Genomic DNA, 111,830 nt, shown 5'->3' with positions numbered 1-111,830 from the left:
CACCGAGCGCTGCTTCTACCACCTGGAAGCCCCGGTGCTCCGCGTCGGCGGTTACCACGCGCCGTACCCGCCGGCCCGTCTGGAGGAGGAGTACCTCCCGGACCTGGACCGCGTGCTCGACGCCGTCGACCGCTCGCTGGCGTACTGAGGAGAGGGTCGTGACGACGATGACGGAAGCGTCCGTACACGAGTTCAAGATGCCGGACGTCGGCGAGGGACTCACCGAGGCCGAGATCCTCAAGTGGTACGTGCAGCCCGGTGACACGGTCACCGACGGACAGGTGGTGTGCGAGGTCGAGACCGCGAAGGCGGCCGTCGAACTGCCCATCCCCTACGACGGCGTGGTCCGCGAGCTGCGGTTCCCCGAGGGCACCACGGTGGACGTGGGCACGTCCATCATCGCGGTGGAGGTGGGGGGCGGCGCCCAGGCGCCCGCCGAGCAGCCCCAGGCACCCGCCGCGCAGCCGCAGACGCAGGCTCCCGCCGAGCCGGCCGAGGAGCCGAAGCCGGAGGGCCGTCAGCCGGTTCTCGTCGGCTACGGCGTGTCCACCTCCTCCACCAAGCGCCGTCCCCGCAAGGGGCCCGAGGTCGCCGCCCCGGCGCCGGCCCAGGCGATCCAGGCGGAGCTGAACGGCCACGCCCCGGCCGTGGACCGGCCCCGCCCGCTGGCCAAGCCGCCGGTGCGCAAGCTGGCCAAGGACCTCGGCGTCGACCTCGCCGCGATCACCCCGTCCGGCCCGGACGGTGTCATCACGCGTGAGGACGTCCACGCGGCGGCCACGCCCGTGGCCGCCGTCCCCGAGACGGTGGCGCAGGCCCCCGCGGCCGCCCGCCCGGCCCCCGCCCCGGTGGCGGCCTACGACGGGGCGCGTGAGACGCGTGTGCCGGTCAAGGGCGTCCGCAAGGCGACGGCGGCGGCGATGGTCGGCTCCGCGTTCACCGCGCCGCACGTCACGGAGTTCGTGACGGTGGACGTGACCCGGACCATGAAACTGGTCGAGGAGCTCAAGCAGGACAAGGAGATGCAGGGCCTGCGGGTCAACCCGCTGCTCCTGATCGCCAAGGCCCTGCTGGTCGCCGTCAAGCGCAATCCGGACGTCAACGCGTCCTGGGACGAGGCGAACCAGGAGATCGTGCTCAAGCACTACGTCAACCTGGGCATCGCCGCGGCCACCCCGCGCGGTCTGATCGTGCCGAACATCAAGGACGCCCACGACAAGACCCTCCCGCAGCTCGCAGAGGCGCTGGGCGAGCTGGTGTCGACCGCCCGCGAGGGCAAGACGTCCCCGGCCGCGATGCAGGGCGGCACGGTGACCATCACCAACGTCGGCGTCTTCGGCGTCGACACCGGCACACCGATCCTCAACCCGGGCGAATCGGCGATCCTCGCGATCGGCGCGATCAAGCTGCAGCCGTGGGTCCACAAGGGCAAGGTCAAGCCCCGTCAGGTCACCACCCTGGCCCTGAGCTTCGACCACCGCCTGGTCGACGGTGAGCTGGGTTCGAAGGTCCTGGCGGACGTGGCGGCGATCCTGGAGCAGCCGAAGCGGCTGATCACCTGGGCGTGACGGCACTGCCCGAGTAGAGTCCGACCCCGAAGGGGACGGCCGCAACTTTGACTTGCGGCCGCCCCCTTCGTCTGTGCCGGAGACCTCTCAGCGCCGGTTCAGCACGTACACCGGCGCTCCGTTCTCCGCCCCGCCCTGCGAGCGGATGCAGGCGTGCCGGCGCAGCAGACGCAGGCATTCGTTCACGCGCCGTACCGAAAGGCCCGTGCGGGCCGCGATGGACTCCAGGGGCTCCCGGAGCTCCCCCTTCTCGACGAGCACCGGCGCGATCACCACGGCGACCGTCCACACGTCCTCCGTCACGGACAGCCGTTGCCGCCAGTCGGCCAGCACGGACTCCGTGGTGGGGTGGGCCCCGGGGCGGTCGCCCGGCGGACCCCCGAGGACCAGGGTGTCGAGCCGGTCGGCGATCCGCTCCATCGCCCGGGCCATGGCCTCCTGAACGGCGAGCGCGGCCTGCTGGGCGGCCAGCGCGGCGTGCTGGGTGGCGAGCATCTCCTTCTGCACGGCGAGGGATTCGCGCTGTGCGACCGCAAGCTCCTCGTCCATCTGAAGGTTGTGGGACTCCAGCCGGACGATGGCCTCGGCGACCTGCTCCGGCATGGCGTAGGCGATGGGGGCACCCGGCTCGGTGGGCTGCACCTCGGCCTCCTCCAGGGTGTAGGAGCCCTCCCGCTGAACGGTCTCGATCACCTCGGCGACCCACTGTTTGAACGGGGCGCAGGCGGCCTTGGTGCAGGCGTTGACGAGCAGGACGAGACCTTGCAGAGAGATGATGTTCAGGTCTCGACGCCACTCCCTACCTGCGGGAATGCTGAGACCGTAACCTCCAGTTAGGGTCTCGAGCGTCTCTCGATGGCCGTCGGGCACATGGTCGGAGAGCGCCTTCTGGGTGTTGCTGTGTCCGAGTTTCTTGCAGACATCCACCGCCGGGAACCAGTGCCTTCCGTCCGGCATGGTCAGCCGGCGGACGCGGGCTCCGGTCGCCGCGTACACAAAGTCACTGATGTCGATCGCCTCGTGCCGATCGGCCGGACGGGATCGCTTACTGGGTTCGTGCATGTGAACCACCTCCGCCGCGGAACGTAGAGCGGAGAATCACGAATATGCCAGCTGCAAGGGTGATATTCACGATTCGGAGTGAAGTTTGCGATCTTTCCGCCCCAGCAGGGGTGCGGATACGCATCCCTGACGTGCCATCAGGGTCGAGTGAGGGTCGTACCAGGGTGATCACCGATAGTGACCGGCAGGCCGCTCACGGCACTCTGGTCACATGCCGAAGACCACTGCGACTCGCCCCGGTTCCCCGCTCCTGCGACGCGCCGCCGCTACCGCCGCCGGCGTCGCCGCCCTGGCGACCGTGACGGTGGGCACGACGGGCGTCGCCCACTCCGCGCCCGCTGCCGCCGCCACGCCCGCGACCGACTTCAGCGACTGCCCCGCGCTGCCCGACGGTGTCGACCCGGCCCGCTGGAAGTGCGAAGTACACACCGCCGCGCCCCGCCTGACGATGGGCAAGGTCACCGTGACGCTCGCGCCGATCACCATGACCCACGCCGAGGGTCCCCTGCCGGACGGCGGCAACGGGCAGGTGTGGGGCGCGATGCACGGCGCGCCGACCGCGGTACCGGGTGTCCGGGGCCTGGCGATACGCCCGGAGTACGGAGGCCGGTCGGACTTCTACACGGGGGAGTTCAGCCTGCGTCTCAGGCTCCTGAGTCCGCTGCTGGCGAAGAGCTGCACCGTGGGGGCGGGCGAGCCGGTCGATTTCCGGCTGAAACGCTCGGGCCCCTCCAAGTGGGTCTCCCAGGACCCGCCGGTCATCGAGTTCTCGGCGTACGACGACACCTTCTCCGCCCCCGCGGCCGAGCACTGCGGACCGCTGACCGGTGCACTGAACCGACGCCTCGGCCTGCCGGCGGCCGAGGGGAACCTGATGTCCTACGACGCCTCCTACACCTTCCGGACCTACGACCGGCTGGCGGCGAGGCCCTGAGCGGGCTCTGCGGAGGCGCGTGCAGCGGAACGGGCCCGCCGCATTCCGCGACGGGCCCGTGTGCCGAGAGCGGGATCAGCCCAGCTTGGCGAAGCCGTAGGTGAGGAGCTTCTTCGCGTCCGCCTCGCGCTGCGGGATGGAGGAGGAGGCGAGGACCGTGCCGATGACCGTCTTGCCGTTGCGGGTGGCGGCGAAGACCAGGCAGTACTTGGCCTCGGGGCCGGAGCCCGTCTTCACGCCGATGGTGCCGCTGTAGCTGCTGAGCAGACCGTTGGTGTTGTCCCACGTCTTCATGGTGCGGGTGCTACCGGTCTTGGTGATCGTCTTGGCGGTGTAGTGCTTCGTCTTGACGACCGTGCGGAACGTGGAGCTCTTCATCGCGCTGCTGGCGATCTTCGTCAGGTCGCGCGGCGTCGAGTAGTTGTTGCCGTTGCCGATGCCGTCGAAGGAGTCGAAGTGGGTGTTCTTCAGACCCAGGTTCTTGGCGGCGGTGTTCATCTTGCCGATGAAGTTGCTCACGCGCGCGGCACGGGTGGAGCCGGAGCCGTACTTGTCGGCGAGCGCGTAGGCGGCGTCGCAGCCGGACGGCAGCATCAGGCCGTACAGCAGCTGACGGACGGTGACCTTGTCGCCGACGATCAGGTGCGCCTGGGAGGCGTTGTTCTTGACGACGTAGTCGCTGTACGCCTTCTGGATCGTCACCTTGGAGTCGAGGTTGAGGTTCGACTGGGCGAGCACGACCTTGGCGGTCATGATCTTGGTGGTGGAGCCGGTGGACAGCTGCGTGTCCGCCTTCTTGGTGTACAGCGACGCACCGTTCGCGTTGTTCATCGCGTAGCCGCCCTTGGCCACGATCGACGGGACGGTGACGGCCTGCGCGGGTGCCGCCGTGAGGGCGCCGGTGGCGAGCAGCGCGCCGGAGGAGACGGCGACGGCAGCGGCTCTGCGGATGCGGGTGCCCTTAATGCCGGTAATCAAAGCGAAATACCCCGATTGTCTTGAATGCCCCTGTGGTGCGGCCGAGTTGAGAAGGCACGAGAGTGGTGCCGCACGTGTGTGACACGTAAGTAGCACAGAAGGTTGTGCGGTTGCTGCAAGGGATTTTCGTCACGTCCGCATGATGGACGCCACCCCCGCATGCGTGCGTGTTGTATCTATCCTGTCGGCATGAACACGGCCGTCCAGCAGACCGCCCCCCAGTCCCTCAAACAGCCACCCGCCGCCGACCGCGTCTACAGCCACGTCAAGCAGGGCGTGCTCGACCGCCGTTACGAAGGCGGCACCCTCCTCACCGAGGGCGAGCTCGCCGAGGCCGTCGGCGTCTCGCGCACCCCCGTCCGGGAAGCCCTGCTGCGCCTGGAGGTCGAGGGCCTGATCCGGCTCTACCCGAAGAAGGGCGCCCTGGTGCTGCCCGTCTCCGCGCAGGAGATCGCCGACGTGGTGGAGACCCGGCTGCTGGTGGAGGAGCACGCGGCCCGCAAGGCCGTACCCGCCCCGCCGGTCCTGCTGGAGCGGCTGACGGAGCTGCTGGAGCAGCAGAAGACGCAGGCGGCCGCCGGTGACTTCGCCGCCGCCGCCGTCACCGACCGCTGCTTCCACGCCGAGATCGTGCGCAGCGGTGGCAACGAGATCCTCTCCCGGCTGTACGACCAGCTTCGCGATCGCCAGCTGCGGATGGGCGTCGCCGTCATGCACTCGCACCCCGACCGGATCGCCAAGACGCTCGCCGAGCACGAGGAGATCCTCGAGGCGCTGCGCGCCGGGGACGCGGAGGCGGCCGTCGGCGTCGTGCACCGACACGTGGGCTGGTTCTCGCACCTCGCACGAGGTGAGGTCCGATGACGAACGCCACCCTTCCGGGTGATCCGCCGGGCGGCCGCCGGGCGGTCGCCGTGTGGTCCATAGGCGTGGCCGTCTACTTCGTGGCCGTCATCTTCCGCACCTCGCTGGGCGTGGCGGGACTGGACGCCGCCGACCGCTTCCATGTCAACGCCTCCGCGCTGTCGACGTTCTCCATCCTCCAGCTGATGGTCTACGCCGGCATGCAGATACCGGTGGGCCTGCTGGTCGACCGCCTCGGCACCAAGCGGGTGCTGAGCATCGGCGCCGTGCTGTTCACGGCCGGGCAGCTGGGCTTCGCCTTCTCCCCGTCCTACGGCACCGCGCTCGCCTCCCGCGCGCTGCTGGGCTGCGGTGACGCGATGACCTTCATCAGCGTGCTGCGGCTCGGCACCCGCTGGTTCCCGGCCCGCCGCGGGCCCCTGGTCGCACAGCTCGCCGGCCTGGTCGGCATGGCGGGCAACCTGGTCTCCACCCTGGTCCTCGCCCGGCTGCTGCACGGCATCGGCTGGACCCCGGCGTTCGCGGGCAGCGCGCTCGCCGGGGTGATCGTCCTGGTTCTGACCCTGCTCTTCCTCAGGGACCACCCGGAGGGGCACGAGCCCGAGCCCTTCCCGCACCAGGGCGCCGCCTACGTCCGCCGGCAGATCGCCGCGTCCTGGCGCGAGCCCGGCACCCGGCTCGGTCTGTGGGTGCACTTCACCACGCAGTTCCCGGCGATGGTGTTCCTGCTGCTGTGGGGCCTGCCGTTCCTGGTGCAGGCGCAGGGCCTCAGCCGGGCCACGGCCGGTGAACTGCTCACCCTGGTCGTCCTGTCCAACATGGTGATCGGCCTGGTCTACGGCCAGATCGTCGCCCGGCACCACGCGGCGCGGCTGCCGCTCGCCCTCTGCACGGTGGGGGCGACCGCGCTGGTGTGGGCGGCGACGCTGGCGTACCCCGGCGACCACGCGCCGATGTGGCTGCTGCTGGTCCTCTGCACGGTGCTCGGCGCCTGCGGGCCCGCCTCGATGCTGGGCTTCGACTTCGCCCGGCCCGCCAACCCGCCCGAGCGACAGGGCACCGCGTCCGGCATCACCAACATGGGTGGCTTCGTCGCCTCCATGACGACGCTGTTCGCGATCGGCGTCCTGCTGGACGCCACCGGCGACGACTACACCGTGGCCTTCTCCGCGGTCTTCGTGCTGCAGGCACTGGGCATGACCCAGATCCTCCGGCTGCGGGGCCGGGCGGCCCGCCGGGAGCGGGAGCGGCTGGTGGCGAGCCGGATCGAGACGGTGCACGTCCCCGCCGCCTGAACCGGCCGCCCCCACGGGGGCGTCAGCGCACGACCGGGACGAGGGTGAGGTAGGCGAGGCCGAGGACCCCGCGGTAGTGCATCCACTGTCCGCGGTGGCGGTCCAGGCGCTCCCGGGTCTCGGCGGCCAGCGGATGGTCCGGGTGGGCGGCGAGCCAGACCTCCGTGTCCGCCTGGTACGCCGACTCGAACTCCTCCCACTCCTCGGCCCCGGCCGTCTCGGTCCACTCCGGCCGGAATCCGGCATCGACGGCCAGGTCGAGGACGGCCGCGAGGTCGTGGTGGTCGTCGGCGCGCGCTCCCGGCCACATGCCGGACAGCTCGGTCGCGGTGGGCGGGCGCTGCCAGAACCCCTCGCCGAGCAGCACGCGCCCGCCGTCGGTCACCAGCCGGCGCAGCTCGCGCAGCGCCTCCGCGGTGCCCGGCTCGGCCGTGCTCAACGCCTGGCCCGAGCCGACGCACAGCACCAGGTCGGCGGGCCCGCGCCGGGTGCCCAGCGCGGATTCCTCGACGAACTCCGCCCGGTCCGCGAGCCCGCGCGCCTCGGCGTTCCGCCGCGCCCGCTCCAGGTCGGTGCCGTTGATGTCGACACCGGTGCCCTTCGCGTCCGGTACGGCGTCCAGCACACGGAGCAGCAGCTCCGCCCAGCCGCAGCCGATGTCCAGTACGGTCCGGGGCCGGTTCGCCGCGAGCCGCTGGACGATTCCGGCCGCGCGGGCCTCGGACAGGGGGCTGTGGAAGGTGAGGCGGCCCAGACGGGGCGGGGTGTCGGTCATGCCGGGACGCTAGGCGATCTTCGTACCGGCACACCACCGGTTTCCGGCCGGCCGGGAGGCGGGAGCAGCCCGACGGGGCCCGCCGCCCGCGGCCCGCTGCGCCGTGCGACCGCGGAGACCACCACGGCGCTCGGCCGTTTTGGCGCGGGTGCCCGCCCTGCCTACGGCGTCACCGCGAAGTGGCGCAGGATCGCCGCCGCCAGGTCCGGGTCGCCCTCCGTCTTCACCCGGTCCGCGGCCGACTCCGGGGAGATCCGGCCGCAGGCGAGGCGGACGTACGTCTCCCAGTCGAGGGTGAGGGTGACCGCGGGGCCGAGCGCCGGGGCGGTCTCCAGGGTGCCGCGGCCCTGGATGTCGACGCGGACGGTGCGCAGGAACTCCACCGGGCCGTGCACGTCGATCACGACGGCCGAACTGCGGGGCGCCTCCGCGTTCTTGGCGACCACCTTGGGCAGCGCTTCCAGCAGCATGTCCCGTGCGACGTGGGCGCCCGGCGAGTCGAGGCCGCCGGGCCGGCCGAGGGCGGCACGCAGGTCCTGCTCGTGCACCCACACGTCGAAGGCCCGCATGCGGTAGGCCTGTTCGAGGGTGACCTCCGTGCCCAGCGGGCCACGCACCATGGTGCCGGGGTCCCGGGACTCGTTGCGCAGCTGGCGGTTGCGGCGGATGACCGTGTACTCCAGCTCGGCCGTCATCTCCGGCGCCGTGTGATGGCGGCGGACGTCGACCTGTATCTCCGTGTAGCGCTGGTGCTCGGTCGTGACGTGGAAGAGGTCACGGGGCAGCGAGTGGATGGGGCGGGGGTCGCCGAGCATCTCGCAGTCCATGCCGATCACATGGGACACGATGTCCCGCACCGACCAGCCGGGGCAGGGGGTGCGCCGGTTCCACTCTCCGTCCGGGAGCGACTGCACCATCTCGGATATCGCGTCGATGGAGTGGGTCCAGGCGTCGGCGTAGGGCTGGAGGGTGGGATGCAGACTCACGGAAACGGGACCCCTCGGCGTTTGGTACACGGGCAGGTTGTGGCGGCGTTGCCAGTGGGCGGTGGCTGCTCTCGGCGGTGTTCTGGGACTCCCCCGGGTTCTCGGCCGTGCTCGAACCCGAGGGGACCCCAAGTTACGCTGCTGTGAGGCACCCCGGCAGTGCTTTCGTGTGACGATCGTAGGCCTGTTGGACGACTCCAATGCCAGGACGGTGGTAGTGTGCGCGCCTCGCTGATCCAGATCGCCGTGGACGAGGACGAATCGGTCGAGGCCCGGCGGCAGCGTGCCGCCGCGCTCGTCCGCGAGCAGGCCGGGGCCGACCTCGTGGTTCTGCCCGAACTGTGGACCACCGGCGCCTTCGCCTACGAGGAGTTCGGCCGGGAGGCCGAGCCGCTCGAGGGACCGACGTTCGACGTGATGGCCAAGGCGGCGAGCGACGCGGGCGTGTGGCTGCACGCCGGGTCCATTCCCGAGCGGGATCCCGAGGGCCCCCTCTACAACACCTCCCTCGTCTTCTCCCCCTCCGGTGAACTGGCCACGGCCTACCGCAAGATCCACCGCTTCGGCTTCGACAAGGGCGAGGCCGTGCTGATGGGCGCGGGGCGGGACCTGGTGACGGTCCGGCTGCCCGGGACCACGCTCGGCGTGGCCACCTGCTACGACCTCCGTTTCCCCGAACTCTTCCGCGGACTGGCCGACGCCGGCGCCGAGGTGCTGGTGATCCCGGCGGGCTGGCCCGAGCGGCGGCGCGCACACTGGACGCTGCTGGCTCAGGCGCGGGCGGTGGAGAACCAGGCGTTCGTGCTCGCCTGTGGAACGGCCGGGACGCATGCGGGAGTTCCACAGGCGGGTCACTCGATCGTGGTGGATCCCTGGGGCGAGGTGCTCGCGGAGGCGGGACCGGGCGAGGAGGTCCTCACGGTGGAGTTCGACCCGGCGAAGGTGGCGGCCACCCGTGAGCAGTTCCCGGCCCTGAAGGACCGGGTCCTCGGCCTGGCACCGCCCCACCACCGAGGCTAGCCACGGCCGCGCGGCCGCCCTCGGCCCGGGCCAATCCCGACGCCGAGCCCACGGCAGCCCCCGCCCCCCAGAAGCGCCGTTCTCGCGTTCCGCAGCAGCTGGGCGGCTCCCGGGCGGAGCCAGCGAGGTAGTCCCCCCAGCCCCGCCCGGTCGGGTTCAGTCCTGTTCCTCGCCCTCCTTCTCCGCCAGGTGGATCACGCACACCGCCACGGCGATGAGCAGGGCCGGGTCGGCGTCGTCCCGTACGACGTCGACGCCGTAGGTGTCCCGGAGGGAGAGCCAGCGCCGGGAGATCACCGCGAGGAGTTCGCCCTCGTACTCGACGGCGAACTCGCGGTCCAGGATCTTGCCGCTGACGTCCAGCTCGGTGCCGTCCACCAGGGAGACGCGGTAGTGGTTGCGCAGCAGCGACAGCCGCTTGCGCTTGATCCTGGCCAGCCCTTCGCCGTCCCGTTCGATCACCATGGTGTCGCGCAGGGCGAACATCTTCTGGTGGATGTCGATCAGGACCCGCCCCTGGGTGTCCTTGAGCTCGAAGGTGTCCCGCAGCCGCATCGCCTTGCCGTCGACGAGGAACACCTTCCGGCCGTGCTCGTCCTCGATCCACCAGTCGTCGCCGATGCCGAGGATGCGGTCGCGTACGAGGAATCTCATGCGGTAACCGTTCCCCGGCGGCGCGTGATCGTCACGGGCCCGGAAGAAGTGGGGGAGATGTCCGGGAGCGGCCACCCGCCGGGCGGAAATAGCGCAGGTCGGTGCCGTGGTTGGGTGAAGCATGGCGAAGCGCGTACGTGTCCGTGCCCCCGAGCTGTCCGGTAGGGGCGGCTGGATCAACACCGGTGGGAAGGATCTGAGGCTCGCCGACTTCCGGGGACGCGTATTGATCCTGGATTTCTGGACCTTCTGCTGCATCAACTGCCTGCACGTCCTCGACGAGCTCAGGGAGCTGGAGGAGAGGCACCGGGACACGGTGGTGGTCGTCGGGGTGCACTCGCCGAAGTTCGTGCACGAGGCCGAGCACCGGGCGGTCGTGGACGCCGTCGAGCGCTACGGCGTGGAGCACCCGGTGCTGGACGATCCCGAGCTCGCCATGTGGAAGCAGTACGCGGTCCGGGCCTGGCCGACGCTCGTCGTGATCGATCCCGAGGGGTACGTCGTCGCCCAGCACGCGGGCGAGGGGCACGTGCACGCCATCGAGCGGCTGGTCGAGGAGCTGGAGGCCGAGCACGGGGCGAAGGGCACCCTGCGCCGCGGTGACGGCCCGTACGTGCCGCCGGAGCCCGAGCCGACGGCCCTGCGCTTCCCGGGCAAGGCGCTGCTCCTGCCGTCCGGGAACCTCCTGGTCAGCGACACCACACGGCACCAGTTGGTGGAGCTGGCACAGGACGCCGAGACCGTCGTGCGGCGCATCGGCTCCGGTGCGCGCGGCTTCGCCGACGGCGGTCCGGGCGAGGCCTCCTTCAACGAGCCGCAGGGCCTCGCGCTCCTCGACGACGGCGCGGTCGTCGTCGCCGACACCGTCAACCACGCCCTGCGCCGGCTCGACCTCGCCACGGGTGTGGTGACCACCCTGGCCGGCACCGGCCGGCAGTGGTGGCGGGGTTCGGCGACCTCCGGTCCGGCCAGCGGGACGGACCTGTCGTCGCCGTGGGACGTGGCCGTGTTCGGCGGCAAGGTGTGGATCGCCATGGCGGGCGTGCACCAGCTGTGGACGTACGACCCGGTGGCCGGGACGGTCGCCGTGGCGGCCGGCACCACCAACGAGGGCCTGGTCGACGGACCGGCCGCCGAGGCCTGGTTCGCGCAGCCCTCCGGTCTCGCGGCCACCGCCGACCGGCTGTGGGTCGCCGACTCCGAGACCTCCGCGCTGCGCTGGGTGGACCGGGACGGGCACGTGCGTACGGCGGTCGGCACCGGCCTGTTCGACTTCGGGCACCGGGACGGCCCGGCGGGCGAGGCGCTGCTGCAGCACCCGCTGGGCGTCACCGCCCTGCCGGACGGCTCGGTCGCCGTCGCCGACACCTACAACCACGCCCTGCGCCGCTACGACCCGGCCACCGGTGAGGTCACCACGCTCGCCACCGATCTGCGCGAGCCCAGCGACGCCGTCCTCGTCGGCACGGACATCGTGGTGGTCGAGTCGGCCCGGCATCGGCTCACCCGGCTGCGGCTGCCCGAGGAGGCGGTCAGGGTCGACGCGGTCGCCCACCGCACACGGCGTGCCGCGACCGAGGTCGCTCCGGGCACGCTCCGCCTCGACGTGATCTTCGAGGCGCCCGCGGGCCAGAAGCTGGACACCCGCCACGGTCCCTCGACCCGGCTGCTGGTCTCCTCGACCCCGCCCGAGCTGCTGCTCAAGGGCGAGGGGGCGGACACGGACCTCTCCCGCGAGCTGGAGCTGAACCCGGCCGTCGCGGGGGGCGTCCTGCACGTCTCGGCCATGGCGGCGAGCTGCGACGACTCCGCCGCCTCGTACCCCGCGTGTCACGTCCACCAGCAGGACTGGGGTGTCCCGATCCGCCTCGCCGAGGGCGCGGCGCACCGGCTGCCCCTGGTGCTGGCGGGGATGGACGCGGGCTAGGGCCGGCCTGTCGTTCGTTTCGGGCCGGCCCGGCTCACGGTGCCCTGCCGGCCGACCCGAGCGCCCTGCGACGCGGGCGTGATCCGGACGACGGGCCCCGGCGGCCCGGTCCGGGAGCCGGCCGTGCGAGGGCCGGCTCACCCGCCGGGATGGATCTCCGCGTCCGATGGGCGCAACCCGGCTCGTGGCGGCCGGACCCGTGTGCGAGTGCCGGAACGCTGTTTCGCATGCTCACCCCTCATGTGCGATCGGCGTGGCGCCGGTTCCGCGAGAAGCGCCGCCGGTCTCTCACGGCGCGGTCCGCGACCGTGGCCGGCAGCGTGCTGGCACTCCTGCTCACCCTGCCCGGTACCGCGGTCGCGGCGCGGGGGGACCTGGACCCCTCCTTCAGCGGTGACGGCAGGGTCCTCACCGATCTCGGCGGCCTCGACCAGGCCAACGACGTGGCGTTGCAGTCCGACGGCAGGATCGTCTCCGTCGGCTCGCACGACGGCGACTTCGCGCTGACGCGGCACCTTCCCGACGGCACGCCGGACACCGGTTTCGGCGCCGACGGGACGGTGACCACCCCGCTGGGTCCCGAAGGGCTGGACGACCAGGCGCGCGGCGTGGCCGTGCAGCCCGACGGCAAGATCGTCGTGGTCGGGAGCGCCTGGCGGGACTACGAGGACTGCTGCTGGTTCGTGGTGGCCCGCTACAACCCGGACGGCAGTCCGGACAGGAGCTTCGACGGCGACGGCTTCGTGTTCACCGATTTCGGCCGCCCCGAGGAGGCCATGGACGTCGCGGTGCGGCCCGACGGCAGGATCGTCGCCGCCGGCTATGTCGGCGGCCGTGCCGCCGTGGCGCGGTACAACCCGGACGGCAGCCTGGACAGGAGCTTCGACGGCGACGGCATGGTGACCACCGCGCTGTCACCCTCCCTGGAGGAGGGCGGCGACCTGCGGGCCCTGGCACTGCAACCGGACGGAAAGATCGTCGTCGGGGGCGAGGTGGGGACGACCCGCTTCGACTTCGTCGTGATCCGGTACAACGCCGACGGCAGTCTCGACACCGGTTTCGGCGGTGACGGCATCGAACGCACCGACTTCGGTGCCTACGAGTCCGTGGAGGGTCTGGCGGTCCAGCCCGACGGCAGGATCGTCGCGGCGGGCCACAGCGACGACAGGCTGGCGATGGCCCGGTACCACACGAACGGCACCCTGGACACGGGGTTCGACGGGGACGGCAGGGTCCTCACGACCGGCGCGTTCGCCGAGGACGTGGTCGTGCAGCCGGGCGACGGGAGGATCGTCACCGCGGGCGGCCGGTCCGGCGGAGGGTTCGCCGTGCTGCGGTACAACCCCGACGGCGGCCTGGACGGCGGCTTCGGGTCCGGAGGCCGGGCGACCGCGGGCTTCGGCGGGAGCGATGTGGCGCACGGGGTGGCGCTCCAGTCCGACGGCAGGATCGTGGCCGCCGGACAGGGCGGCCCGAACACCGACTTCGCCCTGGCCCGCTTCCTGGGCGGGGCCGGCACCCCGCCGCCTCCGGCCGGCGCGAACCTCTCCGTCACCACGACGGGCCCGTCCTCGGTCGATCTGGGGGACCGGGCCACGTACACCGTGCGCGTGACCAACTCCGCCGCGTCCCCGGGGTCCGCTTCCGGCGTCACGCTCGGCGACGCGCTGTCGGGAGTGCAGGCGACCGTGGTGTCGGCCACCGCCGGCCAGGGCGGTTGCACCCTCACCTCGGCCACCGGTGCCACCTGCTCGCTGGGTTCGCTCGCCCCGGGCGCGAGTGCCACCGTGACGGTGGTCGCCGAGCCGCGGACGACCGGCACGCTCAGGAACGCCGCCACGGTGACCGCCACGCAGACCGACCCGGCACCGGCGGACAACACGGCCGCGGCGACCACGGGCGTGGGCAACGCCCGTGGCTGCACGATCGTCGGCACCAGCGGGTCCGACACCCTCACCGGCACGGGTGGCGACGACGTGATCTGTGCTCTGGGCGGTAACGACGTCGTCCGCGCGGGCGGCGGCCGGGACACCGTCCACGGCGACTTCGGCGACGACTACGCCGACGGCGGCCTCGGCGACGACACGCTGTACGGCGGTCCGGGCAACGACACCCTGACCGGCTCGTCCGGCAACGACCGCCTGGTCACCACCGACGGGGTGGCCCGCAACGACACGGCGGACGGCGGTACGGGTTTCGACACCTGCACCACCGACTCCGGTGACACCCGTGTCAGTTGTCCCTGACCGTGCCTCTCACCCGCGGGCGGGATGTCACCCGCGGGTGGACGGCGGCGGCGGGAGCTATACGCCGTACCCGTCGCGGTAGCCCTCGGTGTACCCGTCGGCGCGGCGGTGGTGCAGGGGTTCCTCCTCCACCACCGGCGTCGTCGGGGGCACGACCACCCTGCGGCGCCGGGCGATTCCGCTGAACGTGGCGACGCCGATCAGGCCGACGGCCATCAGGATCACTCCGACGATGGTGAGGTTGACGCCGTGCATCTGCCAGTCGGTCGCGAACGTGAGGATGGCCCCCACGGCGATGAGGATGATGCATCCTCCGAGCCCCATGAGAAGTCGCCTCCCCTTTTCGGTTCCGGAATCTCCGGTGGCAACCGGGTACCCGGCGCGGCTTGGGGCATGCCCACCACGGACGGTGACGAGAACTCAGGCGTACGAGGGGGTCCGGAGGCGCGGTCCGGCGGTCAGCCCTCCAGGAACGCGGTCAGGGCGTTCGCCAGGAGGAACGGGTCGTCGGCGCCGCAGAGTTCGCGGACGCTGTGCATGGAGAGGATCGCCACGCCGATGTCGACCGTGCGGATCCCGTGCCGGGCCGCGGTGATGGGTCCGATGGTGGTGCCGCACGGCATGGAGTTGTTGGAGACGAAGGACTGGAACGGGACGTCGGCCCGTTCGCAGGCGGCGGCGAACACCGCGCGGCCCGAACCGTCCGTGGCGTAGCGGTTGTTGACGTTGACCTTGAGGATGGGGCCGCCGTTGACCCGCGGGTGGTGCGTCGGGTCGTGCCGCTCGGCGTAGTTGGGGTGGACGGCGTGCCCCGTGTCGGAGGACAGGCAGACCGTGCCGGCGAAGGCGCGCGCCCGGTCCTCGTACGATCCGCCGCGCGCGAACACCGAGCGCTCCAGGGCCGTGCCCAGCAGCGGGCCGTCCGCGCCGGTGTCGGACTGGGAGCCGTTCTCCTCGTGGTCGAAGGCGGCCAGCACGGGGATGCGGGTGAGCTCGGCCCCGGAGGTCGCGGCGGCGACCAGGGCGGCGACGCCGGCGTGCACGGACAGCAGGTTGTCCATGCGCGGGCCGGCCACCAGCTCCCGGTCGCGGCCCAGGTAGGCGGGCGGCTCCACCGGGTACGTCATCAGGTCCCAGCCGGTCACCGAGCCCGCATCCAGCCCGGCCTCCTGCTCCAGGAAGGCGATCAGGTCGCCGTCCAGGACGTCGTCGCCGAGGCCCCAGACCGGCTGGAGGTGCCGCTGCTTGTCGAGCTTGAGCCCGTCGGTGCCGACCGTGCGGTCCAGGTGGATGGCGAGCTGGGGGACCCGCAGGAGCGGCCGGTCGACGTCGACCAGGACGGTGGAGCCGTCGCGCAGGGTGAGCCGGCCGGCCAGGCCGAGGTCCCGGTCCAGCCAGGAGTTCAGCAGCGGACCGCCGTAGATCTCCACGGCCACCTGACGCCAGCCCTGCGCCCCGCTGTCCGGGCGCGGCTTGATCCGCAGGTTCGGGGAGTCGGTGTGCGCGCCGATGATGTGGAAGGGAGTGTGCGGTGCGGCGCCCTCGGGCACGAACCAGGCCACGATAGCGCCGCCGCGCAGCAGGTACTTGCCGCCGCTCGTCCCGTCCCAGGCGTCCGTCTCGGCGACCTGACGGAAGCCCGCCTTCTCCAGCCGCTCGGCGGTGTTCGCCACGGCGTGGTACGGCGAGGGGCTTGCCGCCAGGAAGGACATCAGGTCGTCGGTGTGGCCGCGGTCGAAGCGGGCTGGTGCGCTCATGGGTTCACCTTAACGACGTGCACGGGCCCGCTCCCGGGAATGGGGAGCGGGCCCGTGCGGGGTATCGACGGGGTCGTCCGGAACGTCGGTAACGCGGCCCCGGCCGGTCGGGAGCGGGTCCCGACCGGTCCGGAAGGCGGTCTCGCCGGCCGGAGGACGCGGCCTCGCCGGGTCTAGAACGCGGCCTCGTCCAGCTCCATGAGGTCGAGCTCGACACCGGCGGCGATCTTGCGGGCGAGGGTGACGCCCGGCAGGACGTTCGCCGCGAAGAACTTCGCCGCGGCGATCTTGCCGGTGTAGAACGCCTTGTCCTTCGCCGAGGCGGTGGCGAGCTTCTCGGCGGCGATCGCGGCGCCCCTGAGCAGCAGGTAGCCGACGACGACGTCACCGGAGGCCATGAGCAGGCGGGTGGTGTTCAGGCCCACCTTGTAGATGTTCTTGGTGTCCTGCTCGGTGGCGGCGAGGTCGGTCAGCATGAGGCCGACGATCGCCTCCAGCTCCACGGCCGCCTTGGCGAGGTGCTCGCGGGCGCCGGACAGGTCCTCGCCGCCGGTGCCGAGCGCCAGGAACTTCTTGATGTCCTCGGCGAGGGAGTTCAGCGCGGCGCCCTGGTTGCGGACGATCTTCCGGAAGAAGAAGTCCTGGCCCTGGATCGCCGTGGTGCCCTCGTAGAGGGTGTCGATCTTGGAGTCCCGGATGTACTGCTCGATCGGGTACTCCTGGAGGAAGCCGGAGCCGCCGAAGGTCTGCAGCGACTGGGCGAGCTGCTCGTAGCCCTTCTCGGAGCCGTAGCCCTTGACGATGGGCAGGAGCAGGTCGTTCAGCGCCTCCTCGGCCGAGGCGTCCTCGCCGTTGGCCTCCTTGAGCTGGATGGCGTCCTGGACGGAGGCGGTGTGGAGCACGAGGGCGCGCATGCCCTCCGCGTACGCCTTCTGCGTCATCAGCGAGCGGCGCACGTCGGGGTGGTGCGTGATGGTGACCTTGGGCGCCGTCTTGTCCATGAAGTCGGCCAGGTCCGGGCCCTGGACGCGCTCCTTGGCGTACTCCAGCGCGTTGAGGTAGCCGGTGGAGAGCGTGGAGATCGCCTTCGTGCCGACCATCATGCGGGCGAACTCGATGATGCGGAACATCTGGCGGATGCCGTCGTGCTTGTCGCCGATCAGCCAGCCCTTGGCGGGGTGCTTGTCGCCGAAGGTCATCTCGCACGTGTTGGAGGCCTTGAGACCCATCTTGTGCTCGACGTTGGTGGCGTAGGCGCCGTTGCGCTCGCCCAGCTCGCCGGTCTCGAAGTCGAAGAGGTACTTCGGGACGAGGAAGAGGGACAGGCCCTTGGTGCCGGGGCCGGCGCCCTCGGGGCGGGCGAGGACGTAGTGGAGGATGTTCTCCTCCATGTCGTGCTCACCGGAGGTGATGAAGCGCTTCACGCCCTCGATGTGCCAGGAGCCGTCCTCCTGCTGGATCGCCTTGGTGCGGCCGGCGCCCACGTCGGAGCCCGCGTCGGGCTCGGTGAGCACCATCGTGGAGCCCCACTGCTTGTCCACGGCGACCTTGGCGATGTGCTTCTGGACCTCGTTGCCCTCCTCGAAGAGGATGCCGGCGAACGCGGGGCCCGAGGAGTACATCCAGACGGCCGGGTTGGCGCCCAGGATCAGCTCGGCGTAGGCCCAGATCAGGGAGCGGGGCGAGGTGGTGCCGCCGATCTCCTCGGGCAGGCCGAGCCGCCAGTACTCCGAGTCCATGAAGGCCTTGTAGCTCTTCTTGAAGGACGCCGGGACCGGCGCGGTGTTGGTCTCCGGGTCGAAGACCGGCGGGTTGCGGTCGGCGTCGGCGAAGGACTCGGCCAGCTCGTTCTCGGAGAGGCGGGTCAGCTCCTCCAGGACGCTCTTGGCGGTCTCGACGTCCATCTCCTCGAACGGGCCGGTGCCGTACACCTTGTCGCGCCCCAGTACTTCGAAGAGGTTGAACTCGATGTCGCGGAGATTCGACTTGTAGTGCCCCATGGCGACTGCTCCGTTGAGGGATCGGCGAGGCACTGACTCCTCGCATCTGGTTCACGTACCAACAAGTAGCTACGATGATGCTACCCGTCGGTAATAAGAAGCAACCCCTGCCCTGCCAAGTGTGAGAAGGGTCTACTCCACCCTCCACATGTGCAGCCCTTCCGGCCGCTCCGGTATTCCGGCGGAAGGCGGGTGACCGGCCGGTTTTCTCCGGTGGGGGGAAGGGGGCGGCCGGCGCCGCCCGCGCTCGGTACTCTTGCGCGCATGTACGGATACGGCCAGCCCATGGACGGTGGCGCCGCGCAGCAGGGGTACGTGCCGCCGCAGCAGCAGATGCCGGGCGGTGTCGGGGGGTACGGCCAGCAGCCGCCGCTCTATCCCGAGCCGTCGCCGCCCTCGCTCGCGGACGCGGTGCGCGCCTTCACCACGGGCTCGATGGCCGCCGAGGACTTCCAGCAGATCTTCGCCACGTCGAAGGTGTACTGCCCGCGTGGTGACACCCCCGGCTTCCTGGCCCTGCACAACACCCAGCAGCCGGTGATCCCGATGTTCACCTCCCTCAAGGAGCTGCGGCGATACGCGGGCAAGGAGTCCAAGTACTTCGTGATCACCGGCGCCGAGGTGATCGATCTGCTGCCCACCGGCTACGGGTTCGTTCTGGACATGGAGGGCGAGCACCGGATGGTGTTCGACGCCAAGGCGGTCGAGCAGATGGTCGAATTCGCCATGCGCCGCATGTACGGCGGCGTCTGAACCGTTCAGACCCCGTGGCGGGCCCGGAGGGAATTCCCTCCGGGCCCGCTCTGTTGGGGGTGACAAGAAGTTCAACGCTCAACTAAAGTGGGCGTACCAAGGAGGTCCCACCATGCCTGCAGTGACCGTCGAGAACCCGTTGACGCTGCCCCGCGTGACCGCTCCCGCCGACGCCGTGGCACGCCCCGTGCTCACCGTCACGACCGCTCCGAGCGGTTTCGAGGGCGAGGGCTTCCCGGTGCGCCGCGCGTTCGCCGGGATCAACTACCGCCACCTCGACCCGTTCATCATGATGGACCAGATGGGCGAGGTGGAGTACGCGCCGGGCGAGCCCAAGGGCACCCCCTGGCACCCGCACCGCGGCTTCGAGACCGTCACCTACATCATCGACGGCATCTTCGACCACCAGGACTCGCAGGGTGGTGGCGGCACCATCACCAACGGCGACACGCAGTGGATGACCGCCGGCTCGGGCCTGCTGCACATCGAGGCCCCGCCGGAGGCCCTCGTCGTGTCCGGCGGCCTCTTCCACGGCCTCCAGCTGTGGGTGAACCTCCCGGCCAAGGACAAGATGATGGCCCCGCGCTACCAGGACATCCGCGGCCGCAACGTCCAGCTGCTCACCTCGCCCGACGGTGGCGCGCTGCTCCGCGTCATCGCCGGCGAGCTGGACGGCCACGAGGGCCCGGGCGTCACGCACACGCCGATCACGATGATCCACGCGACCCTGGCGCCGGGTGCCGAGATCACCCTGCCCTGGCGCGAGGACTTCAACGGCCTGGCGTACGTCATGGCGGGCCGCGGCAGCGTCGGCGCCGAGCGCCGGCCGATCCACCTGGGCCAGACCGCCGTCTTCGGCGCGGGCTCCTCGCTGACCGTCCGCGCGGACGAGAAGCAGGACTCCCACACGCCGGACCTGGAGGTCGTGCTGCTGGGCGGACAGCCGATCCGCGAGCCGATGGCCCACTACGGCCCGTTCGTCATGAACACCAAGGACGAGCTGATGCAGGCCTTCGAGGACTTCCAGAAGGGCCGTCTGGGCACGGTCCCCGCCGTGCACGGCATGACGGAGAGCGGCCCGCAGGCCTGACGGAAGCACCCCCCGGGCCCGGCGCTGAGCGGCCCTCGGGCCCGGGGGACGGTGGCCGCGCGGGTCTGACGGAAACCCGCGCGGCCATCCGCACGTGCGGCGCCGCGAGCGCTCACCCGCCCGGCCCCGCGCGGCAGGACAGCCATCGGCGACCATGATCCGCTGGGGGTGTGTCGCTGCTGCCCGACCCCGTCCGCCGGTTCGCCGCCTGGTGCGCCGTGCTGCTGCTCGCCGCCGGGGTGGGCTGGGTGGGGGTACGGCTGTGCGGCGAGTTCCGTACGGCCGTCACGCCGGTGCTGCTCGCGCTGCTCGGCACCGCGCTGCTGAGGCCGCTGTACCGGCGGCTCGTGCGGACCGGGGTGCAGCGGTCGCTGGCGGCCGGGCTCACGTGCGTCGCGGTCGTCGCCGTCGTCGGCGGTGCCGTGTACATCGTCGTCGCCGCGCTCATCGACAGCGGCGAGCAGATCCTCGTCTCGCTCCGGCTCGCCGCCAAGTCGGTCGCCCGGCACTTCGGCGCCGCCGGCACCGGGCTCGACGATCTCGCCGTCCATTCGCGCGAGCTGCTGGGCAAGTTCGGCGGGACGGCCGCTTCCGGCGTCATCAGCGGGGTCAGCGTGGTCGGCGAGAGCATGGCCATGGCGGTGCTCGCGCTGCTGCTCGTCTTCTTCTTCCTGCGTGACGCCGACCGGGTCCTGAACGCCCTGCGCTCCGTGGTGCCCGGCGGCGCCTCCGGCACCGTCGAGGCCATGGCCCGGCGGGCCTTCCGCGCGGTCGAGGGGTTCATGCGCGGGACCACGCTCATCGCCCTCATCGACGCCGTCTGCATCACCGTGGGCCTGCTGATCCTCCAGGTGCCCGGCGCGGTGGGGCTCGGCGCGCTCGTCTTCGTCGGCGCCTACATCCCCTACCTCGGCGCCTTCATCTCCGGCGCGGTGGCCGTGCTGGTCGCCCTGGCCGACCGGGGATTCGTCACCGCGCTGTGGGCGCTCGGGGTGGTGGTGGCGGTGCAGGTGCTGGAGGGGCACGTGCTCCAGCCGGTCATCCAGAGCCGGACCGTGCAGATGCACCCGGCGGCGGTGCTGCTGGCCATCACCGCCGGCGCCTCCGTCGCGGGCATCCTCGGCATGCTGCTCTCCGTCCCGCTGACCGCCGCGGCCTTCTCGGTCGCCCAGGAGCTGAGGGACCGCCACGGCGGCCAGGGCCCGCAGGACACGGCTGCCTCCGGCGAGGACCGTCCGGCCGAACCCTCCGGCACCCCGTCGGCCCCGCCTCCCGGTCCGTCCCCGAGCACCCCGCCGGACCGGCCGGCCTCCTAGACCACCGGCCCGGGCGGCCCCCCCCCGGCGGTCGGCTCGGGCACCGGCCCGCTCCGGACCGGCCCGCGCGGGCTCCTTGCCCGGCCTGTCCAGCCGGTTCTCAAGGCCGGGCCCCTAGAGGGCTTCGTCGTCGTACCCGTCCGCCCGGTCGGGCGCCGCGGATTCGACCGGAACGACCGGCGCGGCCAAGCCCTCGTCCCCCGTCCCGGCCGACTCGTAGAGCTCGAACCAGATGCTCTTGCCCCGGCCCCGCGGGTCGACTCCCCAGGTGTCGGCGAGGAGCTCGATCAGCATCAGGCCGCGGCCCGAGGAGGCCAGTTCGCCGGGGCGGCGCCGATGGGGGAGGTCGTCCCCCGCGTCGGTGACCTCCACCCGCAGCCGCCGGCCGTCCGCACCGGCCACCTCGGCGAGCAGCAGCGCGTCGGCGTCGGTGTGGACGAGGACGTTCGTGACCATCTCGGAGACCAGCAGGACCGCCGAGTCGACCTGCTCCGCCGAGGCCCAGTCGTGCAGCAGCTCCCGCAGGTGCTGGCGGGCCTCGGCGATCCGCTCGGGTTCGTCCTGCGCCACCGACAGCAGCGTGCGCCGCACCGCGGGCCGCGCCGTCCCGGTGTCGACGCAGTCGTGGCCCTCCCCGGCCCGGCACAGCAGCACCAGGGCGATGTCGTCCTCGCGGCGGTCCGCCAGCGGCCCGGTGGTGTGGTGCGACGACGGACCGTGCACCGCCTGCACGAGTGCGTCGGCCAGCGTCTCCGCATCACCGTCGTGGTCCTCCAGGACCGCCCGGAGCCGCCGCCAGCCGCTCGCCATGTCGTGGCCGCCGGTCTCGATCAGGCCGTCGGTGCAGAGCATCATCGTCTCGCCGGGTTCCAGCGCGAAACGGGTCGTCGGGTAGTCCGCGTCCGGATCGATGCCCAGCGGCAGCCCGCCCACCGTCGGCCGCATCATCACCGTGCCGTCGGCCATCCGGATCGCCGGGTCCGGGTGCCCGGCGCGGGCGATCTCCAGCATTCCGGTCGCCGGGTCGGCCTCCACGTACACGCAGGTCGCGAAGCGGAGGTCGGCCAGGTTCTCGTCCCGGGAGTCGTGCGTGATGCCGTGCAGGAAACGGGAGGCGCGGGAGAGGACGGCGTCCGGACGGTGCCCCTCCGAGGCGTACGCGCGCAGGGCGATCCGCAGCTGGCCCATCAGCCCCGCCGCCCGTACGTCGTGCCCCTGCACATCCCCGATGACCAGCGCGAAACGGCCCGAGGGCAGCGGGATCATGTCGTACCAGTCGCCGCCGACCTGCAGTCCGCCGCCGGTCGGGATGTAGCGGGCGGCCACTCGCATCCCGGGGATCTCCGGGCCCAGCGTCGGCAGCATGGAGCGCTGCAGGCCCTCGGTCAGCTCCCGCTCGGACTCCGCGGCGCCGGCCCGGGACAGCGCCTGCGCGAGCATCCGCGCCACCGTCGTCAGTACGGCGCGCTCGTCCGGGGTGAAGGCCACCGGATAGGTGAACGCCGCCATCCAGGCGCCCATCGTGCGTCCGGCCACCGTCAGCGGCAGGAACGCCCAGGAGTGGCGGCCGAAGCGCTCGACGTAGGGCCAGATCGCCGGGTAGCGGCTCTCGTACTGCTCCGGCGAGGCCACGTACACGGCGCGTCCGGAGCGCACCACCTCCGCCGCCGGGTAGTCCGCGGCGAGCGGCATGTCGGAGAAGGGCCGGATGTCGCCCGGCTGGTGCCCGTGGTGGCCGATGATCGTCAGCCGGTCGCCCTCCACCCCGAACACCACGAGCCCGTCCGGGGAGAACCCCGGCATCGACAGGGCGCCCGCCACCCGCAGCACCTCGGCCGTGGAGCGCGCCTCCGCCAGCGCCCGGCCGGCGTCCAGCAGGAACGCCTCCCGCGAGCGCCGCCAGTCCCCGGTGACCGTGCTGCGCCCGGCCGCCGTGCCGGGGGTCGGCTCGGTCACCTCCTGGAGGGTGCCGATGAGCTCGTACGCCCGCCGTTCGGGGTCGAAGGACGGCTTGGAGCGGCTGCGGACGACCCGCAGGACGTTCCCCCGCGGGTCCATGATCCGGATGCGCACCTCGGCGAGGGTGCCCTCGGCCGCCGCGAGCTGGACCACACCGGTGATCTCGTTCCAGTCGACCGGGTGCAGCCGGGCCCGGGTCTGGGCCTCGGTGAGGGTGGCGGACTCGGGAGGCAGGCCGAGCAGCCGCGCCGCCTCCGCGTCCACGCTGACCAGGCCGGTGGCGGTGTCCCAGTGCCACAGACCGGTCGCGAGGGCGGCGAGGACGTCGCCCACGGACGGCAGGGGCTCGCCAGTGCGCATTGACCCACTTTAAGAAGATCCGATCGATAGATGCCACCGTGGGCCGCCGATGCCCGCCGCCGGGGGCCGGCACCGGCCCCGGTACCGCGGACCCGTGGGCCGTAATGGTGGGGAGCCGATCTTGGGGTGCCCGGTACCCTTGACGGGTCCGGGCCCCGTGCCCGTTCCCGCCGGTCCGCGAGGCCGGCAGGAGAGAACCCCACCACGAAGGACGATGAACGACGATGCATCGGTACAGGTCCCACACCTGCGGCCAGCTCCGCGCCTCTGACGTCGGCACCGACGTCCGGCTGAGTGGCTGGCTGCACAATCGGCGCGACCTGGGCGGCATCCTCTTCATCGATCTGCGCGACCACTACGGCATCACCCAGTTGGTCGCCCGCCCCGGCACCCCGGCGTACGAGGCCCTGGACAAGATGTCCAAGGAGTCCACGGTCCGCGTCGACGGCCAGGTTGTTTCACGTGGAACCGAGAACGTGAACTCCGACCTGCCCACGGGTGAGATCGAGGTCGAGGTCGCCGAGGTCGAGCTGCTCGGCGCGGCCGCCCCGCTGCCCTTCACGATCAACGCCGAGGACGGGGTCAACGAGGAGCGGCGCCTGGAGTACCGCTTCCTGGACCTGCGCCGCGAGCGCATGCACCGCAACATCATGCTGCGCACGGCCGTGATCTCCGCGATCCGCCACAAGATGGTCGCCATGGGCTTCAACGAGATGGCGACGCCGATCCTGTCCGCCACCTCGCCCGAGGGCGCCCGCGACTACGTGGTCCCCTCCCGTGTGCACCCGGGCAAGTTCTACGCGCTGCCGCAGGCCCCGCAGCAGTTCAAGCAGCTGCTGATGATCTCCGGCTTCGACCGCTACTTCCAGATCGCGCCCTGCTTCCGCGACGAGGACGCCCGCGCCGACCGCTCGCCGGGCGAGTTCTACCAGCTCGACGTGGAGATGTCCTTCGTCGAGCAGGAGGACGTCTTCCAGCCCATCGAGAAGCTCATGACGGAGCTCTTCGAGGAGTTCGGCGGCGGCCGCCACGTCACCTCTCCCTTCCCGCGTATCCCGTTCCGCGAGGCGATGGCGAAGTACGGCTCCGACAAGCCGGACCTGCGCGCCAAGCTGGAGCTGGTGGACATCACCGATGTCTTCGAGGGCTCGGAGTTCAAGGCGTTCGCGGGCAAGCACGTGCGTGCCCTGCCGGTGCCGGACGTCTCCGCGCAGCCCCGCAAGTTCTTCGACCAGCTCGGTGAGTTCGCCGTCGAGCAGGGCGCCAAGGGCCTGGCCTGGGTGCGTGTGGCCGAGGACGGCACGCTCTCCGGCCCGATCGCGAAGTTCCTCACCGAGGCGAACGTCGCCGAGCTGACCAAGCGCCTCTCCCTGGCCCCCGGCCACGCCGTCTTCTTCGGCGCGGGCGAGTACGACGAGGTCTCCAAGATCATGGGTGCCGTCCGGGTGGAGGCCGCCAAGCGCGCCGGCCACTTCGAGGAGGGCGTCTTCCGCTTCTGCTGGATCGTCGACTTCCCGATGTACGAGAAGGACGAGGAGACCGGCGGGATCGACTTCTCCCACAACCCGTTCTCGATGCCGCAGGGCGGCCTGGAGGCCCTGGAGACCCAGGACCCGCTGGACATCCTCGGCTGGCAGTACGACATCGTCTGCAACGGCGTCGAGCTGTCCTCCGGCGCGATCCGGAACCACGAGCCGGACATCATGCTGAAGGCCTTCGAGATCGCGGGCTACGACCGCGAGACCGTCGAGGAGAAGTTCGCGGGCATGCTCCGCGCCTTCCGCTTCGGCGCCCCGCCGCACGGCGGCATCGCCCCCGGCGTGGACCGCATCGTCATGCTCCTCGCGGACGAGCCCAACATCCGCGAGACGATCTCCTTCCCGCTCAACGGCAACGCCCAGGACCTGATGATGGGCGCCCCGACCGAGCTGGACGAGTCCCGCCTGCGCGAGCTGCACCTGGACATCCGCAAGCCGCAGCCGAAGTAGCGGCGGGCCGGTCGACGGCGAGCAGAACGGGAAGGGCCCGGAACCGGGATCGGTTCCGGGCCCTTCCCGTCGCATCCGCGCTCAGGACAGGGACTTGTAGCCGCCCCAGCCCGTCGCGATCTTCGTGCGGGCGCCGAAGGAGCCCTTGCCGTCGCCGTTGTTGCGGTACAGGTTCCCGCCGGTGTCGCGGGAGACCAGGTCCGCCCTCCCGTCGTCGGTGATGTCGCCGACGCCGACGACCGCGTTGTACGAGCCGCCCCAGGCGGTGAACAGCTTCACGCGTGCCGCGAAGGTGCCGTTGCCCCTGCCGTCGTACCGGTAGAGGGTGTTCGCCTTGTCCTGGGCGAGGAGGTCGCCGATGCCGTCGCCGTTCAGGTCGCCGGCGCCGATGACCTTCTTGTAGCCCCTCCAGTCGTCGTACAGCTTCACGCGGGCCGCGAACTTGCCGGTGCTCGTGCCCTTGTGGAGGTGGACGGTGCCGGTGGAGGCGGTGCGGGTGACCAGGTCCGGGCGCCCGTCGCCGCTCACGTCACCGGGCGAGGTCAGCAGGTCGTACTGGGTCCAGCCGCTGCTCGCGAGGGTGGTGTACGACGTCTTCGGGGTGACCGCCTTGCCGCAGCCCGGCTTGTACAGGCGCAGGGCGCCGCTGCTCAGCCGGACGAGGACGTCGTTGCAGCGGTCGCCGCTGAGGTCGCCGAAGGGGATCGCCCGGACGCTCGTGGCCCAGCCGCTGCCGCTGATCTTGCTGTTGAACTTCCCGGTGCCGGTGCCGACCTGGAAGGTGAGGCCGCCCGAGGAGTTCAGGGTGAGCAGGTCGCCCCGGCCGTCCGGACCGTCCAGGCTGCCGAAGTCGTGGCGCACGGCCGACCCGTGGCCGAGGAAGCCCGTGCCCGAGGCGGCCGTCGCCGGTCCGCTCGTGCCGATTCCGGTCGCCTTGAGGGACCAGGTGTACGCGCCGTTCGGGAACGGGGTGCCGTCCGCCGCCTTGCCGTTCCAGCTCACCGACACCCGGGCCCGGGTCGCCCCGCCGGTGAAGGTGCGGGTGGCCTTGCCGGCCGGGCCGCTCTGCACCGAGGTGAACGACAGGGACCAGGACGTGACCGGGCGGGACAGCAGCACCTGCGTCCAGTACGGCGTCGAGCCCGGCTGCACGTAGCTCTCCGTCTCGGTCTCGAAGGACGTCACGGCCGACGGCGCGACGCCGGTGGTGGCGAGGTGCGTCCGCTCGTACGGGTCGGTCCAGGCGACCAGGCCCGTGTACTCGTCCACGGTCCACTTGAAGCGGCGGTCCGCGGCGAGACCGGTGTCGGCGACCTCGCCGGCGAGCACCCGGACGGCGCCGGTGGCCGCGTCCGTCAGCACCAGGGTGTCGGCGTCGTGGTCGTGGCGGACCGTGAAGCCGTCGCCGAGCAGCACGTCACCGCCGGTCACGGCGCGAGAGGTGGCGGCCTTGGTGTCGTACACACCGGCGGAGCCGTTGCCGCACGCCCAGTACACCCAGCGGCCCGCCGCCTGCAGCTCGCTCGGCACACAGCCGAGACCGGGCACGGTGACCGTGGCCAGGGCGCGGTGCTCGGTCAGGCTGTACGAGGAGAGCTTGCCGGTGGTGGCGGCGCTCCACAGGGTCGAGCCGTTCAGCGCGGCGGCGCGCACCGACCGCTTCAGCTGCTGGCCCTGCCCGAACTCGCCGACGTACTGCGCCGGGGAGGCGCCGCCGGAGTTGTAGACCGCGTAGTCGTCGGAGACGTCGACGATCGTGCCGCCCTCGGTGCGGAACTCCAGGGTGCGGTCGGACGAGCCGTCGTTCATCGCGACCAGCCGGTCCGCGTCGCCGAGCCCGGTGCCGCCGTCGTCGCCGTCGTAGAACGTGGTGAGGAAGACGTCGTCCGGCTCGTCGCCGGTGTTGCCCCAGAGCGTCGAGCAGTCGGCGCCCGCGTACGGGCAGACCGGAGCGATCCGGTCCCCGGCCTGCGGCGCGGAGGCGGTCAGCGCGGTACCACCGTTCGTGGCGAGCGTGCGCAGCGAGGTGGTGTCCATGGTGCTCTTCGGGTCGTCCTCGGCGATGCGCAGACTGCCCCGGCTGAGCGCGAGACCCGTCTTGGCGTTCTCCACGGCCGGGACCTGCGTCAGCTTCTCCAGGGCGATCGTGCCGTCCGCGGCCTGGGTGGCCCGCCGGACCCACCAGTCGCCGGCCTCGGTGCCGCCGGTGACGAGGGCGGAGCCGCCGGCGGCGCGGACCAGGTACTTGCCCGCCTCGGCGAGCAGGGTCTGCGAGGTGCCGTCGTGCAGGGAGACGGCGGTCAGCTCACTGGTGCCGGTACCGGTGTGGCGCGGCAGCAGCAGCCGGTCGCCGACGAGGACCGGGGCGCCGTCGAGCACGGCACCGGGCGACGGCAGGTCGATCACCTGCTCGTCCGCGCCCGGGTCGGTGCGCGGCTTGAGGTGCAGGTCGCCGGAGCCGGGCTCGTACCAGCCGAACCGGTCGTCGCCCAGCACGGTGACCGGACGGGAGCCCGAACCGGAGAACGCCTTGGTGGCGACGGCCGTGTCGAGATCGAGGTAGTACAGGTCCGTGGCGACCCGGAACAGCACGCCGTGCGCGTCCGCCGCGGTGATCATGCCCGAGGTGACCCTTGTGTCGGCCGGGGTGACGGCCCGGGACCGCCAGGCGCCGTCCACGCGGTCGTACAGCGCCTTCTCGGTGACCACGGTCCGCCCGGCGAGCCCCCGGTAGGGCTGGTCGGAGGTGAACTCCGACGTGGTCCGGGTCGCCGGGTCCCACAGGGCCACGGACCCGGCCGACGGCAGGGCGACCAGGTCGCCGTCGGTGCCGTACCAGGCCGTCGGGCAGAGGGTCGAGCCCAGAGTCGCGCAGCTGCCGCCGGGCGCGGGTGTGTACACGCCGTCGGCGGTGCGGACGGTGACGGTGGTGCCGTCGGTGTAGTCCGTCCACAGGAACCCGGTGATCCCGCTCTGCCGGTGCAGGAAGCCGCTCGGCCCGGCGACCAGCGGCTGGTCGCTGCGCGGCTGCGTGGAGGCGGGGTCGGTCAGCGTGATCTCGGTGGTACCGGCCGCCGGGGCGGCCGGATCGGCCGAGGCGCCGCTCTCCGGGAGAACGGCGACGGATACGGCCGCCACGGCGACCGCGAACGAGGAGACGGCCGCGGCTATGCCGCGCCGTCTCGGGGCGTGTCTGCCCACGTGCGATTCCCTCCCCGCGAGGGCCCCCGCCCTCGCCAAGTGAGCGGACTTTACCAGTCCTTTGAACGCTCTTGGTCCGGCAGGGGAGCCCGGGAGGGACGCGGGTGCGGGCTCTCAGTCGTCGGTGCCGGGCTCGGGCTCCTCGTCCCAACTGGCACCGTCCTCCAGCAGCCGCTCGGCGATGTCGTCCGACCAGTGCTGGGCCCAGGCACGCAGGTCCGCGATGTCCGGTTCCGTCAGGCCGTACCGCAGGAACTCCCGGTCCGCGTAGAAGTCCGTGCCGGTCAGCCGGGACTGCAGGGTGGACAGGTCGAAGGGGTCGTGGGCGTGCCGACGGCCCAGTTCCTCCAGGCCGGGCAGGGAGAAGCGGGTGGCGGCGGCACGGGCGTCGATGAGGTCGACGGCGGCGCCCCGGTCGTACAGCGCGCGGATCTTCGTGCCCACGGCGTCCTCGACGGAGAGGGCCGGGCCGTGGCCGGTGAGCTCCGGCGGCTGCCAGAAGGCCTCCTTGTGCAGCGCGAGGGCACAGGATTCGCCGGTGGGCGGGTCGGTGACGGTCAGCTGGGCGGTGCGCACGCCCGCCGGACCGGGACGCACCTGCCGGCCCCTGGCCTCCAGCGCCGCGCCGACGGCACCGGCGATCCGGTCCAGGGCCTCGGGACTCTCCGTGGCGAAGTCGAGGTTGGCGTGCGGGCGATGCAGCAGACCGTGCGCCTGGAGGGCGTGTCCACCGGCGAGCACCAGCCCGTAGGGGCCGCCCGCCGTGACGACGTCCGCGAGGAGCCGACGGTGAGGTTCGGAGAGGTTCACGGCATGCGTACTCTGCCAGAAAAAAATCTCCGCTCGCTGTCACACCGGGCCCGCCGGCGGTGTCAGAGGGGTGTTCGCCCATCGGAAACCGACCCCCGCAGGAGCCTCTCATGCATGTCGCCGCCGTCGTCGTGACCCTGGTAGCCGCCCTCATGGCGGGTTTCTCCGGGACCGTGCTGCTGATGCGGGCCCAGTGGATCGTGAAGGCGCTCGAGGACTACCGGGTGCCGAAGTCGTGGTGGACGTGGCTGGGGCTGGCCAAGGCCGCCGGCGCCGCGGGGCTGGTGGCCGGGCTGTTCGTCCCGGTCGTCGGAGTCCTGGCCGGGGTCTGCCTGGTGGCCTACTTCGCCGGGGCGGCGATCACCGTGGCGCGGGCGCGGTGGTACGCGCACATCCCGTTCCCGCTCGTCTACGCCGCACCGGTGGTCGGGGCGCTCGTGCTCGGGCACGCGGCCTGAACGGGCCGGCCGCGGAAACGCGCGTGCTCGCCGCGCCGGCGTCGGCCGGCGGGCGAGCACGTCACGTCGTCGGGGGTCAGCCTTCCTCGCCGCCGAAGCGCTCCTTGTACGTCGCCAGGTCCTCCTCGGTGAGCTTGGCGAACAGCACCGGCGGGACCGTGAACGGGGTGCCGGCCGGAACCGCGGCCAGGGACTTCGCCTCGTCGGCGGTGACCCAGGTCGCGGTGTCGTCCGTCAGCGCGAAGGCGCCGCGCATCGCCGCCGAGGTGGCCGGGATGAACGGCTCGGAGACCACCGCGTAGAGGTGGATCAGGTTCATGGCGGTGCGCAGGGTGAGGGCCGCGCCGTCCTTGTCGGTCTTGATCTCCAGCCAGGGGGCCTTCTCCTCCAGGTAGGAGTTGCCGGCCGACCACAGGGCACGCAGGGCGGCGGCCGCCTTGCGGAACTGGAGGGACTCCATGTGCGACTCGTACTCGGCGAGGAGCTTCGCGATCTCCTCGCCCAGCTTCGCCTCCGCCTCGCCCGGTGCGCCGCCCGCCGGGACGTCGTCGCCGAAGCGCTTGCGGGAGAAGGACAGCACCCGGTTGACGAAGTTGCCGAGGGTGTCGGCCAGGTCCTTGTTCACCGTGGCGGTGAAGTGCTCCCAGGTGAAGGACGAGTCGTCCGACTCCGGGGCGTTGGCGATCAGGAAGTACCGCCAGTAGTCCGCGGGCAGGATGTCCAGGGCCTGGTCGGTGAAGACGCCCCGCTTCTGCGAGGTGGAGAACTTGCCGCCGTAGTACGTCAGCCAGTTGAAGGCCTTGACGTAGTCGACCTTCTTCCACGGCTCGCGCACGCCCAGCTCGGTGGCCGGGAACATCACGGTGTGGAAGGGGACGTTGTCCTTGGCCATGAACTCCGTGTAGCGGACGTCGGTGTCGACGTCGTACCACCACGACTTCCAGTCGCGGTTCTCCGGGTCCTGGTCCGCCCACTCCTTCGTCGCGCCGATGTACTCGATCGGGGCGTCGAACCAGACGTAGAAGACCTTGCCCTCGGCCGCCAGCTCCGGCCAGGTGTCCGCCGGGACCGGGACGCCCCAGTCCAGGTCACGGGTGATCGCCCGGTCGTGCAGGCCCTCGTTCAGCCACTTGCGGGCGATGGAGGAGGCGAGCTGCGGCCAGTCGTCCTCGTGCCGGGCCACCCACGCCTCGACCTCGTGCTGCAGCTTCGACTGGAGCAGGAAGAGGTGCTTGGTCTCGCGGACCTCCAGGTCGGTGGAGCCGGAGATCGCCGAGCGCGGGTTGATCAGGTCGGTGGGGTCCAGGACGCGGGTGCAGTTCTCGCACTGGTCGCCGCGGGCCTTGTCGTAGCCGCAGTGCGGGCAGGTGCCCTCGACGTAGCGGTCCGGCAGGAAGCGGCCGTCGGCCGGGCTGTACACCTGGCGGATCGCCCGCTCCTCGATGAAGCCGTTCTCGTTGAGGCGGCGGGCGAAGTGCTGGGTGATGTCCCGGTTCTCCGCGGAGGAGCTGCGGCCGAAGTAGTCGAAGGCCAGCGCGAAGCCGTCGTAGACCGCCTTCTGCGCGTCGTGCGCCTGGGCGCAGAACTCGTCCACCGGCAGGCCCCGCTCCTTGGCGGCCAGCTCGGCCGGGGTGCCGTGCTCGTCGGTGGCGCAGATGTACAGCACGTCGTGGCCGCGCTGGCGCAGATAGCGGGAGTACACGTCCGCCGGGAGCATGGACCCCACCATGTTGCCCAGGTGCTTGATCCCGTTGATGTACGGAAGGGCGCTGGTGATGAGGTGTCGAGCCATCGCGGGCTGCTCCCAGGTCGGGTTGTTTTACGAACCTTGAAATGGTAGCCGAGACGGGTGGGCCGCCCGCTTCCCGTTTTGCAGGGTGGGAAGGGGCGGCCCGGTGACCGTCAGCCGGTGCGGCCGTGCGTCACGGACGCCAGTCGGCGAGTACGCCCTCGTAGAGCTCCCCGTCGGTGAGCTCGCGGGGGGTGGGGCCGGCGTGGAAGAAGGACGTGTTGCCGGTCTTCAGCCTGCGGAGGTAGTCGAAGGCCTTGTTGTCGTGCTCACCGAAGGCGACGAAGGAGAAGAACACGGTGGGGTGCTTCTCCGCGGCCTCGGTGAGGGACTGGGTGGCCGGGGTCTTGGCGTCCGGGGCGCCGTCGGTCTGGAAGACGACGAGGGCGGGGGTGCCGGGGGCCTCGTTCTTCTCGTAGTGGGCGAGTACGGCCTCGACGGCGGCGTGGTAGCTGGTACGGCCCATGCGGCCGAGGCCGGCGTGGGTGTCGTCGATCTTCGTCTCGTGGCCGGGGGTGAGGGTGAGGTCGGTGGTGCCGTCCACCTCCGTGGAGAAGAAGACGACGTGGACCGTGGACGCGGGGTCCAGGTGGGCGGCGAGGGCGAGGGTCTGGTCGGCGAGGGCCTGGGCCGAGCCGTCCTTGTAGTACGGGCGCATGCTCGCCGAGCGGTCCAGCACGAGGTAGAGCTTCGCTCGGGTGCCGGTGAGGTCGGTCTTCTTGAGGGTGGTGGTGGCGGCCTTGTAGGCGGTGGCCAGGGCGGGGGCGGTGGACCTGACCTTGGCGAGGGGGGTGGCGGTCACCTGCGGTGCGGGGGTCGGTGCCTGAGCTGATGCCGGTGCCGGTGCCGGTGCCGGGGTCGGTGCCGGGGTCGCCTCGGCTTCGCCTTCGGCGTCCGTGTTCCCACCCGCACCACCCGTGCGGCTCTCGTCGTCGGCCGCGGGTGCCTCCTGCGGGGCGACCTCGCCGTCGGCGGCCGCCGGCTCCGGGGTCTCCTCGCCAGCGTTCGCCTTCGGCTCCGCCTTGGCCGCTGCCTTCTCCTCGGCGGCCTTCGCCTCTGCCGCGGCCTTGGCTGCCGCCTTCTCCTCGGCGGCCTTCGCCTCTGCCGCGGCCTTGGCCTCCGCCTTGGCCTTCGCTTCCGCCGCCGCCTGAGCGGCCTTCGCCTCTGCTTCGGCCTTGGCCGCCTCGGCGGCCTTCGCGTCCGCTTCGGCCTTGGCTGCCGCCTTCTCCTCGGCGGCCTTTGCCTCGGCCGCGGCCTTGGCCTCCGCCTCGGCCTTGGCCTTTGCTTCAGCCTCAGCCGCGGCTTCCGCCTTCGCCTTCTTCTCTGCCTCCGCCTTCGCCTGGGCTTCCGCCTCAGCCTCGGCCTTGGCCTTCGCGTCAGCCGCAGCCGCAGCCGCAGCCGCAGCCGCAGCCTCGGCCTCTGTGTCCGCCTCCGGCGCAGCCGTCTCCGCGTCCGTCGGGTCCGTCGGGTCCGACGGGCGGGGGACCTTGATGTTGTTGAAGGCCGCCGTCACGAGGTCGTGCTCGCTGTCCGTGGCCTGGCGGGGCTCGGGGATCTCGGGGGTTTCCGGTGCCGCCGGGGCGGGTTCCGGCTTCTTCGGGGCCGGTGCCGGGGCCGTCGCCTCGGCCTCGGGTGTGGCGGACTCGGTGTGCTCCGCGGCCGGGCTCTCCGTGGCCGGGGGCTGCGTGGGAAGTCGCTCCGCACCCTCCGCCTCGGTGGCTCGTGCCTTGCGTGAGCGGCCGAATGCGTTCCGCAGGAGAGTGAGAATGCCCATGTTCGCAACCCTTCGCGTGAGTTGAACCGTCGATCGCTGGCCACGACGGACACGTAAGGTTAGCGAAGCGCTCAGTGGGGGGACGCGATCGACCTTGCCGCCGCGACTTCCTGCCGCAGAGGCTCCAGGACACTGCCGGCGGGGCCGGTGAGATCCGTGCGGACGGCGACCAGTGTCTCCGCGTTCCGAACGCCTTTCGAAAGCTCCCGCAGTTGCAGGGTGACCTGGGCGATCTCGCCCGTGGACGGCGCCGCGGCCCCGTGCCGGACGCGGACGCGGGCCGCCGTCGTCGCGTCCACGATCCGTTCGACGGCGACGACCAGGGGCCACCACGCGGCGGCGCGCCGCCCGGTCGGCGGGGGCTCGGTCAGGGCCCGCTGGAACTCGGTGCGGATGACGGACAGGTCCCGGTAGAGGCGGCGGCGCATCCGGGCCCGGGCGGCCGGCTCGGTGTCCGTGCCGAACGCCCCCTCCACGTAGGCCGCCGTGTCCGCGACCGCGTCCGCGAGCCGGTCGCCGACGCGGGTGTGCCAGCTCTCCGGCCACAGGAGGTAGCCGGCGACGAGCGCGATGGCGCAGCCGAGGAGCGAGTCGGCGAGCCTCGGGAGCAGCAGGGCCGTTCCCTGGTGGTTGAGGATGTCGGAGAGCAGCAGGATCGCCGGGGTGATGGCGGCCGTCTGGTAGCCGTAACCGCGCGGGGTCAGCGCCGGGATCAGCGGCGCCAGGACGAGCATGACCGCGACGTCGCCCCAGCCCTCGGGCACCGCCGCCAGGACGACCGCCGCGACGACCAGGCCGGCCACCGTGCCGACGGCGCGCAGCAGGGCGCGGGAGAAGACCGAGCCGAAGTCCGGCTTGAGGACGAAGGTGATGGTGAGGGCGACCCAGTAGGAGCGGGCGACGGGGACCAGGGAGACGAGGGACTGCGCGATGCCGATGCACAGCGCGAGGCGCAGGCCGTAGCGCCAGGAGTTCGCCGACAGGACGACGTTGCGGGCGGCGCGGGCCGTGCGGATGCCGAGGGCGGCGGGGCGGCCGAGGCGGTCGTCGATGCCGCGGGGGTCGACGTCGGGCGCGGCCACGACGTCGGCCGCGTGGCGCAGGGCGTGGTCCACCGCCCGGCCGGTCTCGGTGGTCGGGACCGGGAGGTCGAGGGCTGCCGGGCCGGTGTGGCCCGTCTCGACGGCGTGGGCCAGGTGGTGCAGCGCCCGCGCGGTCTCCGGCGGGAGGGGCCGGCCCGCCAGGTGCGCCGCGGGAGCCGCCTCGATCACCGGGGTGATCGCGTTCAACTGGGCCAGCATCCGGGTCAGTTCGGGGCTGCGGCCGTGATGGCGGGCGCGCCGGGCCAGGATCAGGTCGTAGGACTGGTTGAGGGACTGGGTGACGGTGCGGCGGGCCTCGTCGTACTCCTCGGTGCGGTCCGTGCCGGAGACGGCGAGGAGGTCCGCGGCCGTGCGGTAGGTGTCGGCGACCGCCGCCCGTTCGGGCACGCCCGAGCGCAACGGCCAGGCCAGCAGGGCGAGCAGCAGGACCAGGAGGCCGCCGCCGGTCATCAGGACCGGGGCCAGCCACCAGGGGGAGGGCAGCGGGAGGCCGGCGCCCACCACGCAGTTCAGCAGGAGCAGCAGGCCGGAGACCGAGGCGACCGCGCCGATCGTCGAGATCATGCCGGACACCAGGGCGACCGCGGTGACGACGGCCACCGCGTACCAGCCGTGCCCGTACACCAGCGTGCCCAGGGTGACGCCCACCGCGCCGAAGAGCTGCGGTACGGCGATGTTGAGGATGCGCATGCGGTAGGCGTCGGCGGTGTCGCCGATGACGCCGGACAGGGCGCCCATGGAGGCGAGGGCGCCGTACTCCGGGCGGCCGGCGGCGAGGCCGGCCGCGAGGGGGAGGGCCATGGCGAGTGCGGCGCGGGCGACGGCGGCGCGGTTGACGGGGGCCTGCTGGGGTTGGAGGTTCCGGACCAGCCAGTCGGGAGGGGTGAGGCCGATCGGGAACTCTCGGGACATGCACACATTATGGCGACCGCGTCCCGGTGGGCGGGGGCGCCGCGGCTCATCGACGCTGGTGGAGCGTGAGATCGACGACGAGGGCGCGGTGGTCGGTGCCGGTGACGCGCAGGAAGCGGGCGCCGGTCGCGGCGAAGTCCCGGGAGATCAGGACGTGGTCGATCTGGGCGCCGATGACGGAGGCGGTGCGCGAGGGCCAGCTGGGTGTGCGGTCGTGGCCGTCGAGGCGGGCCGCGTCGCCCAGGCCGGTGTCCAGGATGCGGCGGAAGGCCGCGTGGTCCTGGGAGGCGTTGAAGTCGCCGGCGAGGACGGTGGGGAGGTCCGTGCCGGTGGCCGCGAAGGCGCGGAGCCTGCCGAGTTCGCCGCGCCACCGGCCGAGCTGCCGCGGCGACGGGGGCATGGGGTGGGCGAGCTGGAGGCGTACGGCGTGACCGCGCACGTCGGCGACGGCGCCGGGCATGCCCATGGTGCCCTCGACGCCGGCGGCCGGGGTGAGCGGGAAGCGGCTGAGGATCAGCGAGCCGTGGGAGCCGGCCGCGCGCACCGCCCGCCGGTACGGGTAGGTGTCCGCGAACGCGGCCTCCAGCGTGGCCTGGCACCGGTACGCGCACTCCTGCACGAACACCACGTCCGGCCGCCGGTCGCGGATGACCGGGACGAGCGCGGGGGTGCCGCGCCCGAACTCGACGTTCGAGGTGAGCACGCGGAACGCGGCGAGGGGCGGTCCGGCGGGTTCGGCGGTGCGGCCGTACGGCTCCAGGTACCAGGCGAACAGGCCGAGGACGGCGATCCCCCAGACCAGGCCCGTCCACCAGCGCGCGAGCAGCGCGCAGAGCAGGGCGAAGCCGGTGGGCAGCAGCAGCCAGGGCAGGAAGGCGAGGAGCTGGGGCACGGGCGTGACGCCGTCCGTGTCGGCCACGCGGCAGCCGACGACCGCGCTCACGCCGGCCAGCAGCAGTCCGGCGCACCAGGCGCCGGGCCTGCGTCCGGGGCGTCGGGTCACGACGGTGAGCCTACGATCACCCGTCCAGGCGCGCCAGGAAGTCCCCGAGGACCCGGTTGAACTCCTCGGGCCGCTCCAGATTGGGCAGGTGGGCGGCGCCCTCGACGACGTGCAGGACGGAGTCGGGCAGGGCGGCGTGCATGGCCTCGGCGTCGGAGACGGGGGTGTAGGTGTCGTCGGCGCCGACCACGACCAGCGCGGGCACGCGCACCCCGGTCAGCAGGTCCCGGTAGTCCGGGCGTTCGGCGCGGCCGCGCAGGGCGGCCGCCGCACCCTCGGGCGGGGTGGCCGCCATCATGCGGTGCACATGGGCCTTGACGTCGGGGTGCGCGTAGGGCGCGACCATCTTCTCCAGGACCTCGTCGGCGTAGCCGCGCATGCCCTCGGCCAGCAGCCGCTCGGCCGTCGCCGCGCGGTTCCGCCTGCCCTCGGGGGTCTCCGCGTCGGGGAAGGTGTCGGCGAGGACCAGGCCGCGGATCCGGTCGCCGAAGCGGGCGTGGCACTCCATGGCGATCTGGCCGCCCATGGACAGCCCGGCGAGGACGAAGGTGTCCACGCGCAGCAGGTCCAGCAGGTCGGCGAGGTCCTGGGCGTGGCGGGAGAGCGGGACCGTGCCGGGGGTCACCGGGGAGGCGCCGTAGCCGCGCAGGTCGGGGGCGATCACCCGGCGGCCGGTGGCGAACTCCGCGAGCTGCGGGTCCCACATCGTGCGGTCGAAGGGGTGACCGTGGACGAGGACGAGGGGTACCCGGTTCGTCACGCCGGGGTCTTTGTCCTCGTACGCGAGGAAGGGAGGCATGTGATCGACCCTAGGTGCCTCAACTGCTCGGTGCAATAAGATCTTTGCTCTCGGTGCAATCGCCGGCACCGGTACGGACAGGGGGACGTGTGGACGACTACCGGCGCATCGCCGACCGGATCGCCGAGGAGATCACCGGTGGACGGCTGCGGCCCGGCCAACGACTGCCGCCGCAGCGCGCGTTCGCCCGCCGGCACGGGATGGCGCCCTCCACGGCGGGACGGGTGTACGCCGAACTCGTGCGCCGGGGCCTGGTGGTGGGCGAGGTGGGCCGCGGCACGTTCGTGCGGGCCACCGAGCCGGACGGCCAGCCGGGACGTGCCCTGGCCGAGGCGGCCGGTGCCGCGCCCGTGAACCTGGAGCTCAACTACCCGGGCGCCGAGGGCCAGACGGAGCTGCTGGCCGCGGCCCTCGCGCCGCTGCTGCGGCCGGACGCGCTGGGGCAGGCGCTGCGGCCGGCCGCCGCCGCGGGCACCCCGGCGGCCCGCGAGGCGGTGGCCTCCCTGCTCGCCCAGGCGGGCCTGCGGTCGGCCGCCGCGCGGATCCTGTTCACCGGCAACGCCCGGCAGGCGATCGCCGCGACCCTCGCCTCGCTGGTGCGGCCGGGCGGCCGGGTGGGGGTGGAGGCGCTGACGTATCCGCTGGTCAAGGAGATCGCGGGGCGGCTGGGCATCACTCTCGTGCCGCTCGCCGTGGACGCGGAGGGGCCGCTGCCCGAGTCCGTCGCGACGGCCCACCGCGGCGCCCCGCTGTCCGCGCTCTACCTCCAGCCGACCCTGCACAACCCGACCTCGCTGACCACGAGCCCCGGCCGGCTCGCCCAACTGGCCGACACCGTCCACAGGTTGGGGATACCGGTGGTCGAGGACCGGATCTGGTCCTTCCTGCATCCGGGCGGCGCGACCCCGCTCGCCTCGCTCGCGCCGGATCTCGTCCATCTCGTCGACGGGCTGTCCAAGCGGGTCGCGCCGGGGCTGACCGTCGGTTTCGTCGTCGTACCCGAGGGGCGCGCCGGGGCGGTGGCGCGTGCCGTGCGGTCCGGCGGGTGGAGCGCGGGCGGGTTCGCGCTGGAGGCGGCCGTGCGGTGGATCGCGGACGGGACCGTGGACCGACTGGTGGCGGCCAGGCGGCAGGACGCCCGGCGCCGGCAGCGGCTGGTCGCCCGGGAGCTGGCCGGGTTCGCCGTCCGGTCCGATCCGGCGGCCTATTTCGCCTGGTGGGAGCTGCCCACCCGGTGGCGGGCGGACACGTTCACGGCCGCCGCGCTGGCCCACGGGATCGCCGTCACGCCCGGTACGGCGTTCTCGGTCGACCCCGGCCGTACGCCGGACGCGGTCAGACTCGGGCTCGCGTCGGCGTCCGAGCCGGAGCTGACGCGGGCGCTGGCGACTCTGGCCGGCGTCGCGCGGCGCGGGCCGGAAGGAGGTACCGGGTGAGCCAGGCGGTGAGGGCCACGGCCAGGCCGAGCCCGAGCAACAGCCAGGCGACCGTGCGCAGGGTCCCGGTGAGGGCGTCGTAGACCGCGCCGGCGGCCGGGTGCGGCACGTCGGGCGGCAGGTCCGCGAGGGTCAGGCTGCGGCCTACGGCGAGGGCCGCGGCGAGCAGGCCACCGCCCAGGGCCGTGCCCAGCGCGGTCGCGGTGACGGCCCGGCGGCGGTGGACGGCCAGGCCGATGCCGCACACGGCGAACGCCACGGCCGCCACCGGCAGCCAGAAACCGGCGACCTCGAGCACGTGGAACCCCTTCCGCAGCGTGGACAGTTCACCCGCGGGCAGCACGGCGACCGCGGTGTGCTCCACCGGGATGCGCTGGGCGAGCGGTACGTGGTCATGGGTGAGCTGTCGCTTCACCTGGGCGGTGACGGGTGCGAGGTCCACGGTGACATCGCGTTCGTCCCCCTCGCGCAGGGCGCGCAGCACCGCGTCGTGGGTGACCCGGTTGCCGGTGTCCCAGGCGAGCCGGAACGCCTGCGTCTGGGTGAAGGAGCGCACCGCGTCGCGGACGAACGGGCGGACCGAGCCGCGCACCGGGCGGACGTCCAGGTGCTCGTCCACCGCGCGCAGGATGCCGTCCCCGACCGTGTCCGCGACTGCCTCCCGCACGTCCGGGTCGGCGGCGAGCGGGGCCATCGCGGTGACGTACCGGCCCGTGTCGGCGAGCGCGTACGACGCCCACGCCGCCAGCGCGCCGAACGGCACGAGGAGGCAGGACAGGGTGATCAGTACGGCCGACAGGGCGCTCCGGAGGCGTGGGGGCACACGTCCAGGCAAGGCCCCGGGAGGTCCGCCCGCGAGCGGGAGGACTGCGTTCGGGCGGACCTCGGCGGCGAACGGGTGTCATCGGGTTTCGCCCGGGGTTCGTACGGCGACCGGCCCGGGGGCTTCCGCTCTCCGGTGGAGGGTTCCCCCGAACGGGTGTTTCCTGGTGCTGGTGGGACGGGTGGTGATACAGGGGAGTGCGTGGGCCCCGGCCGGAATCCGGCCGGGGCCCACGCGCGTGCGTCGGGTTCAGCGGATGCGGTTGCCCGCCGCGTCCTCGTGCGTGTAGTAGCGGTAGAACATCACCACGAACGTGGGCACGGCGAACGCGAGGCCCAGACCCGCGGACCCCAGGATGGAGTGGCCGTGGTTGCTCAGGCTGTACAGGAAGCCGACCGCGATGCCCGTGAAGGCCGCCCACAGGAACGCGTGCACCTCGCGCCGCATGCGCGGCGCGAACGTCTCCAGGGCCCGGAAGACGGCGAAGAACACGAAGCCGGTCACGAAGCCGAACAGCACGTTCATGCCGGTGATGGGACCGCCGTAGCGGACGTTGGCCGCGGCCCAGTAGCCGTAGATCAGGCCGAGGACCGCGGGCAGCAGCCACCTCGCCATCTCGTGCGTCCGCTCGCTGAACACATTGGGTGGCCGGTACCCGATGGCCGGGACCTGCCCGCCGGGCGCGGGTGCCGCATGAGCCATGAGAGCGCTCCTCTCTCTCCTCGCCCCCGGTCTCCAATGCACACCTGGGGGCGCGGCCTGGCAAGTCGGCCAGGCGGGTGACGGGTGCCCGGATGCGACCGGATGTCTCCCGTGTTTGTCTGAAGGACATGGAGAGCTGCCCGCCGTGACGCGGATGGAGTACGGACGGCGGCGGCGCCAGCTGCTGCGGGTACGCGGCCGGAGCATCGCCTGGGTGGTGCCGCTGCTGCTGCTCATCGGCATCGTGCTTCTCGACTTCAACACGGGCGAACAGTTCCGGATCATCTCCTGGATCGTCCTGGTCCCCGGCATCGCCGCCGCGATCTGCGGGGTGTGGACGACGGCCGCCTTCAGCCTGGTGTCGGTCGTGACGTACGTCGGCGTCGACGACGCCTGGCCCGACCAGTACAAGGCCGGTCTCCCCGACTTCCTGCTGGTCGCCCTCGGCGGCCTGCTGGCCACCCTCGCCAGCGCCGTGCGGGTGCGCCGCGAGAAGCAGATCCTGCACATCCAGGACATCGCCGAGACCACCCGCCGCACCGTGCTGCGCCCGCTGCCACCGCGCTGGGCGGGCCTGGAGCACGCGGGCGTCTACCTGGCCGCCGACGTCGACGCACGGGTCGGCGGCGACTTCTACGACATCCAGCCCGGCCCGCACGGCACCCGGGTCCTCGTCGGCGACGTGCAGGGCAAGGGCCTCGGCGCGGTGGAGACCGCCGCCGCGCTGCTCGGCACCTTCCGCGAGGCCGGCTACTACGAGCAGGACCTCACCGTCGTCGCCGCCCGGCTGGAGAACCGGATGGTCCGGCACCGCTCCCACACCGCCGCGCTCGGCCGCGGCGACCGCGACCGCTTCGCCACGGCCGTGCTGATCGGCTTCCACGACGACGTCCGGGACGCGGTCGAGGTCGTCAACTTCGGCCACGAACCCCCGCTCGCCGTCGGCCCGCGCGGGGTCCGCGAGCTGCCCAGCGGTGACGGGGTCCCGCTCGGCCTCGGCGACCTCACGGGCCGTCTGCCGCCACTGCACCGGGTGCCGCTCGCCGCCGACGAGACCCTGCTGCTGGTCACCGACGGGGTGACCGAGGCCCGCGACGAATCCGGCCTCTTCTATCCGCTGGCCCGCGAGGTCGACCGCGCGGTGACCGCCGACCCGCACCGCGCCGAACCCGGGCGCCTGGTCCGCAGGGTCCGCGACGGGGTGCTGCGGCACAGCCGCGGCCGACTGGAGGACGACACCACGGTGTTCGCGGTGCGGCGGCTGCCGGAACCGGCGGGGGAAGCCCCCGAACGGGGACGTTCACCGACCTGAGGCGCACGTTTGCGGCAGCAGCGACTACGGTGCTGGCTGGAGAGCGCATCCGAGGAACCACGGGGTCCGCGGATCACAGGTCTACAGGGGGAGGGCCGATGCCCGGAACCGTGCTGCTGCTCGCGGCCTCGCCACTGGGCCGGGGCCGGCTGGTGGACGCGGCCGCCGTGCTGCCGGTGCTGGCCGCCGTCGCCCCGTCCGTGCTGTCCGGCACCGACACCGCCAACGTGGTGGAACTCGCCGACCCGCTGGAGCCGCAGGCCGTGCTGACCCGGCTGCGGGCCGCCGCGGCCGCCCCCGGCCCGCTCACCGTGTACCTCACCGGCCAGCTCCAGCTGGACAAGCGGCAGCGTCTGCCGCATCTGGCGCTCGCCCGCACCACCCCGGCCACCGTCCGCTACACCGCGCTGCCCTGGCACTGGATCCGCGAGGAGCTGCGGTTGCGTTCGGCGGCGCAGACCGCGCTCGTCCTCGATCTGCACGCGGACGCCGAGGCCTGGCGGTTCGTCGCCGAGCGCGGACTGGACTCGGGTCCGACCACCACCGTTCACGGTCGCATCGCCCCGGCGCGGGCGTCCGGCCGCCGGGGTCCGGCCGAGCCGGCGTACATGAAGGCGGTGGCGACGCTGCTGCGCAGCGGGCACCGGCCGCCGCTGCCCGAGCTGCACGAGCGGGCGATGGCGCGGATCGCCGAGTCGAGCGCGGGCCGGGACCTGGTCCTGGCGAGCCCCGGGGGGCCGGCCGCCGGGCCCCCGTACCGGCCCGAGCGCCCCCGTCCTGCCGTGCCCGGTGGGGTCCCCTCTCAGCAGGCGGTGGATCCGCACGCCGCCATCAGCGCCGCCGTGCAGGCCGGGCGGCACACCGAGGCCGACGCGCTCGCCGCGCACCACGAGCAGGCGGCCGTACGGGCGCGGGGGGCGGCCTCCGAGGACGCCCTGCACTGGATGGAGGTGCGGGCGGACCTCGCGATGTTCGCCGGGGACGCGGCGCGCAGCTGCCGGGCCTGGCTGGGGGTCGCCGAGGTGCGCCTCGCCGCCGGGCAGGCCGCGGACGGCGGCGCGGTGGAGGCGGCCGTCGACCGCGCGCACCACCAGTGGACCCGTATCGGGGACACGGCGCGGGCCCGTGAACTCGGGCCCGTGCTCGCGGAGTTGAGACGGCGGGTGCCGGGGCGCCGCAGCGGCGCGCTGGAGAACGTCCAGCGGCAGCTGCGGCAGCTCCAGGCCCAGTAGGCCTCAGCCGGTGAAGGTGAAGTACTTCCAGGCGCCGTGCGTCGTGGAGTTCACGGTGTCACCGGAGGAGCCGTTGATGTACGACGAGCGGACCCGGAAGCGCCAGCCGACGTCCTGGCCGTGGTTTCCGGTGATCTGCACCCGGGAGACCCCGTCGGCGCGCACCGCGAAGTAGTCCGGCTCGCCCGGGTACCACTTGCCCTGGTAGTACACCTCGAACTCGAACTTCTGCTTGCGGCCCTTGTAGTACGACATCTTCGTCGTGATCAGCGGGTCCTTGGACTTGTGGAAGAAGTAGTACGTGTGGTTCCACGTGTACTTCGCCTTGTAGTGGTTGCTCACCGAGGTGGACACGCTCACCTTGGCGCCGACCGTGCTCGCCGCCGTGGCGGCCTTGTACCGGGAGTCGCCGGCGAACTTCGCGGTGACCTTGGTGTCCCGCTTCAGGTCCAGGGTGACCGACAGGTTGCCGTGCGAGTCGACCTTGCCGGACTTCATCCGCTTGTTCGGCTTGTCGCCGCCGAACGGGTCGGCCCAGATCTCCACCGTGCGGTTCTTCCAGGTCTTCCCGAGGTGGGCCGTGAACTTGACGTCCTTGCCGTACGAGTAGACCTTGCCGTCGTTGTTCACGGTGAGGGTCGGCCTGGCGCGCGAGACGTCCACGGAGTCGGAGCCGGAGCCCGCCGCGTGGTCGGCGTCGCCCGCGTAGGCCACCGTGTACTTCACCTTGCCGCCGGCCGGCGGGGTGTCGGTGAAGGAGAAGGTGCCGTCCGCCTTGGCGGTGACCGAGGGAAGCGTCTTGCCCTTCGGGGAGTCCAGGTCGGTACGGGTGACGGTCAGTTTCGTGCCGGCGGCGAAGGCCGGCTTGGAGGTGACCCTGCCCTTCACGGTGAGCTTCTTGGCGCGGGTGGCGCTGGTGGGGGCGTCGACCTTGACGGTCGTGGCCGCCTTGGTGGGCGCGTCGAGGACGCGCAGGCGGTGGACGCCGTCGTAGTTGTGCGACACCGCGAACAGGCGGGAGCCGTCGGGCGCCCAGGCGAGGGAGCCGTCGGCGAGCAGGTCGGCGTTGCCGCCCGTGGTGGTGGACGGGAAGTCGTACTCGCGCACCGAGGTGTGCGAGCCCGGCTTGAAGACGTACACGTCGGGCTCGTACGCGCCGTCGATGCCCGCCGCGACCGAGCCGTCCGGGGCGATGTCCACCGCGTTCGGGTAGGCGTTGGTCGGGTACTGGCCGTCGGCCGTCAGGTCCGAGGTCCGGTAGACGGCCTGGTAGTAGGGCGAGCCGCTGGCCACCACGACGTCCTTGCCGTCGGGCGTGACGGCGAGCTCCCGCATGTTGCCGCCCGCCACGTCGGTGTGGGCGGTGCGGGTGAGGGTGCCCGACGAGGTGTCGTACACGGCCAGTTCGGCCGGGCTCTGCACGGCCATGCCCGCGACGAGCACGCCCTGGGCGCCGTCCACCATCGGTGCGGAGAACCACGGGCTCTGCGCGTCCAGCGCCAGGGACACCTTGTGCTCGGGGTCGGCGAGGTCGATCGAGCCGATGTTGCCGCCCGACTCGGCGGTGCCGTAGCCGAACCACAGCTTGCCGTCCGTCAGCGTCAGGGAGACGGGGTTGGGGCCCACGGACCAGCGGGCGGTCTCGGCCCCGGTGGCCGTGTCGAAGGCGACGATCGCGCCGCTCCTGAGCACGGCCGCGTACACGGTGTTCGAGTCGGCCGACAGTTCGAGGTCGGTGACCCCCGGCAGCGAGGTCAGCTGCTGGACGACCGTGCCGGTCCAGTCGGTGACGACGATCTTGCCGTTGTCCGGGTCGCTGACGAAGACCTTCTTGTGGGTCCCGTCGGCCACGAGGTCGCCGGTCGACTTGACCGGCAGGATCCTGCTGGTGTCCGCGAAGGCCGGAGTGGCGGTCAGGGCCGCCGAGCTGAAGAGGACCGCCAGGGTGGTGGCGGCGGTGAGGGTGCGCATACGCACGCTGATTCGAACCCCCCGGAACGAATGGTGAAAGGGCGCCTGAGCACGGCTGTTGTGCGAGTCCCCGGTGAGCCGTGTGGCGGATGGGTGAAGACTAGGCCGCGAACTCTAGGTCATGCCACTGACAAAAAAGCGAGCGCCCCCGACACCAGGGTCCGGACACCGGGGGCGACCGTGGACAGATCGGGTGCGAAGTGCGGACTGTGGTTGCTCGGCACCGCCGCCAGCTTCTCCGGCAGCGTCTCGCCGGGCGCCTGCTCCCACACCTCGGCCGGGGTGGTCGTCACGAACCAGTACGCGTACGGGATCGCTCCGAGCGCCAGCTGCGGGAAGTCCTCGCTGCCCATCGCCGGGCCCGGGTCGAACACCGTGCCCGCGCCGAACACCTCGCCGTGCACGGCGGCCACCGCGGCGTCGGCGCCGGCGTCGTTGACGGTCATCGGGAAGGTGCTGCCGACGGTCACCTCGGGCTCACGGGGGCAGCCCGACGCCAGGCACTCGCCGAGCGCCATGCGCCGGACGGCGGCCAGCATCCGCTGCCGGACCGGCTCGGACTGGGTGCGCAGGTTCAGCGCGATGCGCGCCTCGGCGGGAATGATGTTGTGCCGGCTGCCCGCCTCGATGCGGCCCACGGTCAGCACGGCGGACTCGCCCGCGGCGATCTCCCGGGAGACCACCGTCTGCAGCCGGGTGACCAGGTGCGCGGCGGTCACCACCGGGTCCACGGTCGCCTCCGGCCGGGAGCCGTGGCCGCCGCGGCCGTGCACCACGATGTCCACGTCCGTGGAGGCCGACATGATCAGCCCCGGCACGTGCGGGTACAGGCCCGCCGGCCCCGGCGCCGCGTGCTGGCCGAGCAGCGTGTCCGGGCGGCCGAACCGCTCGTACAGCCCGTCGGCGACCATCCGGGCCGCGCCCTGCCCGGTCTCCTCCGCGGGCTGGCCGACGACCAGCAGGGTGCCGTTCCAGGCGTCCCGCCCGGCGGCCAGCGCCTCGGCGGCCCCGGTGAGCCAGGTGACGTGCAGATCGTGCCCGCAGGCGTGCATCACCCCGGCCGCGGTGGAGGCGTACGGCAGCCCGGTGGCCTCCTGCACCGGCAGCGCGTCCATGTCGGCCCGCAGCAGCACCGTCGGCCCGTCCCCGTTGCGCAGCCGGCCCACGACCCCGGTGCCGCCGACGCCCTCGGCGGTCTCGAACCCGGCGCCGCGCAGCCGTCCGGCCAGCTTCCCGGCGGTGCGGTGCTCGTGCAGGGACAGCTCGGGGTGGCGGTGCAGATCGCGGTAGAGGTCCTCCAGGTCCGCCACCGGGAGGCCGGCCGTCAGGTCGAGGGCGGCGCGGGCCGCGGTCGAGGTCACGGCAGCAGCCTAGGGGCGGCCGGCCCGCCGCGGGGAGTGCTCAGGGGTGGACGTGCTGGACGGCCGCGGGCGCCGGTGCGGGGGCGGTGTCCGTCGCGCGGGCGGGCCCGGCGTTCGCCGCGAGGATGAGGGCCGCCGCGGCGATCACGGCCGCCGCGACCGCCCGGGCGGCGGGAGTGCCGCCGTTCATCCGCAGCCGTGCGGGGGTCAGTTCGGGGGTGGGGCGTCCGTAGGGTGCGGATGTACGTCCGGGCACGGCGACCTCGCAACACGACAGCGGTGTATTAAGCAGGCTTAATCCGCCGTTTAACCTAGGGGCTTCGGAAGCCGAACGGCAAGAGGGACCAGGTCAGTTGGGAGTCGGGGGATGCGCGAACGGGACGATCCGCAGGTCATCGGGCGGCGCGTGCAGCACTTGCGCGCCCAACGGGGCCTGACGCAGCGGCAGCTGGCGGAGCCGGCGTACACACCGGCCTACATCTCCACCCTGGAGGCGGGCCGGGTCCGGGCATCCGACGAGGCGCTGCGGCACATCGCCGGCCGGCTCGGCGTGGCCTTCGAGGAGCTGGCCGTGGGCCGCCCCGCCCACCTCGCCACCGACCTGCGGCTGCGGCTCACCGAGGCGCAGCGCCTGCTCGCCGACGGCCGGGCGGAGGACGCCGCCGCGCAGTACGCGGCCCTGCTCGCGGAGGCCGAGTCGCACGGCCTCGCCTGCGAACAGGCCACCGCGCTGCTCGGCCTCGGCGAGTGCGCGCTGGAGACGGGCGAGCTGGGCAGCGCCCGCGAGTGCTTCGAGCGGGCCGAGGAACGCCTGGCCGGGGAGTCGCTGCCGGTGCGGGTCCCCGCGGTGCGCGGCCGGGCCGTCTCCCACTACCTCGCGGGCGAACTCCGGTACGCCGTCTACCTGCTGGAGTCCACCCTGGACGAACTGAACCGGGGCGGGCTGCACGACCCCGACGCCCTCCTCCTGCTCTACGCCAGCGTCATCGGCCCCTACATGGACATGGGCGCCCACGCCCGCGCCGCCCAGGCCGCCGAGTTCGCCCTCGCCCTCGCCCCGCAGGCCGCCGACCCGGCGCTGATCGCCCGGATGCACCGCTCGGTCGCCCGCACCCTGCTCGCCGAGGGCCGGGTCGCCGAGGCCGACGCCTCCCTCGCCAAGGCGGCCGAGCTCTACCGCCAGCTCCGGCTGCGCACCGAGCTGGCCAACTGCCACTGGATGCGCGGGTACGTCTACGCCCAGGACGGCGAGCTGGAACGGGCGGAGGACGAACTGCGCCAGGCGCTCGCCATGCTCTCGGAGACCCGGGCGGCCCTGTACCGCAGCCAGGCCGCGGTCGAACTGGCCGACGTGCTGCACCGCCGCGGCAAGTCCGCCGAGGCCGCCCGGCTGCTGGAGGGCGTCCTCGGCGACTTCTCCTCCGAACGCGGCGCCGTGCACGCCGCCGGCGCGCACCGCCTCCTCGGCATCATCGCCGAGGACACCCGGGACACCGAGGCGGCCGAGGAGCACTACGTGCGCGCCCTCAGCCTCCTCGAACGCGCGGGTGCCGCGGGCGACCTGGCCGACCTGTGCCGCCTGCTGGGCGACCTGCTGCGCCGCACGGGCCGCGTCGAGGCGGCGCTGGACGCCTACCGCACCGGTCTCGGCCACCGCACGGCCCCCGGCACCACCACCCTCGGACCGGCACCGGCCCAGCCACCGCTGTGAGACGGACGGGCCGCCCGCTGCCACCGGCGGGCACCCGCCTCAGACCTGGACGCGGCCCTGCCGGTGGACGTCCGCCAGACGCAGCGCACCCATCTGGACGGCGGCCTGGGTGGCGTCGTTCGGTACGTCGCCGAGGCCCGCGTTGGTGAGCGCGAAGGAGTCCTCGCCGACCCGGACGGCGGCCAGGTCGATGGTGAGCACGTACCGCTCCTCCTGGTCCTGGGACGTGGCGCCGACAAGGATGCGCAGGCCCTGGCGGGCGTCCCCGACCTCGGGCAGCGGGGCCTCCATGACCTGCACCTCCTCCGTGAGGCCGGTCCCGGAGGTGGCCATGAAGTCGGCGCACTTGGCGGGCATCGTCCGCAGCCAGGCGAGCGTGGCGTCGACGTCCGCCGGCCGGCGCGCGCCGATCTGGTAGCGCAGCTGGGCGTCGGTGTCGGCGTCGTCCAGGCCCACGGCCAGGCGGGCGGGGGCGCCGAGGAGTTCGTCGCTGTACAGGGCGTCCAGCAGCCGCTGGCACTCCCCGGCGCTGGTGGTCGCCTTCAGCAGACCGTCCCGCCAGGTGGCCGCGCCGCGGGTCGGGGTCCAGGGGGCGCCGAGGTCCGACTGGGTGATGAGCGCGGCCTGCGCCTGCTGGTCGCTGAGCGTGGAACCCCCGGCCTTGGCGGACGCCTTGGGCGCCTGGATCGGCGCGTCGATCGTCGGGAAGGGGTGCGGCGCGGCCGCCGGGTGCCGCAGGCCGAGGGCCGCGCAGCCACCGACCGCGAGCAGTCCGGCGGCGGTCAGGGCGAGGAGGAGGCCACGGGGACGTATCTCGGCGGTCATCGGGTGTCTCCTGGGCTGGGTGCCGGTCGGGGCCGACGGGATGCCGGTGGGGAGTGCCTGCTCTCACGGCACCACCGCCCCGACCGCCCCACCAGCGCTCCGGGGCCGTACGGGTGAGCCGCCGCGGCGGCCGGACCCCCGCGGACGCGGCGCCCGAGGCGCACCCGGCCGAAAACCCGTCGCCCCGCCCCGGGGCCGCTGCTACCGTCCGCCGTATGCAGCGCGCCCCACAGTGCCCGTCGAGCACGACGACGCCGGAGACCGTCCCGGCGCGCTGACACCTGACCAGCATCGAAGCCCCGGGGCGAGCGCCCCGGGGCTTCGGCGTGTCCGCCGCCCGGTCCCTCGCCCCCGTCCGACGAGGAGCCCCGCCATGAACGACCCGCTGCCCGACCACCGCCGACTCGGACGCGAACTCGGCCTCTTCGGCACCGACCCGCTGATGGGCGCCGGCCTGCCCTACTGGCTGCCCGACGGGGCGGCCGTCCGGCACACCCTGGAGGAGTACGTCCGGGAGGCGGAACGCGCCGCCGGCTACCGGCACGTGTACTCGCCCGCGCTCGGCAAACGGGAGCTGTACGAACTCTCGGGGCACTGGGACCACTACAGCGACGACATGTTCCCGCCGATGAGGCTCGGCGCGGAGGAGACCGTCCTGCGCCCGAGCCTCTGCCCCCACCACGCCCTGATCTACCGCTCCCGCCCGCACAGCCACCACGAACTGCCGCTGCGCATCGCCGAGCTGGGCACCATGTACCGCGCCGAGCTGTCCGGCGTCCTGGGCGGCCTCACCCGGGTCCGCGCGATCCAGCTCAACGACGCGCATGTCTTCTGCACCCCCGACCAGGTCGTCGACGAGGCCCGCGCCGCCCTGGAACTGATCGCCCGCGCCTACGCCGACCTGGGCATCGAGGCCGTGCGCCACCGCCTCTCGCTGCCCGGCCGGGGCGGCAAGTACGTCGCCGACCCCGGGCTGTGGAGCCGGGCGACCGCGCTGCTGAGGGAGGTCCTCGCCGAGGCCGGGGTGGCGTACGAGGAGGCGGAGGGCGAGGCCGCCTTCTACGGCCCCAAGATCGACGTGCAGATCGCGGACCCGGCGGGCCGCGAGTCCACCCTGTCCACCGTGCAGATCGACTTCCACCAGCCGGCCCGCTTCGACCTGCGCTACACCGGCGCCGACGGCGCCAAGCACCGCCCGGTGATGGTCCACCGCAGCGTCATCGGCAGCGTCGAGCGGGCGGTGGCCCATCTGATCGAGGCGCACGGCGGCGCCTTCCCGGCCTGGCTGGCACCCGTCCAGCTGGTCGTGCTGCCGGTCGCGGAAGAGCAGGCGGAGCAGGCGGCGGCCCTGGTCCGGCAGGCCGTCGCGCGCGGCCTGCGCGCCGAACTCGCCGGCCCCGCAACCGGCACCCTGGCCGCCCGCGTCCGCGCGGCCCGCCTGGTGCCGTACCAGGCGGTGATCGGCGCCCGGGAGGCCGGGAGCGGCCTGGCCGCCGTGCGTCTGCGGGACGGCCGCCGCGTCGGCGCGCTGCCCGTGGCGGACCTGCTCGGCCGGATCGCCGGCCGGGTCGCCGCCCGCGGCACCGCCCTGTGGGAGTGACGGCCGTCCGGTGGCCGAGCGGTACCGGTCACGGCGCGCCGGCCTGCCTTAAGGTCGGCACGACGGAAGGAGTCCGCCGTGACCGGTCAGCCCATCCCCGTGATCATCGACTGCGACACCGGCGTCGACGACGCCCTGGCCCTGCTGTTCGCCGTACGCCACCCGGGCCTGGACCTCCGGGCGGTGACCTGCGTGGCCGGGAACACGGACGTCGACGGGGTGGTCCGCAACACCCTGACCGTGCTGGAGCGGGCGGGCGCACCCGACATCCCGGTGGGCCGCGGCGCCGAACGCCCGCTGCTCGAACCGGCCCGCTCCGCCCGCCATGTGCACGGCAGCGACGGCATGGGCGACCTCGGCCTGCCCGCACCCACCAGGGCGCCGGCCGCCGAGGACGCCGTGACCCTGCTGCGCCGCGAGATCCTCGCCTCCCCGCGCCCCGTCACCCTGATCCCGACCGCGCCCCTGACCAACATCGCCCTGCTGCTGCGCACCCACCCCGAGGTGACCCGCAACATCGAGCGGATCGTGTTCATGGGCGGTGCGGTGGCCACCGGCAACGCCACACCGGTCGCCGAGTTCAACGTCTGGCACGACCCGGAGGCAGCGGCGGTCCTGCTCACCGCCGGGGTGCCGATCACGATGTACGGCCTGGACGTCTTCATGCGGGTCGTCGTCCCCGCCGGCGAGGTGCACCGGCTGCGCGCGAGCACCGAGCCCGGCACCCGACTGGCCGGCGACCTGCTCGCGCACCGGCCCACCACCCAGGGCGAGGAGCCGGAGGCGGAGGAGGCGGGCGGCCTCGGCGACGCGGGCGCGGTGTGCGCGGTGGCCGACCCGCAGGGCCTCACCACGCGCCTGCTCCCGGTCGAGGTCTCCCTCGCCCCGGGCCCGTCCCGCGGCCAGACGATCGTGGACCGCCGGCCGCGCCCCGGAGAGTCCGAGATCCACGAGGGCCGCCGCGAACAGGCCCTGGTGGAGGTGGCGTTGGAGGTGGACGTGGAGCGCTGGGTGAAGCTGTACCTGGAGACGGTGGAACGCCCTTAGCGCTTCCGGCCGGCCCGGCTCGCCGCGCAGGCCGTTCCGGCGGACCGAACCCCAAGGTTCCCTTTCCGGGCAATGAGGACAGATTCCCTGGTGTCGTCCTTCCCGAAGGGATCCCGTATGGCAGACCTCTCGTCCAGGAACCCCGACTGGTGGCGCCAGGCCGTCGTCTACCAGGTCTATCCGCGCAGCTTCGCCGACGCCGACGGCGACGGCCTCGGCGACCTCCGGGGCGTCGCCGGGCGCCTGAACCACCTCGCCACGCTCGGCGTCGACGCGCTGTGGCTGAGCCCCTTCTACCCCTCCGAACTGGCCGACGGCGGCTACGACGTCGCCGACCACCGGGACGTCGACCCGCGCCTCGGCACCCTGGACGACTTCGACGCGCTGGTCGGCGAGGCCCACCGGCTCGGCCTGAAGGTCGTCGTCGACCTCGTCCCCAACCACACCTCCCATCTGCACCCCTGGTTCCAGGAGGCCCTGCGGTCCGCCCCCGGCTCCCCGGCCCGGGCCCGCTACGTCTTCCGCCCCGGCCGCGGCCCGCACGGCGAACACCCGCCCACCGACTGGCAGTCCGTCTTCGGGGGCAGCGCCTGGCGGCGCACCCCGGACGGCGAGTGGTACCTGCACCTCTTCGCCCCCGAGCAGCCCGACCTCGACTGGGGCAACGAGGAGGTCCGCGCCGACTTCCGGGCCACCCTGCGCTTCTGGTCCGAGCGGGGCGTCGACGGCTTCCGCGTCGACGTCGCCCACGGCCTGGCCAAGGACCTCGCCGAACCGCTGCGGGACATCGGCGGCATCGGCGCCACCGGCGAGGAGGCCCTGCTGCGCGTCGCCCCGGGCAGCCACCCGTACTGGGACCGCGACGAGGTGCACGAGATCTACCGCGACTGGCGCACGGTCCTCGACGCGTACAGCCCGCCGCGCACCGCCGTCGCCGAGGCCTGGGTCCCGGGCGGCCGCCGCGCCCTGTACGCCCGCCCCGGCGAACTCGACCAGGCCTTCAACTTCGAGTACCTGGAGACCGGCTGGGACGCCGGGGAGCTGCGGCAGATCATCACGGAGTCGCTTGCCGCGGCCCGCGCCGTCGGCGCCTCCGCTACCTGGGTGCTCTCCAACCACGACGTCGTCCGCCACGCCTCCCGGCTGATGCTGCCGCCCGGCACCGACCCGGGAGCCTGGCTGCTGTCGGGCGGCAACGCGCCCGCGATCGACACGGAGTCCGGTCTGCGCCGGGCCCGGGCCGCGACGCTGCTGATGCTGGCGCTGCCCGGATCGTCGTACCTCTACCAGGGTGAGGAGCTGGGCCTGCCCGAGGTCGCCGACCTGCCCACCGAGGTCCTGCGGGACCCGATCTGGGAGCAGACCGGCCATGTCCGCAAGGGCCGCGACGGCTGCCGGGTGCCGCTGCCGTGGACGACGGACGGACCGTCGTACGGCTTCGGGACCGGCGGCGCCTGGCTGCCGCAGCCACCGTCCTTCGCGTCGTACGCCGTCGACGCGCAGGCCGGCACGGAGGGCTCCACCCTGGAGCTGTACCGCACCGCCCTGCGCATGCGCCGCAAGCTGCTGGAGGGGGAGACGCTGACCTGGACGGCCGACGCCCCCGACGGGGTCCTGGACTTCACCCGCACCGAGGCCTGGCGCTGTGTCACCAATACGACCACCGCCCTGGTGCCGCTGCCGGCGGGCGAGGTCCTGCTGAGCAGCACGCGGCTGCCCGGCAGCGGGACCCTGCCACCGGACGCCACGGTCTGGCTCGCTTAGGGCCCGCCGTTCGGATCATGCCCGCGTCGCGGGGCGTGGCACGCCCCGCTCGGGCCGGCCGGCAAGGCGCCGTGAGTCAGGCGGGCCTGATCCGAACGACAGGCCCTAGCCCACCGTCGGGCTGGGGTTGGGTGCCGGGGTGGTGCCGGGGTTCGCGCCGCCGCCCATGGCGCCGCTCAGGTCCAGCGGGGTGGACGTGGCGGTCGGCGGCGGCGTGAGCACGATCTCCGGCTGGCCCGCGGGCGGTGCCGGCGGAGTGAGGTCGGAGGAGGGCAGCTTCGGCGGCGTGGTCTGGTTGAAGAGGGTCTGGTCGAAGTCGACCAGACCGGTCTTCTCCATGACCGTCATGTGGTCCAGCACCGTGTCGTTCGCCTGGTCGGCAAGCGCACGGACCAGCGAGTTCTTGGTCGTGGAGCGGATCTTCGCGATGGCGTTGAAGATCGAACCGTGCGTCATGCGCAGGATGTTGGCGAAGTCGGTGTCGAACTGCTTGCCCGTCTCGGCCTTCAGCTGGGTGACGAAGCCCTCCTGCTGCGGACTCGCCACGTTGGGCAGCGTGATGTTCAGCATGGGCGCGATCTTGCGGCAGGAGGCGTCGAGTGCCGCGTGCCCGTCGACCAGGTGCTCGCTGGCCGTCTTGACCCCCTTGGAGGCGCCCTTCTGCAGGCCGATCTGTCCGAGCGGGTACTCCCACAGCCCGGCCGCCCGCACTTTCACCACGAAGTCCCGGTCCTGCTCGGTGAGCGGTCCCCACTGGGTGTTGGCGATGATGCGGTCCTGCGCGGTGGCCGTCGTGCTCAGACCGAGCATGCCCGGGTAGGCGAGTGCCGCGAGGGTGAGGGCCATCGCACCGCCCACGAAGAGAGTTCCCGTCGTATTCCGCGAAAAGCGCACCGTGCCTCCTGCCCGGTCGTGGATCCGGCCCACGGCAGCGGCGTGGGCGGGTGGGACGCACAGCAGTACGGACGCCGACGCGATTCTTCTCTGTTGCGCAGGTAAAAGATGCTGAAGTCCGTCGCGGCGGAACGGGCTTGCCAGTTGTTGGTGTAGGTGGCAAACGGTTGAGGGAATGTTGACCTCTGCCCGGGAGAGCCGGGCCGGACGCGGGCCTAGATTCGCCGCATGCCCCCGCAGCCACCTCCCCGGATGCCGGCAGCGCTGCCCGTGCTGCCCTACCGCAAGCCCACCAAGGGACGCGACTACTGGGTGCTGGACGACGTCCTGCCCGGCGTCGACGCCGTACGGGAGCGGTGCCTGGCCAAGGACGACTGGGTGAAGGGCCACCCGTACACCTCCGAGACCTGGCCGGGCCTGCGGGCCATGCCGGGCCTGGAGCCGGGCGAACTGGCCCGGGTGGAACGGCTGGTGAAGTCGGCCACCGGCGCAAAAGAGCTGTGGGTGCAGCGGGCGCCCGGCGGCGGCACCCTCAACCACAACTGCGTGCAGGTGGTCGGCGAGGGCGAGAGCGAACCCCGCCCGCACACCGACTCGCGGGCGCTGTGCCGGTACGCGGCCGTGCTCTACCTCAACCCGGACGTGCCCAAGGACTGCGGCACCAGCTTCTACCGCCAGCACCTGCCCGGCGGACGGCTCGGCGGCAACGTCGTCCAGGCCCCCCACACCAACCTCGTCGAGGCGCTCGGCACCCGCTTCGTCAGCCCGGACGCCTTCGAGGAGGACGTCCGCGTCCCGCACCGGTACAACCGCCTGCTCCTCTACAACGCCAACCTCGTGCACAGCGCGACCGGCTACTTCGGCCGGACGCTGGAGGAGAAGCGCATGACGGCGGTCTTCTTCTGGATGGCCTGACCCGGGCCGCGCCCCCGGCCGGCCGCCCGCGGGCCACCGCTCGCCGATTGGCCCGCGACCCCGGCACGGCCCCCCTGGAAGACTGACGCGCCCCGCCGCCGTACTTCGAGGAGATGCCGTGCAGGTAGCCGTGGTCACCTTCGACGGGTTCAACGAGCTCGACAGCTTCATCGCCTCGGCGCTGATCAACCGGTGCCGCAAGGACGGCCTGGAGGCCTTCGTCACGACTCCGACGCCGGTGGTCACCTCCATGAACGGCGTCGAGGTGACCGGGCAGCGCCCGATGGAGTTCGTCACCGAGGCCGACGTGGTGCTGATCGGCAGCGGGGTGCGGACCCGGGACGTCGTCGCCGACGACCGGCTGATCTCCCGGCTGCCGCTCGACCCGTCGCGCCAGCTGATCGGCGCCCAGTGCTCCGGCGCGCTCGTGCTCGCCCGGCTGGGGCTGCTGAACGGCATGCCCGCCTGCACGGACCGGACGAGCCGGCCCTTCGTCGAGGCCCGGGGCGTCACCGTGCTGGACGCGCCGTTCCACTCGGAGGGGAACATCGCCACCGCGGGCGGCTGCCTGGCGTCGCAGTACCTCGCCGCCTGGGTGATCGACCGGACGCTCGGGACGGACGCCGCGCGGGACGTCCTGGACTACGTCGCCCCCGTCGGCGAGAACGACGAGACGGTGGAGCGCGCCCTGCGTGCCGTCGACATGGGCCGGACCGCCCTGCGCTGAGGCGGCCCGTGGTGAGGCTCACCCTGGTGGCCCCGGCCGCGGGCGGGTGAGGATGACCCGGTGACCGAACATGTGAACAAGCAGGCTGCTCAGCTCCCCGCCTTCCGGCCGGTCCGGCCGTCGGCGCGGCTGGCGGTCGGGGGACTGCTGCTCGCCGGGGCCGCCTGGGTGGTGCGGGCCGTGTGGGAGTTCCGGCTCTCCCTGGCCGGGGAGCCGGCCTCCGGACCGCCGGACCAGGGCGAGGGCGTGCACCGGCCGCTCAACGCGCTGGAGAACTCGTACCACGCCGTCAGCTCACTCGCCGGTGGTGCCGTCGTCGTCTGCGGGCTGCTCTTCGTGTCCTGGCTGTGGCTGCTGCGGGACAACGCGCGCGCCCTGTCGGGGCAGCCGCCCCGCTACCTCGGGATCTGGGTGGTCCTCGGATGGTTCTTCCCGCTCGTCAGCTTCTGGTTCCCGCGGGGCATCGTCGTCGACGCGTTCCGGGCCGGCGAGCCCGGCCGGAAGGTGCCCGTCTCCGTCGAGGTGTGGTGGGGGCTGTGGCTGATCGGCATGGTCAGCGGCGTCGGCATCGTGGCCCGCGACACCACCGACGAGCTCATCGCCCGCGCCTACACCGAGGTCTGGCCGCTGCTCGCGAGTGACGCGGCCGTGATCGGCGCCGCCGTCGCCGGCGTGTTCGCGGTCCTCGCCGTCAGCCGCTCCCAGGAGGCCCGCATCCGAGCCGCCCGGACGGTCCCGTCCGCCTCGGCCGCCGGCACCCCGGCCCCGGCGTAGCCGCAGGCGCCGACCGGGTGTGCGGCCGGACCCGGCGCGGTACGGATGCTGGGCATGAGCAGCATCGCGATCGTCGGGGCCGGGCCCGGACTGGGGGCCGCCGTCGCACGCCGGTTCGGGCGGGAGGGGTACGACGTCGCCCTCGTCGCCCGTGACCGGCGGCGGCTGGACGAGCTCGTCGGCGGCCTCGCGGCCGAGGGCGTCACCGCGCACGGGTTCCCGGCCGACGTGCGCAGGCCGGAGGAACTGGTCGCGGCCCTGGACGCCGCCGACCGCGCGCTCGGCACCGTGGAGGTGCTGCAGTACAGCCCCGTCCCGCACCGCGACTTCATGCGGCCCGTGCTGGACACCGGACACCGGGACCTCGTGGGGCCGATCGAGTTCTCCGTCTACGGACCCGTCGCCGCCGTGCAGCAGGTGCTCCCCGGAATGCGCCGGCTCGGGCGCGGGACCATCCTGTTCGTCAACGGGGGCAGCGCCGCCGTACCGCACCCCGAGCGGGCCGGCACCTCGATCGCCTTCGCCGCGGAGAGCGCCTACGGGCATCTGCTCCACGACCGGCTGGCGGGCGAGGGCATCCACGTCGCCCAGCTGGTGATCCCCGGCGCGATCGTGGCCGGACACGCCCGCAAGGACCCCGTGGTGCTCGCGGAGACCCTGTGGGGCATGCACCAGGACCGGCACGGCTTCCGGCACTACGCGGACGATCTCGACGGCTGACGCAGCCCTGTCATCCTGCGTGGAGTGAGTTTGTGGGCCAATATGGTCCATATTGGCCGCATTGCTCTCTTCAAGGGGGCCTCAATGGCTGTCGAAATCCCTTCGCTCATCAAGCCGTCCCGGCTCAGAAGCCGGGGAGGGCTGCTGGGCGAGTGCCTGGCGGAGTTCCTCGGGACCTTCGTCCTCATCTCCTTCGGCTGTGGCGTGGTCGCCATGGCGGTCGCCGCGCTGCCCGGCTCCGGCCGTGCCGCGACCACGACCACGATCTTCCTGGCGGCCGGTGACTGGCTGCTGATCACCTGGGGCTGGGCCCTGGCCGTCATGCTCGGCGTGTACGTCGCCGGCGGCGTCAGCGGCGCCCATCTCAATCCGGCGGTGACCCTCGCCATGGCCGTGCGCCGCGGCTTCTCCTGGGCCAAGGTCGTGCCGTTCATCCTCTCGCAGGTCATCGGCGCGTTCACCGGCGCGGCACTGGTCTACCTCGTCTACCACAACGCGATCGACGCCTTCGACGCCACCGTCCAGGGACCGAAGGTGAACGGGCACACGAACGCCACGTTCTCCATCTTCGCGACCTTCCCGGCCCCGTACTTCCACGGCGGCGTCTGGGGGCCCCTGATCGACCAGATCGCCGGTACGGCCTTCCTGCTGATGGGGATCGCCGCCGTCCTCGACATCCGCAACCAGGCCGTCAAGGCCAACCTCGCGCCGCTCATCGTGGGCTTCATCGTCGCCGCGATCGGCATGTCGTACGGCGCGAACGCGGGCTACGCCATCAACCCCGCCCGTGACCTTGGGCCGCGCCTGTTCACCTACGCGGCGGGCTGGGACAGCCTGGCGTTCCCAGGGAGTGTCTCCGGCGCGTTCAGCGCCTACTGGTGGATCCCGATCGTCGGGCCGCTGATCGGCGGTGTCATCGGCATCCTGGTCTACGACCTGTTCATCGGTGACGTGCTGGTCGTCCGCGACGAGATGGCCCGCCTCCCCGAGCCGGGCCGGTCCCGCCCGGTGAAGTCGGTCGACGAGGACGAGGAGTTCTGATCCCGTCCGGCCCCCGGGCGGTCCCGGGCGACGGACACGGACGAGCGGACACGGGCCCGCCCTGGCGCGACGGTGCGGTACCAGGGCGGGGCCGGTGACGAGCGGGACCGGACGGATCAGCCGGGCACCGGCCCGCCCCCGCTCCCAGCGGGCCGACCGGGGTGCGGGGGCCGTGGGTAGGGTGAGCCCATGCGAACGTCGGCGGCGGGGGCCGTTCGGAGACGACGATGAGAAGCCCGGATCCCGGTGATCCGGCGGCTGTCGGGGGGTATCCGCTGCTCGCGCGGCTCGGGGCCGGTGGCATGGGGCAGGTCTTCCTCTCCCGCACCCCGTCCGGCCGGCCGCTGGCGCTCAAGACGGTGCGTGCCGAGTTCGGCGACGACCCGGGCTTCGAGCAGCGCTTCGCCCGGGAGATCGCCAGCAGCGACCGCGTGCGCTCGCCGTGGACCGTCTCCGTCGTGGACTTCAGCCCGCCCGGGCAGCGGCCCCAGTGGCTGGCCACGGAGTACGTCGCCGCTCCCTCCCTCGCGGAGTGGGTGCGGCGCCACGGACCGCTGCCCGAGCCCGCGCTGCGGGCGCTCGGTGCCGAACTCGCCGACGCGTTGCGGGCGGTGCACCGGGCGGGGCTCGTCCACCGGGACGTCAAGCCGTCCAACGTGCTGCTCGCCCGGCACCACCCGCGGCTCATCGACTTCGGCATCGCCCGCGCGGTCGACGACACACGACACACCCGCACGGGCGGAGTCATCGGCTCACCCGGTTACCTCGCGCCGGAGCAGATCACCGGCGGCGTCTCGGCCGAGCCCGGTGACGTCTTCGCGCTCGGCGGGGTCCTGGTGTACGCGGCGACCGGCGCGGGGCCCTTCCTGCACCCCGGTGAGGACCCCTCGGCGGCCGGGCTGCTGTACCGGGTCGTGCACGAACGCCCCGACCTGTCCGCCGTACCGCCCGCCCTGGCCGGGCTGCTGACCGCCTGTCTGCACAAGTCGCCCGCCGAACGGCCCACCGCCGGGGAACTCCTCGACCGGCTCGGCGGCACCCGCTGGGCGGACTCCCCGCCGGCCGGCCTGGAGCCCGAACTGGAGCGCCGGGAAGCGGAGTTGCGGGAGGCGCTGGAGCGTCCACCCGTGCGTCCCCCGGTCCCGGGAGGGGCACCGGCGGCCGTGGACGGGATGCCGGTCGCGACCGCGCCGGCCACTTCGGCGCCGGCCGGCTTCGGGCCGCCCGTCCCGGTGCCGGCTCCGGCCGGGCACCCGTACCCCGGCCCCGCTCCCCTCCACCGTGCGCGGTCGCGTGCCGCCGTGGCCGGCGCCTTCGCGGTCGCGGTCGTGGCCGTCGTCGCCGCCGTTGTCACGCACACGGGCGGCGGCCCGGGCGGGGACGGCGGGCACCGGACCTCAGCCACCCCCGGCGTCTCCGGTTCCGTCGCCGCCCTGCCCGCCTCCTGGTACGGCACCTGGAAGGGCAGGGGGCCGGGCAGCGGCGCGGCCGACGGCGTCCTGCACGCACCGACCAGCGGTGTCTCCGTCACCCTGACCCTGCACGCGGCGAAGCGGGGCGAGCTGGTCGGGCGGCAGGTCAGCCAGATCAGCGAGGCCGGTACCGGCCGGGAGGTCGGCTGCACCGAGACACTGCTCCTGCGGGAGGTCCACCGTGACTCCATGGTGTTCGAGGCCGCCACGGGCAAACCCACGGATCCGTCGTCCGGCGTGCTGTGCGGCCGCGGGAACGTCTACAGCCTCGGCATGAGCGGGTCCGGCACCCTCACCCTGGACGCCGAGGGCGCGCAGGCCGAGGGATCGCCGAAGACGCTGACCCGGACCTCCTAGCGGCGGCACCCGACCGGGTGCCGCGGCCGGTCAGCCGATGCAGAGCAGGACGAGGCAGAGCTGCGTGGGCGAGGTCGAGGCCGGGGCCGGGGCCGTCGCGGGGGTGCCGGAGTCCGTGCCGCCGGTGGAGCCGCCGGTGGAGGTGGCGGGGGTCGATGCCGGTGCCGGTGCCGCGGTCGTGCCGTCGGAGGCCGTACCGGCGTCGGACCGCGGTGCGGAGCGCGGCTGCGGGGCGTCGTGCACGACCGCCCGCGGCGCCTCGGCGGCCTGCGGCCGGCTGTCCCGCACAGCGGTGCGGGGCGCGGCGGACAGGGTCTGCTCGCGCGGCGCGTCGGTGGCCGGCGGGTGCGCGGTGGGAGTGGCGGCGCGGTCCGGCCGGTGCGGGGCGGGGGGCGTGGACGCCGGGCTGGTGGGGTCGACCGACTGTTCGTCGGCCACGCCCATGCTCCGGTGGTCCGGCGCGGTGGCGGCCTGCGCCCGGTCGCCGGAGTTCCGGTCCATCGTGGCGAGGGTCAGACCGCCGCCGACGATCGCGAACGCCGTCGCGACCGCCGCCCGGCGCTTGCTCTTCTTCCAGCGGGCCAACTGCCGTCGCCGGGCCGCCCGTCCGTTCGGCGTGGCCGGCGCGCTGGGCGCGTCCTCGACATCGGCCTCGTACGCGGCCGCGACACCGGCTTCGGACGCGAGAGCGGCCACCGGTGCCGCGCCGGTGTCCGGCGACGGCTCGAAGACCCCTGCGCCGAAGGCGTCCCGGTGTGCCGTGTCCTCGGCCGGCGGGCCGGCGTAACGCGCCTCGAAGCCGCCCGTGTGCCGGGCCGGACCGGCGAGGCCGTCGGTGCGGACGGCCCGGTCGGTGAGGGGCGGTGCGATGTCGGGGGCGTACGCGCCGCATCCGGGACACACCAGGGCGCCGTTGAGGTGCCGGCGGCACGAGGAGCAGTAGTCCATGCGCGGTCTTCCTGGGTGGACTGCGCCGTCGGCCCCACCCGGGGCCACGGCCTGGTCACGCTCGTCAGGAGATCGAGCGACCAGTCACGCTAACGATCCTTTCGAAAGTCTGTGTGCAGCCCGTGTGGCACTCCTGCGCAGATTCTCCGGGCTCCCGTGTCCGGTCGGCCGGGCCCGCACGGCCTTCCCCGGCCGGGTGAACCCGCCGGGTCGTACGGGCCGACGCACCGCACCGCGCCCCGCCGGTCGGCATAGTGGCGGGCGGCTCCGCACCGGACCGGCAGGAGGAAACGCATGCTCGGCACAGAATTCCGCACCGGCTCGCCCATCTGGATCGACCTGGGCAGCCCGGACCCGGACGCGGCCGCCGCCTTCTACGGCGCCGTCTTCGGCTGGCGGTTCGCCTCGGCCGGCCCGGAGGGCGGCGGTTACGGCTTCTTCCAGAAGGACGGCGCGACCGTGGCCGGCCTCGGACCGCTGACCGAGGAGGGCGCCCGGTCCGCGTGGATGACGTACTTCAGCACCGAGGACGCCGCGGCGACCGCGCGTGACGTGGCGTCCGGCGGCGGCACGGTCCGTGCCGAACCGGTGAACATGGGCGAGGCGTCCATGGCCCAGTTCACCGACCCGCAGGGCGCGCAGTTCGCCGTACTGCACTCCCGGCAGGGCCTGGAGAAGGCCTCCGAGGACGACACGCTGGTCTGGGTCGAGCTGCACGTGGGCGACCCGGCGGCGGCGATCGCCTTCTACCGCGGCCTGTTCGGCTGGCGGGCCGAGGAGATGCGGGCGCCCGGGATGACGTACCAGGTGCTCAGCATCGAGGAGGGCGACCGGCAGGAGGGCGCCTTCGGGGGCGTGGCCCCGCTCCAGGCCGGCCAGGAGGACGCGCGCTGGGTGCCGTACTTCGCCGTCGCCGACGTCGACGCCCTCGTGGCCGCCGTGGAGGGCAACGGCGGGACGGTGCTGATGCCGGCGGCGACCGTCCCGGACGTCGGCCGCATCGCCTGGCTGACCGATCCGGCCGGGGCGGTGTTCGCCGTGCTCAGGCCGGATCCGCGCCAGGCGGCCTGAGCCCCGCCGGCCCCGCCGCGCCGCCGGCGTTCCGTCAGCCCTGCTGCGTGCCCTGCTTCTCGAGGGACGCCACGATGTGGGCGGTCAGCTTCTTCCCGCTCGCGGCGCCGTTGTCGTCGCCCTCCGTGGAGAGCACGCTGACGACGGCGGTGCCCACGCGGGCGGCGACCAGCGTGGTGCCGTTCTCCCAGGCCGGATTGGTGAGCGTGATGGTGTACGCCTCGTCGCCGAGGCCGCCCGTCGGGGCACCGGTGACCTTCACCTTGCCGCCGACGTCGGAGTCCGGGTAGCCGGGGCAGGCGGTGACGACCTTCGCCAGGCCCTTCATCACGTCCGCGGCGGCCGAGTCGCGGTAGGCGTCGATCTCCTGGTCGAGTTCGGTGGTCCGGGCGTCGTTGACGTACGAGTTCTGCGCGAACGACACCCCGTCGATGCCGGTCAGCCCGATCCAGCCGGTGGCGCCGAGGTCGGCGCAGCGCGGCTTGGCGGCGCTCTTGGTGGTCTGCGGCTGGAAGTCGTCCCCGGTGTCCCGGCTGAAACCGGCGTCCACGGCGAAACCGGACGGGAAGTACGACGCGGGCGCCAGGGCCTTCTTCAGTTCGGTACCCGTCGGCAGCTCGGCGGCCGGGGACTTGGGCGCGGCCGATTTCGCGGACGGGGCGCTGTCGGAGGAGGACGTGCCGGAACCGGAGGAGCAGGCGGCCAGGGCCAGCGGGAGCGTGGCGACGGCGAGCACCTTGAGGGCGGGGGAGGAGAGACGCATCGGGGTCCTTGCGAGCGGGGGAGGGCATGGGATTCGGTACGCACAGGTGACGGGTGAAGTCCGAAAATGGTTGTCCTGAATGCGCGGTACACGGACATGACCTTGATCACGTCGACCGCCGTGCGCGTCCGCCGGGCGGGTGCGTACGCCGGGCACCGGTAGAGACACCGTCCAAGACGGTGCAGGGTGGGATACGTGGACATTCGGCGAATACGGGACCGTATGGAGCCGCAGTGGCAGCGCAGACACGCGCTGCTGGTGATCCCGATCGTGCTCATCGTCGTGATCACCGTGGTGGACCAGCTGGTCCCGGCGGACATCCACCTGGGTCCGCTGCTGGTGATCGCCCCCGCCATCACCGCCTCCTTCGCCGGACCCTGGCTGACCGGGCTGGTCGGCTTCCTGGCGGTGGGGGCGCAGGCGTACATCGGCTGGCACTTCGACGTGCTGTTCACGCGCAACGTGCTGGTGCAGATCCTCGCCCTGGCGGTGCTGTCGGCCCTCATCGTGTTCTTCTGCGTGATGCGCGAGCGCCACCGTCACCAGCTGGCCCGTGTGCGCTCCGTCGCCGAGGCCACCCAGCACGTCCTGCTGTGGCCGCTGCCGGAGCAGATCGGCCCCCTGAGGATCGCCTGCCTGTATCTGGCGGCCGAGGACGAGGCGCAGATCGGCGGCGACCTCTACGCCGCCACCTCCACCGACAACGGCGTGCGCGTCATGATCGGTGACGTACGGGGCAAGGGCCTGACCGCCATCGGGGAGGCCGCCCTGCTGATCGGAGCGTTCCGCGAGGCCGCCCACCAGCACGACGACCTGCAGAAACTCGCCATGGCCCTGGAACAGAGCATGACCCGGAACCTCGCCGGCCTGGAGCCCGAGGAGGAAGCGGGGGAACGGTTCGCCACCGCGCTGCTGGTCGAGGTCCCCGAGGCGGACCACGTCACGCGGGTCATCAGCTGCGGGCATCCGCCGCCGCTGCTGCTCAGCCACGGCAGCGCCGTCACGGTCCCCGTGCACCCCGCGCTGCCGCTCGGCGTCAGGGGGCCGGGGCCCGCGGAGTTCGCCGTCGACGTGTTCTCCTTCCAGCCCGGGGACACCCTGCTGCTCTACACCGACGGCGTCATCGAGGCCCGGAACGCCGCCGGCGCCTTCTATCCGCTCGCGGAACGCATCGTCCAGTGGGCCGGCAGCGGTCCCGAGAAGCTGCTGCACTGCGTCCGGCGGGATCTTCTCGCCCACGTCGGCGGCCGTCTGGACGACGACGCGGCGGTCATCGCCCTGTGCCGCGCGTCCACCGGCCACCGGGGCCGCCATCCGCACCTGCCCGGCAGATAGCCGGGCCGCGCCCCGCGCCTTTCCCGCCGGTACGAGACCCCCGTCCCGCCCGCCGCTCCCGCCCCACACACCCCAGGGCGGAAAAACTGTCACGTCCCAACCGGTATCAACCGGATGGGACGGGTAGACGACCAGAACGGGATCAGGCGCTCAGGCAGAGGGCGGTTGGCATGGACGAGTTCGCCCGCACAGGGCTGGAGTCTGCCGACTTCCTGATGTCGTCGGCGGTCTACGAGGGCGTGTCCACGGACATAGCCCGGGCTCGCGACCTGGCCCGCGCCTTCCTGACCCGCGTCCAGGCCGAACACGGCATCCCGGTCTCGGACCGGGCGATGGGCGTGACCCTGCTGGTGGTGAGCGAACTGGTGACCAACGCCTGCAAGCACGCGCCCGGCCCCTGCCTGGTCGATCTGGAGATCTCCGGAAGCGCCGTCGACATCACGGTCTGGGACAGTGTGCCCGTCCTGCCGGTGGCCACTACGGGCGACCCCGGCCGGGTGGGGCAGCACGGCCTCGAGATCGTGATGGCCGTGTGCCAGGGCTTCGACGTGCACCGGGAGCCCGTCGGCAAACGGACCACGGTGTCGGTGATGCTCGCGGACGACCCCGGGGGAGACGTGACGGGGCGGACGCCGGACACCTGACCGGGCCCCGGTGCCACACCGTCGAGGGGGGCATCGACCCGCATCTCCGGAAGGCACGCCATGGCCACGGTCCGCTACATCGTCGACGACGTCGACGCGGCCCTCGCTTTCTACCGCGAGCACCTGGGGTTCCGTGTGGTCATGCACCCGGCGCCCGCGTTCGCCATGCTCGCCCGGGGCGATCTGCGGCTCCTGCTGAGCAGGCCCGGCGGCGGCCCCGGCGGTGGCGCGCCCCTGCCGGACGGCACCCTGCCCCGTCCCGGTGGCTGGAACCGCATCTCGTTGGAGGTCTCCGGCATCGAGGCCGAGGCCGACCGGCTGCGCCGGGCCGGCGTGCGGTTCCGCGGCGGGATCGTCACCGGCGTCGGAGGCAGGCAGGTGCTGCTCGACGACCCCTCCGGCAACCCCGTCGAACTGTTCGAGCCGCTCCTTCCCGGGGCGCGCGAGCAGACGGCGACGGGCCCGACGCCGACCGTGCCCGGCACCGACGCGTCCGGGGGGTGAGCCCCGCTCCCGGTTCTCCGGGGTCAGCCGCCGGGCGGGCGGAAGTCGACCTGCCTGCGGGCTGCCTCGTCGACCTCGTCGAGCGTGAGCAGCAAAGTGGCCCGGGTACTGAGTCCGCCGCTCGCCTTCACGGCGAGGCTGACGGCGGCCATGGACACCGGGTCGGGGAAGTCGACGACGAGGACGACGTCGTCCGCACCGAAGGCGAAGTACATGGACTCGACCCGCCCGCCGAGGCCCGTGACGACCCGTTCGACGGCCGCGCGACGGCCGCTCGCTCCCTCCCGGAGCAGGCCCCGGACGCCCTCCGGTGTGTAACTGGCCTGGATGAGGAACTTCGGCATGGCAATGCTTCCTGCCCGTCGGGACCGGTACGCGTAGTGGCCTTCCCGCGGCCGGGGCGGCCGGTGCCGGGGAAGCGGCGGTATTCACCCGTCGGACGCCGCACCTTCCGCGGACGGCGCACGCGCCGGTACCCGCGTCCGGGGGCTGCGCAGGTGCCGCCGTCCCCGCCGGGCCCCCGGCCGGCCGAGGCCGCCGCGTGCCACGGGGGCTAGGATCCGGGCCATGGCGCTGACCATGAAGGACGTGGACCGGTTCGAGACCGCCAGGCCCCGCCTGGAGGCCATCGCCTACCGCCTCCTCGGCTCCGCGAGCGAGGCCGAGGACGCGGCGCAGGAGACGTTCCTGCGCTGGCAGGCCGCCGACACCGACCGCATCGAGGTCCCCGAGGCCTGGCTGACCAAGGTGCTCACCAACCTCTGCCTCAACCAGCTCACTTCGGCCCGTGCGCGGCGCGAGACCTACGTGGGCCAGTGGCTCCCCGAGCCGCTGCTCGCCGGGGACCCGATGCTCGGCCCGGCCGACACCGCCGAACAGCGCGAATCGGTCTCGTACGCCGTCATGGCCGTACTGGAGCGGGTGTCCCCCAACGAGCGGGCGGTGTACGTGCTGCGGGAGGCCTTCGACTACCCGCACCGGGAGATCGCCGAGATCCTGGACATCACCGAGGCGGCCAGCCAGCAGATCTTCCACCGCGCCAAGAAGCACGTGGCGGGCGGCAAGGCCCGCACCGAGATCGACGAGGCCGCCGCCCGGCGGATCATCGACGAGTTCCTCGCCGCCGCCACCAGCGGCAGGACCGAGCCGCTCGTACGGCTGCTCACACAGGACGCAGTCGCGATCGGCGACGGCGGCGGCAGGATCCCGGCCCGCACCAAGGCGTTCGAGGGCGCCCTCGCGGTGGCGAAGTTCATGCGGGGCCTGTTCAAGCCCGGCGCGGCCAAGCGCGCCCTGACCGGCGGCTCGCCCGACGTCCACGTCACGACCGCCAACGGCGAGCCCGCCGTCGTGGCGGTCCTCGACGGCCGCGTCGTCGGCGTCATGTGCCTGGAGATCACCCCCGAGGGCATCGCGGCGTTCCGCAACCAGGTCAACCCCGACAAGCTCGCCCGCGCGACGCGCCGCTGGGCGGCCACCGACCACGGAGAACCCCTGTTCAAGGCCTTCTGACCGCCATGTGACCTGCTTCACACCCCGCACCTGTCAGGAATCGGCGGGCCGCCCGGTTCAAGGGGGGAATCCGCTGAAGACAGGAGCAGGGACATGCAGCACCGCATCGTCGTCCTCGGAGCCGGATACGCCGGAGCCATCGCCGCCGGGCGCCTCGCCAAGCGGCTGCACCGCGAGGACGTCGCCATCACGCTCGTCAACGCCGAACCCGACTTCGTCGAGCGCGTCCGGATGCACCAGCTCGCGACCGGCCAGGAGCTGCGGCCCCGGCCGTTCGGCGAGATGTTCGCCGGCACCGGCGTCGAACTGCGGCTCGCGAAGGTGACCGCCGTCGACGTCGACCGCAGGACCGTCACCCTCCACGACACCCACGGCACCGGCGCCGGGACGGAGTTGGCGTACGACACCCTCGTCTACGCCCTCGGCAGCGGCTGGCACGACCAGGGCGTCCCCGGAACCGCCGAGCACGCCCACGAGATCGCCGGCCGCCCCGGAGCGCTCCGGCTGCGCGAGCGCCTGGCCGGCCTGGCCGCCGGGCAGCCCGTGGTCGTGGTCGGCGGCGGTCTCACCGGTCTGGAGGCCGCGACCGAGATCGCCGAGGCCCGCCCGGACCTCGACGTCGCGCTCGCCGCCCGTGGCGCCCTCGGCGACTGGCTCTCGCCCAAGGGCCGCCGGCACCTGCGGAAGGTCTTCGGCAGGCTCGGCATCACCGCGCACGAGCACGCCGCCGTCACCGCCGTCGAGGCGGACCGCGTCACCACCGCGGAGGGCGGGGCGATCCCCGCCGCGGTCACCGTGTGGACCACCGGCTTCGCCGTCCACCCGATCGCCCGCGCCACCACCCTGGAAGTCACCGACGCCGGGCAGATCCTGGTCGACCGGACCATGCGCTCGGTCTCGCACCCCGACGTGTACGCCGTCGGCGACGCCGCCCTGGCGATGGGCCCCGGCGACAAGCCGCTGCGCATGTCCTGCGCGTCCGGCACGCCCATGGCATGGCAGGCCGCCGACGCCATCGCGGCCCGCCTCACCGGCGGAAAGCTCCCGAACGTGCCGCTGCGCTACTTCAACCAGTGCATCTCGCTGGGCCGCAAGGAGGGCCTGATCCAGTACGTCACCGCCGACGACCGCGCCGTCCGGGCCGCCCTCACGGGCCGGACGGCCGCCCTCTACAAGGAACTGGTCTGCAAGGGCGCGGCCTGGGCCGTGGCCAACCCGCTCCCGGCCCGCCGCCGCCGTGTCGTACGGCAGCCGCTGGAGACGGTCACCACGGCGGAGGCGTCGGCGGAGGCGACGGCCTGACCCGCCGGCCCCGGGGTGATACTTCGGTGCCCCCGCGCGCTGCAACGGGCATGAGTGCGTACCTCCGTCTGCGAGCGGTGCCGCCTCCGGCCCTGCGCAACAGCGCGACCTGGCTGGAACGGCTTTTCGAGACAGACGCGGGGACGGTCCGGTACCGAGCCGGCCGTCCGCGCGGGGAGACACCGGGCCGGCGCTACCTGGACCAGGAGCGCATCTACGCGGGCGCTCCCCCGTACCGCGCCGAGAACCGGCCCCAGACCCAGGTGGTGCTCGGCGGCCGCCCCGTGTTCCGGCCCGGCCGCCACAGCTCTCCCCTCCGGGTGCTGACGGCGGCCCAGGCCCGCCGGGTCGCCGAGTTCCTGACGACGGCCGACTTCGACGCGCTCTGGGACTTCGCCCGCGGAGAACTCCTCCCGCGCTACGGCGGCGTGAGCGCGGAGTCCGAGACATGGGGTGCCTTCGCCTCCGCGCACCAGGAGCTGAGGGCCTTCTACACCCGGACGGCGGACAGCGGCGACGCGGTGGTCAAGTGGCTCCCGGGCGACGGCGGTCCGGGCGACCCGGAGGACGCCGGGCCACGGCGATGAGCACTCCGGCGGACGTTCGTCCCGTCGTCCTGATCGAACGCCGCGGCCCGCCGTCGCCCGGGAGGCGGATCAGCGCTTCAGCGTGAAGTCGAAGTCGCCGCAGCTCCGCCCGCTCAGCCGCACGGCCGAGACGAGTTTCCCCTCCTCGGCCAGCCTCGCCACCTCCGACCGCGCCAGACCGCACCCTTCGGCGATCAGCCGTACCGGCCGGACGGGGATCCGCGCCGCGAAGCGGACCGAGACCTCGATCACCTCGCGGTCCAGGTGCTCCGATCCGCCGGTGTCGAGGCGCCAGGCGCCGTCCCAGTCGAGGGCGACACGATTGCGGCGCCGCACCACCGGGTCCTGGAGCAGTTCGGCCGCCAGGGCGGGGTCGTTGGCATGGAACCGGTCGAGCAGCTCGGGCCGTACGGAGCGCACGTTCGTGCGCTCCAGGACCGTGAGCTTCGCGGTCTGCGCGCACAGGGCGCAGAGCACGAGGAGCCAGACGTCGACGAGTTTGTGGTGCGCGTTGACACGGAACTTGCCGTCCGCCCGGAAGCGGTCCGACGCGCACGTGTGGCAGCGGCGGAGGACGAGCGGCAGGCAGGTGGGCGTGACCACCCAGGTACTGAGCACAGAAGTACACCGTTTCCAGTGAGAAGTCCGCAGCAGGAAGCAGCGCGTCGCACAGGTGCGACGCGCGACAGATCAGCGCTCGGGGGTTCTCACAGGGTGTACAACGGCACGTCCTCGCCTGGACAACGTCGGTCGGCAGCACGGTAGTTGTGGACGGCGACGCCGGGCCACCGGATTTCACAGCACGAAGGCCGTTCGCCGCCTTCGGCCGGCTTCCGGCTGCCGTCGTGTGTGACGTCTGAGCACACAGGTGCGCTGGGTGGGGGGGCGGCCTGTGTGACGGCTGTGCCCACGTCACACCCCGCCGCTCGCGCTCGGCGGGTTCCCCCTCTTCCCTCTGTGAAGGAGCCGCATGCGCAGACGCGCTGCCTTTGCCCTGTTCGGTACCGTCGCCGCGCTGGCCGGCCTCGCCACCCCCGGCGCCTACGGTGACGAGACCGGGACCGACGTCCAGATCGGCAACGTCACCTTCGACGGCGGCAAGAACATCGTCGTCGGTCTCGACTCCAGGACGATCACGGTTTCCGGGACCTTCACCCATCCGTCGGGCGTTCAGGACGCGGACTTCGTCCTGTGGCGTGGACCGGACGGTGCGAACCCCTACGAGACCTACGACGACCGCATCGTGTCGAACGAGTACTACTCCCATGCGGACTGCGTCGCCTCGAGTGCCACCACCTCCACCTGTTCGCAGACGTTCTCCCTCGAACCGGACTGGAAGTACGGCGGCACCGCGCTCACCAACGCCCACGCCGGCACCTGGAAGGTCAGCGTGCAGGGGGTGGCCGGCGACGACAGCTGGACGCAGTCGGCGAGCTACACCACGACCCGTCTGCAGCGGGACTCCAGACTCACCGTGAACGCGGGCCCCGAGCCGGTCGCCAAGGGCAAGACCCTCACCGTCACCGGCAAGCTCACCCGGGCCGACTGGAACAACCTCGACTACTTCGGTTACACCAAGCAGCCGGTCAAGCTCCAGTTCCGCAAGGCCGGCACCACGACCTACACGACCGTCAAGACCGTGTACACCTCCAGCACCGGCACCCTGACGACCACGCTCCCCGCGTCCGAGGACGGCTACTGGCGCTGGAACTTCGCCGGCACCTCCACCACCCCGGCCGCCAAGGCGACGGGAGACTTCGTGGACGTGCGGTAGCCCGCACGGCACTCGAACCCCCGGGCCCCCGACCCGGGGGTTTCCCCTGGGGCGTGGGGTTCTCCGCCGCGACGAGTCCTGCTGCCGGGCGGGGTTGACCCTCGACCTTGTACAGGGCCCAGAGTTCCGGGTGTGGAGAACGACATGTACGGCATCGGCGAGACGGCCCGCGACAGCGGTCTGGGCGTGAGCGCCCTGCGCTTCTACGACCGTGCCGGTGTGCTGGTCCCGGCCTGGGTGGATCCCGTGAGCGGCTACCGCTGGTACGCACCCGAGCAGCTCGAGGAGGCCCGGGTGCTCGCCCGCTTGCGCCGTGCCGGAATGCCGCTGCCGGACATCAGGCTGGTGCTGGCGGGCTGGTCCGGCGCGGACACCGACCTGGTCCGAAAGCTGCTCCAGGCGCACCTGTGCCGTCTCGAACAGGGACTGTCCGACGCCCGCGGCGAGTTCTCCGCGCTCCGAGCTCTACTCGATCACCGGGAGAATGCCATGACGTCGCTCCGCATCGACACCGTCCGGCTGTCCAGCGCCGCACCCGAGTTGGCAGCCGCGCTGGACGCGGTCCGTTTCGCGGCGAGTACCGCCCCCGAACTGCCGATGCTCGCCGGGGTCCTGTTCGACATCGAGGGCGACGGACTGCACGTCGTGGCGACCGACCGGTACCGCATGGCTGTCGCGCGGACCGGAATCGCCGGGCACGGAGGGAGCCGCGTGCAGGTCGTCGTGCCCACCCCGCTCGTCGACGCGATGCGGGCGCTGCTGGACGGCGAGGGACCCGTGCGGCTGTCCGTCGACGGTGATCGCGTGACGCTGGAGGCGGGGGACAGGCAGGCGGCCGGTCCGTGCCTCGACCACGACTTCCCCGACCACCGCCGTCTCCTCCCCCGGGTCGCGGGGCGCCGCGCCGTCGTCGAGGTGGCGGCCTTCCGGAAGGCCGTGGAGACCGGCCCCGTCCGTTCCGAAGGGGCCGGAGCGCCCGACCTCAGCGTGCTCAGGGTGGAGGACGGCGGCACGGCGACCCTTTGCACGGACGACGACGCGGACCCCAACCGTGTCGCCGTCAACCGGGAGTTCCTGCTGGACGCGCTGGCCGCCGGGGCCCGGGACCGACTGATCCTCGAGATCGACACCCCCACGACGCCGATCACGATCCGCCGCCCCGACGACGAGGACACCTTCTCGCTCCTGATGCCGGTCCGCATGGACGACTGACGGGCCCCGCACCCGACCCGGCCCGCCCGGCCGTCGGGCGCGGCTTCGGCAGACCTCAGGACATCTGCCGCAGGCCGCGCAGAGCGTAGTGGAACCGCCGCCCGGAACCCCTGCCCCGGTTAAGGGACCGGTGCGGTACTGCGCGACCTGCCGGAAGCCATGGCCGGGGGCGATCCTCGGTTCAGCCGAGGGGAACCCCGGCTCCGTGCCCTGCCGCCGGCTGGCCGGCTGGTGAACATCACCACGTCGTCACCGGCCTGCCCGGAACGGCAGTGCACTCCCGTGCGCATACGGTGCGCCGCCACTGACCACCCCGCACAGCAAAAAGGCCCCGGTCTCCGACCTGGGCCTTCTTCATGGAGCGGGTGACGAGAATCGAACTCGCGCTCTCAGCTTGGGAAGCTGATGTTCTACCATTAAACTACACCCGCGTAAGTCGGACATGTCCCGAGGGACCCGATGTCCGGACGCTCGCTCACTGTACATCATCACGGACCCGCGGTGCCCGGTCCCCGGTGGAGTGAGTCGCCGCGAGAGGGGTAACCGGCTGCGGGCGCCCGGAGTTGGGGCGTACCGTGGAGGGGTGGGAGAGGGTCCGGGTGCGGTCGGAGTGCCGCCTGGAGAGTCGTCTCTTTGATCCCGTAATGTGGCTTTTGCCGTCGGACAGTTGAGCAAGTCCGACGAGGGTCTTGGGGAAGGGACATAAGGGACTTGATGGAACGCACCGTCGTCCGCTGCGCGGACGGGCACGTCTTCAGCACCGCTTCGTTCCCGATGCAGCAGGCCGATCGGCTCGGCCCCGGCCGGCTGCTGAGGTGTCCACGATGTGCCCGGCTGCGCAGCGTCGTGCCGGTCACCCTGGAGAAGCGGTAGCCGCACGGAACGTAGTGGCGCGGCAACACCGTGCAACAACATCTGGCGCGCGGGTCCTCACGATTGTCGGGGCCCCGCGCGCCTTGCGTATCCTCGCTACGTGCTTCTCTCAGACAAGGACATCCGGGCCGAGATCGACGCCGGGCGGGTGCGGATCGATCCCTTTGACGAATCCATGGTGCAGCCGTCGAGCGTCGATGTACGGCTGGACCGTTTCTTCCGGGTGTTCGAGAACCACCGGTACCCGCACATCGACCCCGCGGTCGAGCAGGCGGACCTCACCCGGCTCGTCGAGCCCGAGGGCGACGAGCCGTTCATCCTGCACCCCGGCGAGTTCGTGCTCGCCTCCACGTACGAAGTGATCACGCTTCCCGACGATCTCGCCTCGCGTCTCGAGGGCAAGAGCTCGCTCGGCCGGCTGGGACTCGTCACGCACTCCACCGCCGGGTTCATCGACCCGGGCTTCAGCGGGCACGTGACGCTGGAGCTGTCCAACCTCGCCACCCTCCCCATCAAGCTGTGGCCGGGTATGAAGATCGGGCAGCTGTGCCTGTTCCGGCTGACCTCGCCCGCCGAGTTCCCGTACGGCAGCGAGCGGTACGGCTCGCGGTACCAGGGGCAGCGCGGGCCGACCGCCTCGCGGTCCTTCATGAACTTCCATCGGACCCAGGTGTGAGGGCGACGACCACATGAGTGACGTACGGGAGAACCTGACGTACGAGCGGTTCGGCACCGCCGTGCGCGAGCTGGCGCAGACCATCGCCGACGACGGGTACGAGCCGGACATCGTGCTCAGCATCGCCCGTGGCGGGGTGTTCGTCGCGGGCGGGCTCGCGTACGCCCTGGACTGCAAGAACATCCACCTCGTGAACGTCGAGTTCTACACCGGTGTGGGCACCACGCTGGAGATGCCGGTCATGCTGGCGCCCGTCCCCAACGTGATCGACTTCTCCGACAAGAAGGTGCTGATCACCGACGACGTCGCCGACACCGGCAAGACGCTCAAGCTCGTGCGCGACTTCTGCCTCGACACCGTCGCCGAGGTCCGCTCCGCGGTGATCTACGAGAAGTCCCACTCCCTCGTGAAGTGCGAGTACGTCTGGAAGCGCACCGATGAGTGGATCAACTTCCCGTGGAGCGTTTTGCCTCCCGTGGTGCAGCGCGCCGGACAGGTGCTCGACGCCTGATCCGGTGTGGGCCGGGCGGGCCCACGCGACGCTCACCCACGCGACTGCGCCGGCGTCATGGCGTGGTTCGCCTGCGGCCGGAGCACCGGGGATGCCGGCTGAGCCGGGCCCGCGGGTGCCGTCCGTGCCTGCGTGAGCGCCCGGCGGAGCCTGCGGGCCCCGCCCAGGGCGGTGGCCGCGGCGAGCAGTGCCGCGATGACGGTCACCCCGTATCCGGCCGCGGCGCCGGAGCGTTCCACCACCGTGCTGGCGATCGCGGAGCCGCAGGCCGCGCCGACGGCGAGTCCGGTGACGGTCCAGGTCATCCCCTCCGTCAGCCGCGCCGCGGGGACGATGCGCTGCACCAGCAGCGTCGTGGTAATCATGGTCGGCGAGAGCAGCATCCCGGCGACGAACAGGGCCGCTGCCAGGACCACGAGGTTCGTCACGAACAGCAGCGGCAGCATGCTCAGCGCCATGACCACCACCCCGGCGAGGTAGCGCCGGGACAGGGGGCCGCGCAGGGTCAGCGTGCCGAAGACGAGTCCGGCGATGCACGAACCGAGCGCGTACACGCCCAGCACCACGCCGGACAGCGCCTTGTGGTGCAGATGGTCGGCGAAGGCGACGGTGACCACCTCGAGCGAGCCGAGGATCGCGCCCACGCCCACGTAGGTGAGGACCAGGATGCCCAGTCCGCGGCAGCGCAGCACGGAACCCCGGGCTTCCTTGCGCTGCCGGGGCGCGCGCAGCGGCGGCTCGGTACGGCGCTGGGCCGCGAGCAGTACGGTCCCGACGGCGAGGAGCAGCGTGGTCAGGGCGGGCCCGGCCTCGGGGAAGAGGGTCGTGGACAGGGCCGCGGCGAGCGGCGGCCCGACGACGAAGCTGATCTGGGTCAGCACCGACTCGAACGAGTAGGCGGGGTGCAGCATCGGTGAGCCCCCGTAGATGTGGGCCCAGCGGGCGCGGACAAGCGAGCTCATGCTGGGCATGCACCCGGCGACGGCGGCGCTCGGGAACAGGGTCCAGGCCGGGGCGTCCAGGTAGACGCAGAGCACCAGCGTGCTCATCGCGACGACGGTGACGCCGGACGCCGTCAGCATCACCCGGCGCTGTCCGAACCGGTCCACGAGCCGGCTCACCTGCGGTCCGATGACCGAGGTCGACAGCGCGATGGTGGCCGCCACCGCGCCGGCGAGGGCGTAGTGGCCGTGGGCCGCGGACAGCATGGCGACGACGCCGACGCTCTGCATGGACTTCGGCAGGCGCGCGATGAACCCGGCGGTGGAGAAGGCCAGGCTCCCGGGGGCGTCGAATATTCGCCGGTAGGGGGAGAGCGCAGACTGCATGGGGTCTTCCTGGCGGGCTCGGGGGCGGGAACGGTCGGTGGGGCGGGCGGTGCACTGATCCGAACGTAGTCCGGCCCCGGCCTCCGTTCCGTCGGCCGATCGGCCCTCGCCGCGGTGGACGCGGACTCGCGATCCCGCCCGGCCCACGGCAAAGGCCCCCGGCTGCCGTGCCGGGGGCCTTGTCACGTGCCCTGTGTGTCCTAGAACGTGCCGAGCTTCACGATCGACAGCAGGGCGATCAGCTGGATCGCGGACGCCCCCAGCGCCTTGGGCCAGGGCAGGTCGTGGGAGCGGGAGACCATCAGGGTCAGCAGGGCGCCCGCACCGATCCAGGTGGCCCAGCCGAGCAGCTGGACGAAGCCCGCGTCGCCGCCGAAGAACATGGCGATGACCAGGCGGGGCGCGTCCGTGAGCGCCGTGATCAGCATGGACAGGCCCACGGTCGGCTGCCAGGCGCCGTCACCGCCGAGCTGGCGGGCCAGGGTGTGGGTGACCACACCGAGGACGAACAGGCCCAGCACCATCACGACCGCGGTGACGAGGACGATCGGCACCGCGTTGGACAGCGTCGCGTCGATCGCTTCCTTGCGGGCGCCGTCGAAGCCGAAGACGGCGAGCAGGCCGTACAGGAAGGTGACGATGAGGGCGGGGGCCCACATGGTGTAGTCCCGCATGCGCAGGAAGGTCGGGCCGGGGGAGAAGACGATCCCCTTCAGCAGTTCCTTCCAGTGCAGCGGCGGGCCCAGCGGTGCCGCGGGGGCGGCGGAGCCCGCGTGGTAGGTCGAGCCCTGCGTGTAGCCGGCGGCCTCGTCGACCGAGAACGCCTGGGTGTGGCCCGGCTGGTTCGCCGCGTACGGGTCGTGCCCGCCGGGTCCCGCGCCCGGGTGGCCGCCGTCGCCGAAGTACTCCGGGCCGTCGTCGGCCGGCCCCGGGTACCCGTACGACTGCCCCTGCTGCGGGTACGGCGGCTGCGGTGCCGCCGGGTAGCCGTACGAGGGGCCCGCGGGCTGCCCGTACGACGGTCCCTGCCGCCCGTGCGACGGGCCGCCGGGCCGTCCCTGTCCGTACGACGGTCCCTGCGGCGCCTGCTGTCCTTGGGGGGTGCGGTTGTCCCGCCCCCCGCGTCCGATCCTGAATCCAGCCACGTCTTCGAACGTACCTGGTCCCGGAGACCGACGTGCCGGACCCGGGTGTCCGGGCCCGGCTTTGCGGCCGACCTGTGACATCCCCTAAGGGACCGTCAGCGGTACGGCCGCAGGTCCCTCGGGGTTCGTCGGGGTTTTCCGGGAGGGGTTCCCGGGGCCGTCCGCGTACGGCGGGACGGCGCCGGGGGCTCAGTCCGCCATGACGACGCCGAACTGCGGGGTGCCGGTGGTCGAGACGCCCAGGGCGGACGGGCCGATGGCGCGCGCGCCCGTCGTGGTGATCTTCTGTCCGGTGGAGGGCAGGTAGGTGAGCGAGCCGTCGCCGCTGTTCTCGTACGAGCCGATCACCAGGTCGGCCTTGCCGTCGCCGGTGAGGTCGTCGAGCTTGACCTCGGCGCCGAACCGGTCGGACTTCTCGTCGGTGCCGGGGACGCCCGCGGTGCTCTGGCCGAAGGACTGCATGCCGGAGGCGGTGTTCACGCCGGAGGCGGAACCGTACAGGACGGTGACGCTGCCGGCGTCGACCACGGTGCCGACGTTCTCCTGGGGGCTGCTGACGACGAGGTCCTGGTAGCCGTCGCCGTTGACGTCGCCGAGGTCCAGCTCGTAGCCGAAGGCGTCGCCCTTCTCGGAGGTGCCGGGCACGCCGCCGGTGTTCTGGGTGATGGCGGTGGTGGCGGCCGGGCCGGACGCGGAGCCGTAGGTGACGTTCACCTTGCCGCCGTCGGAGGCGTACGGGATGGAGGTGCCGTCGCTGGTCTTGGCGTCCCAGTCGGCGCCGCTGACGATGTCGCCGAAGCCGTCGCCGTTGACATCGCCGATGGCGGTGATGATGCCGGGCTTGAGCGTCTTGGCGGAGGCGCCGCTCAGGCCGCTGGAGGTGCCCGGCAGCCAGTAGTTGGTGTTCCAGCCGTACTGGGTCTTCGTCTCGTAGCCGTCGACCACGAGGTCGGTGCGGCCGTCGCCGTTGACGTCACCGGCGGTGAGGTTCAGCGGGCCGTACGGGTAGTCGTTGGTGCCCGATTCGATCGGCGGCTTGACGGTGGTCCGGCTGCCGTAGCCGCCGGCGGTGGTGAAGCCGCCCTTGTACAGGTAGAGGGTGCTGCTGGAGCTGCCGACGGCCAGGTCGGCCTTGCCGTCGCCGTCGAAGTCGCCGGCGGCCAGGGTCTGGCCCCAGAAGTCGTGGGAGGAGGTGGCCGGGTCGGACACGGTGACGCCCTTGCCGGTCAGGCCCTCCTTGGAGCCCCAGAGGATGGCCAGGGTGCCGCCGTTGGTGTCGGTGCCGACCTTCTCTCCGGGGCTGCCGACCGCGAGGTCGTCGTAGCCGTCCCCGTTGAAGTCGGCGTACGCCAGGTCGCCGCCGAACACGTCGCCGGCCTCGGCGGTGCCGGGGACGCCCGCGGAGTTCTGGCTGAGGGTGGTGTGCGCGGCGCCGGTGGGGCCGGTGGACGTGCCGTACATGACGACGACCTGGCCGGCGCTCTTGAGGCCGCTGACGTAGGCGGTCGGCGCCGAGGTGGCGACGTCGCCGATGCCGTCGCCGTTGAAGTCGGCCTTGGCGACAGCGAAGGAGTCGGCGGCGGTGGCGGTGACGGCGGAGAAGGTGAGCAGACCGCCCGTCAGAGCGGCGGCGGTGGCCGTCGCGAGGGCGAGTCGCAGTGGCTTGTGCATGCGGGTTGTCTCCTGCGGCATGCGGGGATGCCTGGCGGGCATCCACAGTCGATGGGGTGCGGACGCTCCCGGTTCGTCGTGGGTTGTCCCGCGGTTCACGGAGCGTTCGGCGATCAAGAGACCCGCGCCGGGGCGTCAGGGTTGTACGCGAGTTCGAGGAAGTTCCGGATCGCCCCGGCGGGAGGCGGCGGGCCGCTACCGCGCGAGGAACTCCGAGGTCGAGAAGCGCACCGCGGGCCGGGTCTCGAGCAGTCCCTTCGCCGACCCCCGGTACACGGCGACCGTGTCCTTCGTCTCGCCCTGGTACGTCCGCACCGCCAGGTCGGCCTTCCCGTCGCCGTCGAAGTCGCCGGCCGCGAGCACACGCGTCGTCCCGGCCGCGGCCGGCCGGACGGTGACCGCGTCCCGTGCCGACAGGCCCGCCGCACCGGCGCGCAGGACGCGCAGCCGGGAGCCGCTGGTGAGGAGTTCGTCGCGGCCGTCGCCGTCGAAGTCGGCGGCGTCGAGCACCGAGCCCGCGGAGGGGAGCGAGGCGCGGGCGGCGGGGAGCGGGAGGTCGTAGCGCAGGGACGTTTCCGCCATGCCGCCGACCGCCGCGTCCAGCGCTCTGCCGTGTCCGAAGCGGCCGAGGGCGACGTCGACGCCCGAGGGCAGGACGGTGCCGGTGCGGGCCGGTCCGGTGGGTCCGCCGAGGACCACGGCGGCGGTGCCGGGGCCCTCCGCGGTGCGGACGACGAGGTCGTCGTACCCGTCCCGGTCCACGTCGACGGCGGGTCCGGCCGGCACCTCGCCGGGGGCGGGCAGGGGTGCGCCGGCCGCGTGCGGGGCGCCCTCGCGGCTGAAGGGCCCGCGCAGGTACGACAGCCGTCCCCCGGACGCGTGCAGCACCAGGTCCATGCCGCCGTCGCCGTCGAAGTCGCCGCACACCGGCTGGTCGGGCCAGTCGTTGCCGAAGCGGGCGCGGGCCGGGACGGCGAGCTTCACCCCGCGCCCGGTGAGCCCGGACGGGGAGCCGAACAGGATCTGCAGCGGCACCGGCGGCTGCCCCTGACCGTCGTACGGCGGGTCGGTCGCGACGATGAGGTCGGTGAAGCCGTCGCCGTCGAGGTCGCAGGTCTCCTCGGCGTCGAAGGCGGCGGGCAGCCTGCCCTTGGTGGGGGCGGCGTACTTGCCGGGGCTCAGCAACTGCCGCGCCCCGGGGGCGAGTCCGCGCGGGCCGCCGTACACGATCCCGATGCCGGGGTCGTCGGCGTGGCTCTGCGCCTTGACCAGGTCGTCGAGGACGAGGTCGCGGTGACCGTCGCCGTTGAAGTCGTCCCGGACCTTGCTGCCCCTGCCGTGCGGGACGGGCAGCCGGGCGGGGGCGTCGGCGATCCTCGTCCCCGCCGGCCGGGCGGTCCCGCTGTCGTCGCCCGGACCGCACGCGCCGAGCGCGATCACACAGCCGACGGCGACCGCCGCACCCGCTCTGCCGCTCCGCATCCGCACCGTCCACCTCACCCGCCCCGCCGTCACGACCCCGCAATGATGCACGTGTTCGAGAACGGGCGACACCCCTGCCCCCCAGGGGCGGGCGGGCGGCGACGCTCTTCCGAGAACGGCGGCCGGGTGGGCCAGGATGGAGGCATGAGCGTAGTGAAGATCAACGTGCTGTCCGTTCCCGCCGAGCAGCGGGAGGTGCTGGAGAAGCGGTTCGCCTCGCGGGCCCACGCCGTGGAGAACTCCGACGGCTTCGAGTGGTTCGAGCTGCTGCGGCCCGTGGAGGGCACCGACCAGTACCTCGTGTACACGCGCTGGCGGGACGAGGAGTCGTTCCAGGCGTGGATGGAGGGACCGATGAAGACCGCGCACCAGGGCGGCGGCGAGGGTGCCGAGCGGCCCCGGCCGGCCGCGTCCGGCTCCACGCTGTGGTCCTTCGACGTGGTCCAGCAGGCGGGCCCGAAGGGCGCGTAGCGCGCCGGCGCCTCGCGCACACGACAGCGCCCCCTGCCTGTGCGGGTCAGGGGGCGCTGTCGGGTCTCGGGGGCGGTTACTTGACCGGCTCCGGTTCCGGGGCGGTCTCCGAGTCGGCCGTGCCCGCCGGGGGCTCGTCGTCGGTGACCGGGGTCCTGACGGAGTCCAGCAGGAGCTGGGCCACGTCCACGACCTGGATGGACTCCTTGGCCTTGCCGTCGTTCTTCTTGCCGTTGACCGAGTCGGTCAGCATGACGAGGCAGAACGGGCAGGCGGTGGAGACGATGTCCGGGTTGAGGGCGAGGGCCTCGTCGACGCGCTCGTTGTTGATGCGCTTGCCGATGCGCTCTTCCATCCACATCCGGGCGCCGCCGGCGCCGCAGCAGAAGCCGCGCTCCTTGTGGCGGTGCATCTCCTCGTTGCGCAGGCCCGGGACCTTGCCGATGATCTCGCGCGGAGGCGTGTAGATCTTGTTGTGGCGGCCCAGGTAGCACGGGTCGTGGTAGGTGATGATGCCCTCGACCGGGGTGACCGGGATCAGCTTGCCCTCGTCCACCAGGTGCTGGAGCAGCTGGGTGTGGTGGATGACCTCGTAGTCGCCGCCGAGCTGCGGGTACTCGTTGCCGAGGGTGTTGAGGCAGTGCGGGCAGGTGGCGACGATCTTCTTCGCCGCCTTCGGCTTCTTGGTCGACTCGTCCTCGTCGTCCTCACCGAAGGCCATGTTCAGCGCGGCGACGTTCTCCATGCCGAGCTCCTGGAAGAGGGGCTCGTTGCCCAGACGGCGGGCGGAGTCACCGGTGCACTTCTCGTCGCCGCCCATGATCGCGAACTTGACGCCCGCGATGTGCAGCAGCTCGGCGAAGGCCTTGGTGGTCTTCTTGGCGCGGTCCTCCAGGGCGCCGGCACAGCCGACCCAGTAGAGGTACTCGACCTCGGTGAGGTCCTCGATGTCCTTGCCGACGACCGGGACCTCGAAGTCGACCTCCTTGGTCCACTCCAGGCGCTGCTTCTTCGCCAGGCCCCAGGGGTTGCCCTTCTTCTCCAGGTTCTTGAGCATCGTGCCCGCCTCGGACGGGAACGCGGACTCGATCATCACCTGGTAGCGGCGCATGTCGACGATGTGGTCGACGTGCTCGATGTCCACCGGGCACTGCTCGACGCAGGCGCCGCAGGTGGTGCAGGACCACAGGACGTCCGGGTCGATGACGCCGTTCTCCTCGGCGGTGCCGATCAGCGGGCGCTCGGCCTCGGCGAGGGCGGCGGCCGGAACGCCGGCCAGCTGCTCCTCGGACGCCTTCTCCTCGCCCTCCACGGTCTTGCCGCCACCCGCGAGCAGGTAGGGCGCCTTGGCGTGGGCGTTGTCGCGCAGCGACATGATCAGCAGCTTCGGCGACAGCGGCTTGCCGGTGTTCCAGGCGGGGCACTGCGACTGACAGCGGCCGCACTCGGTGCAGGTGGAGAAGTCCAGCAGGCCCTTCCAGGAGAACTGCTCGACCTGGGAGACGCCGAAGACGTCGTCGTCACCGGGGTCGGTGAAGTCGATCGGCTTGCCGCCGGAGGTCATCGGCAGCAGGGCGCCCAGGGAGGTCTCACCGGTGGCGTTGCGCTTGAACCAGATGTTGGGGAAGGCCAGGAAGCGGTGCCAGGCCACACCCATGTCGGTCTTCAGGGCGACCGTGATCATCCAGATGAACGAGGTCGCGATCTTCAGGCCGGCGAAGAAGTAGGTGAGGTTCTGGAGCGTGGAGACGTCCATGCCCTCGAGCCAGTTCACCACCGGGTACGAGATGAAGAACGAGCTCTCGTAGCCGTCCACGTGGTGCTGCGCGCCTTCGAGGGCGTGCAGCATGAAGATGCAGACGCCGACGATGAGGATGACGGCCTCGACGAAGTACGCCTGGCCGAAGTTGGAGCCGGCGAAGCGGGACTTGCGGCCCGGGTTGCGCGGGTGGCTCAGCTGGCGGATCGCGATCAGGACGAGGATGCCGACGATCGTCATGGTGCCGATGAACTCGACGTAGACGTTGTACGGCGCCCACTCGCCGATGATCGGCAGGATCCAGTCCGCCACGAACAGCTGCCCGATCGCGTTGACGATCGTCAGCAGCAGGGTGAAGAAGCCGACCGCCACGAACCAGTGCGCCACGCCGACGATGCCCCAGCGGTTCATCCGGGTGTGGCCGAGGAACTCCTTGACCACGGTGATGGTGCGCTGTGTGGGGTCGTTGGTCCTCGTGCCTGCCGGCACCGGCTGGCCCAGCCGCATGAAGTTGTAGATCTGCAGGAGGGCGCGGCCGAACAGTGCCACGCCGACCACGATCAGGACCAGCGACACGATGATCGCGGCGAGTTGCATTGGGGGCTCCTGAAGCGGCCTCGAATTTAACCGAGCGACATTACTAAGCGGTAACTTATGCAGTCTGTCTGAGACTACCCCCATCTTCCAACGGGATGCAGCAGAGCGCGGGGTGATCTGAGTCGCTGAGGGTGACCTGCCTGCTCCTTCTGCAGGCAATCCGATCGTGTTATTCATCCCGAATTGATACATTCGCCCCTACCTTAGAGCCGTGCTCTACGGGATCGCCGCCGCAACCGCCGCCCTGCTCCTCGCCGCCGTGCTCGCGGCGCTGCTGCGGGCGCCCGCGCTGCGGCTGGGCGTCCTCGACCGCCGCCGGCAGCGGCCCCTTCCGGTGCTCGGCGGGCTCGCCGTCGTGATCGTCACCTGTCTCGTGGCCTGGACGGGGGAGTGGACCCGCGTCGCCCCGCTCGGAGACGGCGTGGGACGGCTGCTGCTCGCCGCCGCCGGGGTCGCCGCGCTGGGTCTGGTCGCCGACGTCTGGCGGCTGCGCGCGCGGGTGCTCGTCGCCGGTACGGCCGTGGCGGCGGTCTGCGTGGTGCCGTACGACGAGACCGGGGTGCCGGGCGGGATGCTGGCCGTCGTCTGGATCGTGGTCGCCTCCCTCGCCTTCCGGGGACTCGACCACGCCGACGGGCTGGCGGGGACGGTCGGGGTGGTCACCGCCTTCGGCGCGGGGGCCTGTGCCGCCGCCGAGGTGATGGACGGACTCGCCGTGCTGCTCAGCGTGTTCGCCGCCGCCCTCACCGGATTCCTGATGCACAACTGGCATCCCGCGCGGGTCGGCATGGGGGCCTGCGGGTCGCTGTTCACCGGATTCCTGCTGTCGTCCTCGGTTGTCTTCACGCGCGCGGGGTACGCGATCGGGCCGAGCGCCGCCGTGGTCTGCTGCCTCGGCGCGGTCGCCGCCGCGGACGCCGTGCTCGTGGTCCTCACCCGGGCGGTGGCCCGGCGTCCGCTGCTGCGGCAGCGGCCGGACCACCTCGCGCACCGGCTGCGGCGGCTCGGGCTCACCCCGCAGGGGAGTGTCGTGCTGCTGGGCGCCTGCTCCTTCTCGGCGGTGCTCGTCGGGGTGCTCGTGCACACCGGGTGGACCGGCGACGGGGCCGCGCTGTGGGTGGCGGGAGGGGCGCTGCTGGCGGTCCTGGTACTCCTTCGGATCCCTGTCCGACCGCCGAGGCGAGCGCCGTCGACGCAGGTCACAGGCCCGTTGCGTGTAAGGAACGGATAAGACTTGAGTCCGTACGGCTCAGGTCTGTTGACCCGGAGAATCTCCTCGTGCACACTTGAGCCTGTTCCACTCAAGTCAGCTGGAGGAATCAACCATGGCACGTGCGGTCGGCATCGACCTGGGCACGACTAACTCCGTCGTCAGCGTTCTGGAGGGCGGCGAGCCCACCGTCATCACCAACGCCGAGGGTGCCAGGACCACGCCGTCCGTCGTCGCCTTCGCGAAGAACGGTGAGGTGCTCGTCGGCGAGGTCGCCAAGCGCCAGGCGGTCACGAACGTTGACCGGACCATCCGCTCGGTGAAGCGCCACATGGGCACCGACTGGAAGATCCAGCTCGACGGCAAGGACTTCAACCCGCAGCAGATCTCCGCGTTCATCCTGCAGAAGCTGAAGCGGGACGCCGAGTCCTACCTGGGCGAGAAGGTGACCGACGCGGTCATCACCGTCCCGGCGTACTTCAACGACTCCGAGCGTCAGGCCACGAAGGAGGCCGGCGAGATCGCCGGTCTGAACGTCCTGCGCATCGTCAACGAGCCCACCGCGGCCGCCCTGGCCTACGGCCTCGACAAGGACGACCAGACGATCCTCGTCTTCGACCTCGGCGGCGGCACCTTCGACGTCTCGCTGCTGGAGATCGGCGACGGCGTCGTCGAGGTGAAGGCCACCAACGGTGACAACCACCTCGGTGGTGACGACTGGGACCAGCGCGTCGTCGACTACCTGGTCAAGCAGTTCCAGTCCGGCCACGGCGTGGACCTGTCCAAGGACAAGATGGCCCTGCAGCGTCTGCGCGAGGCTGCCGAGAAGGCCAAGATCGAGCTGTCCTCGTCCACCGAGACCTCGATCAACCTGCCCTACATCACGGCGTCCGCCGAGGGCCCGCTGCACCTGGACGAGAAGCTCACCCGGGCCCAGTTCCAGCAGCTGACGGCCGACCTGCTGGAGCGCTGCAAGACGCCGTTCCACAACGTCATCAAGGACGCCGGCATCAACCTCTCCGAGATCGACCACGTCGTTCTCGTGGGTGGCTCCACCCGTATGCCCGCCGTCGCCGAGCTCGTCAAGGAGCTGACCGGTGGCAACGAGGCCAACAAGGGTGTGAACCCCGACGAGGTCGTCGCCATCGGCGCCGCCCTCCAGGCCGGTGTCCTCAAGGGCGAGGTCAAGGACGTCCTGCTCCTCGACGTCACCCCGCTGTCCCTCGGTATCGAGACCAAGGGCGGCATCATGACCAAGCTGATCGAGCGCAACACCACGATCCCGACCAAGCGGTCCGAGATCTTCACGACGGCCGAGGACAACCAGCCGTCCGTGCAGATCCAGGTCTACCAGGGCGAGCGCGAGATCGCGGCGTACAACAAGAAGCTCGGCATGTTCGAGCTGACCGGTCTGCCGCCGGCGCCGCGTGGCGTCCCGCAGATCGAGGTCGCCTTCGACATCGACGCCAACGGGATCATGCACGTGACCGCCAAGGACCTGGGCACGGGCAAGGAGCAGAAGATGACCGTCACCGGCGGCTCCTCGCTGCCGAAGGACGAGGTCGACCGGATGCGCCAGGAGGCCGAGAAGTACGCGGAGGAGGACCACGCCCGCCGCGAGGCCGCCGAGACCCGCAACCAGGGCGAGCAGCTGGTCTACCAGACCGAGAAGTTCCTCAAGGACAACGAGGACAAGGTCCCCGGTGAGATCAAGACCGAGGTCGAGGCCGCGGTCGGCGAGCTGAAGGAAGCCCTCAAGGGCGAGGACACCGCCGAGATCCGCACCGCCACCGAGAAGGTCGCCGCCGTCTCCCAGAAGCTGGGCCAGGCCATGTACGCCGACGCCCAGGGCGCGCAGGCCGCGGGTGGCGCGTCCGCCGGTGCCGACGAGGCCAAGGCCGACGACGACGTCGTCGACGCCGAGATCGTCGACGACGAGCGCAAGGACGGTGCCGCGTGACGGAGGAGACCCCGGGCTTCGAGGAGAAGCCCGACGTCCCCTCCGGCGCCACCTCTGACGACGCCGAGCCGAAGGCCGCCCCCGAGGAGGGGGCGGCCCCGGCCGGGGACGCGACCGCAGACGCCGGTCTGGTCGCCCAGCTGGACCAGGTCCGCACGGCGCTGAACGAGCGCACGACGGACCTCCAGCGCCTCCAGGCCGAGTACCAGAACTACCGCCGCCGGGTCGAGCGCGACCGGATCGCGGTCAAGGAGATCGCCATCGCGAACCTCCTGACCGAGCTCCTGCCCGTGCTCGACGACATCGGCCGCGCGCGGGAACACGGCGAACTGGTGGGCGGCTTCAAGTCCGTCGCCGAGTCGACGGAGACCGTCGCGGCGAAGATGGGGCTGCAGCAGTTCGGCAAGGAGGGCGAGCCCTTCGACCCGACGATCCACGAGGCCCTGATGCACTCGTACGCGCCGGACGTCACCGAGACGACCTGCGTGGCGATCCTGCAGCCCGGGTACCGCATCGGCGAGCGCACCATCCGCCCCGCGCGGGTGGCCGTCGCCGAACCGCAGCCCGGCGCGCAGACCGTCAAGGGCGAGGGCGCCGAGGAGAACACCGCGGCGAGCGGCGACGACAAGGAGAACGGTGGCCCGGAGGAGGGCTGACGTAATCACCGACGACGCAGGAGAGGAGGGACGTCGAGGATGAGCACCAAGGACTTCATCGAGAAGGACTACTACAAGGTCCTCGGCGTCCCCAAGGACGCCACCGAGGCCGAGATCAAGAAGGCGTACCGGAAGCTCGCCCGCGAGTTCCACCCGGACGCCAACAAGGGCAACGCCAAGGCCGAGGAGCGGTTCAAGGAGATCTCCGAGGCGAACGACGTGCTCGGCGACCCCAAGAAGCGCAAGGAGTACGACGAGGCGCGCACCCTGTTCGGCAACGGCGGCTTCCGCCCGGGGCCGGGTGCCGGCGGCGGCTCCTTCAACTTCGACCTGGGTGACCTCTTCGGAGGCAACGCCCAGAGCGGCGGAGGCTTCGGCGGCGGCATCGGAGACGTCTTCGGGGGCCTGTTCAACCGGGGCGGCACGGGCACGACCCGTACCCAGCCGCGGCGCGGCCAGGACATCGACACCGAGGTCACCCTCAGCTTCACCGAGGCGATCGAGGGCGCGACGGTCCCGCTGCGAATGACGTCCCAGCAGCCCTGCAAGGCCTGCTCCGGCACCGGCGACAAGAACGGCACCCCGCGGGTGTGCCCGACCTGCGTCGGCACCGGGCAGGTCGCCCGGGGTTCGGGCGGTGGCTTCTCGCTCACCGACCCCTGCCCCGACTGCAAGGGCCGCGGCCTGATCGCCGAGCACCCCTGCCTGGAGTGCAAGGGCAGCGGGCGCGCCAAGTCGTCGCGCACGATGCAGGTCCGCATCCCGGCGGGCGTCACCGACGGGCAGCGCATCCGGCTGCGCGGCAAGGGAGCGCCCGGCGAGCGGGGCGGCCCGGCGGGCGACCTGTACGTCACCGTGCACGTCGGCGAGCACCCGGTGTTCGGGCGCAAGGACGACAACCTCACCGTCACCGTGCCGGTCACGTTCGCCGAGGCGGCTCTCGGCGGCGAGGTGCGGGTTCCCACCCTCGGCGGCCCCGCCGTCACCCTGAAGCTGCCGCCCGGCACTCCGAACGGCCGCACGATGCGGGCGCGGGGCAAGGGCGCGGTCCGCAAGGACGGCACCCGCGGCGACCTGCTGGTCACCGTCGAGGTGAGTGTTCCCCCGGACCTGTCGGGGAAGGCTCGTGACGCACTGGAGGCGTATCGCGAGGCGACCGCGGGCGAGGACCCGCGGGCGGAGCTGTTCGAGGCCGCGAAGGGAGCTTGAGAGTGATGGACGGCCGTCGGCGTAATCCGTATGAACTGACCGAGGAGACCCCGGTCTACGTCATCTCGGTGGCGGCCCAGCTCTCCGGACTCCACCCGCAGACGCTGCGCCAGTACGACCGCCTGGGGCTGGTCTCCCCGGACCGCACCGCGGGCCGGGGCCGCCGCTACTCGGCCCGCGACATCGAACTGCTCCGCCAGGTGCAGCAGTTGTCGCAGGACGAGGGCATCAACCTGGCCGGCATCAAGCGGATCATCGAGCTGGAGAACCAGGTCGCCGCGCTCCAGTCCCGCGTCGCGGAGATGGAGGCGGCCCTGGACGGCGCGGCGGCCGCGATGCGGCAGCGCGAGGCCGCCGTCCACGCCTCCTACCGCCGTGACCTGGTCCCGTACCAGGAGGTCCAGCAGACCAGCGCGCTGGTGGTGTGGCGGCCCAAGAGACAGCAGCAGTCGGACTGACGCGCACGGCACGACACGCACGACGAGAGGGGCCCGGACGTCCGGGCCCCTCTCGTCGTGCCGGGCGGCGGTCGCCGCTGTGGCCGGGTTCGTTCGGTCCTCTGCTCGAATCGGGAGAAGCGGTACGCGCGGCCCCGGATCGCGGCCCCGGGCGTACGGCCCGGGTTGTCCGGGTCTTTGCCCTCCCGTGAACTCCGCTTGGATGGAGGGTCCGTAAAGAGAGTTTGGAGGCGATTCCGCTGACCCTTCACAGGAGCAGCGGAGCGTGGTGTTGCGCACTCGTTAAGTGATTCCGCTTGACGCCGGTGGGCGGCTCCAAGTTGTCTTTTCAGACACCTGGGTCGTATAGCAGCGCCCACGTCCGGAACACACCTGAAGTGAGCCCTCGAATGCGTCGTATCGCCATATCCGTGGCTTCGTCCACGTTGATCCTCTCGGTCGCCGGCTGCGGCGTACTCGACGCGACGGGGGACGGCGCCAGCGCGAGCCCCACGAAGGGCGACGACGTGACCGTGGGTCTGCTCCTGCCGGAGAAGGCCAACACCCGCTACGACAAGTTCGACTACCCCATCATCAAGAACAAGGTGGCCGAACTCACCAAGAAGCACGGCAAGGTGGAGTACGCCAACGCCGACGCCAGCGCCACCCGCCAGGCCGACCAGCTCCAGCAGATGATCGACGACAAGGTCGACGTCATCCTGCTCGACGCCGTCGACTCGCACGCGGTCGTCGACGGTGTGAAGAAGGCCAAGGACGCGGGCATCCCGGTCATCGCCTACGACCGTCTCGCCGAGGGGCCGATCGACGCCTACATCTCCTTCGACAACGAGCTCGTCGGCGAGGTGCAGGCCCGTACCCTGCTGGCGGCGCTGGGGTCGGGCGTCGACACCTCCGACAAGATCGTCATGGTGAACGGCTCGCCCACCGACCCGAACGCCAAGCAGTTCAAGCAGGGCGCGCTGTCGGAGCTGAGCGGCAAGGTGACGATCGCGGACTCCTTCGACACGAAGGACTGGAAGCCGGAGATCGCCGAGGCCCGCATGGCCGAGGCGATCGCCAAGATCGGCAAGAACAACATCGCCGCCGTCTACGCCGCCAACGACGGCATGGCGGGCGGTGTCATCAAGGCCCTCAAGAGCGCCGGCGTCACCGACCTGCCCCCGATCACCGGCCAGGACGCGGAACTCGACGCGGTGCAGCGGGTGGTGGCCGGCGAGCAGTACATGAGCGTCTACAAGTCCTACCCGGACGAGGCCGAGGCCGCCGCGCAGATGGCCGTCACCAAGGTCCAGGGCAAGGACATCCAGTTCGACGCCCTCACCCAGGACAAGGTCGACAGCCCCACCGCCAAGGACATCCCGTCCAAGCTGGTCCAGGTGAGCGCGCTGACCCAGGACAACATCAAGGACACCGTCATCGCGGACGGCATCTACAGCGCCGGCGACATCTGCACCGCCAAGTACAAGGCGGCCTGCTCGGCGATCGGCCTGAAGTAACGCCCGGCCGCCCGGCGGCCGCACGACCTCGAGCCGTACGACCCCGTGTCGTACGGCTCGAAGCCGTGGGGCGGGCACCGGCCCCTGCGGCCCTCCCCGCATCGCACCACCCCCGTGGGAGCGATGCGGCGGCCCCGGCGGGGCGGGGGGTGCCCGGGCCGGGGCCGCTCCGGATGCCCGTGGCACCCGGGGGAAGCGGGAACAACGATGCACCGGTGATGTCCGGACCACCACCATCATCTTGTTGCAATGCGAGGTGCGGAGCCTGGACGAAACGTGGGCATAACGTCGGTTTACGGCGGCCCTCGTGGGGGGAGCCGTGTTGCGGACCCGGTCGACGCCGCGCATAGTTGCGCTGCGGAAGTGGCAGCGACCGGGGGTGGAATGGGCGATGGCCGGGCGCGGGGCGGAGGAGCATCCTCACGGTGCCGACCGGCTGTGCGGGGCCGGGGACCGGGTGTACTCGCGCGCCGTACGCCGGGGACGGGTGCGGCGCACGGACGCCGAACAGGTGCCCTGCCTGCTGGATCTGGCCCTGTTGCACCCGGATCCCGACGACATGGACTGGCTGGTGCCGACCTCCCCGCAGGAGGTCATGACCAGGCTGCTGCGCGGTGTCTACGACGAGGTCAGCGCCAGCCAGCGGCGGGTGGGCTCGGCGGTGGCCGCTTTCGAGTGGTACGCGGGCCTGGGACGGCAGCTGAACGCGCTGGCGGCGCCGGCCGAGGGCAGTGCCATCCGGGTGCTGGACGGGCTCTCCCGCATCCAGGCCGCGATGGACGAGGCGACCGAGGCGTGCACGACCGAGGTGCTCACCGTGCAGCCCGGCGGCATCCGGCGGGAGGCCGAGCTGACCGAGGGGCTGCACCGGGCGCTGGCCCTGCGCGGCCGGGGCGTGCGGATGCGCGACCTGTACACCCATGTGGCCCGGCACGGCCAGGGACTGCTCAACTACCTGGAGCTGATGGGTGACACGGTCGAGGCGCGCACCCTGGACGAGGTCATCGACCGGCTGATCCTCTTCGACCGGACCGTGGCCTTCATCCCGGCCAACACCGACCGCACGATGGCCCTGGAACTGCGTCATCCCGCCCTCGTGGAATACCTGGTGACGGTCTTCGAGCGGCTGTGGCGCCTCGCGATCCCGCTCACCGCGGCGCTGCCCGACACCGGCATCGAGGGCATCTCGCACCGCGAGCAGTCCATCGCCGCGCTGCTCGCCGAGGGGCACCAGGACGCGGTGATCGCCGAGCGGCTCGGTATCAGCGTGCGCACCTGCCGGGCCCACATCGCCCGTCTGTCGGAGACGCTCGGCGCGGCCAGCCGTACCCAACTCGGCGTCCGGATCGCCCAGGTGGGCCTGGACGGGCACCGCCCCGGGCGGGCGGCCGGCGCCTTCACCGCTCCTGATCGAGAATCCCCGACCGTCCGATGAGGTAGCCGAGCTGGGCGCGGCTCTCGCTGCCGAGGGCTGCGGCGAGCTTGGCGATGTGCAGCCGTGCGGTGCGGACGTTCATGCCGAGCCGCTCCGCGACGACCGCGTCGGTGTGGCCCTCCACGAGGAGTGCGGCGATGGCCCGCTGCCGGGGCGTGACGCCGCCCAGCGAGGGCGGCTGGACGGACTGCGGGTACATCGGGGTGGCCAGGTGCCACAGCCGGTCGAAGGCGGTGCCGAAGAAGCCCAGCAGGGCCGGGTGGCGCACCTCCAGGGCGAGCCGCTGGTCCTCGTCGGCCGGGAGGAACGCCACCGCGCGGTCGATGATGATATGCCGGTCCGGCAGCTCGTCGAGCGTGCGCGCCTCGGCCCGCCCGCGCAGCGTCTCGTAGCGGGCGCGGATGAGCGGCAGATGGCGCTGCGTGTGCTGGTAGAGGGTGCGCAGCCGGCCGCCCCGGTCGAGCAGCGCCTGGTCCCGCTCCAGGGACCGGGACTGGGCGATCCGCCCGCGCTCGTCGTGGTAGTGGGTGTTGGGCTGCACGCAGCACACCTCGCTGGTGGCCTCCGCCATGGCGTCGCCGATCGCGCGGTTGATGGCCTCGGTGCCGCTGAGCAGGCGCAGGGTGGGCGTGTCGGCGGGCGCGCCCCGCCCGCCGGTGTGCAGGAGGGGTTCGAAGAGCTTCAGCAGCCGGTCCTCGCGCCCCCGTTCCTCGGCGATCCGGGTGCGGGAGGTGCGCAGGAAACGGTTCAGTACGGCGGCGGGGGCGACGGGTTCCAGCCGGGCGAGGTCGTCGACGGCCGGGTGCAGCAGGCCGAGGCCGGTCAGGCAGGGCGCCTCGGCGGCCTCGGCGGCGGGCAGGTACCCGTCCCGCAGGGCACGCTCGTAGAGCTTCTCGCCGGCCGCGCACAGCTCCTCGACGCCGTGCTCGCGGTGGTTCACCGGGCCGTCTCCTCCTGCCGGTCGAGCATCCCGGACCGCCCGATGAGGTAGCCGAGCTGGGCGCGGCTCTCGCTGCCGAGGGTGGCGGCGAGCCGGGCGATGTGGACGCGGGCGGTACGGACGTTCATCCCCAGCCGTTCCGCGATGACCGTGTCCGTGTGGCCCTCGACGAGGAGCGCGGCGATGGACCGCTGGCGGGCGGTGACACCGCCCACGGACGGCCGCCGGACGGCCTGCGGGTACATGGGGGTGGCCAGCCGCCACAGCCGGTCGAAGATCGTCACGAAGTACGTGATCAGCGCGGGGTGCCGGGCCTCCAGGGCGAGGGTGCCGTCGGCGTTCGCCGGGAGGAAGGCGACCGCGCGGTCGATGACGATCAGCCGCTCGGTGACCTCGTCCAGGCTGCGCGCCTCGGTGTCCCCCGTGAGCTGCTCGTAGTAGGAGGCGACGGCCGGCATATGGCGCAGGGTGTGCTGGTACAGGGTGCGCATCCGGCCGCCGCGGTCCAGCAGGGCCTGGTCGCGCGGGACGGCGGTGCGCCGGGAGGCGTGGCCGCGCGCGGTGTTCAGCTCGTGGTGGGGCTGGACGCACAGCACTTCCCGGTGGGCCGCGCCCATGGCCTCCGTGATGGCCTCGTTGATCCGGGCCGTGCCGCTGAGCACCCGGAGCGTCGGGGTGTCCGCGGCGTCCTCGGTCCGCCGGCCGTCGATGCGCATGAGCGTTTCGAACGCCTCGGCCAGCAGGACCTCGCGGCGGCGCTCGTCGGCGATCCGGTCGGCCGACGCGCGCAGCAGCCGGTGCAGCACCACGGCCGGCGGGACGGGCTCCAGGCGCCGGGGGTCCTCCGCCGTGGGCCGCAGCAGCCCGAGGCCGAGCAGACAGGGCGCGTGCCCGGCCTCCGCGGTGCCCACGTGCCCCTCGCGCAGGGCGCGTTCGTAGACCGCGGTGCCCGCCACGCACAGGTCGTCGGCGTCGTGCTCGGTGTGGTGCGTCTCCGTGCCTCTCGCCCCCGGCCCGGCCATCGCGTCAGTGGTCCCGGTCGAGCATGCCGGACTGGGCGATGAGATAGCCGAGTTGGGCGCGGCTGCCGCTGCCGAGGGCCTGGGCGAGCTTGGCGATGTGGGCCCGGCAGGTGCGCACGTTCATGCCGAGACGGCGGGCGATGGCCTCGTCGACGTAGCCCTCGACGAGGAGCTTGGCGATGGAGTGCTGGATGTCGGTGATGCCGTCGGGCGCGGTCTCGTAGGGCGCTCCGGCGCTGAGCGGCACCGCCCGGTCCCACATGAACTCGAACACCTTGATCAGGTAGCGGACCAGGCCGGGGTGGCGCAGTTCGAGGGCCACCTGGCGGTCGTCCTGGATGGGGATGAACGCGACGGTCTCGTCGCAGACGATGAGCCGGTCCACGAGTTCGTCGATGGTGCGGTACTCCACCTTGCCGTTGGCGAAGTGGTCGACGTAGGCCAGCCGGTCGGGGCTGTAGCGGGCCGTGTGCTGGTAGAGCGTCCGGATCCGCACCCCGCGCTCGATCAGCGGTTTGTCGCGTTCGAGCCCCTCGATGAGCCGCTGTTCGGGGCGGCGCCGGCCGCTGGGCTGCACGGTGAGCATCTCGGTCCGGCAGTGGGCCGTGGCCAGGTCGAGCGCCGCGTTGATCCGGTCGAGTCCCTCCAGGACCGTGATGGAGTGGGTCGGCGTGCTCTCCTGGGCGGTGCTGAGGGCCATGAATGGCTCGAAGACTTCGGCCAGGGCGACGGACAGCCGCCGCCGTTCGGTGATCTCCTGCTCCAGGGGGTGGAGGCGCTGTGCGAGGACCAGGGTCGGGGGAACCGGGCGCAGCCAGTCGGCGTCGTCCGGATCGGGGTGAAGGAGGGCGAACTCCATCAGGCAAGGGGCGGTCTCGACATCGGCTCGGGCGATACGTCCGGTGCGCAGCGCCGTCGCATAGAGGCGGTTTCCTTCCTCACACAAGTCGGTAACCGCGTGGGGATGTGTCGCCTTAGTCCCATTTGTTGCCAAATCTCCACCCCCCAGGGTCCTGAACATGCAGGAACATGATGCACCGATCGTGTGGTCATGACGTGCCCGAATGAGCCATCGTCTTACTCGACGGGGGAAGAGGGGACCTTCAAGTGAGGACGAAGCCGACTATGCGTAAGAGAATGCTTCGCTCGGTGCTTGTCGCCGCCTTCTCCGCCGTTGCGGCCTTCGGAACGTTGGCCGGCCTCTCCGGCGTGCAGGGGGACGGTCACGGGGCGAGTGGTGCTCGGACAACGGGGACGGTCGCTGTCGGCGTCGAGACTCCGGTCAGCACGGATGACAGCGTCTGGGACTGACTATGACTACTCCACCCGACGACCGCTCCTTCCGGCGTGAAATGGCCACCGCCTACCGATCCGGTTGGCACTTCATCGACCTGGTCACCGCCATCCCCCACAGTGGTGACTCGCTGATGGTGCCCGTCTTCGGTGAGCCGGTCGTCGTCACACGCGACGAGGACGGCGACGTGCGGGCGTTTCGGTGCCTGCGCAAGCCGCGCGGTGCGCCCCAGCCGGTGCGCTGCGCGATCCGGTACGGAATGATCTTTGTGAACCTGGACCAGCGGGACCACCGGCTGACCGAGCCGGAGGACTCCGACCTGAGGACCATCTCGGCCACCCCCCGCAGTGCCTGACGCGATTCCCCCGTCGTAAAAGATCGCTCAGGCGCTTCCCCCCGCAGCGGCGTCACCGTGACCTGAACACGGTGACGCCGCTGCAGTTTTGCGGGGACATTTCACGCTATCGGCGGGTCTCCACCCTGGCTGAAATCAGCCGTACGACGGCTGGGGCCGGCCCCAGCCGCGGCCGGACGCGCGTGCACTCCCGTCACCCGTGCCCCAGTGCCCTCTCCACCGCGATCTCGATCACGACCCGCGCCGGGTTCGGCGACGGCACCCGCTCGTACCGTTCGGCGTACCGCCGCTCCGCCTCCGCCACCCGCTCCCGCTCGGTGTGCACGTGCGCGCGTCCCTCCAGCGTCGCCCAGCGCCGGCCGTCCACCTGGCACACCGCCACCCGGGCGCCCTCCGCCCCGGCCGCCAGCACGTGCGCGACCTTGGCGCTCGACCCGTTGGCGATCACCCGGGCCAGCCCCGCCCCCGGGTCGTAGGTCACCCCGACCGGCACCACGTGCGGGCTGCCGTCGCGCCGGAGCGTGGTGAGTGTGCACAGATGCCGTTCGCGCCAGAAGGCGAGGTACGGCTCGTCCGGGGCAGTCGGATCTACGGAGTGGGTCGTCATGCCCGAAAGCTAACCCCACCGCACCTTGAGTGGAATCGACTCAACTTTGTGTACGCTGATGTAGTCAGCAGTGGAGAGAGGCCGAGGAGGAGTACGGACACGTGGACGCCGAGCTGACCAACAGGAGCCGGGACGCGATCAACGCCGCGAGCAACCGCGCCGTGGCCGAGGGACACCCGGACCTCACCCCCGCCCACCTGCTGCTGGCCCTGCTCCAGGGGCAGGACAACGAGAACATCACCGACCTGCTGGCCGCCGTCGACGCGGACCAGGCCGCCGTACGCTCCGGCACGGAGCGGATCCTGGCCGGGCTGCCCAGCGTCACCGGTTCCACGGTCGCGCCGCCGCAGCCCAACCGCGACCTGCTGGCCGTGATCGCCGACGCCGGCGAGCGCGCGAAGGACCTCGGTGACGACTACCTGTCCACGGAACACCTGCTGATCGGCATCGCCGCGAAGGGCGGCGCGGCCGGCGAGATGCTCGAAGGGCAGGGCGCAGATGCGAAGAAGCTGCTGGAGGCCTTCCGGAAGGCCAGGGGAGGACGCCGCGTGACCACCGCCGATCCCGAGGGCCAGTACAAGGCCCTGGAGAAGTTCGGCACCGACTTCACCGCCGCCGCGCGCGAGGGCCGGCTGGATCCGGTCATCGGCCGGGACCAGGAGATCCGCCGGGTGGTGCAGGTGCTGAGCCGCCGCACGAAGAACAACCCCGTGCTCATCGGCGAGCCGGGCGTCGGCAAGACCGCCGTCGTCGAGGGGCTCGCCCAGCGGATCGTGAAGGGTGACGTGCCCGAGTCGCTGAAGGACAAGCGGCTGGTCGCGCTGGACCTCGGCGCGATGGTGGCCGGCGCCAAGTACCGCGGCGAGTTCGAGGAGCGGCTGAAGGCCGTCCTCGCCGAGATCAAGGACTCCGACGGCCAGATCATCACCTTCATCGACGAGCTGCACACGGTGGTCGGCGCCGGCGCCGGCGGGGACTCGGCCATGGACGCGGGCAACATGCTCAAGCCCATGCTGGCCCGCGGTGAGCTGCGCATGGTCGGCGCGACCACGCTGGACGAGTACCGGGAGCGGATCGAGAAGGACCCGGCGCTGGAGCGCCGCTTCCAGCAGGTGCTGGTCGCCGAGCCGACCGTCGAGGACACCATCGCGATCCTGCGCGGCCTCAAGGGCCGGTACGAGGCCCACCACAAGGTGCAGATCGCGGACAGCGCGCTGGTCGCCGCGGCCACCCTCTCGGACCGCTACATCACCTCCCGCTTCCTGCCGGACAAGGCCATCGACCTGGTGGACGAGTCCGCCTCCCGGCTGCGCATGGAGATCGACTCGTCCCCCGTCGAGATCGACGAACTCCAGCGCGCCGTCGACCGGTTGAAGATGGAGGAGCTGGCGATCGGCAAGGAGACCGACCCGGCCTCCCGCGAACGCCTGGAGAAGCTGCGCCGCGACCTCGCCGACAAGGAGGAGGAGCTGCGCGGCCTGACCGCCCGCTGGGAGAAGGAGAAGCAGTCCCTCAACCGGGTCGGTGAGCTGAAGGAGAGGCTGGACGACCTGCGCGGCCAGGCCGAACGCGCCCAGCGCGACGGCGACTTCGACACCGCGGCCAAGCTGCTCTACGGCGAGATCCCGGAGCTGGAGAAGGAGCTGGAGGCCGCCTCGGAGGCCGAGGAGGAGGCCGCCAAGGACACCATGGTCAAGGACGAGGTCGGCTCCGACGACATCGCCGACGTCGTCGCCGCCTGGACCGGCATCCCGGCCGGCCGCCTGCTGGAGGGCGAGACGCAGAAGCTGCTGCGCATGGAGGACGAGCTGGGCAAGCGGCTCATCGGCCAGAGCGAGGCCGTGCGCGCCGTCAGCGACGCCGTACGGCGCTCCCGGGCCGGCATCGCCGACCCCGACCGGCCCACCGGCTCCTTCCTCTTCCTCGGCCCGACCGGTGTCGGCAAGACCGAACTCGCCAAGGCGCTCGCGGACTTCCTCTTCGACGACGAGCGGGCCATGGTCCGCATCGACATGTCGGAGTACGGCGAGAAGCACAGCGTGGCCCGGCTCGTCGGCGCGCCCCCCGGGTACGTCGGCTACGAGGAGGGCGGCCAGCTCACCGAGGCCGTCCGCCGCCGCCCGTACAGCGTGGTGCTGCTGGACGAGGTGGAGAAGGCCCACCCCGAGGTCTTCGACGTCCTGCTCCAGGTGCTGGACGACGGCCGCCTGACGGACGGTCAGGGCCGCACGGTCGACTTCCGGAACACCATCCTGGTGCTCACCTCCAACCTGGGCAGCCAGTTCCTGGTCGACCCGCTCACCGGCGAGGCCGAGAAGAAGGAGCAGGTGCTGGAGGTGGTCCGGACCTCCTTCAAGCCGGAGTTCCTCAACCGGCTCGACGACCTGGTGGTCTTCTCGGCGCTGACCAAGCCCGAGCTGGAGCGCATCGCCGCCCTCCAGCTCGACCGGCTCGGCCGGCGGCTGGCCGAGCGCCGGCTCAGCCTGGACATCACCCCCGAGGCGCTGGCCTGGCTCGCGGAGGAGGGCCTGGACCCGGCGTACGGCGCCCGGCCGCTGCGCCGCCTCGTCCAGACCGCCATCGGCGACCGGCTCGCCAAGGAGATCCTCTCCGGCGAGATCAAGGACGGCGACACGGTCCGCGTGGACCGCTTCGGCGACGGCCTGCTGGTCGGCCCGGACACCGGGAAGACCCTGTAGCCGGGGGTACGCGGACGCGGGGCGCCCCGGTGCGCGTGCGTCCCGTGTAAGCCCTGGGCTGACACGGGGCGGCCGGGGCTTGCCACCCCCCTCCCCGCATGGGGGAGGATGACGGAATCCGCATGAAGGGAAAAACACGGTGAGCATCGACCCGTCCTCGATTCCGAACTTCGGGGGCCAGCCAGAGCCGCAGCCCCAAGGGCCGGCGGGCCCCGTCGTCCCGGATCAGGACCTCGTGAAGCAGCTCCTCGACCAGATGGAGCTGAAGTACGTCGTGGACGAGGAGGGCGACCTCGCGGCTCCGTGGGAGCAGTTCCGCACGTACTTCATGTTCCGTGGAGAGGCCGAGCAGGCGGTCTTCTCGGTGCGGACCTTCTACGACCGCCCCCACAAGATCGACGAGAAGCCCCAGCTGCTGGAGTCCGTCGACGACTGGAACCGCCGCACCCTGTGGCCCAAGGTCTACACCCACACCCACGACGACGGCACGGTCCGGCTGATCGGCGAGGCCCAGATGCTGATCGGCACGGGCGTCGACATCAACCACTTCGTCTCGTCCACGGTCAGCTGGGTGCGGGCCGCCATCGAGTTCGACAAGTGGCTCGTCGAGCAGCTCGGCATCGAGCAGGAGGTCGACGAGGCAGAAGAGCAGCAGGACGACGGAGAGTAGCTCCGCCGGACGTCACAGAGGCGCGCGCCCGAACACGACCAGGTACGCGCCGTAGACGTAGCCGAGCCCGGCCAGGGCCGCGACCACCACGGTCGCGTGCCAGGGCCGGGCTCTCGCCGTCCGTACCAGCGCCCGGGCGAGCGGCAGCAGCAGCGGGAACGCCGGCAGCAGGAACCGCGGCTTGGACTCGAAGAACCCCGAGCCGCCGATCACGACGAGCAGCAGCACCCCGCTGTACACCGACAGGGGCAGCGGCACCCGCTCCAGCAGCACGAGCGCGTACAGCACCACCGCGACGGCCACGAGGACCAGCGTCACCGGGAAGGCGAACTTGGTGGCGTGCAGCAGCGCGCGGCGCACCATGTCCAGCGAGCCCTCACCGAGGTCGAACCTCGACCCCCAGCGCCGCTGCACCTCGAAATAGCCGCCCAGCGGGTCCCCGGTGCGCCCGCCGACCCAGAGGACGTACGCCGTCCAGCCCAGCGGGGCGAGCGCCGCGCCCGTCCACAGCCTGGGGGAAACCCGGCCGCGGCGCCGCCACACCGCGGCGCCGGCCGCGGCCAGCACGGCGGCGGCGACCGCGAACCCGTTCGGCCGGGCGAGGCCCGCGCAGGCCGCCAGCGTGCCCGCCCAGACCCAGTTGCCGGCCAGCACCGCGTACAGCGACCAGGCCGCGAACGCGGTCAGCACCGGCTCGGTGTACGCCATCGACAGCACCACCGAGTGCGGCAGCAGCCCCCACAGCAGCACCAGCACGGTGCCGACGGCCCGGCCGTACAGCCGGGCGCCGACGGCGTAGATCCCGGCGGCGGCCACCGCGGCCGCCGTCCACGACACGAGCAGTCCCGCGCCGATCCCGCCGAGCGGGGTCAGCGCGGTCACCGCCCGCACCAGCGCCGGGTACAGCGGGAAGAACGCCAGGTCGCTGACGACCGTGGCGCGCAGGTGCAGCAGGCGGCCGTAGCCGTGCACGGCGATCCCCAGGTACCAGACCGAGTCCCAGGACCGGCCGAGCAGCGTCAGGGGGTGTCGGCCGCCCGCCTGCCCGACGAGGGCGAGCACCAGGGTGCCGACGAGCCGCACCCCGAGGAACAGGCCCACCGCGACGGAGGCCGCCCTGCGGAAGGACGGCCCGCCGCGCCTCGGGGGCGGGGGCGCGGGTGCGACGACGGGCGGAGCGGCGGGCGGGGCGAGGACGGTGCTGGCGTGCGTCACACCACCGCACCTTGCAAGGGCCCGGCCGCCGATGCGAACACCCGGCGGCCGAGTGCGTCACCGGTTCACCTGTGTCGCGTACAGGACCCGCTCACATGGCCCGCAGTCGCCGTGCCGCCTCCCGCAGCACTTCCTCCCGCTTGCAGAAGGCGAACCGCACGAACGGCGCCCCCGCCTCCCGGTCGTCGTAGAAGACGGCGTTGGGGATCGCGACCACGCCCGCGCGCTCGGGCAGGGCCCGGCAGAAGGCGAAGCCGTCCTTCTCGCCGAGGGGGCGGATGTCGGTGGTGACGAAGTAGGTGCCGGCCGGCCTGAAGACCTCGAAGCCCGCCGCCGTCAGCCCCTCGGCGAGGATGTCCCGGCGTTCCCGCATGGACCGGCGGAAGTCCTCGAAGTAGGAGTCGGGCAGCGCCAGGGCCTCGGCGACCGCGTACTGGAAGGGCCCCGAGGAGACGTAGGTCAGGAACTGCTTCGCCGAGCGCACCGCCGTGACCAGCTCCGGAGCCGCCGTCACCCAGCCGACCTTCCAGCCGGTGAAGGAGAAGGTCTTGCCGGCCGAGCCGATGCTCACGGTGCGCTCGCGCATCCCGGGGAACGTGGCGAGCGGCAGGTGCCCGGCGTCGTCGAAGACCAGGTGCTCGTACACCTCGTCGGTCACCACGAGCAGGTCGCGCTCCACCGCCAGCTCGGCGATCGCGGCCAGCTCCTCGCGGGTGAGGACCGTACCGGTCGGGTTGTGCGGGGTGTTGATCAGCAGCAGCCGGGTGCGGCCGGTGACCGCCGCGCGCAGCTCGTCCAGGTCCAGGCGGAAACCGCCGTCGTGCGGCCGCAGGGTGACCGGCACCCGCGTGCCGCCCGCCATCGCGATGCTCGCCGCGTAGGAGTCGTAGTACGGCTCCAGTGCCACGACCTCGTCGCCCGGTTCGAGCAGCGCCAGCAGCGAGGCCGCGATCGCCTCCGTGGCACCCGCCGTGACCAGCACCTCGGTGTCGGGGTCGTACGCCAGCCCGTAGCGGCGCAGCTGGTGCGCGGCGATCGCGGAGCGCAGCTCGGGGATGCCGGGACCCGGCGGGTACTGGTTGCCGCGCCCGTCGCGCAGCGCCCGCACGGCGGCCTCCCGGACCTCCTCGGGCCCGTCGGTGTCCGGGAAGCCCTGTCCCAGGTTGATCGACCCGGTGGCCACGGCGAGGGCCGACATCTCGGCGAAGATCGTCGTCCCGAACTCGGCGAGACGGCGGTTCAGGAAGGGACGCGCGGTGGAGGTCATGCCGGCCATCCTCCGCCCAAGCTCTGGAGTTCCTCAACTCTGCTTTGAGCCCTCGGGCGGCCGGGCATCCCCCGGTCACCGCGGCGGACACGGCAGCGGGCGAGGCGCCCACGGGGGGCCGCTTCGGGGGAACGGAAGGAGGGTGGCGCCATGGAGTTCGGCATCATCCTGGCGGTGGTCGCGGTGCTGGTCCTCGCGGCGGTGGCGGGCCGGTCCCGCCGGAACCGGCACGCCGGGGTCTCGCTCGGCAAGAGCGGCCGGGGCGGGCGGAACCGCTCGTCGTCGTCATCGTCGTCGCACGACAGCGGGAACAGCTGGTGGGCCTGGGGCGGCGCGACCGACTTCGGGTCGTCGTCGGGGGGCCACGGGGGGCACGGCGGCGGTCACCACTCCTGCGGTGGCGGCCACTCGTGCGGGGGCGGTTCGTCCTGCGGCGGCGGTTCGTCGTGCGGCGGGGGCGGATGCGGGGGAGGCAGCTGACACGGGGCAGCTGAGCTCACCGAGAGCCCGCCGGAGGAGGACGTCCGGCGGGCTCTCACCCGTTCGGGTGGCGCGCCCGGCGCACGCCGTTGTTGAACAGTTGAGCTGTGGAGCCCTCTGAGGGATGGAAACCGCACGAAGTTGGGTAAAAACGCTGTGGCGTCGCCTGTCTTCATGATTCCCTCTAACTCGCCAACGCAGCCCCTCGGACGTCCCATCAGACTCCCCCTCCCGGCCGGACCGGCTGGGCTGACATGGCCGATCTCCCCCTCATTGCGTGTTAGCGGAGCCGATCCATGCTCACGACCCTGAACACCTCCTACACCGATACGCGTGCCGCCGACCTCGCCTGGGCACTGGGACGCGAGCCGCTGCCTGCGCTGGCCACCCTCGACCTCGAACTCATGGGCGCGAGGATGCAGTTGCGGCTGCTCGGCGCGTCCCACCAGGTGCTCCTCGAGGAGGAGCGCGGCAACTGCTCGGAGACGGTCGCCTGCATCCCCGGCTCCAGCACCCCCCTCCCGCTGGGCGTCGCCAAACGGGTCGGCGACTGGGAGTACGAGTTCGCCGCGCGCGTCGAGGTGCTGACACCCGGCTCTTTCGCGGGCCGCGCCCAGGAGTTGCTGGCCCTCGTCGCCGACCACCCGCACGGCCTCGCCGGTGTCTTCCCCGGCAGCCCGCACGCGTTCACGGCGATGCTGGCCCAGCGGCACGACGGCCAGGTGCACTGGCGCACCTGGCACGCCTACCCGCAGGACGGGCAGTTGGTGGCGACGCGGACCCGGGTCGGGGCGCGGGTCACCGTGCCGCAGCAGGGCTGATCCGGACGAAGCCCCGCAGGGCGTGCCCGGCCGACATAAACACGGAATACGTCAACTGCCCCCAGTTCCACACGTGTGGGTGACGAAGCGTGCCGAGCGTGTGACGTAACGTCGCAGAGTGATCGATCCGCACGCCCCCGCGCCCCCGGGAGCCCCGCCGTCCTGGACCGGCCCCGCACGGCTGCCCGTCCGGCCCGGCACCGGGCGGTTCCTGGTCCTCGTGTGCGTCTTCGTCTGCGCGGCCTGCGGCCTGGTGTACGAGCTCGAACTCGTCGCGTTCGCCTCGTACTTGATGGGCGACTCGGTCACCCAGGCGTCCGTCGTGCTGTCCGTCATGGTGTTCGCGATGGGCATCGGCTCCCTCGGCGCCAAACGGCTGCGCTGGCACGCCGCCGCCGGATTCGGCGCGGTCGAGTCGGCCCTGGCGCTCGTCGGCGGTTGCAGCGCCATGGCGCTGTACGCCGTGTTCGCCTGGACCGGCGGCTGGGGCGGGGTGTGGGCGCAGGGCCCGCGCTGTCTCCTGGTCGCCTTCTCCCTCGCCATCGGCCTGCTCATCGGCGCCGAGGTCCCGCTGCTGATGGAGCTGATCCAGCGGATCCGCCGCCAGGACGCGGGCGGTGCGGTGGCCGACCTGTTCGCCGCCGACTACGTCGGCGCCCTCGTCGGCGGCCTCGCCTTCCCCTTCCTCCTGCTGCCCTTCCTCGGCCAGCTGACCGGCGCCCTGCTCACCGGCGCCGTCAACGTCGTCGCGGGCGGCGCCCTCGTCCTCGGCCTCTTCCGCCGCGACCTGACCCGGCGGGCCCGCTGGGCCCTGTTCCTCGTCGGCCTCGGTGTCCTCGGTGTCCTCGGCTCCGCCGCCGCTCTCGCCGACGACTTCGAACGGGCCGCCCGGCACGCCGTCTACGGCAACGACGTCCGGGTGGCCGTCCAGACCGGCGTGCAGGAGGTCGTCCTGGCCGGCGGCACCCACGGCAGGCCCCTCGACCTGTACCTCGACGGCCGCCTCCGCGTCGGCGGCCGCGACGAACGCCGCTACCACGAGGCCCTGGTCCACCCGGCCCTCTCCGCCGGCCCCGAGACGCGCGTACTCGTCCTCGGCGGCGGCGACGGACTGGCCGCCCGGGAGGTGCTGCGCCACCGCGGGGTGCGCCGCCTCGACATCGTCGAACTCGACCCCGGCCTGATCCGGCTGGCCCGCAGCGACCCCGGTCTGTCCGCCGCCAACCGCCACGCCTACGCCGACCCCCGCGTCCATGTGACCGTCGCGGACGCCCTCGGCTGGCTGCGCGGCACCCACGACCGGGCGTACGACGTCGTGATCGCCGATCTGCCCGATCCCGGCATCACCGCCAGCACCAAGCTGTACTCCCAGGAGTTCTACGGCCTGGCCCGCCGGGTGCTGGCCCCGCGGGGCCGCCTGGTGGTGCACGCCGGGCCCGTCACCGCCCGCCCCCGGGTCTTCTGGACGGTCGCCGCGACCCTCCGCGCGGCCGGCTTCACCACCAGCCCCTACCGGGTCCTCGGCCAGGACTCCGGATTCGCGGCCGGCCCCGACCGCTCCTCGGGAGCGTCCCGGGCCCCCCACGACTGGGGCTTCCTGCTCGCGGCCCCCGGCGGCTCGGCACCCGCGCTGCGCCTCGACCCGCGCGGCCCGCGGCCGTGGACCCTGACCCAGGACGGGCTGGCGGCCGACGCGCGCGCCGCGGGCCGCACCCGGACCGGTGGACTGCCGCCGTCCACCCTGGTGCATCCGCGCTACTGAGCGGCCGCGGCACCCGTCCTCCCGGTGCCGTCCCCGAGGGACTGCTGCGCCCAGACGGTCTTGCCGACCGGCAGGTACCGCGTGCCCCAGGCGTCGGCCAGCGTGGCGACGATGAACAGCCCGCGCCCGGTCTCGTCGCTGGCACGGGCGTGCCTGATGTGCGGAGCGGCCGAGGCGACGTCGGTGACCTCGCAGGTCAGCACGCCGTTCAGGATCAGCCGCAGTCGGAAGGGCGGAGCGCCGTAGCGCACCGCGTTGCCCACCAGTTCGCTGACGATCAGCTCCGTGACGGAGGAGGTCTCCCGGTCGATGCCCCACTCCCGCAGCCGCCGGCGCGCCGCCGCGCGGGCGAAGGGAGCGGCCTCGGCCCCCGCCGGCAGCGGGCAGGTGAAGACCTGCTCGGCGGGGAGCGCCGTCGTGCGGGCGAACAGCAGCAGCGCGTCCCCGGCCCGGTGGCTGTGGTCGACGGCGTAGGCCACGCTGTCGCACAGCTCGCTCAGCGGCCGGCCGGCACTGCCGTCGAACAGCGGGCGCAGTGGCGCGGACGGCGCGAGGGCCTCCCGCGCCAGCAGGCTGGTGCCGATCGCGAGGGTGCTGCCGGCGGGCAGGGGGACCGTGGTCGCCGGGAACGGGGCGTTGCCGGGCCCGGCGAGCAGCGGGCCCGCCGGGACGGGCACGGTGGCCGGGTCGCCGTCGGGCGGTACGACGAGCGGGTCCGACAGGCCCGCCCGTACGAAGGTGCAGGTGAGGTCGATCGGGTCGTACACGGCGATCAGGCAGCTCGCGGTCAGCGGCTCGCGGTGCAGCGGGTCGCCCGTGGGCAGCGCGGCACGTTCGTCGGCGAGCCGGGTGGCCGTGTCGTTCAGCCGGGCCATCAGCTCGTCCGGCGCCACGTCCAGCGCGGCCAGCGAGTGGATGACGGTCCGCAGCTGCCCCATCGTGGTGGCGGCGGCCATGCCCCGGCCCGCCACCTCGCCGACGATCAGCGCGGACCGGGCGCCCGCCAGGCCGATCACGTCGAACCACACGCCGCCGCCCTCGGGGGCGGGCAGATGCAGGTGCGCCAGCTCGACCGTGGACGGCACGGTCGGCCGCTGGGGCAGCAGCCTGCGCTGCACGGTCGCGGCGATGGTCCGCTCCCGGGCGTAGCGCCGGGCGTTGTCGATGCACAGGGCGGCGTGCCCGCACAGGTCGGCGGCGAGGGCGACGTCGTCCTGCTCGAAGGGGTCCTCGTCCTCGTGCCGGTAGAAGCTGACCACGCCGAACGCCTCGCCGCGCAGCTCCAGCGGGGCGACGATCAGCGAGTGGGCGGCGGAGTGCTTGATGGCGTCCGCCCGCGCCGGATCGGCCGTGAGCCACAGGCTGTCCTCCTCCACCGACACCAGCCGCGGCCGCAGGTCGCTCAGCACGCGCGAGAAGGGCGTGCCGTAGGGCAGGTGACGCACGTCCCCCAGCGGATAGGCCGACATCCGCCCGCTGAACGCGGCCCGCCGCAGCGGCACGTCGCGATCGACCGGGACCAGGGGCGGCGCCTCACCGCGCACCACGTCGTCGATCACCTCCACCACGGCGATGCCCGCGAACGCGGGCACCACGGCGTCGACGAACTCCTGGCAGGCGGCGATCACGTCCAGCCGCTCGCCCACCCGGCGGCGGACCTCGCCCAGCACCGACAGCCGCTGCAGCGCGCGTTCGCGCTCGGTCACGTCCACCGCGGAGACGACCAGGCCGAGGGTGTCCCCGCGGACGTTCTCCAGGCGCACGTAGGAGACGGAGTAGATGCCGCGTCCCCGGCCCGGTGTCGCGCGCGTCCCCCGTACGAGCCGGTTCAGCTCGGGCCGTCCGCTGTCGAGCACCCGGCGCGCCGCCGCCTCCTCGGCCTCGGGGGCGGCGATGCCGTACGCCTCGGTGAAGAGCCTGCCCCGCAGCCGGCCCACGGCGGTGTCGCGCAGAGCGCGCGTGGCCGTGTTCACGCGGACGATGCGCAGGTGTTCGTCGAGCACGTGCAGGCCCACCGGGGACTGGGTGAACATCGCCCGCAGGATCGCCACGTCCTCGCCGGAGGCGGCGTCCGCCGCCCTGCGCACGTCCCACACCAGCCGCTCGTCCGTGAGCAGCGGCCTGACCAGCACGGCGTGCGTCTCGTCGAGCCGGCTGCGGCCCACCGGTCCGCCCGTCGCGGCCCCCCGCACCAGCGCCGCGACGGACTGGCCGACGGTCTCCTCGGCCGACCAGCCGAACATCTCCTCGGCCGCGCGCTGCCACTCGAGCACCCGCCCGCCCTCGTCAAGACGCATGAGCATGTCGTCGCTGATCATGGCCGCACCACCTCCGACCCCATGCATGCCCCCGCCGTGTGCCGCCCGGACCCGTCGGCCCCCGGCTGCCGCCGATCGGCGCACCGCGGTGAGGACGGTGCGCCCGGTACGCGGGAGGGTACGTTCCGGCCACACCTGGGTAGGCTCAGCCGACATGGAGCACCAGGTCTTCGTCCCGGTACCGGCCGACCGGCTCAGAGCGGCCCTCGCCGACCCCGCGCGGGTGGCACGGGCGGTTCCCGGGCTCCAGCAGGACGCCGGGGCCGAACCCGTCGCCGGACGGCTGAAGGTGCGGGTCGGCGGACACTCCGTCACCTACCGCGGCGCGGTGCGCGTCAGCCGCCGCGAGGACGGCACGTACGCCGCCGAGGGCGAGGCCACCGAGGCCCGCGGCGCCGGCACCGTGAAACTCGCCCTCACCCTGCGCCTCACGGACACCGACGGCGGCACCACCGTCACCGTCGAGGGCACGGCCGACGCCGACGGGCGTATCGCCGAACTGCCCGCGGACGCGGTGGGTTCGGCGGTGACCCGGCTGCTGAACCGCTTCGTCGAAGCCCTCGCCGGCGCGGACCTGCCGCAGGCCCCGGAGGCGGAGGCGGCCGAGGGATCCCCGGAGGGGGAGGCGGAGCCGGAACCTCGGTCGCCGTCCGCGCAGGAGCCGCCCGCCCCGTCCGTCTTCGACACCGAAGTGCCCCCGCCCTCCCTCGATCCCGAAGCCACGGACGGCGAGGACGCGGCCGACCGTCTCGCCGAGGACTTCGCCGACACGGGCGAGCCGCCCGCCGAGGCCGCGCACGCGCGCCGGACGATGATCGGCCGCAGCGCCGAGGAGGTCGACCACGCGCCGCCGCGCGGGCGCTACGCCCCCGTGCCGGCCCCCCAGACCGTCGGCGGGAGCACGGTGCTGCGCTGGGCGGCACCGGCCGCCGCCGTGGCACTGGCCTCGGCGATCGTCGTCGGACGCGCCCTGCGCCGGCGTCGGTAGGGCCTAACCCATCCCGAACGAGTCGTGCACCGGCCGCACCTCGACGGCCACGACATGGAAGTCCAGGACGCGTTCGGTGATCTCGCGGGCCCGCTCCCCGCTCGCGCACTCGACGACGTAGTAGGCGGTCAGGTGCAGTTCCGCGGGGACGAGCGGCCCGTCGGCCACCGCGACCGGCCCGTCCGGCTGCCACCGCAGGGTGGCCGTGTCGGCCGGGTAGCCGAGTCCCGCGCCGTTCAGCATCTCGCCGGTGCCTGCCAGTTCGGCGTGGAGGGCGTCGTGCCGGCGGAACACCTCGGCACGCTGCTCGGCGGTCATCGCCGCCGTGGCCCCGGGGTCGGCGTACATCAGCACCAGATACTTCATGCCCCCACCCTGCCGCTCGCGCGCCGCCCGCGTCCGGCGGACGTCCTCTTGATCTCCCCAGTAGGGTCGGGACGTGAGCAACGACGACATCACGCTGACCGCGGGCGACGCGGAGGTGAGCGTGCTGCCGGGCAACGGCGGCCGCATCGGTGGGCTGCGGATCGGCGGCACGGAACTGCTGCGGCAGGGCGAGCGCTTCGGTTGCTTCCCGATGGTGCCGTGGTGCGGCCGGATCCGCGAGGGCCGCTTCCTGGACGGCGCCACCGTCCGCCGGCTGCCGCTCAACTCCCCGCCGCACGCCATCCACGGCACCGCCCGTGACGGTGCCTGGCGCACCGCGCGCGTGTCGCAGGACGAGGCGGTGATCACGTACGAGCTGGTCGACCCCTGGCCGCACCCCGGCCGCGTCACCCAGATCGTCACGCTCGCCGAGGACAGCCTGACGCTGACGATGTCCGTGGAGACGTACGACGACTCCTTCCCGGCCCAGATCGGCTGGCACCCGTGGTTCCACCGCAGCCTCGGCGGCGACGACGTCCGGCTGGACTTCGCGCCCGCCTGGCAGGAGGAGCGCGGCGCCGACCACCTGCCCACCGGCAACCGCATCGACGTCGAGCCCGGCCCCTGGGACGACTGCTTCGGCATGCCCGGCGGCGTCGACGTCACCCTCACCTGGCCCGGGCAGCTGGAGCTGAAGGTGACCAGCCGGGAGGAATGGGTGGTGGTCTACGACGAGCAGGCCGAGGCCGTGTGCGTGGAACCGCAGACCGGACCGCCCAACGGCCTCAACACCCACCCGCGGCTGGTCACCCCCCTGGAGCCGCTGGAGGCGACGACGACCTGGAGCTGGCGTCGGCTCTAAGCTGTTCGGCATGACGGACGTACGTGGCGCTCTGCTGCAGCAGATCAAGGACAAGGCCGTGGTGCACGGCAAGGTGACCCTGTCGTCGGGCAAGGAAGCCGACTACTACATCGACCTTCGCCGGATCACGCTGGACGGCGAGGCCGCGCCGCTGGTGGGTGAGGTCATGCTCGACCTCACCGCCGAGCTGGACTTCGAGGCCGTCGGTGGCCTCACTCTCGGTGCCGACCCGGTGGCCACGGCCATGCTGCACGCCTCCCACGCGCGCGGGAAGACGCTGGACGCCTTCGTGGTGCGCAAGGCAGGCAAGGCGCACGGCCTGCAGCGCCGGATCGAGGGCGCCGAGGTCAAGGGCCGCCGGGTGCTGGCGGTCGAGGACACCTCCACCACCGGCGGATCCGTGCTGACGGCCGTGGAGGCGCTGCGCGAGGCCGGCGCCGACGTAGTCGCCGTCGCCACGATCGTGGACCGGAACACGGGCGCGGCCGAGGCGATCGCCGAGCAGGCCGGAGTGCCGTACGTGTTCGCCTTCTCGAAGGATGAACTGGGTCTGGACTGACACGCCCCTTTGACCTGGACTTGTCGGGGGCATGGACCAGCGCCCCGTGTCTGGAAAGATGGGGGCGACGATGACGTCACCCCCAAGGTCTAGGTCAGGGCCGTAACGCAGCACGTCAACCGCACACTCAAGGAGCGGACACATGCCCATCGCAACCCCCGAGGTCTACAACGAGATGCTCGACCGGGCGAAGGCAGGCAAGTTCGCCTACCCGGCCATCAACGTCACCTCGAGCCAGACCCTGAACGCGGCCCTGCGCGGTTTCGCGGAGGCGGAGAGCGACGGCATCGTCCAGATCTCGACCGGTGGCGCCGAGTTCCTCGGCGGCCAGTACAGCAAGGACATGGTGACCGGCGCGGTCGCGCTCGCCGAGTACGCGCACATCATCGCCGAGAAGTACCCGGTCAACATCGCGCTGCACACCGACCACTGCCCGAAGGACAAGCTCGACGGGTACGTGCGTCCGCTGCTCGCGCTCTCCAGGAAGCGCGTCGAGGCCGGTCTCAACCCGCTGTTCCAGTCCCACATGTGGGACGGCTCCGCGGAGACCCTCGCCGACAACCTGGAGATCGCGCAGGAGCTGCTGGAGCAGGCCCGCGCCGCGAAGATCATCCTCGAGGTCGAGATCACCCCGACCGGCGGCGAGGAGGACGGCGTCTCGCACGAGATCAACGACTCCCTCTACACCACGGTCGAGGACGCGATCCGCACCGCCGAGGCCCTGGGTCTCGGTGAGAAGGGCCGCTACCTGCTGGCCGCCTCCTTCGGCAACGTGCACGGCGTGTACAAGCCGGGCAACGTCGTGCTCCGCCCCGACCTGCTGAAGGAGCTGGCCGACGGCGTCTCCGCCAAGTTCGGCAAGGCCGCCCCGTTCGACTTCGTCTTCCACGGCGGCTCCGGCTCCACCGAGCAGGAGATCCTGACCGCGCTGGAGAACGGTGTCGTGAAGATGAACCTCGACACGGACACCCAGTACGCCTTCACCCGGCCGGTCGCCGACCACATGTTCAAGAACTACGACGGCGTCCTGAAGGTCGACGGCGAGGTCGGCGACAAGAAGACCTACGACCCGCGCACCTGGGGCAAGCTGGCCGAGAAGTCCATGGCCGCGCGTGTCGTCGAGGCCACGCAGAACCTGCGCTCGGCGGGCAACAAGATCAAGTAAGCGGTGTTCCTCGGTGGGCCCGGCGGCTGTCTGTGCCGCCGGGCCCGCTGTATACCTGGGGGCATGCCCGACGTCCGGCTCGCCTCCCCCCAGGGCAAGTGGATCCTGCTGACCACGGTCCTCGGCTCCAGCATGGCCATGCTGGACTCCACCGTCGTCAACGTGGCGCTGCCGAGCATCGGCCGTGACCTGGACGCGAGCCTCGCCGCCCTGCAGTGGACGGTCAACGCCTACATGGTGACGCTGGCGGGCCTGATCCTGCTCGGCGGTTCGCTGGGCGACCGCTACGGCCGCCGGAAGGTGTTCGTGGTGGGGGTGGTGTGGTTCGCCACCGCCTCCCTGCTGTGCGGCTTCGCCCCGAGCCCGGTCGTGCTGATCGCCGCGCGTGCGCTGCAGGGCGTCGGCGGCGCCCTGCTCACCCCGGGCTCGCTCGCCCTCATCCAGGCGTCCTTCCACCCCGACGACCGCAGCCGGGCGGTCGGTGTGTGGTCCGGCTTCGGCGGGATCGGTGCCGCGATCGGCCCGTTCCTGGGCGGCTGGCTGGTGACCGGACCCGGCTGGCGCTGGGTGTTCCTGCTCAACGTGCCGCTGGCGCTGCTGTGCGTCCCCGTCGCCCTGCGTCACGTTCCCGAGTCGTCCGACGAGAAGGCCCACGGCCGCTTCGACGTCCTCGGCGCGGTGCTGGGCGCCCTGGCCCTCGCCCTCCTGACCTACGCGCTGATCGAGGCGCGGGGCGGCTCGGTGGCGGTGGCGGCCACCGCGGTGCTGGGCGTCGTGGCGGCGGTGGCCTTCGTGTACGTCGAGAGACACCGCCCCGAGCCGATGCTCCCGCCGGGCATCTTCGCCTCCCGCCAGTTCACGGCGGTCAACCTGGTCACCCTGTGCGTGTACGCGGCCTTCGGCGGGTTCTTCTTCCTGACCGCCCTGCAGTTGCAGGTGGTGGCGGGCTACTCGCCGCTCGCGGCCGGTACGGCCCTGCTGCCGACCACCGTCCTGATGCTGCTGTTCTCGTCCCGTTCGGGCGCGCTGGCGGACCGCACGGGACCCCGGCTGCCGCTCACCGTCGGCCCGCTGCTGTGCGCGGTGGCGATGCTGCTGATGCTGCGGGTGGGCGCACACGCGGACTACCTCACCGACGTCCTGCCCGCTGTCCTGGTGATGGGCGCCGGCATGGTCACCCTGGTCGCCCCGCTGACGGCCACCGTCCTCGCCTCCGTCGACACCTCCCGGGCGGGTCTGGCCAGCGGCATCAACAACGCGGCGGCCCGGGCGGCGGGCCTGCTGGCGGTGGCCGCGCTGCCGCTGCTCGCCGGGATGGGACCGGAGGCCTACCGGTCGGCCCCGGCGTTCGACGCGGCGTTCGACCGGGCGATGCCGATCTGCTCCGCCGTTCTCGTCGCCGGTGCGGCACTGGCCTTCACCCTGGTGCGCCGGCCCGCCCCGGGCTGCCGCCGGCCCGAGTGCCGTACACACGGCAACCTGACGGCGCCACCGCTGGAGGGGGACCGGCCACCCGGCTAGGGACTGAGCCGGCCGCAGGCACCGGATGCGGTACGCGTTCTCGGGCGCTGGTGCGTCGTGGTCCGCCGCGTGATTTCCCGTGCCGCGCCGCTCCCGGCCGCCGCCGGTTCACCGGTTGCCCCGGGCACTCGCGCCCCGCGGCCCCGGGTGCGGGAAACTGGACCCATGACGATTCACGAGAACCTCCTCGGCGGCCCGCCCCCGACCCAGCTCCCCGACGACCCGGAGCCCCGTGAGCTCCTCGCCCAGGGCACCGCCCCCGCGG

The 111,830-nt window shown here is 72.5% G+C and carries 98 protein-coding genes and 1 tRNA gene (2 of these 99 running past the window's edge); 58 read left to right on the top strand and 41 right to left on the bottom strand.

Annotated features, from left to right (window positions below; genetic code table 11):
- On the top strand, nucleotides 1-148 hold the 3' portion of the coding sequence (locus tag ACF08B_RS07380; protein ID WP_093696938.1) for an alpha-ketoacid dehydrogenase subunit beta. 830 nt of this gene lie to the left of the window's left edge; only the last 148 of its 978 coding nucleotides appear in the window; its start codon lies beyond the left edge, outside the window; the stop codon is at nucleotides 146-148.
- A 10-nt stretch (nucleotides 149-158) separates the two neighbouring features.
- Nucleotides 159-1,568: a dihydrolipoamide acetyltransferase family protein gene (locus ACF08B_RS07375; RefSeq protein WP_392316489.1), complete on the top strand. Its 1,410-nt coding sequence runs from the start codon at nucleotides 159-161 to the stop codon at nucleotides 1,566-1,568.
- Between the two features lie 87 nt (nucleotides 1,569-1,655).
- Here ACF08B_RS07375 and ACF08B_RS07370 read toward each other — a convergent pair whose 3' ends face one another.
- Nucleotides 1,656-2,630: a Bro-N domain-containing protein gene (locus tag ACF08B_RS07370; RefSeq protein WP_392316488.1), complete on the bottom strand. Its 975-nt coding sequence runs from the start codon at nucleotides 2,628-2,630 to the stop codon at nucleotides 1,656-1,658.
- Between the two features lie 211 nt (nucleotides 2,631-2,841).
- Between ACF08B_RS07370 and ACF08B_RS07365 the strand changes: the two genes are divergently transcribed.
- Nucleotides 2,842-3,564 carry a hypothetical protein gene (locus tag ACF08B_RS07365; protein WP_392316487.1) on the top strand — a complete coding sequence of 241 codons (723 nt, stop codon included), beginning with the start codon at nucleotides 2,842-2,844 and terminating at the stop codon, nucleotides 3,562-3,564.
- Between the two features lie 75 nt (nucleotides 3,565-3,639).
- Here ACF08B_RS07365 and ACF08B_RS07360 read toward each other — a convergent pair whose 3' ends face one another.
- Nucleotides 3,640-4,542: a D-alanyl-D-alanine carboxypeptidase family protein gene (locus tag ACF08B_RS07360; protein WP_392316486.1), complete on the bottom strand. Its 903-nt coding sequence runs from the start codon at nucleotides 4,540-4,542 to the stop codon at nucleotides 3,640-3,642.
- A gap of 189 nt (nucleotides 4,543-4,731) precedes the next feature.
- Here ACF08B_RS07360 and ACF08B_RS07355 point away from each other — a divergent pair, with 189 nt between their 5' ends.
- Complete coding sequence (locus ACF08B_RS07355; RefSeq protein ID WP_392316485.1) at nucleotides 4,732-5,406, top strand: GntR family transcriptional regulator; 675 nt, start codon at nucleotides 4,732-4,734, stop codon at nucleotides 5,404-5,406.
- On the top strand, nucleotides 5,403-6,701 hold the full coding sequence (locus ACF08B_RS07350) for a nitrate/nitrite transporter (RefSeq protein ID WP_093476181.1): 1,299 nt from the start codon (nucleotides 5,403-5,405) through the stop codon (nucleotides 6,699-6,701). Before ACF08B_RS07355 ends, ACF08B_RS07350 begins: the two co-directional genes overlap by 4 nt.
- A 22-nt stretch (nucleotides 6,702-6,723) precedes the next feature.
- Here ACF08B_RS07350 and ACF08B_RS07345 read toward each other — a convergent pair whose 3' ends face one another.
- Both ACF08B_RS07345 and ACF08B_RS07340 read right to left on the bottom strand, forming a co-directional pair.
- The gene (locus ACF08B_RS07345) at nucleotides 6,724-7,476 is read right to left on the bottom strand and encodes an SAM-dependent methyltransferase (protein WP_392316484.1); all 753 of its coding nucleotides are present in this window, start codon (nucleotides 7,474-7,476) and stop codon (nucleotides 6,724-6,726) included.
- A gap of 161 nt (nucleotides 7,477-7,637) precedes the next feature.
- Nucleotides 7,638-8,462, bottom strand: coding sequence for a maleylpyruvate isomerase family mycothiol-dependent enzyme (locus ACF08B_RS07340; protein WP_392316483.1), 825 nt, complete (start codon nucleotides 8,460-8,462; stop codon nucleotides 7,638-7,640).
- 219 nt (nucleotides 8,463-8,681) lie between these two features.
- Here ACF08B_RS07340 and ACF08B_RS07335 point away from each other — a divergent pair, with 219 nt between their 5' ends.
- Nucleotides 8,682-9,482, top strand: coding sequence for a carbon-nitrogen family hydrolase (locus tag ACF08B_RS07335; protein ID WP_392316482.1), 801 nt, complete (start codon nucleotides 8,682-8,684; stop codon nucleotides 9,480-9,482).
- 156 nt (nucleotides 9,483-9,638) lie between these two features.
- Here the strand turns inward: ACF08B_RS07335 and ACF08B_RS07330 are convergent, their stop codons facing one another.
- A complete protein-coding gene (locus ACF08B_RS07330) occupies nucleotides 9,639-10,136 on the bottom strand; it encodes an LURP-one-related/scramblase family protein (RefSeq protein WP_392316481.1) in 498 nt (165 codons plus the stop codon).
- A 121-nt stretch (nucleotides 10,137-10,257) separates the two neighbouring features.
- On the opposite strand from ACF08B_RS07330, the gene ACF08B_RS07325 reads away from it, so the two are divergent.
- Both ACF08B_RS07325 and ACF08B_RS07320 read left to right on the top strand, forming a co-directional pair.
- A complete protein-coding gene (locus ACF08B_RS07325) occupies nucleotides 10,258-12,063 on the top strand; it encodes an NHL domain-containing thioredoxin family protein (protein ID WP_392316480.1) in 1,806 nt (601 codons plus the stop codon).
- Nucleotides 12,064-12,290: 227 nt separating this feature from the next.
- Nucleotides 12,291-14,309 carry a calcium-binding protein gene (locus tag ACF08B_RS07320; RefSeq protein WP_392316479.1) on the top strand — a complete coding sequence of 673 codons (2,019 nt, stop codon included), beginning with the start codon at nucleotides 12,291-12,293 and terminating at the stop codon, nucleotides 14,307-14,309.
- Between the two features lie 57 nt (nucleotides 14,310-14,366).
- Here the strand turns inward: ACF08B_RS07320 and ACF08B_RS07315 are convergent, their stop codons facing one another.
- From ACF08B_RS07315 to ACF08B_RS07305, 3 genes are all read right to left on the bottom strand, one after another.
- Nucleotides 14,367-14,633: a DUF6458 family protein gene (locus ACF08B_RS07315; protein ID WP_073887509.1), complete on the bottom strand. Its 267-nt coding sequence runs from the start codon at nucleotides 14,631-14,633 to the stop codon at nucleotides 14,367-14,369.
- 134 nt (nucleotides 14,634-14,767) lie between these two features.
- Nucleotides 14,768-16,066, bottom strand: coding sequence for a M18 family aminopeptidase (locus ACF08B_RS07310; protein WP_392316478.1), 1,299 nt, complete (start codon nucleotides 16,064-16,066; stop codon nucleotides 14,768-14,770).
- Between the two features lie 173 nt (nucleotides 16,067-16,239).
- Entirely contained in the window at nucleotides 16,240-18,066 is a 1,827-nt protein-coding gene (locus ACF08B_RS07305) for an acyl-CoA dehydrogenase (RefSeq protein ID WP_392316477.1), read from the bottom strand.
- A gap of 264 nt (nucleotides 18,067-18,330) precedes the next feature.
- Between ACF08B_RS07305 and ACF08B_RS07300 the strand changes: the two genes are divergently transcribed.
- From ACF08B_RS07300 to ACF08B_RS07290, 3 genes are all read left to right on the top strand, one after another.
- A complete protein-coding gene (locus ACF08B_RS07300) occupies nucleotides 18,331-18,819 on the top strand; it encodes an SseB family protein (RefSeq protein ID WP_073887538.1) in 489 nt (162 codons plus the stop codon).
- Between the two features lie 112 nt (nucleotides 18,820-18,931).
- Entirely contained in the window at nucleotides 18,932-19,909 is a 978-nt protein-coding gene (locus ACF08B_RS07295) for a pirin family protein (RefSeq protein WP_093476167.1), read from the top strand.
- A gap of 170 nt (nucleotides 19,910-20,079) precedes the next feature.
- Nucleotides 20,080-21,225 (top strand): AI-2E family transporter, encoded by a 1,146-nt coding sequence (locus ACF08B_RS07290; RefSeq protein ID WP_392316476.1) that lies wholly within the window; start codon nucleotides 20,080-20,082, stop codon nucleotides 21,223-21,225.
- 114 nt (nucleotides 21,226-21,339) lie between these two features.
- Here ACF08B_RS07290 and ACF08B_RS07285 read toward each other — a convergent pair whose 3' ends face one another.
- Nucleotides 21,340-23,544 (bottom strand): SpoIIE family protein phosphatase, encoded by a 2,205-nt coding sequence (locus ACF08B_RS07285; protein WP_392316475.1) that lies wholly within the window; start codon nucleotides 23,542-23,544, stop codon nucleotides 21,340-21,342.
- Nucleotides 23,545-23,768: 224 nt separating this feature from the next.
- Here ACF08B_RS07285 and aspS point away from each other — a divergent pair, with 224 nt between their 5' ends.
- Nucleotides 23,769-25,532: an aspartate--tRNA ligase gene (aspS, locus tag ACF08B_RS07280; RefSeq protein WP_392316474.1), complete on the top strand. Its 1,764-nt coding sequence runs from the start codon at nucleotides 23,769-23,771 to the stop codon at nucleotides 25,530-25,532.
- 81 nt (nucleotides 25,533-25,613) lie between these two features.
- Here aspS and ACF08B_RS07275 read toward each other — a convergent pair whose 3' ends face one another.
- Nucleotides 25,614-28,733, bottom strand: coding sequence for an FG-GAP-like repeat-containing protein (locus tag ACF08B_RS07275; protein WP_392316473.1), 3,120 nt, complete (start codon nucleotides 28,731-28,733; stop codon nucleotides 25,614-25,616).
- A 114-nt stretch (nucleotides 28,734-28,847) separates the two neighbouring features.
- Nucleotides 28,848-29,543, bottom strand: coding sequence for a nucleotidyl transferase AbiEii/AbiGii toxin family protein (locus tag ACF08B_RS07270; RefSeq protein ID WP_392316472.1), 696 nt, complete (start codon nucleotides 29,541-29,543; stop codon nucleotides 28,848-28,850).
- Nucleotides 29,544-29,653: 110 nt separating this feature from the next.
- Here ACF08B_RS07270 and ACF08B_RS07265 point away from each other — a divergent pair, with 110 nt between their 5' ends.
- Nucleotides 29,654-30,001: a DoxX family protein gene (locus ACF08B_RS07265; RefSeq protein WP_392316471.1), complete on the top strand. Its 348-nt coding sequence runs from the start codon at nucleotides 29,654-29,656 to the stop codon at nucleotides 29,999-30,001.
- Nucleotides 30,002-30,077: 76 nt separating this feature from the next.
- Here ACF08B_RS07265 and metG read toward each other — a convergent pair whose 3' ends face one another.
- The 5 genes from metG to ACF08B_RS07240 form a co-directional block, all read right to left on the bottom strand.
- Nucleotides 30,078-31,793, bottom strand: coding sequence for a methionine--tRNA ligase (gene metG, locus ACF08B_RS07260; RefSeq protein WP_392316470.1), 1,716 nt, complete (start codon nucleotides 31,791-31,793; stop codon nucleotides 30,078-30,080).
- 130 nt (nucleotides 31,794-31,923) lie between these two features.
- The gene (locus ACF08B_RS07255) at nucleotides 31,924-33,564 is read right to left on the bottom strand and encodes a VWA domain-containing protein (protein ID WP_392316469.1); all 1,641 of its coding nucleotides are present in this window, start codon (nucleotides 33,562-33,564) and stop codon (nucleotides 31,924-31,926) included.
- A 71-nt stretch (nucleotides 33,565-33,635) separates the two neighbouring features.
- The gene (locus tag ACF08B_RS07250; RefSeq protein WP_392316468.1) at nucleotides 33,636-35,579 is read right to left on the bottom strand and encodes an FUSC family protein; all 1,944 of its coding nucleotides are present in this window, start codon (nucleotides 35,577-35,579) and stop codon (nucleotides 33,636-33,638) included.
- Nucleotides 35,580-35,625: 46 nt separating this feature from the next.
- Nucleotides 35,626-36,582, bottom strand: a complete 957-nt coding sequence (locus ACF08B_RS07245; protein WP_392316467.1) for an endonuclease/exonuclease/phosphatase family protein — start codon at nucleotides 36,580-36,582, stop codon at nucleotides 35,626-35,628.
- 16 nt (nucleotides 36,583-36,598) lie between these two features.
- Nucleotides 36,599-37,381 (bottom strand): alpha/beta fold hydrolase, encoded by a 783-nt coding sequence (locus tag ACF08B_RS07240; protein ID WP_392316466.1) that lies wholly within the window; start codon nucleotides 37,379-37,381, stop codon nucleotides 36,599-36,601.
- Nucleotides 37,382-37,470: 89 nt separating this feature from the next.
- Between ACF08B_RS07240 and ACF08B_RS07235 the strand changes: the two genes are divergently transcribed.
- Nucleotides 37,471-38,817, top strand: coding sequence for a PLP-dependent aminotransferase family protein (locus ACF08B_RS07235; RefSeq protein WP_392316465.1), 1,347 nt, complete (start codon nucleotides 37,471-37,473; stop codon nucleotides 38,815-38,817).
- Here the strand turns inward: ACF08B_RS07235 and ACF08B_RS07230 are convergent.
- Together ACF08B_RS07230 and ACF08B_RS07225 are read right to left on the bottom strand one after the other, a co-directional pair.
- Nucleotides 38,717-39,640 (bottom strand): hypothetical protein, encoded by a 924-nt coding sequence (locus ACF08B_RS07230; protein ID WP_392316464.1) that lies wholly within the window; start codon nucleotides 39,638-39,640, stop codon nucleotides 38,717-38,719. The two genes, ACF08B_RS07235 and ACF08B_RS07230, sit on opposite strands and share 101 nt — an antisense overlap.
- 249 nt (nucleotides 39,641-39,889) lie before the next feature.
- The gene (locus tag ACF08B_RS07225) at nucleotides 39,890-40,342 is read right to left on the bottom strand and encodes a hypothetical protein (RefSeq protein ID WP_392316463.1); all 453 of its coding nucleotides are present in this window, start codon (nucleotides 40,340-40,342) and stop codon (nucleotides 39,890-39,892) included.
- A gap of 154 nt (nucleotides 40,343-40,496) precedes the next feature.
- On the opposite strand from ACF08B_RS07225, the gene ACF08B_RS07220 reads away from it, so the two are divergent.
- A complete protein-coding gene (locus ACF08B_RS07220) occupies nucleotides 40,497-41,654 on the top strand; it encodes a PP2C family protein-serine/threonine phosphatase (RefSeq protein ID WP_392316697.1) in 1,158 nt (385 codons plus the stop codon).
- Between the two features lie 98 nt (nucleotides 41,655-41,752).
- Nucleotides 41,753-42,886 (top strand): hypothetical protein, encoded by a 1,134-nt coding sequence (locus tag ACF08B_RS07215; RefSeq protein ID WP_392316462.1) that lies wholly within the window; start codon nucleotides 41,753-41,755, stop codon nucleotides 42,884-42,886.
- 3 nt (nucleotides 42,887-42,889) lie between these two features.
- On the opposite strand, the gene ACF08B_RS07210 is transcribed toward ACF08B_RS07215, so the two are convergent.
- From ACF08B_RS07210 to ACF08B_RS07200, 3 genes are all read right to left on the bottom strand, one after another.
- Entirely contained in the window at nucleotides 42,890-44,857 is a 1,968-nt protein-coding gene (locus ACF08B_RS07210) for a YncE family protein (protein ID WP_392316461.1), read from the bottom strand.
- A gap of 119 nt (nucleotides 44,858-44,976) precedes the next feature.
- Nucleotides 44,977-46,218: an amidohydrolase gene (locus tag ACF08B_RS07205; RefSeq protein ID WP_392316460.1), complete on the bottom strand. Its 1,242-nt coding sequence runs from the start codon at nucleotides 46,216-46,218 to the stop codon at nucleotides 44,977-44,979.
- 40 nt (nucleotides 46,219-46,258) lie between these two features.
- Nucleotides 46,259-46,474 carry a hypothetical protein gene (locus ACF08B_RS07200; protein WP_143050215.1) on the bottom strand — a complete coding sequence of 72 codons (216 nt, stop codon included), beginning with the start codon at nucleotides 46,472-46,474 and terminating at the stop codon, nucleotides 46,259-46,261.
- Between the two features lie 111 nt (nucleotides 46,475-46,585).
- Between ACF08B_RS07200 and ACF08B_RS07195 the strand changes: the two genes are divergently transcribed.
- Complete coding sequence (locus ACF08B_RS07195) at nucleotides 46,586-47,929, top strand: tetratricopeptide repeat protein (RefSeq protein WP_392316459.1); 1,344 nt, start codon at nucleotides 46,586-46,588, stop codon at nucleotides 47,927-47,929.
- A 39-nt stretch (nucleotides 47,930-47,968) separates the two neighbouring features.
- On the opposite strand, the gene ACF08B_RS07190 is transcribed toward ACF08B_RS07195, so the two are convergent.
- A complete protein-coding gene (locus tag ACF08B_RS07190) occupies nucleotides 47,969-48,754 on the bottom strand; it encodes a hypothetical protein (protein WP_392316458.1) in 786 nt (261 codons plus the stop codon).
- 373 nt (nucleotides 48,755-49,127) lie between these two features.
- Between ACF08B_RS07190 and thrS the strand changes: the two genes are divergently transcribed.
- The 3 genes from thrS to ACF08B_RS07175 all read left to right on the top strand — a co-directional run bounded on the left by thrS (nucleotide 49,128) and on the right by ACF08B_RS07175 (nucleotide 53,165).
- Nucleotides 49,128-50,354 carry a threonine--tRNA ligase gene (gene thrS / locus ACF08B_RS07185; RefSeq protein ID WP_392316457.1) on the top strand — a complete coding sequence of 409 codons (1,227 nt, stop codon included), beginning with the start codon at nucleotides 49,128-49,130 and terminating at the stop codon, nucleotides 50,352-50,354.
- A 78-nt stretch (nucleotides 50,355-50,432) separates the two neighbouring features.
- Nucleotides 50,433-51,401, top strand: coding sequence for a nucleoside hydrolase (locus ACF08B_RS07180; protein ID WP_392316456.1), 969 nt, complete (start codon nucleotides 50,433-50,435; stop codon nucleotides 51,399-51,401).
- A gap of 117 nt (nucleotides 51,402-51,518) precedes the next feature.
- A complete protein-coding gene (locus tag ACF08B_RS07175; RefSeq protein ID WP_392316455.1) occupies nucleotides 51,519-53,165 on the top strand; it encodes an alpha-amylase family glycosyl hydrolase in 1,647 nt (548 codons plus the stop codon).
- A 105-nt stretch (nucleotides 53,166-53,270) separates the two neighbouring features.
- On the opposite strand, the gene ACF08B_RS07170 is transcribed toward ACF08B_RS07175, so the two are convergent.
- On the bottom strand, nucleotides 53,271-54,011 hold the full coding sequence (locus ACF08B_RS07170) for a DUF4142 domain-containing protein (protein WP_392316696.1): 741 nt from the start codon (nucleotides 54,009-54,011) through the stop codon (nucleotides 53,271-53,273).
- A 276-nt stretch (nucleotides 54,012-54,287) separates the two neighbouring features.
- Here ACF08B_RS07170 and ACF08B_RS07165 point away from each other — a divergent pair, with 276 nt between their 5' ends.
- The 6 genes from ACF08B_RS07165 to ACF08B_RS07140 all read left to right on the top strand — a co-directional run bounded on the left by ACF08B_RS07165 (nucleotide 54,288) and on the right by ACF08B_RS07140 (nucleotide 60,065).
- Nucleotides 54,288-54,974: a DUF6445 family protein gene (locus ACF08B_RS07165; protein WP_392316454.1), complete on the top strand. Its 687-nt coding sequence runs from the start codon at nucleotides 54,288-54,290 to the stop codon at nucleotides 54,972-54,974.
- Between the two features lie 118 nt (nucleotides 54,975-55,092).
- Nucleotides 55,093-55,701 (top strand): DJ-1/PfpI family protein, encoded by a 609-nt coding sequence (locus tag ACF08B_RS07160; RefSeq protein WP_392316453.1) that lies wholly within the window; start codon nucleotides 55,093-55,095, stop codon nucleotides 55,699-55,701.
- A gap of 60 nt (nucleotides 55,702-55,761) precedes the next feature.
- A complete protein-coding gene (locus tag ACF08B_RS07155) occupies nucleotides 55,762-56,475 on the top strand; it encodes a DUF4328 domain-containing protein (protein WP_392316452.1) in 714 nt (237 codons plus the stop codon).
- Between the two features lie 54 nt (nucleotides 56,476-56,529).
- Nucleotides 56,530-57,195: an SDR family NAD(P)-dependent oxidoreductase gene (locus tag ACF08B_RS07150; RefSeq protein WP_392316451.1), complete on the top strand. Its 666-nt coding sequence runs from the start codon at nucleotides 56,530-56,532 to the stop codon at nucleotides 57,193-57,195.
- 84 nt (nucleotides 57,196-57,279) lie between these two features.
- Nucleotides 57,280-58,236, top strand: a complete 957-nt coding sequence (locus ACF08B_RS07145) for an MIP/aquaporin family protein (RefSeq protein ID WP_073887579.1) — start codon at nucleotides 57,280-57,282, stop codon at nucleotides 58,234-58,236.
- A gap of 227 nt (nucleotides 58,237-58,463) precedes the next feature.
- Entirely contained in the window at nucleotides 58,464-60,065 is a 1,602-nt protein-coding gene (locus ACF08B_RS07140) for a serine/threonine-protein kinase (RefSeq protein WP_392316450.1), read from the top strand.
- Between the two features lie 30 nt (nucleotides 60,066-60,095).
- Here ACF08B_RS07140 and ACF08B_RS07135 read toward each other — a convergent pair whose 3' ends face one another.
- Nucleotides 60,096-61,013: a hypothetical protein gene (locus ACF08B_RS07135; RefSeq protein ID WP_392316449.1), complete on the bottom strand. Its 918-nt coding sequence runs from the start codon at nucleotides 61,011-61,013 to the stop codon at nucleotides 60,096-60,098.
- A gap of 294 nt (nucleotides 61,014-61,307) precedes the next feature.
- Between ACF08B_RS07135 and ACF08B_RS07130 the strand changes: the two genes are divergently transcribed.
- Entirely contained in the window at nucleotides 61,308-62,084 is a 777-nt protein-coding gene (locus tag ACF08B_RS07130; RefSeq protein ID WP_392316448.1) for a VOC family protein, read from the top strand.
- A gap of 34 nt (nucleotides 62,085-62,118) precedes the next feature.
- On the opposite strand, the gene ACF08B_RS07125 is transcribed toward ACF08B_RS07130, so the two are convergent.
- Entirely contained in the window at nucleotides 62,119-62,847 is a 729-nt protein-coding gene (locus ACF08B_RS07125) for a hypothetical protein (protein WP_392316447.1), read from the bottom strand.
- A gap of 222 nt (nucleotides 62,848-63,069) precedes the next feature.
- Here ACF08B_RS07125 and ACF08B_RS07120 point away from each other — a divergent pair, with 222 nt between their 5' ends.
- The 3 genes from ACF08B_RS07120 to ACF08B_RS07110 all read left to right on the top strand — a co-directional run bounded on the left by ACF08B_RS07120 (nucleotide 63,070) and on the right by ACF08B_RS07110 (nucleotide 65,330).
- Nucleotides 63,070-64,182, top strand: a complete 1,113-nt coding sequence (locus ACF08B_RS07120) for a PP2C family protein-serine/threonine phosphatase (RefSeq protein ID WP_392316695.1) — start codon at nucleotides 63,070-63,072, stop codon at nucleotides 64,180-64,182.
- A gap of 170 nt (nucleotides 64,183-64,352) precedes the next feature.
- Nucleotides 64,353-64,826: an ATP-binding protein gene (locus ACF08B_RS07115; RefSeq protein WP_392316446.1), complete on the top strand. Its 474-nt coding sequence runs from the start codon at nucleotides 64,353-64,355 to the stop codon at nucleotides 64,824-64,826.
- A gap of 60 nt (nucleotides 64,827-64,886) precedes the next feature.
- On the top strand, nucleotides 64,887-65,330 hold the full coding sequence (locus tag ACF08B_RS07110; protein WP_392316445.1) for a VOC family protein: 444 nt from the start codon (nucleotides 64,887-64,889) through the stop codon (nucleotides 65,328-65,330).
- A gap of 23 nt (nucleotides 65,331-65,353) precedes the next feature.
- Here ACF08B_RS07110 and ACF08B_RS07105 read toward each other — a convergent pair whose 3' ends face one another.
- Entirely contained in the window at nucleotides 65,354-65,674 is a 321-nt protein-coding gene (locus ACF08B_RS07105; RefSeq protein WP_392316444.1) for a GYD domain-containing protein, read from the bottom strand.
- A gap of 223 nt (nucleotides 65,675-65,897) precedes the next feature.
- Here ACF08B_RS07105 and sigJ point away from each other — a divergent pair, with 223 nt between their 5' ends.
- The 3 genes from sigJ to ACF08B_RS07090 all read left to right on the top strand — a co-directional run bounded on the left by sigJ (nucleotide 65,898) and on the right by ACF08B_RS07090 (nucleotide 68,731).
- Nucleotides 65,898-66,842: an RNA polymerase sigma factor SigJ gene (gene sigJ / locus ACF08B_RS07100; RefSeq protein ID WP_392316443.1), complete on the top strand. Its 945-nt coding sequence runs from the start codon at nucleotides 65,898-65,900 to the stop codon at nucleotides 66,840-66,842.
- A 93-nt stretch (nucleotides 66,843-66,935) separates the two neighbouring features.
- Nucleotides 66,936-68,144, top strand: coding sequence for an NAD(P)/FAD-dependent oxidoreductase (locus tag ACF08B_RS07095; protein WP_392316442.1), 1,209 nt, complete (start codon nucleotides 66,936-66,938; stop codon nucleotides 68,142-68,144).
- 50 nt (nucleotides 68,145-68,194) lie between these two features.
- Nucleotides 68,195-68,731 carry a DUF1877 family protein gene (locus ACF08B_RS07090; protein WP_093696969.1) on the top strand — a complete coding sequence of 179 codons (537 nt, stop codon included), beginning with the start codon at nucleotides 68,195-68,197 and terminating at the stop codon, nucleotides 68,729-68,731.
- 69 nt (nucleotides 68,732-68,800) lie between these two features.
- Here ACF08B_RS07090 and ACF08B_RS07085 read toward each other — a convergent pair whose 3' ends face one another.
- Entirely contained in the window at nucleotides 68,801-69,349 is a 549-nt protein-coding gene (locus ACF08B_RS07085) for a DUF1062 domain-containing protein (RefSeq protein ID WP_392316441.1), read from the bottom strand.
- Nucleotides 69,350-69,701: 352 nt separating this feature from the next.
- Between ACF08B_RS07085 and ACF08B_RS07080 the strand changes: the two genes are divergently transcribed.
- Together ACF08B_RS07080 and ACF08B_RS07075 are read left to right on the top strand one after the other, a co-directional pair.
- Nucleotides 69,702-70,505, top strand: coding sequence for a calcium-binding protein (locus ACF08B_RS07080; RefSeq protein ID WP_392316440.1), 804 nt, complete (start codon nucleotides 69,702-69,704; stop codon nucleotides 70,503-70,505).
- 144 nt (nucleotides 70,506-70,649) lie between these two features.
- The gene (locus tag ACF08B_RS07075) at nucleotides 70,650-71,717 is read left to right on the top strand and encodes a MerR family transcriptional regulator (protein ID WP_392316694.1); all 1,068 of its coding nucleotides are present in this window, start codon (nucleotides 70,650-70,652) and stop codon (nucleotides 71,715-71,717) included.
- Between the two features lie 357 nt (nucleotides 71,718-72,074).
- On the opposite strand, the gene ACF08B_RS07070 is transcribed toward ACF08B_RS07075, so the two are convergent.
- Nucleotides 72,075-72,148, bottom strand: a tRNA-Gly gene (locus ACF08B_RS07070).
- 283 nt (nucleotides 72,149-72,431) lie between these two features.
- Between ACF08B_RS07070 and ACF08B_RS07065 the strand changes: the two genes are divergently transcribed.
- The 3 genes from ACF08B_RS07065 (at nucleotide 72,432) to ACF08B_RS07055 (ending at nucleotide 73,777) form a co-directional block, all read left to right on the top strand.
- On the top strand, nucleotides 72,432-72,590 hold the full coding sequence (locus ACF08B_RS07065) for a hypothetical protein (protein WP_392316439.1): 159 nt from the start codon (nucleotides 72,432-72,434) through the stop codon (nucleotides 72,588-72,590).
- A gap of 100 nt (nucleotides 72,591-72,690) precedes the next feature.
- Nucleotides 72,691-73,266, top strand: coding sequence for a dCTP deaminase (dcd, locus tag ACF08B_RS07060; RefSeq protein ID WP_093476110.1), 576 nt, complete (start codon nucleotides 72,691-72,693; stop codon nucleotides 73,264-73,266).
- 13 nt (nucleotides 73,267-73,279) lie between these two features.
- Nucleotides 73,280-73,777: a phosphoribosyltransferase gene (locus ACF08B_RS07055; RefSeq protein ID WP_392316438.1), complete on the top strand. Its 498-nt coding sequence runs from the start codon at nucleotides 73,280-73,282 to the stop codon at nucleotides 73,775-73,777.
- 32 nt (nucleotides 73,778-73,809) lie between these two features.
- Here the strand turns inward: ACF08B_RS07055 and ACF08B_RS07050 are convergent, their stop codons facing one another.
- From ACF08B_RS07050 to ACF08B_RS07035, 4 genes are all read right to left on the bottom strand, one after another.
- Nucleotides 73,810-75,105: an MFS transporter gene (locus ACF08B_RS07050; RefSeq protein ID WP_392316437.1), complete on the bottom strand. Its 1,296-nt coding sequence runs from the start codon at nucleotides 75,103-75,105 to the stop codon at nucleotides 73,810-73,812.
- A 200-nt stretch (nucleotides 75,106-75,305) separates the two neighbouring features.
- Nucleotides 75,306-76,331 carry a Yip1 family protein gene (locus ACF08B_RS07045; RefSeq protein WP_392316436.1) on the bottom strand — a complete coding sequence of 342 codons (1,026 nt, stop codon included), beginning with the start codon at nucleotides 76,329-76,331 and terminating at the stop codon, nucleotides 75,306-75,308.
- Nucleotides 76,332-76,439: 108 nt separating this feature from the next.
- A complete protein-coding gene (locus tag ACF08B_RS07040; protein WP_392316435.1) occupies nucleotides 76,440-77,921 on the bottom strand; it encodes a VCBS repeat-containing protein in 1,482 nt (493 codons plus the stop codon).
- A gap of 195 nt (nucleotides 77,922-78,116) precedes the next feature.
- Entirely contained in the window at nucleotides 78,117-79,403 is a 1,287-nt protein-coding gene (locus ACF08B_RS07035) for an FG-GAP repeat domain-containing protein (RefSeq protein WP_392316434.1), read from the bottom strand.
- Between the two features lie 144 nt (nucleotides 79,404-79,547).
- Between ACF08B_RS07035 and ACF08B_RS07030 the strand changes: the two genes are divergently transcribed.
- Nucleotides 79,548-79,874: an antibiotic biosynthesis monooxygenase family protein gene (locus ACF08B_RS07030; RefSeq protein WP_392316433.1), complete on the top strand. Its 327-nt coding sequence runs from the start codon at nucleotides 79,548-79,550 to the stop codon at nucleotides 79,872-79,874.
- Nucleotides 79,875-79,950: 76 nt separating this feature from the next.
- On the opposite strand, the gene ACF08B_RS07025 is transcribed toward ACF08B_RS07030, so the two are convergent.
- Complete coding sequence (locus ACF08B_RS07025; protein WP_392316432.1) at nucleotides 79,951-82,230, bottom strand: (Fe-S)-binding protein; 2,280 nt, start codon at nucleotides 82,228-82,230, stop codon at nucleotides 79,951-79,953.
- 211 nt (nucleotides 82,231-82,441) lie between these two features.
- Here ACF08B_RS07025 and ACF08B_RS07020 point away from each other — a divergent pair, with 211 nt between their 5' ends.
- The 7 genes from ACF08B_RS07020 (at nucleotide 82,442) to ACF08B_RS06990 (ending at nucleotide 90,654) form a co-directional block, all read left to right on the top strand.
- On the top strand, nucleotides 82,442-83,461 hold the full coding sequence (locus ACF08B_RS07020; protein WP_392316431.1) for an MraY family glycosyltransferase: 1,020 nt from the start codon (nucleotides 82,442-82,444) through the stop codon (nucleotides 83,459-83,461).
- A 94-nt stretch (nucleotides 83,462-83,555) separates the two neighbouring features.
- A complete protein-coding gene (dnaK, locus tag ACF08B_RS07015) occupies nucleotides 83,556-85,400 on the top strand; it encodes a molecular chaperone DnaK (protein WP_073887634.1) in 1,845 nt (614 codons plus the stop codon).
- Nucleotides 85,397-86,056, top strand: coding sequence for a nucleotide exchange factor GrpE (gene grpE, locus ACF08B_RS07010; RefSeq protein ID WP_392316430.1), 660 nt, complete (start codon nucleotides 85,397-85,399; stop codon nucleotides 86,054-86,056). Before dnaK ends, grpE begins: the two co-directional genes overlap by 4 nt.
- 39 nt (nucleotides 86,057-86,095) lie before the next feature.
- Nucleotides 86,096-87,265: a molecular chaperone DnaJ gene (dnaJ, locus tag ACF08B_RS07005; protein WP_093476089.1), complete on the top strand. Its 1,170-nt coding sequence runs from the start codon at nucleotides 86,096-86,098 to the stop codon at nucleotides 87,263-87,265.
- Between the two features lie 5 nt (nucleotides 87,266-87,270).
- Nucleotides 87,271-87,723 (top strand): heat shock protein transcriptional repressor HspR, encoded by a 453-nt coding sequence (locus ACF08B_RS07000; protein WP_351844589.1) that lies wholly within the window; start codon nucleotides 87,271-87,273, stop codon nucleotides 87,721-87,723.
- A gap of 389 nt (nucleotides 87,724-88,112) precedes the next feature.
- Complete coding sequence (locus ACF08B_RS06995) at nucleotides 88,113-89,219, top strand: sugar ABC transporter substrate-binding protein (protein ID WP_392316429.1); 1,107 nt, start codon at nucleotides 88,113-88,115, stop codon at nucleotides 89,217-89,219.
- A gap of 391 nt (nucleotides 89,220-89,610) precedes the next feature.
- Nucleotides 89,611-90,654 carry a LuxR C-terminal-related transcriptional regulator gene (locus ACF08B_RS06990; protein WP_392316428.1) on the top strand — a complete coding sequence of 348 codons (1,044 nt, stop codon included), beginning with the start codon at nucleotides 89,611-89,613 and terminating at the stop codon, nucleotides 90,652-90,654.
- Here ACF08B_RS06990 and ACF08B_RS06985 read toward each other — a convergent pair.
- The 3 genes from ACF08B_RS06985 to ACF08B_RS06975 are packed head-to-tail and all read right to left on the bottom strand — an operon-like array spanning nucleotide 90,617 to nucleotide 93,637.
- Nucleotides 90,617-91,594: a helix-turn-helix transcriptional regulator gene (locus ACF08B_RS06985; RefSeq protein WP_392316427.1), complete on the bottom strand. Its 978-nt coding sequence runs from the start codon at nucleotides 91,592-91,594 to the stop codon at nucleotides 90,617-90,619. The genes ACF08B_RS06990 and ACF08B_RS06985 overlap by 38 nt on opposite strands.
- Entirely contained in the window at nucleotides 91,591-92,616 is a 1,026-nt protein-coding gene (locus ACF08B_RS06980; RefSeq protein WP_392316426.1) for a LuxR C-terminal-related transcriptional regulator, read from the bottom strand. Before ACF08B_RS06980 ends, ACF08B_RS06985 begins: the two co-directional genes overlap by 4 nt.
- A gap of 4 nt (nucleotides 92,617-92,620) precedes the next feature.
- Entirely contained in the window at nucleotides 92,621-93,637 is a 1,017-nt protein-coding gene (locus tag ACF08B_RS06975; RefSeq protein ID WP_392316425.1) for a helix-turn-helix transcriptional regulator, read from the bottom strand.
- Between the two features lie 292 nt (nucleotides 93,638-93,929).
- On the opposite strand from ACF08B_RS06975, the gene ACF08B_RS06970 reads away from it, so the two are divergent.
- Nucleotides 93,930-94,265 carry a hypothetical protein gene (locus ACF08B_RS06970; protein WP_073887645.1) on the top strand — a complete coding sequence of 112 codons (336 nt, stop codon included), beginning with the start codon at nucleotides 93,930-93,932 and terminating at the stop codon, nucleotides 94,263-94,265.
- A gap of 193 nt (nucleotides 94,266-94,458) precedes the next feature.
- Here the strand turns inward: ACF08B_RS06970 and ACF08B_RS06965 are convergent, their stop codons facing one another.
- Nucleotides 94,459-94,872, bottom strand: a complete 414-nt coding sequence (locus ACF08B_RS06965; protein WP_093696985.1) for a pyridoxamine 5'-phosphate oxidase family protein — start codon at nucleotides 94,870-94,872, stop codon at nucleotides 94,459-94,461.
- Between the two features lie 101 nt (nucleotides 94,873-94,973).
- Between ACF08B_RS06965 and clpB the strand changes: the two genes are divergently transcribed.
- Nucleotides 94,974-97,571 (top strand): ATP-dependent chaperone ClpB, encoded by a 2,598-nt coding sequence (gene clpB / locus ACF08B_RS06960; protein WP_392316424.1) that lies wholly within the window; start codon nucleotides 94,974-94,976, stop codon nucleotides 97,569-97,571.
- Between the two features lie 139 nt (nucleotides 97,572-97,710).
- Nucleotides 97,711-98,241: a YbjN domain-containing protein gene (locus ACF08B_RS06955; RefSeq protein ID WP_093476076.1), complete on the top strand. Its 531-nt coding sequence runs from the start codon at nucleotides 97,711-97,713 to the stop codon at nucleotides 98,239-98,241.
- Nucleotides 98,242-98,253: 12 nt separating this feature from the next.
- On the opposite strand, the gene ACF08B_RS06950 is transcribed toward ACF08B_RS06955, so the two are convergent.
- Both ACF08B_RS06950 and ACF08B_RS06945 read right to left on the bottom strand, forming a co-directional pair.
- A complete protein-coding gene (locus ACF08B_RS06950; RefSeq protein ID WP_392316423.1) occupies nucleotides 98,254-99,456 on the bottom strand; it encodes a hypothetical protein in 1,203 nt (400 codons plus the stop codon).
- Nucleotides 99,457-99,547: 91 nt separating this feature from the next.
- Nucleotides 99,548-100,732, bottom strand: a complete 1,185-nt coding sequence (locus tag ACF08B_RS06945; protein ID WP_093476075.1) for a pyridoxal phosphate-dependent aminotransferase — start codon at nucleotides 100,730-100,732, stop codon at nucleotides 99,548-99,550.
- Between the two features lie 141 nt (nucleotides 100,733-100,873).
- On the opposite strand from ACF08B_RS06945, the gene ACF08B_RS06940 reads away from it, so the two are divergent.
- From ACF08B_RS06940 to ACF08B_RS06930, 3 genes are all read left to right on the top strand, one after another.
- The gene (locus ACF08B_RS06940) at nucleotides 100,874-101,203 is read left to right on the top strand and encodes a hypothetical protein (protein WP_392316422.1); all 330 of its coding nucleotides are present in this window, start codon (nucleotides 100,874-100,876) and stop codon (nucleotides 101,201-101,203) included.
- 296 nt (nucleotides 101,204-101,499) lie between these two features.
- The gene (locus tag ACF08B_RS06935; protein WP_392316421.1) at nucleotides 101,500-102,024 is read left to right on the top strand and encodes a DUF2617 family protein; all 525 of its coding nucleotides are present in this window, start codon (nucleotides 101,500-101,502) and stop codon (nucleotides 102,022-102,024) included.
- A 118-nt stretch (nucleotides 102,025-102,142) separates the two neighbouring features.
- A complete protein-coding gene (locus tag ACF08B_RS06930; protein ID WP_392316420.1) occupies nucleotides 102,143-103,786 on the top strand; it encodes a polyamine aminopropyltransferase in 1,644 nt (547 codons plus the stop codon).
- On the opposite strand, the gene ACF08B_RS06925 is transcribed toward ACF08B_RS06930, so the two are convergent.
- Complete coding sequence (locus ACF08B_RS06925; protein WP_392316419.1) at nucleotides 103,780-106,104, bottom strand: SpoIIE family protein phosphatase; 2,325 nt, start codon at nucleotides 106,102-106,104, stop codon at nucleotides 103,780-103,782. The two genes, ACF08B_RS06930 and ACF08B_RS06925, sit on opposite strands and share 7 nt — an antisense overlap.
- Before the next feature lie 154 nt (nucleotides 106,105-106,258).
- Between ACF08B_RS06925 and ACF08B_RS06920 the strand changes: the two genes are divergently transcribed.
- Nucleotides 106,259-107,092 (top strand): SRPBCC domain-containing protein, encoded by an 834-nt coding sequence (locus ACF08B_RS06920; protein WP_392316418.1) that lies wholly within the window; start codon nucleotides 106,259-106,261, stop codon nucleotides 107,090-107,092.
- A 3-nt stretch (nucleotides 107,093-107,095) separates the two neighbouring features.
- Here ACF08B_RS06920 and ACF08B_RS06915 read toward each other — a convergent pair whose 3' ends face one another.
- The gene (locus ACF08B_RS06915) at nucleotides 107,096-107,458 is read right to left on the bottom strand and encodes a YciI family protein (protein ID WP_392316417.1); all 363 of its coding nucleotides are present in this window, start codon (nucleotides 107,456-107,458) and stop codon (nucleotides 107,096-107,098) included.
- A gap of 73 nt (nucleotides 107,459-107,531) precedes the next feature.
- On the opposite strand from ACF08B_RS06915, the gene ACF08B_RS06910 reads away from it, so the two are divergent.
- The 5 genes from ACF08B_RS06910 to ACF08B_RS06890 all read left to right on the top strand — a co-directional run.
- A complete protein-coding gene (locus ACF08B_RS06910) occupies nucleotides 107,532-108,320 on the top strand; it encodes an aldose 1-epimerase (protein ID WP_392316416.1) in 789 nt (262 codons plus the stop codon).
- A gap of 10 nt (nucleotides 108,321-108,330) precedes the next feature.
- Complete coding sequence (gene pyrE, locus ACF08B_RS06905) at nucleotides 108,331-108,879, top strand: orotate phosphoribosyltransferase (RefSeq protein ID WP_093476063.1); 549 nt, start codon at nucleotides 108,331-108,333, stop codon at nucleotides 108,877-108,879.
- 142 nt (nucleotides 108,880-109,021) lie between these two features.
- A complete protein-coding gene (gene fbaA, locus ACF08B_RS06900) occupies nucleotides 109,022-110,044 on the top strand; it encodes a class II fructose-bisphosphate aldolase (RefSeq protein ID WP_392316415.1) in 1,023 nt (340 codons plus the stop codon).
- A 63-nt stretch (nucleotides 110,045-110,107) separates the two neighbouring features.
- The gene (locus ACF08B_RS06895; protein WP_392316414.1) at nucleotides 110,108-111,565 is read left to right on the top strand and encodes an MFS transporter; all 1,458 of its coding nucleotides are present in this window, start codon (nucleotides 110,108-110,110) and stop codon (nucleotides 111,563-111,565) included.
- A gap of 165 nt (nucleotides 111,566-111,730) precedes the next feature.
- Nucleotides 111,731-111,830 carry the 5' portion of a DUF3151 domain-containing protein gene (locus ACF08B_RS06890; RefSeq protein ID WP_392316413.1) on the top strand. 314 nt of this gene lie beyond the right edge of the window, so the window shows 100 of its 414 coding nt (coding positions 1-100); it begins with the start codon at nucleotides 111,731-111,733; its stop codon lies beyond the right edge, outside the window.

Source organism: Streptomyces sp. NPDC015139 (genome assembly GCF_043079785.1).
GTDB classification, from domain to species: Bacteria; Actinomycetota; Actinomycetes; order Streptomycetales; family Streptomycetaceae; genus Streptomyces; species Streptomyces albidocamelliae.
The sequence above is the reverse complement of the archived record's forward strand: the minus strand, read 5'-3'. Positions and strand labels throughout refer to the sequence as shown.

What these genes read in the sequence shown, in the direction of transcription:
- ACF08B_RS07370 (WP_392316488.1), bottom strand. Translation starts at nt 2,630, where the DNA reads ATGCACGAACCCAGTAAGCGATCCCGTCCGGCCGATCGGCACGAGGCG.
- ACF08B_RS07365 (WP_392316487.1), top strand. Translation starts at nt 2,842, where the DNA reads ATGCCGAAGACCACTGCGACTCGCCCCGGTTCCCCGCTCCTGCGACGC.
- ACF08B_RS07355 (WP_392316485.1), top strand. Translation starts at nt 4,732, where the DNA reads ATGAACACGGCCGTCCAGCAGACCGCCCCCCAGTCCCTCAAACAGCCA.
- ACF08B_RS07350 (WP_093476181.1), top strand. Translation starts at nt 5,403, where the DNA reads ATGACGAACGCCACCCTTCCGGGTGATCCGCCGGGCGGCCGCCGGGCG.
- ACF08B_RS07345 (WP_392316484.1), bottom strand. Translation starts at nt 7,476, where the DNA reads ATGACCGACACCCCGCCCCGTCTGGGCCGCCTCACCTTCCACAGCCCC.
- ACF08B_RS07330 (WP_392316481.1), bottom strand. Translation starts at nt 10,136, where the DNA reads ATGAGATTCCTCGTACGCGACCGCATCCTCGGCATCGGCGACGACTGG.
- ACF08B_RS07325 (WP_392316480.1), top strand. Translation starts at nt 10,258, where the DNA reads ATGGCGAAGCGCGTACGTGTCCGTGCCCCCGAGCTGTCCGGTAGGGGC.
- ACF08B_RS07320 (WP_392316479.1), top strand. Translation starts at nt 12,291, where the DNA reads ATGCTCACCCCTCATGTGCGATCGGCGTGGCGCCGGTTCCGCGAGAAG.
- ACF08B_RS07315 (WP_073887509.1), bottom strand. Translation starts at nt 14,633, where the DNA reads ATGGGGCTCGGAGGATGCATCATCCTCATCGCCGTGGGGGCCATCCTC.
- ACF08B_RS07310 (WP_392316478.1), bottom strand. Translation starts at nt 16,066, where the DNA reads ATGAGCGCACCAGCCCGCTTCGACCGCGGCCACACCGACGACCTGATG.
- ACF08B_RS07305 (WP_392316477.1), bottom strand. Translation starts at nt 18,066, where the DNA reads ATGGGGCACTACAAGTCGAATCTCCGCGACATCGAGTTCAACCTCTTC.
- ACF08B_RS07300 (WP_073887538.1), top strand. Translation starts at nt 18,331, where the DNA reads ATGTACGGATACGGCCAGCCCATGGACGGTGGCGCCGCGCAGCAGGGG.
- ACF08B_RS07295 (WP_093476167.1), top strand. Translation starts at nt 18,932, where the DNA reads ATGCCTGCAGTGACCGTCGAGAACCCGTTGACGCTGCCCCGCGTGACC.
- ACF08B_RS07285 (WP_392316475.1), bottom strand. Translation starts at nt 23,544, where the DNA reads ATGCGCACTGGCGAGCCCCTGCCGTCCGTGGGCGACGTCCTCGCCGCC.
- aspS (WP_392316474.1), top strand. Translation starts at nt 23,769, where the DNA reads ATGCATCGGTACAGGTCCCACACCTGCGGCCAGCTCCGCGCCTCTGAC.
- ACF08B_RS07265 (WP_392316471.1), top strand. Translation starts at nt 29,654, where the DNA reads ATGCATGTCGCCGCCGTCGTCGTGACCCTGGTAGCCGCCCTCATGGCG.
- metG (WP_392316470.1), bottom strand. Translation starts at nt 31,793, where the DNA reads ATGGCTCGACACCTCATCACCAGCGCCCTTCCGTACATCAACGGGATC.
- ACF08B_RS07255 (WP_392316469.1), bottom strand. Translation starts at nt 33,564, where the DNA reads ATGGGCATTCTCACTCTCCTGCGGAACGCATTCGGCCGCTCACGCAAG.
- ACF08B_RS07250 (WP_392316468.1), bottom strand. Translation starts at nt 35,579, where the DNA reads ATGTCCCGAGAGTTCCCGATCGGCCTCACCCCTCCCGACTGGCTGGTC.
- ACF08B_RS07240 (WP_392316466.1), bottom strand. Translation starts at nt 37,381, where the DNA reads ATGCCTCCCTTCCTCGCGTACGAGGACAAAGACCCCGGCGTGACGAAC.
- ACF08B_RS07225 (WP_392316463.1), bottom strand. Translation starts at nt 40,342, where the DNA reads ATGGCTCATGCGGCACCCGCGCCCGGCGGGCAGGTCCCGGCCATCGGG.
- ACF08B_RS07220 (WP_392316697.1), top strand. Translation starts at nt 40,497, where the DNA reads ATGGAGTACGGACGGCGGCGGCGCCAGCTGCTGCGGGTACGCGGCCGG.
- ACF08B_RS07215 (WP_392316462.1), top strand. Translation starts at nt 41,753, where the DNA reads ATGCCCGGAACCGTGCTGCTGCTCGCGGCCTCGCCACTGGGCCGGGGC.
- ACF08B_RS07210 (WP_392316461.1), bottom strand. Translation starts at nt 44,857, where the DNA reads ATGCGCACCCTCACCGCCGCCACCACCCTGGCGGTCCTCTTCAGCTCG.
- ACF08B_RS07195 (WP_392316459.1), top strand. Translation starts at nt 46,586, where the DNA reads ATGCGCGAACGGGACGATCCGCAGGTCATCGGGCGGCGCGTGCAGCAC.
- ACF08B_RS07190 (WP_392316458.1), bottom strand. Translation starts at nt 48,754, where the DNA reads ATGACCGCCGAGATACGTCCCCGTGGCCTCCTCCTCGCCCTGACCGCC.
- thrS (WP_392316457.1), top strand. Translation starts at nt 49,128, where the DNA reads ATGAACGACCCGCTGCCCGACCACCGCCGACTCGGACGCGAACTCGGC.
- ACF08B_RS07175 (WP_392316455.1), top strand. Translation starts at nt 51,519, where the DNA reads ATGGCAGACCTCTCGTCCAGGAACCCCGACTGGTGGCGCCAGGCCGTC.
- ACF08B_RS07170 (WP_392316696.1), bottom strand. Translation starts at nt 54,011, where the DNA reads ATGGCCCTCACCCTCGCGGCACTCGCCTACCCGGGCATGCTCGGTCTG.
- ACF08B_RS07165 (WP_392316454.1), top strand. Translation starts at nt 54,288, where the DNA reads ATGCCCCCGCAGCCACCTCCCCGGATGCCGGCAGCGCTGCCCGTGCTG.
- ACF08B_RS07150 (WP_392316451.1), top strand. Translation starts at nt 56,530, where the DNA reads ATGAGCAGCATCGCGATCGTCGGGGCCGGGCCCGGACTGGGGGCCGCC.
- ACF08B_RS07145 (WP_073887579.1), top strand. Translation starts at nt 57,280, where the DNA reads ATGGCTGTCGAAATCCCTTCGCTCATCAAGCCGTCCCGGCTCAGAAGC.
- ACF08B_RS07140 (WP_392316450.1), top strand. Translation starts at nt 58,464, where the DNA reads ATGAGAAGCCCGGATCCCGGTGATCCGGCGGCTGTCGGGGGGTATCCG.
- ACF08B_RS07135 (WP_392316449.1), bottom strand. Translation starts at nt 61,013, where the DNA reads ATGGACTACTGCTCCTCGTGCCGCCGGCACCTCAACGGCGCCCTGGTG.
- ACF08B_RS07130 (WP_392316448.1), top strand. Translation starts at nt 61,308, where the DNA reads ATGCTCGGCACAGAATTCCGCACCGGCTCGCCCATCTGGATCGACCTG.
- ACF08B_RS07125 (WP_392316447.1), bottom strand. Translation starts at nt 62,847, where the DNA reads ATGCGTCTCTCCTCCCCCGCCCTCAAGGTGCTCGCCGTCGCCACGCTC.
- ACF08B_RS07120 (WP_392316695.1), top strand. Translation starts at nt 63,070, where the DNA reads ATGGAGCCGCAGTGGCAGCGCAGACACGCGCTGCTGGTGATCCCGATC.
- ACF08B_RS07115 (WP_392316446.1), top strand. Translation starts at nt 64,353, where the DNA reads ATGGACGAGTTCGCCCGCACAGGGCTGGAGTCTGCCGACTTCCTGATG.
- ACF08B_RS07110 (WP_392316445.1), top strand. Translation starts at nt 64,887, where the DNA reads ATGGCCACGGTCCGCTACATCGTCGACGACGTCGACGCGGCCCTCGCT.
- ACF08B_RS07105 (WP_392316444.1), bottom strand. Translation starts at nt 65,674, where the DNA reads ATGCCGAAGTTCCTCATCCAGGCCAGTTACACACCGGAGGGCGTCCGG.
- sigJ (WP_392316443.1), top strand. Translation starts at nt 65,898, where the DNA reads ATGGCGCTGACCATGAAGGACGTGGACCGGTTCGAGACCGCCAGGCCC.
- ACF08B_RS07095 (WP_392316442.1), top strand. Translation starts at nt 66,936, where the DNA reads ATGCAGCACCGCATCGTCGTCCTCGGAGCCGGATACGCCGGAGCCATC.
- ACF08B_RS07090 (WP_093696969.1), top strand. Translation starts at nt 68,195, where the DNA reads ATGAGTGCGTACCTCCGTCTGCGAGCGGTGCCGCCTCCGGCCCTGCGC.
- ACF08B_RS07080 (WP_392316440.1), top strand. Translation starts at nt 69,702, where the DNA reads ATGCGCAGACGCGCTGCCTTTGCCCTGTTCGGTACCGTCGCCGCGCTG.
- ACF08B_RS07075 (WP_392316694.1), top strand. Translation starts at nt 70,650, where the DNA reads ATGTACGGCATCGGCGAGACGGCCCGCGACAGCGGTCTGGGCGTGAGC.
- ACF08B_RS07065 (WP_392316439.1), top strand. Translation starts at nt 72,432, where the DNA reads ATGGAACGCACCGTCGTCCGCTGCGCGGACGGGCACGTCTTCAGCACC.
- ACF08B_RS07055 (WP_392316438.1), top strand. Translation starts at nt 73,280, where the DNA reads ATGAGTGACGTACGGGAGAACCTGACGTACGAGCGGTTCGGCACCGCC.
- ACF08B_RS07050 (WP_392316437.1), bottom strand. Translation starts at nt 75,105, where the DNA reads ATGCAGTCTGCGCTCTCCCCCTACCGGCGAATATTCGACGCCCCCGGG.
- ACF08B_RS07045 (WP_392316436.1), bottom strand. Translation starts at nt 76,331, where the DNA reads ATGTCACAGGTCGGCCGCAAAGCCGGGCCCGGACACCCGGGTCCGGCA.
- ACF08B_RS07040 (WP_392316435.1), bottom strand. Translation starts at nt 77,921, where the DNA reads ATGCACAAGCCACTGCGACTCGCCCTCGCGACGGCCACCGCCGCCGCT.
- ACF08B_RS07035 (WP_392316434.1), bottom strand. Translation starts at nt 79,403, where the DNA reads ATGCGGAGCGGCAGAGCGGGTGCGGCGGTCGCCGTCGGCTGTGTGATC.
- ACF08B_RS07030 (WP_392316433.1), top strand. Translation starts at nt 79,548, where the DNA reads ATGAGCGTAGTGAAGATCAACGTGCTGTCCGTTCCCGCCGAGCAGCGG.
- ACF08B_RS07025 (WP_392316432.1), bottom strand. Translation starts at nt 82,230, where the DNA reads ATGCAACTCGCCGCGATCATCGTGTCGCTGGTCCTGATCGTGGTCGGC.
- dnaK (WP_073887634.1), top strand. Translation starts at nt 83,556, where the DNA reads ATGGCACGTGCGGTCGGCATCGACCTGGGCACGACTAACTCCGTCGTC.
- dnaJ (WP_093476089.1), top strand. Translation starts at nt 86,096, where the DNA reads ATGAGCACCAAGGACTTCATCGAGAAGGACTACTACAAGGTCCTCGGC.
- ACF08B_RS07000 (WP_351844589.1), top strand. Translation starts at nt 87,271, where the DNA reads ATGGACGGCCGTCGGCGTAATCCGTATGAACTGACCGAGGAGACCCCG.
- ACF08B_RS06995 (WP_392316429.1), top strand. Translation starts at nt 88,113, where the DNA reads ATGCGTCGTATCGCCATATCCGTGGCTTCGTCCACGTTGATCCTCTCG.
- ACF08B_RS06990 (WP_392316428.1), top strand. Translation starts at nt 89,611, where the DNA reads ATGGCCGGGCGCGGGGCGGAGGAGCATCCTCACGGTGCCGACCGGCTG.
- ACF08B_RS06980 (WP_392316426.1), bottom strand. Translation starts at nt 92,616, where the DNA reads ATGGCCGGGCCGGGGGCGAGAGGCACGGAGACGCACCACACCGAGCAC.
- ACF08B_RS06975 (WP_392316425.1), bottom strand. Translation starts at nt 93,637, where the DNA reads ATGTTCAGGACCCTGGGGGGTGGAGATTTGGCAACAAATGGGACTAAG.
- ACF08B_RS06970 (WP_073887645.1), top strand. Translation starts at nt 93,930, where the DNA reads ATGACTACTCCACCCGACGACCGCTCCTTCCGGCGTGAAATGGCCACC.
- ACF08B_RS06965 (WP_093696985.1), bottom strand. Translation starts at nt 94,872, where the DNA reads ATGACGACCCACTCCGTAGATCCGACTGCCCCGGACGAGCCGTACCTC.
- ACF08B_RS06945 (WP_093476075.1), bottom strand. Translation starts at nt 100,732, where the DNA reads ATGGCCGGCATGACCTCCACCGCGCGTCCCTTCCTGAACCGCCGTCTC.
- ACF08B_RS06940 (WP_392316422.1), top strand. Translation starts at nt 100,874, where the DNA reads ATGGAGTTCGGCATCATCCTGGCGGTGGTCGCGGTGCTGGTCCTCGCG.
- ACF08B_RS06935 (WP_392316421.1), top strand. Translation starts at nt 101,500, where the DNA reads ATGCTCACGACCCTGAACACCTCCTACACCGATACGCGTGCCGCCGAC.
- ACF08B_RS06925 (WP_392316419.1), bottom strand. Translation starts at nt 106,104, where the DNA reads ATGATCAGCGACGACATGCTCATGCGTCTTGACGAGGGCGGGCGGGTG.
- ACF08B_RS06920 (WP_392316418.1), top strand. Translation starts at nt 106,259, where the DNA reads ATGGAGCACCAGGTCTTCGTCCCGGTACCGGCCGACCGGCTCAGAGCG.
- ACF08B_RS06915 (WP_392316417.1), bottom strand. Translation starts at nt 107,458, where the DNA reads ATGAAGTATCTGGTGCTGATGTACGCCGACCCCGGGGCCACGGCGGCG.
- pyrE (WP_093476063.1), top strand. Translation starts at nt 108,331, where the DNA reads ATGACGGACGTACGTGGCGCTCTGCTGCAGCAGATCAAGGACAAGGCC.
- fbaA (WP_392316415.1), top strand. Translation starts at nt 109,022, where the DNA reads ATGCCCATCGCAACCCCCGAGGTCTACAACGAGATGCTCGACCGGGCG.
- ACF08B_RS06895 (WP_392316414.1), top strand. Translation starts at nt 110,108, where the DNA reads ATGCCCGACGTCCGGCTCGCCTCCCCCCAGGGCAAGTGGATCCTGCTG.